Raw genomic sequence first — 115,343 nt, forward strand, 5'->3', positions numbered from 1 at the left:
GCCGTTCCGGGTGGGACGGCTTTTTTTGTGCTTCAGTCTCAACGCAATAGGAGTACCTAGCTTTTCAAAAGCTAGGCTAAATCAGGGTATTTGGTTGAGCTGAGCCAGCCATTGTGCTGTTTAGGTCACTTATCGTCGTTAGAATCAAGTTATCGATTTGGTCGATTGTCTTGATGAGGTTCTTGCGCTGCCGGCGTAAGCCGTATGCTTCAATATTGGTAGTTACGGTACCAACGCTGTACTTACCGGCCCGGGCGTAATCCGACTGAGCATGCGTAATCTGGTCAACAACGTAATGGTATTGACCGTCCTTTACCTGAATAGCCAAACGGAAAGCCTTGGCATCGAACTTATTGCCAGCTCGAACGTGCGTAACAAGCGTACCTGTTTCAGGGTTGCTCACGCGGTGGGTTACGGTGTGGGCGGAGCCGAGCTGTGTGAGCCAGCCTGTTGCGCGCGCGAAAAGTTCTTCGCTATCAGCCCCAGCCACGGGGACGATGGCGGTGTACTCTACCTTTTTGGTTTCTTGGTTAATAGGTAGTTGGAAATAGCCTGGATACGGCGCTGGCTGGGCAAACGCTACGCTACTACCGAATAATACAAGCAAGAAAGTGCATACAGTTTTCATGAGAGTGGGTGGATAATTTCCTGATACTGGGTGGTGTCAAGAAAGGGGGTGGTTGGTAAGGAAAAAGAGCAGCGAAGGCGAGCTACAAGGCTGTGTTGCATAGACGGGTGAGATGCAAGTAAACCTTTTAAAATTATAATGAGATTAAAGAATTAAAACCTCATTAATTTGTTTCTAGCCTGAAAAAAAGGTGTTGATGTAAAAACGAAGCTTGTGCGATTTAGGATAGTACAATTTACGCACGTAGGATGATATAGTTCTATAAAAGAGCCAGCTGTACGCACACAGCGAAATCTGCCAGCTAGAAGCTAGCAAGTAGACCATAAGTGACAGCCTAGGTGAGAAGACGCACTTAGCACCTCGTGAGAGGCAAAACTATGTCGCAAACATTTAGAAAGAAGATAGGCTAGCTTCCTTCAGTGTTTGCCAAAGCTCTACAGCGCTTTGTTCCCATGAAAAGCGTTGTGTATTGCGAAAGCCTCTGGTTATCAGCTCTTCCCGTAAAGTTGCGTCGTGGTACAACTGCGTTAGTGCGGCAGCAATAGACTCAACGGAAAACGGGTCAACGAGTAAGGCGGCATCGCCGGCTACTTCCGGTAAAGAGCTACAATTTGAGGTAATAACGGGGCTGCCGCAAGCCTGGGCTTCAATAACTGGAATGCCAAAACCTTCAAAATAAGGAACATACACCGTAGCGAGAGCCGCCGCATAAAGGCCAACCAATTCTGCGTCATTTACGCGGCCGGTGAGGTGCACATCATCTTGGTATTGCATCTGGTCGTACACATCGAAAATGGGGCCCGCTTTCCACGCTTTGCGGCCTACCACGAGCAGTTGGGTTTCGGCGCCGGTTTCGGTCTTGAACCGGTCGAAAGCCCGGAGCAGGTTCACCAAGTTTTTGCGCGGCTGCAGGGCACCCACAAAAAGAAAATAGGGCTGGTCGCTGCTGAACTTGGCGCGAATGGGAGCCTGCATAGCCTCTGGCTGCGGCCGAAACCGTGCATCGGCGGCGTTATAAATAACCTGGATGCGCTCGGCGGGAAGCTGGTACGTGTCGATCAAATCTTGCTTTGTGGCTTCCGAAACGGCTACCACGCAAGCCGATGCGAAAGCAAAGCGTGGGGCAAAAAAGTAATAGTACTGGCGCTGCAGAAAGCCCACATCTTGTGGAAAATGCTCGAAAGCTAGGTCGTGCATCACCGTCACGCGGGGTACGTTGGTGCGCAGTGTGGTGAACCCGTCGAGGCTTAAAAACACATCTGGCCGCAACCGCCGTAATGTCTGCGCCACCGCCCCCTCAAACCAAGCCACAAACAGGAAGGGGTGCCGGGCTGGGGGAAACAGCACGTGCGGCACTACGTTTTGGGCAAAGACATACTTAGGATCAAACGGCCGGTCAAACAGAAAATGGAAGGTGTGCTCGGGATGCTGCCGCACCATCCGAATAAGCGTTTCGTAAGTAAAACGCCCGATGCCCTCGAGTTGGTTGCCGGGCAGCAAGAAGCGGACGTTGACGGCGATGATCAAAAGTGTATGCTAAGTAGCTACGTAATAGGGTGATTTCAGAGAATAAGGGCGACGTACCTAGGCAAGCAGCTAGCCTAGCCGCGCTTGAGCAGCTTCCTCAGCTCTGCTACACGTACGATATTCGTCAGGAACAAGATACCAACGAACCCGATGCCAGCCAGCACCGACTCGATGAGCCACTGATCAATGAGCAAGCGCAAACCTAGGAAGGTGCCGCAGAGCAGGCCAAATGCCAGAAGCAACTGCGCCAGAACGCGCCACGGGATGGCTACGCCAGCTTGTTTGCGCACCAGCCACAAATATCCCACCGACACAAACACTGCACATAGAAGCGTATTGACCGCGGCCGCCACGGCACCGTAGCGGGGCAGCAGCACAAAGTTCAGCCCAACGTTCAGGGCAATGCTGCCGGCCACAAGCCAACTTACCGGACGTTCTTGGCTGGTACTAGTAAGCAACGTGCTGTAGATGGCGAAGAAGGCATGCACCAGCACATTCACAAACAAGATCTTCAAGCACAGCGTCATGCGACCTAGCTCCTCGGGCGAGCTGTGGGTGAACTGCCAGAAGAGCACCTCGCCCCGGAACAGCACGAAAGCGCACACAAATAGCAAGGGTACCGTAACGACGCGTTGCCCGAACCAGAGCAGCTCTTGTTGCTCCTCGCGGCGGTGTGTGGCGAGGGCAAATTTGGCAAAGAATAGCGGCAGCACCGTCCACAAGTACATCATCACAGCATCGACCCAGCGGTAAGCGCCAGCGTAGTAGCTAGCCTCCTTCGCCGACACAAGCCGCTCCAGCATCCCCATGTCCACACGCTCATTGAGGCCGTAGAGCAAAGCGATGAGCGCGAATGGCATGCTGTCGCGCAGAAGGGTGCGGGCATGGTCCCAGCGCAGGCGGTAGCGCACCCGACCATACAGGCGCGATACCAGCCCATACAGTACCACAAACGTGAAGAGCACGGCCGCTGAGCGTGCCCCCACGTAGCGGTCGAGCGTGAGCCCGATGGGCAGCAACCCTAGCACCATCAAGAGCAATAGGGCCTTTTCCAGGATGGAGAGTACCGCGTCGGTGTTGAAGCGCTGATGTGCCTGCAAGGCTCCGCGCAAGAACTGCGTGTATTGGGTCAGCAACAAACCGGCGCCGATGAGCGCTAGTAGCAGCAGTACGTGGCCTCGGTAACCGAGCACCGCACCAACGGCCACCGTTATACCTAGGAAGACGGCCATCAACCAGCCTTTGAGAGGCAAGAGCGTGGGGAAGTACTCTGGCAAAAAGTCGGGTGAGGCCGCTACCCGTTTGGTCATAAGCTGCGTGGTACCTAGATCCGAAACGGAGGCAATGATGAGCGTCCAGGCCGATAAGGCGGTGAACGTGCCGAAAGCGGCGTGCCCGAGCCGGTCTTGCACCAGGTTTTCGACCACCACCCACCCCGGCTTTACGAGCAGGTTGAGCAGTACAACGAAGCTGATATTTCCGAAGAACTTTTTGATAAAAGCAGAAGCGTAAGTGAAAGCGGCGAAAATACGGGAAAAGCAAACGTGGAACCTAACCCCCGCCTGCTGACGAAGCAGCTAGGTGGCGGTTCCACGCGCTTACTCAAACCGCAGGTGCTTCACCGATTCGCCGGAGTTCTGCAATTCGATCAAGGAATCGATACCGATCTGCAGGTGCGCCTGCACGTAGCCCGACGTTACTTTCGTATCGCTCTCGGCTGTTTTCACGCCTTCGGGCGTCATGGGGTTGTCGGATACCAGCAGCAGGGCGCCATGTGGGATTTCGTTGATAAAGCCCACCACGAAGATAGTAGCCGTTTCCATGTCGACTGCCATGGCCCGAATCTGGCGCAAATAATCCTTGAAAGCCGCGTCGTGCTCCCATACCCGACGGTTGGTCGTGTAGACCGTGCCAGTCCAGTAATCCTTCTCGTGCTTCTTAATCATGGAAGAAACAGCGCGTTGCAGGCGGAAAGACGGCAGTGCAGGAATTTCTGGGGGCAAATAGTCGTCAGAAGTACCTTCGCCCCGGATGGCGGCGATGGGCAGAATCAGGTCACCTAGCTTGGTTTTGTTCTTTAGGCCGCCGCACTTGCCTAGGAAGAGCGCCGCCTTGGGGTTGATGGCCGAGAGCAAGTCCATGACGGTGGCAGCCATCGGGGAACCCATGCCGAAGTTGATGATGGTAATGTTGTTCGCTGTGGCCGTTTGCATCGGTTTATCCAGGCCGCGCACTTCAACACCAAACTGCTGCGCAAACATTTGCACGTAGTTGATAAAGTTCGTCAGGAGGATGTATTGTCCGAACTCCTTGAGCGGAACGCCCGTGTAGCGTGGCAGCCAATTCTCCACAATGGAGGCTTTGTCTTTCATGCAGTTAAATGTTATATGGTTGAATACTAAGTGGCTGCTTACTCAAAGGTTAGGCATTTGCTAAAAGCTAGGCTAGCTCGCATTACCTAGATAATTGGTTGATGCTGTAATAATTCGATCCGTTAGCTATTCAACAATCGACCCTTTTAAAAACAAAAAGCCGTCACACAAAACTGTACGACGGCACCCCAATGAAAAGCGGAAACAGACGCTCCGAGCGGTACCTTTGTAGGTGATGCAAGCGCTAAACCTGCCGCCTTTCGAATACAAAGTTACAAAATCAGGCCCAAATTCGCTAATCTGGGACGTTTTACGCCGCAAGAACGTAGTCCTGACACCCGAAGAATGGGTGCGTCAGCACGTGGTACATTACCTGCTGGAGCACCTAGGCTATCCGCGCGGATTGCTAGCCCTGGAGCGTGGCCACGCCTACAACCAGCGCCAGAAGCGCACCGACTTGTGTGCTTTCAACCCAGCCGGTCAGCCCTTGTTGTTGGTTGAATGTAAGGCAACCACGGTGCCAATCACGGCTGCCGTCGCGCACCAAGTCGCTACCTATAACCAGACCATTGGGGCGCCACTACTGCTGCTTACCAACGGTTTGCACCACTACTGCTGGCGCGTCGACTTTGTGCAGCGACGCAACGAACAGCTGGCCGAAATTCCAGATTATGCTACTGCTCAGTTACTTTCTGGAGGCTCACCGACTGCTGGTACCGCCATCCGATAACCTTACCTATACAGTTGATTGTCAGCCAACCCATTCACAAAGAACTGCACACAAGCTTTTAGCTCATCGCCGTACTGCTGTACTTTGCGCACATCAGGGTGGGGGAGGGATTCGGCGGGAATAACGTGCGTCCGGTAAGGATAGAGCAATATCTTATTATCCGTTGTAAGCTCCGTCACAAGGTCGCGGTGCACCAGGAAGTAGGAGCCCCCATTAAGGTACAGGGCCCGGCCAGTGGTGCCTTTGTCAAACACGGAGTATCCAAAAGGTAAGAGTTGGCGGGTGGTACCTAGGCCTAGGTAGTCAAGAACGGTGGCAGGTACGTCGGCTTGCTGGGTGATGCGGTGCTCATCAGCCGCCGGAAGTTGGCGGCCCGGGTGGAAGAGGAGCAATGGCGTTTTGTAGTTGCCCAACGCGTTCTGGTAACCCGCCCGGCTCGTCTGCGACGTGTGGTCGGCGAGTAGAATAAACAACGTGTGCTTGTACCACGGCTGGCGGCTAGCAGTGGCAAAAAACTTTCGCAACGCGTTGTCCGTGTAGCCAATAGTAGCGTGGATGGGCAAGTCGCCGGCCGGGAAATGGTTTTGATACCGAGCAGGTACCGTAAACGGTTCGTGGGAGCTGAGCGTAAACAGCGTTGAGAAGAAAGGCTCTTTTTGCTGCCCTAGCTGCTGGCTAAAGTATTGTAGGTAAGGCTCATCGAAGATGCCCCAGTGCCCATCATAGTCGGGGCTGCTGGCGCCGCCAGGATACTCCGACAGCCCGTAGTACCGTTGCACGCCCGCAATGCCCGCGAAAGTATTGAAGCCCATCGTACCATTTTGTGCCCCATGAAACATCGACGTGGTGTAACCCTGACGGCCTAGCACCTCCCCTAGGCCATGCAGCTCATCGGTTTGGTAGTTCGATGTGATAAATGGCCCTTCCATGAGCGAGGGCAAACCCGACAGCACCGCCGGTAGCGCCTCGATGGAGCGACGACCATTAGCGTAATGCTCGCGGAAGAACAAACCTTTGGTCGCCAGCGAATCGAAAAAGGGTGTGTAGCCCCGCCCGCCATTCTCGATACCAGTGTACTCAGAAGCGAAGCTTTCAAGCAGCAGAACTACTACATTATCACGTAGGGGGGCGCCGGTCGCAGGGTGCTGGGGCAGTGGCCTAGCCGCTAGCGCGCGGCGCAAATCAGTAGCAGAGGCAAAGTAGTGTTTGTGTTCGGCTGGCTGATACCCTAGGCTTTTCAAAAAGGTGAAGGTGCTGTTTAGGGCTAGATGGCCAAGTACAGCTGGCTGCTGTACAAAGGCGTGACCAGTGCGCAGGGGCTTTAGCTGCAAGCCACCCCGAATGCCAAGCACCACCGCTAGAGCGACGAGTGCTACCTCTGCTGCTTGCACGCTAAACCAACGCAGGCGTCCGGCCGGTGGCAAAGACGACCTCGGTTGTGGGGCAGGCATCGGGTACAGATAGCCGAGTAGCACCAGCAGCGCCACAAACGGAATCAGCAGAAACCAATAGTGTCCCAGCAGCTGCACCGCCTGGCGTGATACGTCGGAGCCAATAGTAGACAGCTCGTTGGATGTGCGCCTCCCAATGAATTTAAAGTATTCTGCATCAACAATGTTGAGCGCCAAGCCTACGGAGTTCAGCACCAGGTAGATGCCTCGTAACATTCGTTGCCAGCCACGACCAAACGCCGGCACCAACGACAGCACCACAAATGGCACATTGAGCAGTAGTAAGCCGGAAAGATCGAAGCGGAAGCCGTGCCAGAAGGCCCAGAGGATCTGCCCGCTCGACGCCTCACGGAAAACGTCGTGATTGGCTACGTAAAACCCAATTCGCAGCAGCAAGTATAGGCCGAGCAGCAGGGCAAAGCGCCGCAGCAACAGGCGCAAAGCAAGAGAAGGCATGCGCGTGGCCACGTTATTCGCCAGACTTAAACTGAATCGACTGCCCGTCGGGTAGACCTTTGATCTTCTGGTAAAAGCTAGCTAGCCAAGCGAGGCGCTCCGAGCTAGGTACCGCCTTAATGCTCGGCTTCGTTTTACCATCGGTAGCAATGCATGCCGGTGGGTAGAGGCTCAGCAACTGACCGGGTGGGAGCACGCCGCCACCTTGTTGGAAGGTGCGCAAGGGTTGCATGCCTAGCGCATCTACCGGGAATTTCTCCACCCCAAACAAGAAGTGCTTAAAATCAACCTCTAGGTCAGCTAGCTCGCCAGTTTCAGTATCGAGGAAATACACTGCATCGCCGCGTAGCAAAAACTGGTTGCCCACGCAATCCTGCGCAAAAGGAATATCGCTTCGTTCTACGGTATCGTAGGTGCGCCAAAAGGCCGTCGGGCCGTGCCAAGCTTCTTCCAAGGAATGCCAGGCGGGCACGCCCCCGCAGCCGCGAATGTGTAAGCCACCGAAATAAGCGACGACGCCATTCTGTTTGCGCAAGAAATTTTGAAGGTAAGCAGGAAGGAGAGCTAGGGTTGTGGCACTGGCAATGGGGGCGCCAGTGAAAAGGATTCCAATCATGGAAGCAAAAGAAGCGGTATCTACAAAAGAATAAAAGCCTTCCCGACGGAGCGTTGGGAAGGCTTTTCACAAAGGTAAGAAAACTTTAGGCGTGGGCTGGCTCCAATACTGACTCTACACTTACCAGAGGTAGGTTCCAGGCATCAGCTACACCTTTATACACCACTTCGCCGTTCACCACGTTCAAGCCGAGGCGCAGATCAGCGTTCTGGCGGCAAGCCTCCTGCCAACCCTGGTTCGCTAGCTTCACGGCATAGGGTAGCGTGGCGTTAGTTAAGGCTAGGGTGCTAGTGTAAGGCACTGCACCAGGCATGTTGGCCACGCAATAGTGTACGATGTCGTCGATGATGAACGTCGGGTCTTCATGGGTGGTGGGCTTGCAGGTTTCGATGCAGCCACCTTGGTCCACAGCCACGTCGACGAGCACGGTGCCCGCTTTCATGGTTTTGAGCATGTCGCGCGTGATGAGGTGCGGCGCTTTTGCCCCCGGAATTAGCACGGCGCCCACAATCAGATCGGCCGTTTTGATGGCTTCACGGATGTTGTATTCGTTGGAATACACCGTCACCACGTTCTTGGGCATGATGTCGTCAAGCTCGCGCAGGCGATTCAGGCTGATATCCATAATGGTTACCTGGGCACCTAGGCCCGCCGCAATCTTCGCCGCTTGGGTACCGACGATGCCACCGCCCAGCACCAACACGTGCGCGGGCTTTACGCCGGGCACGCCGCCGAGCAGAATGCCACGGCCTTTCAACGGTTTTTCCAGGTACTTAGCGCCTTCTTGCGGCGCCATGCGACCAGCTACCTCGCTCATCGGAATCAACAGGGGCAGTGAACGGTCGGCGCGCTCCACGGTTTCGTAGGCGAGGCACGTCGCCTTACGCTCGATCATGGCGTGGGTCAACTCCTCGCTCGAAGCGAAGTGGAAGTACGTGAACAGCAGCTGTCCTTCCTTGATCAAAGCGTATTCTTCCCGAATCGGCTCCTTCACTTTCACGATCATCTCGGCCTGAGCGTACACATCGGCAATAGTTGGCAGAATCACGGCGCCAGCTTGCTCATACTCCGTGTCTTGAAAACCACTGCCGAGGCCCGCTGACGCTTGCACGTACACAGTGTGGTGATGCTTGCGCAGTTCCGCAACGCCTGCGGGGGTAAGGCCTACGCGGTTTTCGTTATTCTTAATTTCTTTCGGAACGCCGATAATCATGGTGAGAGGAGGAATAAAGGGAAATTACGGGTGGTAAAACGGCCGCAAAGATACGTAGCGCGTGCGCACGGCGGAATGATTGATACAACAACCTAGCTAGAGTCGTTCCACTAACGGGCGAAGCTTGGCCGGTGCACCAAATTTTACTTGAACGGAACGGCGGTGCCGCTTTCCTTTACCATGCTCGCTGCGTTTAGGTCGCGCACGACGTTGGCCCGTAGCGTCACTTTCGTGTCGCCCGTTAGGTCATTGGAGCTCATCGTCACCACCTCCATGCTCTGACCAGCTTGACGCGGCGCGTAGATCAGCTCAACGGGTACGCTCTGGCCGGGCTTGATCGGTTGGGGAGCGGCCTTGTAGCCTACACAGTTACAGGTGGAGGAAAGCATGCCCATCACCAAATCCTGTTTGCCGGTATTCTGCACCGTGAGGCGCACGACGGGTTGCTGACCCACTTCTACCTTACCAAAGTCGTGGGCAGTGGTGCTGAGTTTGGCGTGAGGAGACTGGGCTAGCTGGGCCGGTGTGAGCTTGCTCTTCAGCTCATCTTTGCCGAGTACAGTGCCTTTGATGCTGAGCACGGTGCTCGGCGTAGCTGCGTTGCTGGTTACGGTTACGGTTTTGTTGAACACGCCTGGTCGACCAGCGCTGCTGTACATAGCTTTCACTATACCGGTTTTGCCGGGCAGCACCGGAGTCTTGGTCCAATCGGGGGTAGTGCAGCCGCAAGACGCCTGCACGTTGGCGATGACGACGGGCTGGTTGCCAGTGTTCTTAAACTTGAACTCGTAGGTGGCCATGGTGCCTTCGGGGACGTTGCCAAAATCGTGGCCATCTTTTTCGAAGCTCATAACGCCTTGTGCCTGAGCACCTAGGTGGGTCAGCAAAAGACCAAGGCCAAACAAAAGTGAGACAAAGTTTTTCATAGGAGAAGAAGACAGGTTTGTAAAGCTGAAATCGAAAAAAGTTGCAGCGCACACGCACAGCCATTTACTTATCTTGCTGCCAGGGCTGCCTAGCAATAGCTACTGACACAGTATCACAAAGATAGACAAAAACGTTCCGGGCTGCACCGCTATCCGAAACGGCCCAAAAGAGTGGCTTGCCCAGCGTCTTTCCCAAAATCTGTACTTTTGTCCTGAGTTTGCAGCCTAGGTGCACCTGATTCGTGTCAGTTGCTTGTTGTCCACCCGTTTTGTTTTTTATGTCTACTGTCGAATCTGCCCTAGCTCCGGCTATTGCCCTGAGCAAAGAAGAACTGCTGCGTGATTACCGCATTGGCTGGGAAAGCCGACAGGCCTCGCTCGCTGGCCGCAAGGAGGTGTTTATGGGCAAAGCTAAGTTCGGCATCTTCGGCGATGGCAAAGAGCTGCCTCAGCTGGCCATGGCGCGCGCTTTTCAGGTAGGCGATTTCCGTTCTGGCTACTACCGCGACCAAACCTTTATGCTCGCTGCTGGGGAGCTAAACTTGCAGCAGTATTTCGCCCAGCTCTACGCGCACCCCGACGTAGAAGCGGACCCTGCCACCGGCGGCCGTTGCATGAACGGGCACTATGCCACGCGTTTGCTCGACGAAGATGGCAACTTCAAGCCCCAGACTTCCAGCAAGAATTCCAGCGCCGACATTTCACCCACGGCTGCGCAGATGCCACGCTTAGTTGGCCTAGCGTATGCCTCCAAGCTGTATCGCCAGAACCCGGAGCTGCATGGCTTCACCGACTTTTCGGTGAATGGTAATGAGGTGGCTTTCGGTACCATCGGTAATGCTAGCACGTCGGAGGGCATGTTCTTCGAGGCTATTAATGCCGCTGGCGTGCTCCAGATTCCGATGCTCGTGTCGGTGTGGGATGACCATTATGGCATCTCGGTGCCTGCTGAGTATCAAACGACTAAGCAGAGCATTAGTGAAATAATGGCCGGTTTCCAGCGCAATGGGCCAGGTGAGCAGGGCTTCGAGATTTTTGTAGTGAAGGGGTGGGACTACCCCGCACTAGTCGAAACCTACCAGCGCGCCGCTGAACTGTGCCGCCGCGAGCATGTGCCTGTGCTCATCCACGTCACGGAAGTAACGCAGCCGCAGGGCCACTCCACTTCCGGCTCGCATGAGCGCTACAAAAGCAAAGACCGCCTCGCCTGGGAGCAAGAGCATGATTGCCTGCGCAAAATGCGGCAGTGGTTGCTAAAAGAAGGCTATGCCACGCCCGAGGAGCTTTTCCAGTTGGAAGATGAAGCCATGGACGCCGTGAAGAAAGCGCGGAGTGCTGCGTGGCAGTCCTTCTTTAACCCTATTCAGCAGGAGCGTGAGGAACTGGCCAAGCTGCTGGAGCGGCTAGCGGCAGAGGCCGAGAAGCCCAACAACTTGCACAAGTCCATCGAGCACCTAAAGCAGCATCCCACGGCTTTACGCGCCGATATTATCCGCACGGCCCGACGGGCATTGCGCCAGGTGCGCGGCCAGCGCAGCTTTGCGCGGCGCGAACTGCAGCAGTGGCTAGAACAGGCCACGGCGGATAATGCCGACCGCTACAACTCCTACCTCTACAGCCAAAGCGAACAAGCGGCCCTGAACATCACGGAAGTGAAGGCAGAGTTTGCGCCCAACGCGCCGCAAGTAGACGCCCGTGAGGTCTTGCAAGCCTGCTTTGATGCCAACTTCCGCCGCGACCCGACTATTTTCGCCATCGGGGAGGATGTAGGTCGTATTGGGGACGTAAACCAAGCTTTTGCCGGCTTGCAAGCCAAATTTGGTGAGCTACGCGTTACCGATACGGGCATCCGCGAAAGCACTATTGTGGGGCAGGGCATCGGCGCCGCGTTGCGCGGGCTGCGACCCATCACCGAAATTCAGTACCTGGATTACATGCTCTATGCCATCCAGATTCTGTCCGACGACCTAGCTACGCTTCAGTACCGTACGAAAGGCGGGCAGAAGGCACCCTTGATTGTGCGCACCCGCGGCCACCGGCTTGAAGGTGTATGGCACGCTGGCTCGCCTATGGGGATGATACTGAACAGTATACGGGGGATGCATCTATGTGTACCGCGCAATATGACGCAGGCCGCGGGGTTCTACAATACCCTGCTCCGCTCCGATGAGCCAGCAGTGGTAGTGGAATGCCTAAACGGCTATCGGCTCAAGGAGACCATCCCGCAGAACGTGGGCGAGTTTACCGTGCCGCTCGGCGTGCCGGAAGTGCTGTTAGAGGGCTCCGATATAACAATCGTGACGTACGGTTCCATGTGCCGCATTGTACTCGACGCCGCCCGACAGCTTGCTAAAGTAGGAATATCGGCGGAAGTGATTGACGTACAGACGCTACTGCCTTTTGACGTGGAGCACCTGATTGTGGACAGCATCCGCAAAACCAACCGGGTGGTGTTCACAGATGAGGACGTGCCCGGCGGCGCTACCGGCTACCTGTTGCAGCAAGTGCTCGACGAACAGCAGGCGTATCAATACCTCGACGCGCAGCCCCGCTGCCTAGCCGCGCAGCCTCATCGCCCACCCTACGGCACCGACGGTGACTACTTTAGCAAGCCGAATGCGGAGGATGTGTTTGATGTAGTGTACGAACTCATGAGTGAAGCCGATCCTAAGCGCTTCCCCTCTATTTACTAGTACAGTAGCAACAGAAAGCCCACCCAGATATGTGGTCTGGGTGGGCTTTCTGTTGGTATAGTAGCTAGGCAATAGCTGACTAGAATTGGAGAGGATCTGTGACAACCGTGTTACTTTCGTGCAAGGCTCGGTCAACGATGCTTACCTGGAAGCGTATGTTAGAACCTTTTGGGAAAGTGCCTGCGAAGAATTTGTAACTAAATGTTAAATCTCCTTTTAAAGGCTCTGAACGGCCACTAGTATTAAGGTAAGGATACCGTTGGTAATAGCCATACCCTACGTTGAGGTTCTGGTAAGAGCCATCACTCTGTCGAATTTGTGGCTGTAGAAAATAGTTGTTGTAAAACCTGTTGGGGGTTCCATCCAAATTTTTCTCTTGATAAGGTGGGTTAGTATCCTCGTTTTTAAGACCTAAGTCACCGTCACCGTCCCGGAAGGTAATAGTCACTTTAACACTATCAAACTCCCCGTCATCTGTTTTAAAGTACTGTTGTGTAATGCCTTTAAAACTAATTTCCGGCGTGTCGGGATAATCAGGAGCAGTGATGCAAGACGAAACAGCAAGACTGACGAACAGCATCAGCATAGCTAAGCCCAGCATCCGGGAAGGAGTAAAAAGCTTGGTCATAGTAGGGAAGAAAAATCAGCAGACAACGACATTGGCTGAACAGCTTGAAGATACAGCTTCTCAACGAACAGCGGTGCTATTTGTTATACCAAAACGCTAACTGAATTGTGTTGTAATGAGTTTCCGCGACGCTTACCTACAGCAATTGCCTCACCTGATTGCCACTGACTTCGAACAAACCGCTTTGGCGCTCTTTCGGCACCAAGCAGTGCATTGCCCGCCGTACCAAGAATACCTAGCTCTGCTGGGTCGCAACCCGCAACAGGTACAGCAACTTACCGATATTCCATTCCTGCCCATCGAGTTTTTTAAGACGCATGATGTACGCACGGAGCCTGCTGGTTGGGAGCCACAGGAAGTGTTCCTGAGTAGCGGCACTACCATGCAGCAGCGCAGCCAACACCGCCTGCGCGACCCGCAGCTGTACCGCCAAAACGCCGCCCGTATCTTCGAACAAACTTACAGCCCGTTACGCGAATGGACCTTCTTGGCGTTGCTGCCATCGTACCTGGAGCAGGGGCAGTCGTCGTTGGTGGCCATGGTTGACTACTTCGCCAAAGAGTCGGGCCAAACGCAGCCGGCTTTTTTCCTTCATGACCACGCAGCGCTGGTGCAAGCTTTAGGGGAAGCCAAGCACCTAGGTCGTCGCGTGATGCTTATTGGTGTAACCTATGCGCTCCTCGATCTAGCTGCTGAGTATGGTCCCGCGCCCGAACTGCAAGGGCTGACGGTGCTGGAAACGGGCGGCATGAAAGGGCGGCGGCGCGAGATGATTCGCGAGGAACTACACGCGGAGCTGAAGCTAGCTTTTGGCCCCGCCGGTATTCACTCCGAATACGGCATGACGGAGTTGCTTTCCCAAGCCTACAGCCTCGGTGATGGCCGTTTTCACCAGCCAGTGCCGCTGCGTATTCTGTTGCGCGACCCATCCGATCCGTTCTCTATTTCGACCACTCGCCCCGATGGCGCCATCAACGTTATTGACCTAGCCAATATTGATTCCTGCGCCTTCATCGAAACCAAAGACCTAGCTCGTCAACATCCTGATGGTTCTTTCGAGGTGCTAGGTCGCATGGATAACTCGGATGTGCGCGGCTGCAATCAACTAGTTGCTTAACAAAGAAAGCCTAGACTTACATCTAGGCTTTCTTATTCAAACGAGGTATTTACTTGCCCGAATAGGCTTTGGCGTCGGATTCAGTGATGACGTCGTCGCTCATGATAACGAGGCGTTCAACCACGTTGCGCAATTCCCGGATGTTACCCGTCCAGTTGAGGCTCTGTAGGTATTTCAGGGCTGCTGCATCCGCTTTCTTGGGCTTATTGCCATAGTCGCGGGCGATGTCGTTCAGAAATTTCTGCACCAAGTCCGGAATGTCCTCGCGGCGGTCGTTGAGGGCTGGCACTTGGATCAGGATAACGGAGAGGCGATGGTACAAGTCTTCGCGGAAGTTGCGGTCGGCAATTTCTTGCACCAGGTTCTTGTTCGTAGCAGCTACCACGCGCACGTCGACGGAAATTTCTTTTTCGCCGCCAACGCGGGTGATTTTGCTTTCCTGCAAAGCGCGCAGCACCTTGGCCTGCGCCGACAGGCTCATGTCGCCAATTTCGTCCAAGAACAGTGTGCCGCCGCTAGCCTGCTCGAACTTGCCGATGCGCTGCTTAACGGCCGACGTAAACGATCCTTTTTCGTGGCCAAATAGCTCACTTTCAATCAGCTCCGACGGAATAGCAGCGCAGTTAACCTCTACCATGGGGCCGCCGGCGCGGTTGCTTTGCTCGTGCAACTGGCGGGCTACCATTTCCTTGCCAGCGCCGTTGGGGCCGGTGATGAGCACGCGGGCATCGGTAGGTGCTACCTTTTCGATGGCCTTGCGCACCACGCTCAGCGCGGCCGAGTTACCGACCATCTCCGAGCTTTTGGCAATCTTCTTCTTAAGCGTCTTGGTTTCGGTCACCAACTTGGTGCGGTCGAGGGCATTGCGCACCGTGATGAGCAGGCGGTTCAGATCCGGGGGCTTCTGAATAAAGTCGAAGGCGCCTTTTTTAGTGGCATCCACGGCGGTTTCGATGCTGCCGTGCGCCGATACCATAATGAAAGCGGAATCGGGCGATATGGTTTGGGCGCGCTCCAACACTTCGAGGCCGTCCATTTTCGGCATCTTGATGTCGCAGAGCACCACATCGTACTTGTTTTTGACGAGCATATCCAGGCCCGTGGGACCGTCCTCGGCTTGGTCCACGGCGTAGCTTTCGTACTCCAGAATCTCCTTCAGAGTATTACGAATGGCCCGTTCGTCGTCGATGATTAGAATTTTGGGCATGGGTAGATTTAGAGAACAGATGAGCGCAAGTAGAAACGAAGGTAACGAATTGTAAGGCGCAGGGGAGAAAGAAATACGCGGCTCCTTACCTAGGTAGATTTATAGAACCTCCGGTAAAGTTAAACGAAGTGTGCCTTGATTTGCTATTGGTTTGCTACTTGTCCGCCCACGGGCAGCGCACAGCACACTTAGCAAGCAGACCTAGCTCTACTATCTTGGAAGCAGGAAGCAGCGCCACGAGCACCTAGGTAGCGCCCATAAAGCTAACTGCTTGGTTACAAAACCGTGCGCCAGTGTTTGGCGCGAGCATGCACCGCGGCAATATTTAGCTGGTTTCAACAGTTGCCAACCGTCGAGAGCCGCCTGTGGCTGAGTGTGGTAGTACTGCTGCTGGTGTTGCCCCAAGCTACGCATTACGTGCTAGATGGCTTTATCTGGCGAAGGAGTAGCCAAGGCTGAAAAGCTAGCCTAGAGGGTAGCGCCTGCGGCAGTTCAGCCGACAACCCATGCGCAACGTACAGAGGCATCACCGGGAGGCTACCACAATTTCACTGATACCGGCCGGATACCCTAGGTGCCCGTCCAGTGAACGTATGTCAATGCGGAGAAGAATTGTAGCTTCGCTGCCTCAGAAAACAGTTGCTGTCTTTCCAACCTTCGGGCAGCACTACGTGTCTGTAGTCTGCACAGAAGAATCATTGCCGCTCACCACCACTCAAAACGTCCTGCAAACCATTCTACACCCATGAAAAGAAACCTGACGCGCTACTTGCTGCTCCCGGCTGCCTTGGTCGGAAGCTTGTCTTTGTATGCCCTCACCACTCCCCCCACACTGGTCGCCGACGCCAACAATGCGGGGCTGAAGTTGCCTACTGGCTTCGGTGCCCTCGTAGTAGCCGAAACCGGAGCTAGGCCCCGCCACCTCACCATCACGCCCCAGGGCAATATTTACGTTAAGCTCAACCGCGTAAATAAGGCCGGCCAGGGCATTCTGATGCTACAACCCACCAGTGGTGGCAAAGCCGAGGTTAAAACCGGCTTCGGTGATTACGGCGGCACCGGCATGTATTACAAAGACGGCTATTTGTATGCTTCCTCCGACCAAGAAGTATTCCGCTACAAGCTGAATGATAAAGGTGAAGTAACCAATCCTGGCCAGCCAGAGAAAATTATAACTGGCCTCATCAACCGGCGCCAGCACGAAAGCAAATCCATTACCCTAGATAACGCGGGCAATGTGTACGTGAACATCGGGGCCTATTCCAACTCCTGCCAGCAGCGCGACCGCCAGAAAGGCTCTCTCGGGCAGCCCAACTGCCCGGTGCTGGACTCGGCGGGGGGCATCTGGCAGTTCAAAGCCAATCAGCTTAACCAAACCTACGGCAACGGCACACGCTACACTACCGGCTTGCGCAACGTAGTAGGCCTCGATTGGAATCAGCAAGACAACCAACTCTTCGTGATGCAGCATGGCCGCGACCAGCTGCACGATATCTTCCCCGATATGTACACCTCGCAGCAGTCAGCCCAGCTGCCCGCTGAGTGCATGTACGCTGTTAAGAAGGGCGACAACGCCGGCTGGCCTTACTTGTACTACGACCCCACGCAGAACAAAAAGATGCTAGCCCCCGAATACGGCGGCGATGGCAAGAAGGAAGCTGATAGCAAGTTTATTGACCCAGCGGCGGCTTACCCGGCCCATATGGCCCCCAATGGCTTGCTCTTCTACACTGGCAATATGTTCCCGGAGCGCTATAAGAACGGCGCCTTCATTGCCTTCCACGGCTCCTGGAACCGCGCCCCCGAACCGCAAGCAGGCTATTTTGTGGTGTTCCAGCCCTTCAAAAATGGCAAGCCCGATGGCAAGTGGGAAGTATTCGCCGACAACTTCGCCGGGACGCCCGAGAAAGTTGCCTCCGGCCGCGCCGACCATCGCCCGTGTGGCCTAGCCCAAGCCCCCGACGGCTCGCTATATGTCACCGACGACTCGAAGGGTACCATTTACCGCATTTTCTACAATAAGAAGTAACCACCTAGGTATGCAGAAGCTAAGCCTCCTGTGCTTGCTGGGTTTTCTGAGTTTGCCGCTGGCGGCACAGAAGAAACCAGCCCCGAAACCCAAAGCGCCCGCCGCTTCCGCCGACTTATCGGCCTCAGTTGCGCAGGGCAAAAAAATTTATACCCAGTACTGCCTGAGCTGCCACCAAGCTGATGGGGGTGGGGTACAGAACATGAACCCGCCGCTCATTAAAACGAGCTATGTGCTCGGTGACAAAACCCGCCTCACAAAGGTGCTGCTCAACGGCTTGCAGGACGTAGATATCGATGGGGAACCGTATAACAACGTAATGCCCTCCCACGATTTCCTGACCGACCAGCAGATCGCCGACGTGCTGACGTTCGTGCGCAACAGCTTCGGCAACAAAGCGCCCGCCATCAAGGCAGCCGAGGTAAAAGCCGTGCGCGCAACGAATAAGAAGTAAAAGCTAGCTTAGTAGAGTCCGAGGACAGCGAAGAATCTAAGCAAGAGACTAGCCAATTCAATTTCTTCACTGTCCTCGGAACGACAGACAACAAAAAGCCCCGAAAGATCTTTCGGGGCTTTTTGTTGCTCGTTTGTAGAGAGGTTAGCGGCCGCCGGGCGGGCAGTTCTCCTTCAAAAACTTTGTGTAGGTAGCGGCTAGGTGGCGGCTAGTGCCTTCGCCTTCCGAGATGCTGTGCGTACGGTTAGGGTACGACATCAGCTGGAAAACTTTGCCCTGGCGTACTAACTCGTTGATCATTTGCTCGGCGTTGTTGTAGTGCACATTATCGTCGCCGGTACCGTGCACGAGCAGTAGGTTGCCGCGCAGATTTTTGGCGTGTGCCAGCGGGGAGTTATCCACAAAGAAATGTTTGTCTTCGGGTAACAAACCCATGTAACGCTCCTGGTAGATGTTGTCGTAGTTGAGCTGGTTATCAACGGCGGCAACGGAGATTCCTGTTTTGTAGATCTGTGGGTACTGGAACATCAGGTTCAGGGTGGAAGAGCCGCCGCCACTCCAGCCCCACACGGCCACGCGGCTGGTGTCCACGAAAGCGTTTTTCAACACTTCCTTGGCGCCCATCGCCTGGTCGCGGATGTTCAGCTTGCCGATATTGTGGTAGATGGCCTTGCGGAACTCGCGGCCGCGCGGAGCTGGTGCGCCGCGGTTTTCCAGCGAAGCGTAGATGTAGCCATCATCGGCCATGTTGCCTAGGTAGAGGCGGTTGGAGCCGGTGCCGGCGCGGTCCGTTACGGTTTGGCTAGCGGGCTCGCCGTACACGTAAAACACGATAGGGTACTTCTTACTCGGGTCGAAGTTGGTAGGCTTCACCATCCAGCCGTCCAGTGTCACTCCGTCAGCGGTTTTCACTTGGAAGAATTCTACCTTCGCCAGCTTGCGGTTTTGCGTTTGCGCAGGTGCGTCGCCACTAAGCCGTTGGTGCGCGGGCAACGACACCACATCGGAAACCGAGGGGGTGCTGGCACTGGAGTACGTGTGCAAAGCCAACTTTCCATTGGGCGAAATATCATAGCTGTGCGAGCCAGCTAGGTTCTGCGGGGTCACACGCTCCGCCTTGCCACCTTTCAGCGGCACGCGGTACAGATACGTCTGCGTAGCATTGGTGGGGGAGGCCATAAAGTAGATTTGGCCGCCTTTCTCATCAATTGATTCTAAGCTGATGGCGTCGTAGTCGCCTTTGGTCAGCAGTTGCTCCTTGCCTTTGCGGTCGACGGCGTAGAGGTGACGCCAGCCGTCCTTCTCACTCGACCACACAAAGCGCTTGCCGCCCTCAATCCAGTTCCAACCCACCGCGCCGTCTTTGGCATCAACCCAGGCTTTATCCGTCTCGCTGAAAATTGGCTTCACGGCACCAGTGCCAGCGGTGCACAGCATTAGCTTGCTTTCGTTTTGGCGGCGGTTGAGTTGTTGCAGAATCAATTCATCGTTGCCGGCCCACTCCATCCGCGGAATGTAGTGCTGCACGGCGTCGCCGGGCACGTCCATCCACTTGGTAGCGCCCCCCGTTACGGGTACCACGCCCACGCGGCAACGGCTAGGGTCTTCACCCACCACGGGGTACTCCACCGGAATAGTAAAGGGATAGAGCTGATCCGTGGTGTTCAGCATCAAGTAGTTGCGCGTCTTGGTGGCGTCGAGTTGCCAGTAAGCTAGCTTTTGTCCGTCGGGCGCCCAGCGGAAACCGTCGCGGCAGTCTAGCTCTTCTTCGTACACCCAATCGAAGGTGCCATTGATGAGGCGGTTGGTGCCGTCGGTAGTAAGCGGGATGATGCGGTTATCGGCTAGGGTCTCCACATAAAGGTTGTGCTCACTTACGTAAGCCACTTTGCTACCATCAGGCGAGAACTTGGCAAACATCAACGATGACTCTGGCCGGCCTTTGCCGAGCTGCGTGAGCTTCTGACTACCTAGGTCAAATACCCAATAGTCGCCGCGCGTGTCGTAGCGCCACACTTTTTTGGTGTTGGTGTTGAGCAGCACCTTCTTGCCGTCGTCGGCGAAGGCAAAGCGGCGCACCTTCAACGGGGCTGTTTGCCCCTGCGGAGTCAGCAATTGCCTGCTTATCAGAACAGTCTTCTTGCTAGGGTCACGCGCGTCGAGTTGCACGATTTCGTCATCCTGCGCCCGCATGTAGCCGTAGCCATCTTTGGTCCATTGGGTGCCAGGACCTACCTGCGCCCACGCTGCCGGCAGCACCGCCAGTTGCACGAATACGAGAAAGACCGTGGCGTTACGTATCAAGGGTTTACTCATGTGAAAAAGTGGTTTTGAAGACTGAAACGAATACCTTCAGCAGGTATTCGCCTCAGTTCGGATCGAGTACGAAAGTAGGTAGATTAGTTTATCTGGGATACTTTGGGGGCTAAAGGCCCTACTTTCGGGCAAAGGACGGCGTACGCAGTACTACGTTGCCTGGGTAGGCTAAAACGCCGGCATAGTTTCAATGATGTAGCCTTAGTGCCCAAGTGCCTATTTTGGCAACAGACTATTTCGTTACTTTCCGCACATTTACTCTTCAGCTTCGCTAGCTATGGCTGCTTTCTTCAATAAAGGATTTGGACGCAAACGTGAGTCGGCCGGTAGCGACCGGGTTCCGCCAGGCCAGTACGAAACGCATGACTTCCCCGTGCTGTCGGCCGGCCCTACGCCACGTATCGCACTCGCTAACTGGGCGTTTACCCTCGAAGGCTTAGTGGAAACGCCGGTGCAATGGACGTGGGAGGAGTTCAATGCGCTGCCCCAGCAATCGTTCACTCAGGATATTCACTGCGTCACGAAGTGGTCGAAGCTCGATACGCAGTGGACCGGCGTGAGCATCGACACCATCCTCGAACACGCCAAACTGTTGCCTGAAGTGCGCTACGTTATGGCGTATTCTTACGGCGGCTACACCACCAACATCCCTTTGGAAGATCTGCGCAATGGCAAAGGCTTCATCGGGTTGAGTTTTGAGGGTAAGCCCCTTACTCCCGAGCACGGAGGCCCGGCCCGGCTCGTAGTACCACACCTTTACTTCTGGAAAAGCGCCAAATGGATTAATCGGCTGCGCTTCATGGAAGAAGACGAGCCAGGGTTTTGGGAGCGGGGCGGCTACAGCATGTACGGCGACCCCTGGAAGGAACAGCGCTATCGCACCGACGACGAAAATAGTACGTGGTGAGCACTACAGAAAAGATGCCGTGGCAGCTAGGAGTCGTCACGGCTATTGTACAGGAGACACCCACCGTCAAAACGTTCACCTTGCAGCTACCGCACTGGCAGCCGCATCTTCCCGGTCAGCACTACGATTTGCGCCTGACGGCCGAAGATGGCTATCAAGCCGAACGCAGCTATTCCATTGCATCACCGCCTGAACAAATCAACGAAATCGACTTAACTATCGAACTAGTTGATGATGGCGAAGTTTCGGCGTACCTACACGAAGGTATCGTAGTCGGTGACTCGCTAGAAGTACGGGGCCCAATTGGCGGCTATTTCGTGTGGCGACAGGAGATGTACACCCTCCCGCTACTGTTAGTGGCGGGTGGCTCCGGGATAGTGCCGCTTATGGCGATGCTACGACACCGCGCCCTAGTGGGGGCCACTAACCCAACCGCGCTGCTCTTCAGCGTGCGCACTGACACAGAAGCCATTTATCGACACGAGCTAGAAAAGCTAGCCCAACAAGACCCGAATTTTACCCTAATCTTTACGTTTACTCGGCAGGCACCACCCGCTTGGACCGGTTATCAGCGGCGCATCGACCACGGCATGCTCGCTGAGATAGTAGAGTCATTTCCTGTGTCGCCCCAAGTATTTATCTGCGGCCCAACCCAATTAGTTGAGTTTACTGCTAACACGTTGGTCGACCTAGGCTTGCCCGCCGACACTATTCGTACGGAACGGTTTGGGCCCACTGGTATAAGTTAAATAGTACTAACCACACCCGCGACTGTAATCGCATTCGATAAAACTTAATCGGTTTAGCATCAAATCGGCATTGTTTCTTATCCGCTAGAGATGAGCTATGCAAGACTGTACAATCAAGGCCATATGGTCAAAAAACCGTTTTTTGCGTGTGCAGTAAGTGTATAACTGATGTGTTAGCCAAGCGAAAAAATGCCTTTTAGCGTTGATAAAGGCTGTTTTTGGATTTGCTTTTTAGAAAAGTACACCAATATATTTGGTCATAGAGTCGGCGTGCTAATCACGAATAGGCCACCTACTACTAGTCGCAAGTCTACCCGTGGACTAAGAGAATAGTATTATCTCTTGTCCTGTTCGTCTGCGCTACCACTCTACCAATTTTCTGCTCTACTACAGGTATTGTTGCTTCCAAGCAGCCTTACTACCCACCCGCCCCAAAACCCCACCACCCATGAAGTATACGATTACGCCTGCTATAAGTCAATCCGGGATCGATTGCGGTGATTGCAGGAGCCTGCTCGTTTTCGCTTGTTTAGCGAAGTCCAGCGAGGTACAATCTTAGTAGGTTAAGCAACTATTCCAATAAAGCTGCCTGCTACGCACTAACCCATAGTATGCTTGAACCTAGCTTGTTCAAACATAACAACTAGGCAGCGTACGATAGCCTTTATTTCTCCTAATGTCGCTGATAGGGAGAAAGCAAATAGTTTCATAGCTGCCAGAGTCCACTTGTGGCCCCGCGAATAAAGCGGCTAGAAAAGAAACTGCTATAGCTAGGAGACAACAGGTGCATGCAATGCGCCAAACAAGTTAAATAAGTAAAACCGTAGCGTGAGAAATGACGGTAAAAAGAGGGTAGGGTATCTCTGCCCTTTTTTTCTTTCTCTGCTAACGAGCATTCTCAAACAGCGTGTTATGAAAAGCAGAGACAAAGTCGCCTCTACATGGCGCTATCATGGGCTGTTTGCAGTGCTGTGTGCCATTATAATAATTACATTCGGTAGCATCTGTGCTAAGGCTCAGCAAATGAGCATGCTCCGAGCCGAAGGACCTAAGATTGTAAATAGTAACGGCAAGGAAATGCTACTTCGCGGCTTCAACCTAGGAGGGTGGCTGCTTCAGGAAAGCTATATTCTACAAACAGATACCTTGAACTGCCAGTGGCGCATCAAGCAAGGGCTGCTGCGTACTATGTCGGAGGAACAGGTAGAGGCATTCTACCGGAGCTACCGAGCCAACTTCATTACCAAAGCAGATATTGATTTTTTGGCCAAACAGGGTTTTAACTGTGTGCGCCTGCCATTCCACTACGATCTGTTCCTAACTGCGGCCCAGCGCCACGCCCGTACGGAAGTCATCCGTAATCCTACAAATACGCGAAAGCTCGACGCCTATGTGCAAAGCCTGAGCACGTGGTATGATCAGAATCAGCTGTTTACCGACCCAAAGCTCGAAGGCTTTCAGTATATCGATAAGGTGCTAAACTGGTGCGCGGCCAATAACCTTTACGTGATTTTGGACCTGCATGCTGCTCCAGGGGGACAAGGTACCGACCGCAACATCAACGATACTTTTTTACCGCTAGACCTTTGGAAGCGACGCGATGCCAAAGGCCGTGCTATATACCAGGATATAACGGTACGCCTTTGGGAAAAGCTAGCAGCCCGCTACCAAAAGGACAGTCGAGTTGCTATGTATGACTTGCTCAATGAGCCGCACAATTTGAATGAGGCTCATGGCATGTCGTCTGATAATAAGGAGCTTAGCACTTTATACGCACGGCTGATCAAAGCAGTACGCAGCCAAGGCGACCAGCATTTGCTGCTGCTAGAGGGCAACGGCTACGGAAATGAATACACCAACTTGACGCCCGACAAATTAGCCGCGCCAGAAAAGCAGAACCTAGTGTACAATGGGCACCGCTATTGGTGTACGAATGCGCCCGAAGCCACCGATCCGAATCCTAATCAAATTAATTTGATTAAAAACCTGGTGACCTTCCGAGACCGTTGGCAAGTGCCTGTATGGGTTGGGGAGACAGGCGAAAACTCCAACGAGTGGTTTGCTGCCGCTGTACAAGGACTTAATGCCAACAACATTGGGTGGTGCCACTGGAACATCAAGCGCGTAGATAGCCCTGCTAGTCTGTTACGGGTGAAGTCCTATGGTAGTGTTCTAACACCTTCAGGGCGCGCGGCTTTGCTACGCAATGTGCAATTTGCCAACTGTGTTCCCAGCCGCGACGTTGCGGCCGCGCTTACCCAACCAAGCAACTTTACGGCTCCTTTCGCCTCGCTTACACTACCAGGTACCATTCAAGCGGTTGATTATGACCTAGGTCGTGATGGGGTAGCTTACCAAGACGAATATTCCGCGAAAACTGATTACCGGAGTAATAAGCCCTGGAATCAGGGCGGGGCGTATCGCAACGATGGAGTTGATATCCAGAAGATTGATGATTCAGCAAGCAGTGGGTTTGCAGTGAGCCACCTAGCCGCAGGAGAGTGGCTTAACTACACCGTAACGGTAACCATGCCGGGCACTTATGCCGTGCAATTGCGGGTGCAGCCGGCCGCCACGCCTGGCCGCCTGACACTGAAGCTAGGAGATACTACGCTTGGATCGGTAATGACTGGGCAGCAAAGCGATACAATTGCCTGGCAAACGCTCACGCTCACGGCCAAGTCGTTGCCTGCTGGTCGGCATACGCTGCGGTTGTGCATCGACCAACCCGTTGAGCAGCTAAGCTGGCTGCGGTTCCTATCCGACAATGCGAGTACTGCTGGTGGACAGTAAACCGAGCTAGGTTTTCGTACCTTGGAAAGTACTATGGAATCGACTTTGTGCTATAGGAGGATGTTTTTTTGTGTTTGGGCGAAAAGCTTGGTTCTAAGCTTTTTGCTATTGTTCATTGGGCTAGGTAGTGCTGCTGCTCCACAACCCCTGGATACGTTACAGGTGGCTGCAGGCTTAGATGAAATTTTTATTGAACCAGCCTTGTACAGCATTCTAGCGGATCCTTCGGGGCAGCTTACCCTTGCAGATGTGCAGCAGCCCGCGCAGGCAAAACGCTTTGTGCGCGGCGACAAAGTGCCCACCACGATGGAGCATCCTGGGGCAACTTATTGGCTGCGGCTCGTTATACGCGCGAAGGGTCAATTATCGCAGCACTGGTATCTGGAGCTGCTTGATTCCCATATTAATGATATTACCTTCTATCCGCTTACCAAGTCGGAGCGAGGAGCAGTACACACAGGGGCTGACTACCGGCTTGCCTCCCGCAAATTCCCCTACAAAAACTTTCTGTTTCGATTACCGCTCGCGGAAAACCAGGCCAGCACCTACTATTTCCGACTGGAGTCTAATTCCAAAACCAGTTTCGTAAGCCGTTTGCGCACAGAGCAGCCGCTAGCTGTGCATTTTCAGACGGAGTATAGCTTGCTCGGAGCCTTCTATGGCGTGCTGCTGATCATGGTAGTGTACAATCTCTGCCTCTACCTATTTATTGGCGAGCAAACATATTTACGCTATGTGCTGTACGTTCTGAGCTGCAGCTTGGTATTCTTATCGGAGGACGGGCTAGGGTTCCAGTATCTATGGCCCGACTTTCCAGCTATGAATCAGTTGGTTATTGCCTTGTCGCCCATCTTGCTGTTGTTCACTTTTAGCTATTATGCCCGGCAATTCTTAGACGCTCCGCAACGGCTCCCCAACTACGATCCTTGGGTGCGGCGTGTGGTATTGATTAGCATCAGTTTACTGCTACTTGATACGTTGTGGCTGCACTCTGGATGGGGTTTCTGGTTTTACCTGATTCCTTATGGCATGCTCTATTATGTAGCTTTTTTGGTGTGGCGCGGTGGGTTTCGGCCTGCTCGTTTCTTTCTGCTAGCGCATGCCTTAGTTGCTATTAGTGTGTGCTTTATGATCTTGCGCAAACTAGGTATCAACACGTTCACAAATACAGCAACCGTGTACAGCATGAACGTGGCCTTTGTGATTGAGGTAGTAGTGCTATCCTACGCCCTAGGTGAGAAGATTAAGGCAATTAAAGACGCTACTATCAGAGCACAAGGGAAACTGGTGAAGCAGCTACGCAAGAAGCACCAAACACAGGACCTACTAGTAGAGCAGTTGCGTCAAAATCAGGAGCTTAAGGATCAACTCAATACTGAGCTAGAAGCCTTGGTAGCTCGCCGCACGGAGGAGTTACGACAGCAAAGTGAGACCATTGCCGCTCAAAACAGGGAACTGCTGCACGCGAATGGCCTTTTAGCATTGCAATCAGCAGCTATCGAGAAGCTGAATATTGATTTGCGCCACGACCTGCAGCAAGCGCAAGAAGCGAGGGTACTGTCGAAGGAAGTGGACTTTGGTGAATTCAGCCAAATCTATCCTGATAAAGATGCTTGCTTGCGCTACTTGGTCGAGCTAAAATGGGCCGCTGGTTATCAATGCCGGCGGTGTGGTCATGAAAAGTATTGTGATGGACGCGAACCGCACTCTCGGCGCTGCACGCGGTGTCGCTACGTAGAGTCGGCTACGGCATACACGTTGCTGCAAAAGTGCAAGTTCTCGACAGTAAAAGCCTTCTACGCTGTGTTCCTACTATACACGCACAATGGCAACTACTCTTCTCAAGAACTTTCGCGAGTGTTAGATCTTCGACAAGGCACTTGCTGGAGCTTTAGTCAAAAAGTATTGGAAGCGATGCGTCGTCGTGAACAAGCTGCTGATTACGAGGAAAACGAAAGCTGGACACATGTCTTGTTGGATGCTAGTGGCGAGCATGCAGAGGAGCACATAACGGAGCCAGATGAAGCCGAAAACATAAGCTAGCTCGTGTAGTTGAAAACGTTTTTGAAGATTATAAAGAATTTAAAACTAGCTAGTATTTATAGCAAAATTCGTAGTTGTTCTTTATCCGGTTAAGCAGTGTGCACTAGTAGGCCTTTCAGCTGTTTTAAGCAACAATGTAGGTTCTTTTACGTGTGTTGTAAGTGTATAGACTGCTTGTGAGTTATCACAAAAAGTGGCTTTCTGAGCTGTACAAGTAGATTTGGGTACTTGCATTTGCCAAACAAGATCTGATATCTTTGACTCCTTCTCTTCGGCTAATCTTTTCCAGCTTCTCGAACGAGAAGCTCACAAGTAGTGCAGGGTATTGCACATTATCAAGCCTTTAAGTAGGCTCTCGTCTTCTCTCCCTTCTATTCTTGCTTTAACTCTAGTGCCTAGCATCCTGCCTGCTTATTCCGGGAACGTTTCCGGAAACGATTGTTGGCCTGCTGGTTAAGCAGTTCTAGGATCTATTTGCCTTATAGTGCACGCCTTTCTATTTCCCTTACCACCCTTATAATCATTCCCACAAACCTTGTTTTATGAGCTCAAACTCTTACAAACATTCGCTTTGGCGGCGAGTAGTGATGCTAGCTGCTTTAGGCGGACCGGCAGTCGCTTGGCCAGCTCTTGCAACACCTAGAATACCAAGTGGGCCTTTTAATTTGCTCACCGGAACCTCGCTCGCTGACGTACCAGTAGCGGGCCGAGTAACACAAGCCAATGGTACCGGCTTACCTGGCGTTACGGTAGTTGTGAAGGGTACTACCCTTGGCACTTCCACCGGAGCTGATGGTTCGTTCTCCTTGAACGTACCCGAAGGCAGCACTTTGGTAGTGAGTTCCGTTGGTTTTATCAAGAAAGAGGTGCCCGTGAGCGGTGCTACTAGTAGCCTCACAATCAGCCTTGTCGAAGACCGGCAAGCCTTAAGTGAGATAGTAGTAGTGGGCTATGGCACTCAGGAACGAGGTAGCGTGACGGGCGCCATTTCGTCTGTCAATGGAGCAGAACTGGTGCGTCAGCCGGTAGCTGATGCGACGCAGGCTATCCAAGGTAAAGTTTCTGGTGTCACTATTACTTCCAACGGGGGAGCACCTGGTGGTGCCGCTGGTACCTCGGTGCGTATCCGGGGTATAACCTCAGCAGGCAACAACTCTCCTTTGTACGTATTAGATGGCTTCCCGCTGCCAGACGGTTCTGATAGTCAGATTAACGCTATTAGCCCCAATGACATTGAAACGATTGACGTGCTAAAGGATGCTTCGGCTACGGCAATCTACGGTGTGCGTGCTGCCAACGGAGTTGTCATCATTACCACAAAGCGGGGCAAAGCGGGTCGTACTACTTTCAATCTGGATGCCTACCGCGGCGTGCAGGTTGTAGCACGCAAGCTCGACTTGCTCAATGCTCAGGAATATGCGACTATCAACAATGAGTCGCTTCTGGCAGCTGGTAAGCCCATTGCGCTGGATAAGTTGCGCGATCCAGCCTCACTAGGCGAAGGAACTGACTGGCAGGACTTGCTATTCCGCCGGGCTAAGATTCAGAACTACTCGGTTTCTACCACGGGCGGTAGCGAAAGGGCCCGCTACGCCTTATCGGGTACGTACTTCCAACAAGATGGTATTATCCTCGGGTCCAATTTTGAGCGCTTTACGTTACGTGCGAATGGCGACGTACAAATTGGTAAAATCCTGAAGCTAGGTAATAACATCTCCCTTACGCACCTAAGCGACCGGCAAGTTGCGAGCAACGGTGGTGGCAACGGCGGTAACAACGAATACGGTGCCGTGCAGCAACTATTGCGCATACCGCCAACGGTGCAGGCATACCGGCCCGATGGCTACTGGTATCAACCCAATAGCGCCAGCGACAACTTTACGGAGGAGAATCCACTAGCTACTTCACAACGGGCCAATCAGAGATTTACCCGCAACCGGGCACTCACGACCTTTTTCGCTGAGCTAGAACCCGTAAAAGGGCTGCGCTTCCGTTCTAACGTGGGCGCCGACTTTATCTTTGAAAACTTCAACAGCTTCGCGCCTCGAGGCCCCGAGCTAACAGGCTACACTCAGCGCTACATCACGGCTGGTGCCACGGCGACCTCGCGGTATGCACCTAGCTACCTGATTGAAAACACGGCGACTTTCGACCACTTATTCGCTGATAAGCACCAAGTAACTCTGTTGTTAGGTCAGTCGGCGCAGCAATTCTCTTTCAGCAACGTGGAGGCGTATCGTTCGCAGTACCTGCGCAACGACCTGCAGGTAATCAATGCCGGACCAATCAATACGCTGTTGAACAATGCAGGCACCATCGACCCACCTCGGCGTCTCGCTAGCTACTTTGGTCGTCTCAACTATGAGTTTGGTGGCAAGTATATTTTCCAGGCTACCGTTCGCTACGATGGCTCTTCCCGCTTCCAAGTCGGCGAGAAGTTTGGTTTCTTCCCCGGCGCATCCGCGGGCTGGCGCATTTCGGAAGAGGACTTCTTGAAAGGCAACAGCACCATCAGCAACCTGAAGCTACGCGTTGGCTACGGGCGAGTGGGTAACGAGTTGAACGCTGGTCGGTACGCATACCTGTCTTCTATCAACTTTGGCATTACCTATCCGCTTGGTCCAGATGCTACCATCAACACGGGTGGGGCACCAACTCGCCTGCGGAACCCCGATCTGCGGTGGGAGTACAACGACCAGGCTAACATTGGTATAGACTTAGGTTTCCTGGATAACCGCTTTGAGGCAAGCATCGACCTCTACAACCGGAACTCGCCTAATCTGATTGCGCCAGTACCTCCGTCCTTGGTGTCGGGCACGTACGAGTCGGTGAACCGCAACGCGGCCTCTGCTTACAATCGCGGTATCGACGTGGGGCTAACCTCCCACAACTTCACAGGTGCTGACCAAGGTCTGACCTGGACGACTACCTTCAACATTTCGGCCTACAAAACGCGCCTGGAGAAGCTAGGGGTAGGGGTGCCTTATAATGGCCTAGGTTCCCTGAGCGGCACCATCGTGCGCTATGATGTGAACCAAGCCTTTGGCTCTTTCTATGGCTACGTAGCCGATGGCTTGATTCAAACGCAGGAGGAACTCAACACGCTGAATGCTGGTGCGAACAAGAATAATCCGAAGAACGACAAGTTCTACCAGACGAACGGCACGGGGCCTGGCGACATCAAGTTCCGCGACCTGAATGGCGACGGCGTTATCACGGATGCTGACCGGAAGTTTATTGGCAATCCGAATCCGAACTTCACGTTTGGTCTTACCAATAACCTAGCTTACAAGGGCTTCGATCTGAGCTTCTTTATTCAGGGCGTGCAGGGCAACGACGTGTACAACCTCAACCGCTACATCACGGAGAGTGCCTTGTATAGCACCACCAACGGTACCACGCGCATCCTGAACCGCTGGACGGGCCCCGGCACTAGCAACGATGTGCCGCGCGCCATCAACGGCGACCCCAACAATAACCTGCGGGTATCAACCCACTTCATTGAGGATGGCTCTTACGTGCGCCTCAAAAACCTTACGTTTGGCTACACGCTGCCCAAGAGCATTATGGACCGGATTTCGGCTACTCAACTGCGTGTGTACTTCACGGCTCAGAACCTGATTACGCTGACCAAATACACCGGGTACGATCCGGAAGTTAGCGCCAGCGGCGTTGATCTAGGTATTTATCCGCAAGCGCGCGTGTTCATGGCCGGCCTGAACATTGGGTTCTAACCCTTATTCCCACTCTATTATCATGAATATCTCAAAATTTACGTGTGGTGCTTTCCTACTTTCCCTAGGATTGCTGACGGGCTGCGATGAGAAGTTCTTGGAAGAAGCTCCCGCTGACCAAGTAACCGACGCCAACTTCTACCAAACCCAGCAGGACGCCATTCAGGCCACGACAGCCGTGTACAGCGAGCTAACGAAAGAAGGCCAATACAACCTAGCCATGTGGGCGTTCGACATCATGGCGGATATCTCCGTTTCGGGCGGCGACGATGGCAACGACGCCATCGAGTACAAGCAACTCGAAGCCTTCAGCATTCCAACAACGAATACTGTGGCTACGCGCCTGTGGGGCGGCAGCTTTATTAGTATTCAGCGGGCCAACATCGTGCTGCAGAAAGTGCCGAGCATCCAAAACATGGACCCCGCTATTCAGAAGCGGTGCCTAGGGGAGGCGCAATTCCTGCGCGCCAAGTTCTACTTCGACCTCGTGCGGGCGTACGGCGACGTACCCTTGTTTACGACGCCGCCCGCTAGCCCAGAGGCAGTGAATATCCCACGCACGCCGGCCGCCGAGGTGTACAAGCAAATTGAGCAGGACCTGACGGATGCCATTGGCAACCTGCCTACTTCCTATAGCGGCGCCGACCTAGGTCGGGCTACTAAGTGGGCCGCCACGGGCTTGCTAGCGAAGGTATATATCACTGAAGGCAAGAAGAACGAGGCAGCCCAGCGCGCCCGCGAGGTGATTAACAACTCGGGCAAAACGCTGTGGGCCAACTACGCCGACAACTTCAAAGTGGCCAACGAAAACCAGAACGCCAAGGAGTCGCTCTTTGAAGTGCAGTACACGAACGGCCGCAACGAATACGAGCGTAACAACGTCGGCTCGGCCATGAACGAGTTCTTCGGGCCTCGCGGCGCCAACCAGACGCCGGGTAGCGGCTATGGTTTCAACGTGCCCGAGCCTGATTTCGTGGCGGGCTATGAGGCTGGCGATACGCGCAAAGCCGCCACCGTATGGGTGCCCGGCGATACGTACCCCGACGGTGGCAAGCAGTCGGCTAGGGCCACTGGCTCACCCTTTGGCTACAACTGCAAGAAGTGGTTTGTGGGCAAGGTAGGCACCAACATCTGGGATTCGCCGCTGAACGTGCCAGTGCTCCGCTTAGCCGAGATGTACTTGATTCTGGCCGAGGCCGCTGGGCCAACGACGGAAGGCTTGGAAGCTATTAATAAAGTACGCCGCCGCGCCTTCGGACTGGACATCAACACGCCCTCGGCGCGGGACCTAACGGCTAGCACGTCCGACTTTACGGGGGCGGTTCTGCGGGAGCGCAAATACGAGCTAGCTTTTGAGTTCGACCGTTGGTTTGATCTGAAGCGCTACAACGGCACGCCTTACGGCTTGATTCCGGTAATGACAGCGCAAGCAAACTACCTGCGCGGAATCGGTATTCAGCGGGGCACGCCCACCGAAACCAACCTGGTGTTGCCCATTCCGCAGTCGGAGCTGGACGCTAACCCTGGTCTCAAACAAAACCCCGGCTACTAAGCCGCTTTCTTCCGACGATTTCAGCTTTCATCTGTATGAAACATACATGGACTAAAGCGGCTTGGGTTTTACTTACCAGTCCGCTACTCTTTACTGCTTGCGAAAAAGAAGACCACGGCAAGCTAGAAGGCGGCCTGCCAGCCCCTAGCTTTAGCAGCGCCGTCAATGCAACGCAGTTCCCGGTCACCGTCACCTTCACGGATAATAGTCAGAATGCCTTTGTTACGCAGTGGGAATTCGGCGATGGTACCATCGGCAAGGGTTCACCCGCGACGCACACGTATAACACGCCGGGCACGTACAAAGTACGCCTGAACGCATCGGGGAAGGGGGGCTTCAGTGCCACGCCCCAAACCGATGTGATCGTGCCGTCCGCGTGCAGCAACGCGGGTTTCTCGGCGCTGGTGGGCTGCCAGGGCAGTGCGCCTTCAGCGCGGGTCTGGACGTTCTCGGCAGCGGCCGGTGCTATTAAGCGGCTAGATGCGAATAACAACGTCACGTCTTCCTCGGCGGCCAACGCGCTACCCTCTTGCCAGGCCGACGACCAGTTTACGTTCAGCGGCACCTCGTTCACGATGACTTACGCGGCCAACAACATCTGCGGATCGGAAAAAGCAGGCTCGTCGCCGTTTGTTTACAAGCCCAGCGGCAGTGGCCTCGGTCAGATTGTACTCAGTACTGCCGACGCTTTCATCGGCGAGAATGTGGCCGTTACGAGCCAAACGTACGACATCATCGAGGCAAGCAGCACGATTTTGCGCCTGCGTGGTACGCTAGCTAATGGCACCAAAACGGAAGTGACGCTGGTGCCTTTCGATGCCGTAACCCGGGTAAAGCAGCTGCTCACGGGCGGCACGCAAAAAACCTGGGTGCTTGATAACAAAGTAGAGCAGACGATTACGGTTGGCACCGAAGCTGACCCCAAGCAGTATTACCCCGGCGGTGCAGTGGGCGCGCTGCCAGCTTGCCAAGCCGACGACGAGTTTACCTTCTCAGCCGCCAACGAATACAAGTACGACGCAAAAGCGGAAACCTTTGTAGCCGGTAGCCCAGGCAGCTGCCAAGCGGCCCGCTCTACTACCTCTGCCTTCACCTTCGGTCCCGCCGATGGAACGGGCCTTGCCCAATTTGTTCTGAGCAAAACCGGCACCTTCATCGGCATCACCGATGCGCCGGACTTAAACTACCGCATCATTTCCATCACCGACAAAAACATGGTGCTGCGAGCTGGTTCGGGTAAGAACAACGGCACCGTCTTCGACATGAAGCTGGTAGCTAAATAGTTTCTGTGAGCCGGACTGAACCGATCAGTCCGGCTTCGCTTTTCCATTCTATGAAAAACAAATCCGCGTCCTTTCTCTCGCGCTCCTGTATGGCTGGAACCAGTCTCTGGCTAGCTCTAGGCTTGCTGGCTTGCACCGAAACCAAAAAGCCCGACATTCCGCCGGCCCCAACGCCCACGGGCAGCACCGAAGCCAACGCTGCCGCCAAAGATTACGATCAGTACACGGAGCTAAAATGGAGCGACGAGTTCGATGGCGGTGGCGCTGTGGACCCCTCCAAGTGGACCGCCGAAACCGGCGGCAGCGGCTGGGGCAATAATGAGCTGCAGTATTATACCAACTCCGTAGAGAATGCCTACGTGAGTGGCGGCAGCCTGATTATTCAGGCGCAGAAACAAAGCCAGAGTGGGCGGGACTATACCTCAGCCCGTCTTATTACGAAGGGCAAACAGAGCTTTACCTTTGGCCGAATCGACGTGCGGGCGAAGTTGCCTAGGGGGCAGGGCATCTGGCCGGCTATCTGGATGCTTGGTAGCAGCATCGACCAGCGCAACTGGCCCATATGCGGGGAAATCGATATCATGGAGCTGCGCGGTCATGAGCCAAACAAGATTCTCTCGACCATGCATTTTGGCGCCAGTACGGCCGACCACCGCTACAAAGGCACCGAAACCACGCTGCCTAGCGGCAACTTCTCCGACGACTACCACCTCTTCAGCACCGTCCGCAGCCAGGATCAAATTCGGTTTTACCTCGACGGCAAGCAGTATTACACGTTCACCAGCAGCGATGCCTCGCCTTATCCGTTCAACGACCCGTTCTTCGTTATCTTGAACGTGGCCATTGGGGGCGACTTCTTAGGCAACCCTAGCCCAGCGACGATTAATACCACTACTTTCCCGCAGCAGATGATGGTGGACTACGTGCGCTATTACCAGTATAAGTAAACAGCAACGGCACGCCAGCGCAACTCGCCTTTGCCAGTCGGGTGCCCTAGGCATCTGGCTGGTTGCCGTAAGCACGAGCCGCCAGAACGACCAGCGTGCACCTAGCTCGGGCCAGCGTTGGTAGGTGGCCTGTTGTACTAAAGAACCATCACCCCATGTAAGACCTAGGTTTGTCGGCGCATACTGCGGTGTGTCCTGGCGGACCTAGGTCTTTCTTTATCCTTCCATTCGACATGCCCAAGTTTCCCCGTTTTATTCTGGGAGTGAGCGTTGCGGCCAGTGTGCTGCTCGTGTTACCTAGCATTGCGCAAGCTCAGAAAACCAAAAAGCCAGCCGCTTCCACTACCAAAACCCTCGATCAGCGCCTCGATGAGTTGATCGCGCAAATGACGCTGGAGGAAAAAATCGGCCAACTCAATCAATATACCGGCGACGCTGCCACTGGCCCGGCCGTGACCGACAACAACAAGCTCAGTCAGATTCAAAAGGGCCAGGTGGGCTCCATGCTGAACGTGAAAGGCGCCGCCCGTACCCGCGCTTTGCAGGCCGAGGCCCTGAAGTCGCGCCTGAAGATTCCGCTGCTGTTCGGGCTCGACGTGATTCATGGTTACCAAACAACCTTCCCGATTCCGTTGGGCGAGGCGGCCAGCTGGGACCTGGCGGCTATCCGGCAGTCGGCGCACATAGCGGCGCGGGAAGCGGCGGCAGCCGGTCAGCACTGGACGTTTGCCCCGATGGTGGATATTGCCCGCGACCCACGCTGGGGCCGGGTGATGGAAGGCGCGGGGGAGGACCCCTACCTAGGTTCGCAGATTGCCAAAGCGCGTGTACTCGGGTTTCAGGGTGAGCAGCTAGGCGGCACTGATGCCGTAATGGCCTGTGCTAAGCACTTTGCGGCCTACGGGGCCGCCATTGCCGGCCGCGATTATAATGCCGTGGACATGAGCGAGCGGGCCCTGTGGGAAGTGTATCTGCCGCCCTTCAAAGCAGCTGCCGATGCTGGCGCTGCTACCTTCATGAATTCCTTTAATGAGCTAAACGGCATTCCGGCCACGGGCAATAGCTACTTGCAGCGCGATATTCTGAAGGGGCAGTGGAATTTCCAGGGCTTCGTGGTGAGCGACTGGGGCTCCATTGGCGAGATGATAGCGCACGGCTACGCCAAAGACAACAAGGAAGCTGCGCTGGAAGCCATTACGGCCGGGAGCGACATGGACATGGAAAGCCGCAGCTACGGGCCCAATTTGCCTGCGCTGGTGCGCGAAGGCAAAGTGCCGGAAGCATTGATCAACGACGCCGTACGCCGCATTTTGCGCAAGAAATTCGAGCTAGGTCTCTTCGACGACCCCTACCGCTTCTCCAATGAAAAGCGCGAAAAGCAGGTGCTGGCCGATCCGCAGAGTCGTGCCATCGCCCGCGACGTAGCCCGCAAATCCATTGTGCTGCTGAAGAATGACAACAACGTGTTGCCCCTGTCGAAGCAGGCCAAAACCGTTGCCGTTATCGGGCCGCTGGGCCAGAGCAAAACCCAGCACCTAGGTTTCTGGAACGTATCAACGGACTCGACACAGGTGGTAAGCTTGTACGAAGGCTTGCAGAACAAGCTAGGGAAGACGGCGAAGCTGCTTTACGCCAAAGGCTGCGGCATCACCGGCGACTCGCAAGCGGGCTTTGCTGACGCTGTAAAAACGGCTCAGCAAGCGGATGTAGTCGTAATGGCAGTAGGGGAGGCCCGCGACATGAGCGGCGAGGCCAAGTCGCGCGCCGAAATCTACTTGCCCGGCCAACAAGAAGAGTTGATCAAAGCCATTGTGCAAACTGGCAAACCTGTGGTGGTTCTCATCATGGCGGGCCGCCCACTCATTTTCAACTGGACCGCCGACCACGCGCCAGCCATTCTCTACACGTGGTGGCTAGGCTCGGAAGCCGGTAATGCTATGGCCGATGTGCTCGTGGGCGACTACAACCCGGCCGGCAAGCTGCCCATGAGCTTCCCCCGCTCCCTCGGCCAAATCCCGATTTTTTACGCGGCCAAAAGCACCGGCCGCCCTTCCGCCAACGATAAGGATACCAACTACCGCTCGGCCTACCTCGACATGCCGAACTCGCCCCGCTATGCGTTCGGCTACGGCCTGAGCTATACCACGTTCGACTACAGTGGCTTAACGCTTAGTACCAAACAGCTCAAAAAAGCGGATAAGCTCACGGTTAGCTTCACGCTCACCAATAAAGGCAAGTACGCCGGCGAAGAGGTTGCGCAGCTATATCTGCGGGATGTGGTGGGTAGTGTGACGCGGCCGGTGAAGGAGCTGAAGGACTTCCAAAAAGTGATGCTCAAGCCCGGCGAAAGCAAAACCATCACCTTCACCCTCGACCAAGACAAGCTAGCTTTCTACAACCCCAGTATGAAGTGGACTACCGAGCCCGGTGAGTTCCGCCTGATGATCGGTAGCGCAGCGAGTGATATTCGATTGGAGGATAAGTTTGAACTGGTGGACTAAATTGGTACGCTAGGCCTTAATGCCAAAAAAAGCGAGGAACTGGGAGCAACCCGATTCCTCGCTTTCTTTTTGCGACTATCAGCAATGTAGCGCGAAGCGTAGGCTTAGCCCTCGTTAGTTCACCACCATCGTCATGATGGAGTGCGGCTGGCTCGTTGCTTGGGCGGCTTGGCCTTTGATCCAGAGTTGGAAAGCCTGCTCTTTTTCACTGTTATTCATCACTACCACGGCCACTTTACCATCGGTGTTCAGGAAAGCAGTGGTTTGGAGTACGTCGCGGCTAGAGGCGGTGGCAATGCGCTTGGCGCCGGGGCGGATGAACTTGGAGAAGTGGCCGATGTAATAGTAGATGTTCGTATAGATGAGCTTACCCGACTTCGTATCACCGATAACGGGCGCGTAGCAAAAGTTGCCCACGTGGTTGGGGCCGCCGGTTTCGTCGAGTAGGATGTTCCAATCAGTCCAGGCTACGGTGCCAGCGTTGAAGTCGTTGATCATAGAGTTACCGTACCGCTCGCCCAGGGTCCAGTCGTTCACTTTCGAGAAGTCGAATTTCTCGATGCAGCCTTCCGTGAAAACAAGGTTTTTGGTCGGATACGTTTCGTGTACGCGGCGCTCGTTGTCGAACTGCATGCCGCTACCAGTCCAGGTTTCGTACCAGTGGTAGCCGAGGCCCCAGTAGTATTTGCTGGCCTCCGGGTCATCAAACAAGGTGCTAGCGCGCTGGTACATCAGGTCGCGGTTGTGGTCCCAGCCGATGAGCTTCCGGTCGCCGAGGCCCCCTTTTTGCAGCGTCGGACCTAGATAGCCCTTCACGAAGTCGCGCTCCTCCTCGGCCGTGAAGATACACGACTCCCAGGTTTGCTTCGCCATGGGCTCGTTCTGCACCGTTAGGCCCCAAATGGGAATGCCTTGGCGCTCATACTCTTTGATGAACTTCACGTAATGGTTGGCCCAGCTCTGGCGAAACTCGGGCTTTAGCTTGCCACCTTTCACCAGGCTATTGTTGTCCTTCATCCAGGCGGGTGGGCTCCAAGGGCTTACGTACATCGTAAGCTTCCCGCCAGCCGCGGCAATAGCTTGCTTGATGAAGGGAATCCGGTACTTCTCGTCGTGCTTAACGTTGAAGGTTTTTAGCTCCTTGTCGTTGTCGGCTATGTAAGCGTAACTGTCGCTGGAGAAGTCGCAGCTGGCAATGTTGGTGCGCCCTAGGGTGTAGCCGATGCCCTTGGTGGGGCTATAGTAGGCTTGCATGAACTCCTGCTGCTGCGCCTTGGTAAGTTTAGCGAAAGTTTCGGCCGAGGCATCGGTGAGGGCGCCGCCAATGCCCACGAGCGTTTGGAAGGTATGATTAGGGTCAACAAAAATGGTGGGCTGCGTTTCAAGTGGCTGCCCAACTTCTTGGAAGGAAAGCTTATCGCCAGCTGCGAGGCGCTGCTGGGTGCTGGCCGCAGTGGTATACACTTGAACTTGCTTGCCAGCGGCCGAATACGACTTGATGGCAGCAGGTGAGGTAGCTTTTTGCGCTGAGGCAGTGGTGCCGAGTGCGGAGGCAAGCAGAACGGCAAGTAGGTTTTTGTGCATTTGGTGAAAAGGGTGGAAGTGCTAAGAACGCTGCGCAGAGCTAGCTAGCTTTGAGTGCTGCAAAACCCAGTACTACATCTGCCCAGCGTTACAACGATGGTGTCGGAAACAAATGTACCTAGCTTGGGCGAGCTAAGCGGGTGCGCAAACTAAATCCGGAATTATAGCTTGCCCGTTTCGGTAAGAACTGGCTGCCAAGAAGGAGCGAAGTAGGACGAAGGTATCGTCCTGAATAGGGTAAATGCAAGCGCGAAGTGCTAACGAGAAAACAGCAAAAGGGCTCTGGAAAGCGCGTTTATTCACTTACGTCACACGCAATACCAAGCACTGGGGGAAAGCTAGCCCCCATGCAGCGCTAAGGAAAGACAGCTACGGCACAACAGAAAAACACAGCTCCGCCGAGGCCTTTTCAGCTGCCAACAAACAAAACAGGCTACCTAGGATAGGTAGCCTGTCGTAAGACGGAAGCAGAAGCTACTTGATGAAGCGTTGCGTAAGCGGCTGCCCGTTGGTCTGCACCACCAGCACGTACATGCCGGGCGGTAGCGTCGCTACGTTGGCGCTGCCATTTTCCAGCACGCCGCGGCTCACTTGCCGGCCTTGCGCATCCAGAATTTGATACTGACTGCCCACGAGAGCTAGGTCTGAGGCTGCTACGTGGAGCTTGTCGACGACGGGGTTCGGGTAGAGTTGGAGCTGCTGGCTGGCGCGCTCGATTTTGGAAGCTCCCGGAGAAGCTAGCACGGCACTGGTGCTAGCACCAGCAGGTGGCGTAATACGAATCCAGTTGAGGTTCCAGCCGCCAGTTTGGGCAAACACCCCGAAGCTATACGTACCCGCATTGATGTAAACTGTGCGAGAAACAGTCGTCCAGGTCTGCCAGCCCCCGGTGGCCGGCACTGCGGTGTTGCCGAGCTGAATAGAGCCGGAGTTCAGATCCGAGGATAAGGTGCTGCCGCTGGGGCTCGCCACACGATACTCCAGCGTGTAGTTGCCCGATACAGGGAAGTTGATGTTGCTGTAAGCCATCCAGTCGCCTTGGTCGATGTAGCCCACATTTTGCCCACCGCCGGTGTCGGAAGTGGTTTCTAGCTGCACGCCATTCATGGAGCCGTAGCTCTCGGCCTGCAGGAGCGTGGCCGTAGGTGTGGGCGTAGTGGTACCGGATTTCTGGTACACCCGCACGTAGTCGACGTACATAGTGGCGGGCAGCTTGCTTTCGTCTACCGTTTGACCGGGCCAGTTGCCGGCCACGGCTAGGTTCAGCAGCAAAAAGAAAGGGCGCTGAAACTCTTCGGTGCTGCCAGTCCCGTTGGTGATGTTGATTTCGTGATACTTAACGCCATCTACAAACCAGCGGATGTACGTGGGCTCCCACTCCACGGCGTACACGTGGTAATCTTGCGGCGTGGTCACGAGGTTGCCACCGTACTCGGCGTGTCCGTTGCTATCCCAGTGCACGGTGCCGTACACCTTGTTTTCGGCGTTGATGTGCTCCATTACGTCAATTTCACCGCAGGCCGGCCAGCTTACGGTGTTGATGTTGCTGCCGAGCATCCAGAAGGCTGGCCACAGTCCTTGCCCTAGTGGCAGCTTCATGCGAGCTTCGATTTTGCCGAATTTAAATTCCTTGAGCCCCTGCGTTTTCATGCGAGACGAAGTGTAGGGCATGCCGCCCACCGTTTCCTTCTTGGCCGTAATTTGCAGGATGCCATTTACCACGCTCGCATTAGCACGCTGGTAATATTGCTTCTCGTTGTTACCCCAGCCCCCACCGCCGGTTTCGAACACCCAGCTGGAGCTAATGCCCGTGTTGAACTCATCGGCCCAAACTTGCTGGTAGGTTTGGGCGCGGGTAGAAGTTAGGTGGAGCAAGCACAGCACAGCCGCTCCCACAAGGGAAGTAAAGGTACGTTTCATAACTGGGTAGAATTGGGTGGAAAAAGCCGCGCGCAGGAATACGCTAGGGTATGAAGCTAGGCTGGCAAATAGGCGGCAGGCAGACCAGCGCTGGTCTGATGGGCTTACTGAGCGAGGGTCAGCAGCAAGGGCGATAACCAAATATATCTCTTCTTCTTGCCGTAATGCAAGCGGTAAGTTGAAATACAAACAACGCTTTTTGCTGTTGAGAGAGTGGTTTATACACTTACGGCACACGCTTCGTAGAGCCAGAACAAGGGTCACAAAAGCTCATTCTAGCACCTAGCTTTATTAGGCGCACGCTTAAGAAACAAGCCTCTTATTATCCTAGTGCCAAAGTTTTGTACAATGTAGCGGCTTGATGACTTACGGCCAATACAAATGCAAAAGGCCCTCGGCAACCTAGGTTGCCGAGGGCCTTTTGAAGAGGGTGACGAGTCTGTAAGCCGGGTTCTGTCCGCGACCTAGGTCGCGTCCCCACCATTTATCTAGGCCAGTTCTCGCGAAAAGGCTCCATCAACCTACCCACGGACGCCGGACGAGCCGCCCGGTGCAGACCCGAAAGCCTGCCTGCCCGCTTATTTGGTCTTTCAACCCCTGAGGTTTACCCAGCCGGACTAGTCACCTAGCCGCTGGTGCGCTCTTACCGCACCTTTTCACCCTTACCAGGAGCTACAGAGTAGCTGAGTGACTGAATAAGGTAGTTTACTACGCTACTTAGTTGCTCTTCTACGCAGTTGCCATCTGGCGGTAGTTTTCTGTGGCACTGGCTGTCTGAGCCTTACGGCCCATCCTTCCCGTTAGGAAGCAGGGTGCTCTGTGTTGCCCGGACTTTCCTCGCCGCCCGAAAGCGCCGCGGTGGAGCGACCCATCACGGTGCAAAGGTAGGCTAATAAACGAATTAGTCACGCTGCACTTATTCCCGTTAGGCTGATCAGTAGGCTAGCCGATAGCTAGCTTACTCGGCACACGTCAGCAGATATAAAACGCAGCACCAGCAGCAGTATAAGTATTAGAATTTCTGAATGTCACAAATAGGGACTTTGTTTCTGAATCTAGCATTCTTCAGCAAAATAGGCGGCTTTTAGTGTCTTTTGTGGGTCGGATTTGGCATTATTCCGCTTGTGCTTGGAAAAGATAGTGGTGGCGGCTGTGTAAAGATTCCTACATTTCACATTCTCGTTCCTAGAAAGTAAGGGGTTGCCACAAGCGTTTATCTACTCCAAATCAACCCAATGCCCTAGGTCTTGTCCTATTCTCTCCCTTTATTACCAAACCCATCACAGCATGCAAAAATATCCACTCAATGCCCGCCTTACTTCTTGGTTGTTAGGTGCTTCGGTTGTAGCAAGCGCTTCCATATTCACGGCTTGCTCCACCGAACCAGTGGCTCCTGCTGATGCAACGGTAGCTCAATCTGGCAGCGACGCCAAAACAGCAGAAGATTTCATTGCTGGGCAGTACATCGTTGTTCTGAAAGACGGCACGGTGGAAATCACTGCCGGCGACTCGTACGACACGAAAGTGAAGAAAGTAAAGAACGTGGGGCAAGGCCTGCTGAAGGAAAAAGGCATGAAGCAGGAAGCCATGGGCCTAGCGTATGGTCACGTGCTCAAAGGCTTTGCAGCCTCACTCACGCCCGGTGAAGTAGCAGAATTGCGCAAAGATGCCCGCGTCGCGTACGTGGAGCAAGATCAGATTATCTCGCTCGGCAAGCCAAGTTCGGGCAGCGGTACTGCGCAACCAACTCAAACGACTCCCTATGGTATTGCCCGCGTAGGCACCGGCGATGGCACTGGCAAAACTGCCTGGATCATTGATACGGGCATCGACCTCGACCACCCTGATCTGAACGTGGACGTGGCCCGCAGCAAGTCGTTTCTGACCAGCGGCGCTAACTACGCCTCTCCGAATGATGGCAACGGCCACGGCACCCACGTATCGGGCACTATTGCGGCCAAAAACAACACCATTGGCGTGGTAGGAGTGGCGGCTAATGCTTCGGTAGTAGCAGTTCGCGTGCTCGATTCGCGCGGCAGTGGCTCCAACTCCGGCGTTATTGCAGGCGTTGACTATGTAGGCGCCAACGGCAAAGCTGGTGATGTAGCTAATATGAGCCTCGGCGGCGGCGTTTCGCAGGCCCTGGATGATGCTGTTCTACGAGCGTCCGCTGGTGGTGTGCTCTTCGCACTGGCTGCTGGCAACGAAACGGATAATGCTAACAACCACTCGCCAGCTCGCGTGAACGGTGCCAACATCTTCACCATCTCGGCCATGAATAACACCGATAGCTGGGCCTCCTTCTCCAACTTCGGCAACCCGCCCGTTGATTATTGCATGCCCGGCGTGAACATCCAATCGACGTGGCTGAATGGCGGCTACAACACCATCAGCGGTACCTCCATGGCTACCCCGCACATGGCCGGCGTACTGCTGCTCAAAGGTAAGTCGTTCACTACCAGCGGCACGGTGAAAAACGACCCCGACGGTAGCGCCGACCCGATTGCGCACTTGTAGGGCCTAGGCTTTCAGGTTCTCAAGCCAACGAAAAAGGCCGCCCGTGAGGGCGGCCTTTTTCGCGTTATCCATGAGCACATTGCAGGCGGCAAAAACTTAACCTGCTGTCAGCAAAAAGAAGAAGCCAACACTTTGCCTTGCTGTTGATTATTAAGCTGATGGGTCTGGATATTTTCGTTTACTTACAGTCAGCTAAAGCTAGCGTGTATGCTGCCTCAGCAACGCTATTCTAGCGCCTACTATATACCTACGTGCGAAGCGGTAAAGCCAACGCTGCGTAGACCCTAGGTTCTGTTCCAAAACAACCCCACCCAACTGCCCATGCGAGACTTCTACACACCAAAAATTGCTTTTCCTTCAGCAGCAATCCCAAACCCGCTGCAACGAGGAAGCCGGGCGCCATGGCTGATGGGCCTGACTTTGCTGGCCTTCCTTGCTGCCCCTCCAACGCATGGGCAAACGAAAGCCACCACGCAACAACCGGTTCTAGGGAGCCGCTCGGCCAAGATTATTCAGGTGGGCAGCCTAAAATTCAAGGACCTAAATAAAAACGGGAAGCTCGACCCTTACGAAGACTGGCGCTTGCCGGCGGAGGCGCGGAGCAAGGACCTACTCGCCCGCATGTCGGTGGAGGAGAAGGTAGGGTTTATGCTGATCAGCACCACGCGGTTGCAAAATGATTGGGCCTTCGAGGCGCCCAAAAACAAGGAGCCAATTACCAGCAGCTTTAACGAAGAAGATCTGGTGGCTACCACTAACATGTTCACGCGCAAGCCCTTGCCCGTGCCCTTGATGAATGCCGCCGGCACCACGAAAGCCGTGACGCAGTACCACTTGCGCCACTTTATCCTGCGGGCTAGCACGAGCGCCCGCACCATGGCGGAGTGGGTCAACAAGCTTCAGGCACTTTGCGAGCAGCAACCGCTGGGCATTCCGGCCATCGTGGCGTCTAACCCGCGCAACCATGTGACGGCCACAGCTGCCATCGGTACCAGCGTGGGGCAAACGGCCTTCTCGACCTGGCCCGGCGAGCTAGGTTTGTCGGCCATGCGCGACTTGAAGCTGACCCGCGAGTTTGCCGACATTGCCCGGCAGGAGTGGACCGCTACCGGCCTGCGCAAAGGCTACATGTACATGGCCGACCTCGCCACCGAACCCCGCTGGCAGCGCGTAGATGGTACCTTCGGGGAGAATGCCGAGTGGGCCGCGCAGATGATAACGCAGGTAGTGCTAGGGTTTCAGGGCGTCAAGCTAGGTCCGACTTCCGTGGCCATGACGACGAAGCACTTCCCCGGTGGTGGCGCCGGCAAAGACGGCCAAGACCCGCACTTCGACTGGGGCAAAACCGAGGTCTTTCCTGGTAACTTGTTGGCCAATAACCTGATTCCGTTCAAAGCTGCCATCAAAGCGGGCACCTCCGCCATCATGCCTTACTACTCCATGCCCATCGGCACCAAGTACGAAGAGGTGGCCTACGCCTACAATAAAGGCGTCATTCACGATTTGCTGCGTACGGAGCTAGGTTTCAAAGGCATCATCAACTCCGATACGGGTCCGATTGAGATGATGCCATGGGGCGCGGAAAGCTGGTCGATTACCCAGCGCTACCACCGGGCCTTGCAAGCGGGCGTCAACATCTTCGCGGGCACCGCCGACCCCACTGAACTCCTGAAAACCGTGCAAGCTAACCCCAGCGATATGGCCCTAGTCGACGACTCGATCCGGCGGCTCTTGTTGGAGAAGTTCACCCTAGGTCTGTTCGAAAATCCCTACGTGGACGAAGACGCTGCCGAAAAGATTGTGAACAACCCGCAGTTCGTGGCTCGCGCCAATGTGGCCTTGCGCAAATCCGTGGTGCTGCTGCGCAATGACACCAAAGCCTTGCCGCTGAAGGCGAAAACCAAGGTGTACTTTGAGTCTTACCAGAAGAAGTACGGTACGCCAGATGCTGGGCCCGGCGAAGTGTACGCTGCGAAAGAAAACCAGCCGTCGAACCTGGAGTTTGTAAAAACACCCGAAGAGGCCGATGTCATTCTGCTGTGGCTGAAGCCTAGTGGCAAGCCGCTGTTCGCCTCCGACGGTTCGCCGCTGTATCTGTCGCTCTCCAAAAACGCCGTGGATATCAACTACATCAACGCGCTGACTGCGAAGAAGCCCACCATTCTGGCGGTGAACTACACTAGCCCGTGGGTCATAAACGAAATCTATAACACCGATACGAAAAGCCGTTTTCAAGGGGTGCTAGCCACCTTCGGTACTACACCGGATGCAGTGCTGGATGTGGTGAGCGGCAAGTTCAACCCCAGTGGCAAGATGCCCTTCACCACTCCGGTCTCGGAAGAAGCCGCTAAGAACCAGAAGGAAGACGTGCCAGGGTATCAGGAAGGCGCTGCATATCCGCTGTTTAAGTACGATGAAGGGCTGAGCTATTCGGTAAAGTAGCTAGGTCACGTTGTGGGTACGCATTTGAGGAGAATGAAACGGAGCACAAGAAAAGACCGCCCAGAAAGGTGGTCTTTTCTTGTGCTCCGTTTTGAACGGGTTTCGGCCTTATCTCAACTAGTTATTTCCCCTCCCACACATTATCCTTCGGGTAGCTATCTGGCACGTAGGTGCTACCGAGCGTCACCTTCTTCACCACTTTATCAGCCGGGAAAGTCACATTTACCGACTTTTCGCCCTTTTCCCATACTTCGATGGTGCGGTGGATTTTCTGAGTAGAATTGTCCGCGAAGGTCACGGTCAGGTCTACCGGGACGGGCTTGGTGCCTTTCGCTTCGACTACAACTTGGTAACCGTTGCCCTGCTTCGTGACAGTGGCAATAGCTAGGTCGGGGTAACCTAGGTCGAAGAACCAGCGCTGCCAGAACCAGTTGAGATTGCGGCCGGCACCAGCGTTCATGCTGTTGAAGAAATCGTAGGGCATGGGATGCTTGCCGTTCCAGTTTCGGATATAGGTATGCAGGGCCTTAGTAAACAGCTCGTCGCCGAGTAAGTCCTTCACGTAGAGGTAGCCTAGGCCGGGCTTAGGGTAAGAGTTAAGGAAAAACGGCGTACCATTCTGCTGGGTGGTGAGCATGGTGATAGGCAGATCGGCTTCGGTGTCGGCGGCGCGGGCGTAGGGCGTCACGCCATATTCATCGGTGTACTTGGGCTCAATGAGCGAAGAAATAACCCACTCGCCGATGGTCGCCCAGCCTTCATCCATCCAACCGTACTTGGTTTCGTTGATGCCCATGTAGAAAGGGAACATCGTATGGAAAATCTCGTGGTCGGTGAGCGTAATCACGTCCTCGCGCTTGTCGAGCGGGTTGTCGTTCACCATCATCGGGTACTCCATCTGGTCGAGGCCGTCGAACACGGTTTCGTGGGGGTAGGGGAAGGGCCACTTCGGGAAGGTGTAGCTCATGGCCTCCACGGTGCGGCGCGCAAAGGCCGTCACTTCCTCAAAATCCTTGTGCTTAGGGTTATACACGGCATCCACGCGGGTGCGGCGTTTAGTAGCGGGGTCGACGACGAGGCTGCTGGCCTGCCACACGTAGTGGTCGGCGGTGGCAAACACGAAGTCGGTCACATTTTGCGCTTCGAAGTGCCAGGTATTCTGAGGCTTGTTCGCCGTAATATCGCGCCGGCCTAAGTCGGCAGCGTCGATGATGGTGGTGATGCCATCTTTCTGACCAGCTTCTTGGAGGCGCTTCGCGTACTTTTTATTGAGCACCAGATCGGCGTTGGTTAGGTCGCCGGTAGCCCACACCACGAAGTTTTTGGGCACCGTCACGTCGGCTTTGAAGTTGCAGAAATCGTTGTAGAACTCCGCCGAGCCGGTGTACGGAATGCGGTTCCACCCGTCGATGTCGTCGTACACGGCGATGCGCGGGAAGAAGTACGCCACAAAATCGGCGCCGGGCTCAATTTCGCCGGTGCGCATGTGTGAGCCTTGGTTGAGCGTGTAGCTGTAAGTGACCAGCACCTGCGTTTTCTGCTTGGGGCCAATAGGTTTCACTACTGGCACTAGCATATTCGTGGCATCAATGCGCAGCTTGCTCACGTCCAAGGCCTGCCCGTTGATGCTCATCTGCTGAATCTGCACGCCATCTGTCTCGTCCTCTGGCTTGATCGCGCTGGCACGCGGAGCCCCTTTCTGGTAGTAGTTGGGGTACAGCTTAAAGAGAATCTGCCGAAGCGTATCCGGGCTGTTGTTCTGGTAATCAATGGCTACCGAACCTAGGATACGCCGAGAAGCAGGATCAACGTTTACCTTGATGGCATAGTCGGCGGTATTCTGCCAATAGCTAGGCCCAGGTTGTCCGTTGGGCGCCCGCGTGCCTTTGGCGTATGTGGCCTCTAGGTTGCGCGGAATCGGTAAAGGTTGCTGAGCAAGGGCTGCCGTAGTGCCCGTAAGAAGTAAGCCGAAGAAGAGGGTGCGAAGCATAGCCGCAAGGTACGCAAGGATTGTACCTTGCCCTAGCTACCGCAACAGCGCAAGGTAGATGCCGTGTGTTCCAAGCAGCGCGAATCCACGCCGTGAACGTTGAGTCGTAGGAGCCGGATAGGAGTGTAGGGAGGCGTCAGTTGTCACGCCACCTAGGTCCTCCACGACCAAATCGCGACGGGTGCGGGTAGGCAGAGCGCCTAAAAGTGGTTCTGCAAAATAGCTTGCATCTTCTCTGCGGTGAGCGGCTTGCTCACAAAATCCGTTACGATGCTAAGCCGCTGCACCCGTTCAACATCGCGCGGATGCAGAGACGTCGTAAGCATAATAATGACAATAGCTTGCTGCTGCGACAGGGGCATTTGCTGGTAAGCTTCCAGAAACTGAATACCATTCATGCCCGGCATGTTCACATCCAGTAAGATCAGGGCTGGGTACGTTGGTGCCTGAGGCTCGGCTGGCTGGGTCAGCATGTTAAGGGCCTCTTGTCCGTCCTGCGCTACCAGGATCTGCTCGGCTATACCGAGCTTTTTAAGTAGCAACTGGTTAAGAAAGTTAGTGGTCTGATCGTCATCCACCAGCAGAATACAGGAGAGCTTAGACATTGAGAACGCAGTGAGTAGGGCGCTTGCACAAGTGAAAATAAACCAAAAAGAGGACTTTACGCTGGCAACTGAGCGTCGTGCCGAAAGTAAACGGAGAAAGTGGAGCCAATACCAGCCTCACTACGGACGGTGAGCTTGCCGCCCCCGTTCTCTACCATTCGCTTCACCATGTACAACCCAACTCCAGAGCCCTCAATACCAACGTGAAAGCGCCGAAACATCTGAAACAGCTCGGCCTGCTGATCTTGGTTCAGACCTAGGCCGTTGTCATGTACTTCCAGCACGATATATCCCTCTTTTTGCTGACAATGCAATTGTACGCGTGCCGTGCGCTGCGGGTGTCGGTATTTAAGCGCATTGCTCAGCAAGTTGTAAACAACTGAGCGCATGTTTTTGCTCGAAAAGGACACCGCCGGGCACGCTACAACATTCACTTCCACGTGCGCATTGGCCTGCTTGATCAGCGGCTGCAAGTCCAACTGCACATCCTGAATAATGGTAGCTAGGTCTACCTGGGTGACAGGCTGGTGATGCTCCTTTTGCAGCTTAATGACGTCGCTTAGGTGCGAAAGGGTGCGCTGAAAGCGCGCTACGGCCTCTTGCATCATGCTCAGCAGGGGCGTTACGGCTTCCCCTAATTCGCCGTCAGTCGGCAGCTGCTCCTGTAGCTCATACACCAAGCCTTCAATGTTGGTGATGGGTGCCTTCAAGTCGTGCGAGGCTGTGTAGATGAAGTTGTCTAGGTCCACGTTGACGCGGATCAGCTGCTCGTTGTTGGTGCGTAGTTGCTGCTGGGCTTCTGCTTCGCGCTGCTGCCCTAGCTTGTGCTCGTGAATGTCGGTATAAGTGCCAATCCACTGAATTACTTGTCCTTGCTCGTTGCGGGAGGGCAACGCCCGGGCCAGCATCCAGCGGTATTCGCCATCGGCGCTACGAATGCGGCATTCCATCTCCAAGGCCTGCGAAGTCCGTAGGCACTGCTGCCAGTATTCCATAACCACTGGCAAGTCGCTAGGATGCAGCTGAGCGCGGATGTCGTGCGGAATAGAGCGGCGCAAAGGCTGCCCAGTGTAGTCGAACCAGCGCTGGTTAAGATAAGTGTTGTGCCCGCTAGGGTCGGCTGTCCAGGCAATATGCGGAATGCCTTCCAAAATACGACTGGTTTCGGCGGCGGCCTGCTCCACCGCTTGCCGGGCCTGGGCCTGCGCTTTCAACTCTTCGTTGGTACGCGCCAATAAGTCGTTCTGCTCCACCACCCGGGCCCGAATGGCGCTGATTTCTCGCTTATCAGATAGGTCCGTGACAATGACGGCCAGCATAGGCGTGTTGTTGAATGACAACACGTTCAGGCCGAGCGCAAAGGGCTGCAATAGTCCGTTGGCCGTCGCCAGAGACATCTCGCCCTTGCTACGACCTGCCCAGCCAGCGGCCAGCAGCAGCTCCCAATAGACCTGCTGCTCGGCAGGAACAAAGCTTCGGAAAGAGGTGCCCATGATGGCTTCCATACGCTGGCCAAGCAGACCGGCTAGGCAGGCATTGCAGTACAGCACCGTGGCATCCTGGCTCAGCAGCAGCGCCCCCTCATTCATCTGCTCGATCAGGGTGCGGTAGCTTTGATCCGCGCCCTCCAGGGTGAAGATACGTGGCCCTTCGGCGGCCTGCACGGCTAGCGCATCTATGGTGCCGGTGCGGATGGCCGTAATAAGCTCCTCGGCCTCTTGCAGCTGTTGGCGTAACAGCTCGTTCTCCTGGGCTAGCTCAGTAGTGGTAAGCGGCAGACGATCAGCCATGCAGGTAAGGGTCGTTGGGGTCAGGCGTAAGATCAAGTAGGGCTAGCACCCGCTCCCGGTCCGACAAGTCGCCGACCAGCCACCGTGCGCCGCCCGGACTACGCTTAACCAACGTGGGGGCCGCAACGATGCGAGCTTCCTGCGCCTTTTCTGGCTGCTGGTATATATCGACAATTTGAAGCTCGTAGCGCCCTGCCAGATACCGGTCGCAGATATCTTTCAGGTTGCGTACAGCCCGCGTTGAGTTGGGCGTAACCCCCGTAATATATAAATGTAGCACGTACGCAGTCCCGCTCGTATCCTCGCCTTGCTCTGGTTTCATATCGCGCGGCTTACTTCGGGTCAATGGGTCGGATGTCTAAGCCAACCAGCACGCGCTCCTGATTTGAGAGGTCACCAATAATTTTACGGATGGGGGAGGGCACCTTGCGCACCAGCGTCGGGATGGCAAGTATTTGGTCGCCTTCCGCTAGCTGCGGATGTTGCAGTAGGTCAATAACTTCCAGTTGGTAGCGTCCCTTCAGGTGCTCCTCGCAATACCTTTTTAGATTGGCTAATGCTGTGACAGATTTAACTGTTTGGCCGGCCACGTACAACCGCAATTCCCAAATTTCTTCGTCCATGAGTAAGAGTAGGGGGCCGAAGGCATTCCCTAGATAGGGTATTAGGAATGAGTAGGAGCAGCAGGTGAATTACCGGCCAACGGCGCGGGGTTTCCCTTCGCAATCTGCCGGCGGCCCTGCGAGAGGTCTTCGCGTCGTTGTTCCTCTTCTTGGTTGGTTTGGCGTAATTCTTCCTCCACTGATTCGAACTCCGTGCGTAAGTTGGCAATGGTAGCTTCCAGTACCCGGCGCTTGCGCTCCAGTTCCCGCTCGCGGCGCTCAATTTCTTGCTGAGCCGCTGTTGCTAGTGCTTGCTCCTGCAAGAACTGCGTATGGCGGCTAGCCCCCGTGATGATGCCAGTGGGCCCAAGTACCACGTCGAGCAGACGGACCCCCTCACTTGTAACGAGGAACTCCCGCACTTGGTTGGAATGAGCCATGCCCCGGGCCTTCAGAATACTCAGGCCACGGTTGCGCTCCCCAATACCTTCCAAGTCGCGCACGTGGAGCCAAACGTCAACCAGCGAAGAGACACCTTCTTCGGTCATTTCTTGGTTGGCGTTGCGGCCGCTCACTAAGGCCGTAAACAAGGCGGTAATACCTTTTACCTTGAGGTAGTCGATTAGGCGGGTGAGCATGCCTCGCACCTCCACCAAGCTTCCCACGGACACGAGGTTGCTGATGGGGTCGATGATAACGGTTTGGGGTTTGTACTGCCCGATTAGCTTATGAATCGTGACTAGGTGCTGCTCCAAGCCGTTCAGCGTTGGCCGTGAGGCTTCGATGTGCAGCAAGCCTTGCTCAACGTACGGCCGCAGGTCCATACCCACGGAAAGCATGTTGCGGATAAGCTGCTGCGGCGATTCTTCAAAAGCAAAGAACAGGCATTGCTCGCCCCGGCGACACGACTCCAGCGCGAAAGCGGCGGCAAGCGTCGTTTTGGCCGTGCCCGCCGTGCCCGTGATGAGTGCGCTGCTGCCTCGGTACAGACCACCACGCGTGAACATCTCATCTAGGCCCGGCACCCCCGTCGATACTATCTCGTTGGATACCTCGTGCGTTAGCTTGAGCGACGTAACGGGCAGCACCGAAAGGCCGTCCTCGGTGATGAGGTAAGGATATTCGTTTGTGCCGTGTGTGCTACCCCGATACTTCACGATGCGCAAGCGCCGGGTCGTAATTTGGTTTACAACCCGGTTGTCGAGCAGAATTACGCAGTCGGATACGTACTCTTCCAGTCCCTGCCGGGTGAGTTGTCCTTCGCCCCGTTCGGCCGTAATGACCGTAGTGACGCCCTTGTCTTTGAGCCAGCGGAACAGCCGTCGAATTTCGGAGCGTAGAATAGCCTGGTTGGTGAAGCCGGAAAACAAGGACTCAATTGTGTCGAGCACCACGCGCTTGGCACCAATACTATCAATGGCGTACCCGAGCCGAATGAACAAGCCCTCCAGGTCGTACTCGCCGGTTTCCTCAATCTCGGAGCGGTCGACGTGCACGTGGTCGACGCGTAGCTTTTTATCGGCTTGTAGCTGTTTTAGGTCAAAGCCCAGTGAGGTCACGTTGGAGGCTAGCTCCTCAGCCGTTTCCTCAAAAGCCATGAGCACGCCGGGCTCATCGAACTCCTGAATGCCCCGCACCAGAAATTCTATCCCCATCAGCGTTTTGCCGCAGCCGGCGGTGCCACAAATCAGCGTGGGCCGGCCGCGTGGCAGCCCGCCCTCCGTGACTTCATCAAGACCTTCAATACCGGTAGGAGCTTTGGCAAGAGCTGCTAGTGAGTGGGAAAGAGTAGACATTACAGCAGGAACAAACAGAAAACAGGATGCTTCACTAGGCAAGGTACAACCAAGAAAACCGGAAAACTAAAACAGGGGCGCCGGTCGGCAAGCTGCGCGCCGGAAATGTCGTGCTTGCTTTTGAGGCAAACGACTAGCTTGAACGCCTGCGCCTACTAGGCGCTACTAGCTGCTGCTCGCCGGGCACCGCCTAGAGTGCCCGCCTAGGTCGTTTGTTGCCACTGCCTACAGGCTTTAGTCCTGTACCTAGGTAGTGTAGCGAGAGGAGAAGCAACCGTTTACTTCAGGCGCACCAGGGTGGCACCGTAGCCAAACTTTTCCTTGCGCGCATCTTCGAAGAACTTGATGTCTTTGTTACGACTCAGCAGCTTATGAATTTCCTTGCGCAACGTGCCGTTGCCAGAACCATGAATAAACACGATTTCGTGCATGTTGGTAGCCAGGGCACGACTCAGAGCATCCTCAAAAGCATCAATCTGGAGCTTGAGCATGGCCGTATTGCTCAGCGGCGGCTCTGCTGTTAGGGCTTCCGGGTTGAGCGCTTCTAGGTGCAAGTCGAACTCGTGCGATGGCGGCACGATGGCTTTGACCGGCTCCGGCGCGGGCGCTATGGCAGCGGGCTTGGGAGGCGTGTTGCCCGTCAGTTGCTGCTTGAGCTGCTCGGCCAGCTTCTCGGGGGCTAGCACAACGGGGGCAGCGGGCTTTTCATCCAGCTGGAACAAATACGCTTCTTTTTGCAAAATAGGCGCTTGCTGGCGGCTGTTGTAAAAGGTAGCTGCCTTGAACTGCTGGCGTTTGGTTAGCAGCTCAAACGCTGTGTTGCCGTTTACGCGGTGCGGTAGGAGCTGAATAATGACGGCCGGCCACTGTTCAAAGTCCTTTAAGTGCCAGTGCGCCAGCGGACGACTGGTTGCCTTCGGACCTAGCTTATCCGACGACAAGCCGCGGTATTGTCCCTCGCGGTCTTCGCCGTAGGTGAAGAGCAAGTCGCTATCGGTGTTATTGACGAGGTAGGTCGCTAGCAGCTCCGGCGACTGGTGTACCAAAGCTAGGTACAAACCTTTCTGCACGCGCACGGGCTCGGGAGCCGGCGCTTTTGTTCCGGTTTTGGAAGCAGCAGGTGTTGGCTTAGTAGTAGAGCTAGGGGTGTTCTGGCGGGTGCCAGCCGCCGCCGCATTGCGCTCAGCAGCAATAGCAGTAGCCGTTTGACCAAAAGCTTTTTGCTCTTCAGCCGCTACCACCACTACTTCGCGGCGCAATACTGGAATCGTGAAATCATTATCAATGGCTACTTCTACCAGGTCGTTGTCGAGCAGGCGGGTGATGATGCCCTCCTCACGACCGGTGAGCAGGCGTACTCGGTCTCCTACATTCATGATGCTTGTTGCTGGGTGTGGGGTAAAGGTAACGTTTGCGCGCCCGGAAAGATCTCAACGAAGGGTAACGGAGCAAGAGAGTAGCTGCGTAGACGAACAATTGAGTAGCAGAGGAAGGTCGTTCAACAAGAACTGAAGAGCCATCTTCGGCACTGTTGGCTGCCTCGCTAACTACGGAAGGTCATTCCATTACTCAGTTACGCGCTACCAGTACAGGCCGCGCACGACGAAGCCCCGCCGGTTATTAAATTCCAGCGCTGGCGCTGGGAGATGAAAAATGCTGGCCACGTAAAACACGCGGCGTATGAGCTTACTACGCGTAGGGATACGAAGCAAGTTGATGTCGAGGGTGAGATAATATTGGCGGTAGGCGCGCAGCCCTAGGGCGGCGTTGCGGCTAGGGTCGTTGTACACCATTTGCTGTGCGCCGTAGCCAACGGCTGGTTGCAGCCACTTGGGCCAAGGGCTTTGCGCTGGCAGCCAAGCAGCTAGATCGGCGCAAAGCCAATAGGTATGGCCGTTGTAGTCTTTTAAGTATTGCTCTCCCAACGATTTGCCGAGCACGTTGGGGCGTAGTTGGGCGTAGCGGGTGGTATGAAAGGAATACTTCGGCATGAGGCGCACTTCGCCCCACGTAAGCTGCTGCCCTACTAGCGCCGCCGAGCCAAGGAAATTAGCGGCTAGGTCGGTGGCGGAGGCCCCGTAAGCGGGGTCGCGGCCGTCGAGCAGCTCGATTGGGCTTTGCAGTAAGAAGCCCACGAAGCCGCCGTACCAGATGGCCTGCTTATCGGGGAGGCCCGTCCAACGCAGCATATCCACGGCCCCACGGCTTTCGTGGAACGCGCCCCAGAAGTGCCCGGCCTTGTCGAGCTGTTTCCACTCGGGCCAGTCATTAAACCAATGCAACGGAGTGCGCGGGCCCGTGTACCAGGCCTCACTCAGCAGCACCAGGCCGCCTGTGTACGCCACCGCCAAGCCACCCGCCAACAAGGGAAGTCGCCGACCTAGGTGCGCAGAATCGGGGGCGGATGGTGGGCGCCGCAGCACGGTTTGGGCCGTAAGGCGGGGCCGAACAGAGTCAGCAGTGGAAGAAAACGATTGGTAGGCAGAAGCCTGGGCGCGTGCTTGCCCCCGCGAGAGCCAACCGACGCTGGCGAGAAGCACAATCTTGGGCCACGCAGCAAAAAAGGAGGAAACAGAGCAACGCGGCATAACTAAACAAAAGAAGGCTAGGGATGTAGCCCAATTATTCGACTAGTAAAATAGAGCTAGCTAGGTCCCAAAGCTATAAACAAAAGTGACGGTCCACTTGGCGGCCAACTGCTCGTATGCGTATCTACTTCTCCTTTTTACCACCATTCCACCTCTTCTTTTATGCATAAACTTCGACTCTTGTCGGGCCTGATCTGGCTGCTGTTGCTTGTTGGCCTAGCATCTGCCCAGGCGCAGGTGGTCACCACGCAGCCCTACTTCTTCCGCGATGATACACCCGTTACCCTCACCTTCGACGCTACCAAAGGCAACGCCGGGCTTGCCAACTTCACCGGGCCAGTCTACATCTGGACGGGGGTAGTAACCAACCTTAGCACCAGCAACACTAACTGGCGCTACGTGAAAAGCCCAAACTTCAACCAGGCTGACCCCGCCGCGCTCATGACGCGCAGCGCCACCAACCCCAATCTGTACACCATCACCTTCACGCCGCGCACGTTTTACAACGTGCCTGCCGCAGAGCAGATTCTCCGCCTCGGTATGCTGTTCAAGGACGCAGCCGGCAATACCATCGGCCGCGGCGACGGGGGCTCCGATATTTTCGTGGATGTGTTTCAGGGGGGCTATGCCGTGCGCATCACGAGCCCTGTTACGGGCGGCAACCCACAGTTCGTGACGGCGGGGGCTACCGTGACGGTAAGCGCCGCGGCTTCGGCCTCCTCTCGCCTAGAAGTGTACCTGAACAAGGCATTGCTATCGGGCCAGTATGGCGTTACTACCATCTCGTACTTGTTGCCCCTAACGCAGGCTGGCCGCAATGTGGTGCGAATTCAAGGCAACAGCGGCGCGCAGACCGTTTCCGACTCGGTGGTGTTCATCGTGCGTTCGTCCGACGTACCTACGGCTGTCCTGCCCGCTGGCACTAAGGATGGCGTAACCTACCTTTCCAGCACTTCCGTCCGCCTGAAGCTTACGGCGCCCGAAAAGCAATTCGTGTATGTGCTCGGCGATTTTAATGGTTGGCAGCCCACCCAGGTCATGAATCGCACGCCCGATGGCAAAGACTGGTGGCTCGATATCACCGGCCTGACCCCGGGACGAGAGTATGCTTACCAATTTTTGGTAGATGGACAGTTGCGCGTGGCCGACCCCTACACGGAAAAGATCCTGAACCCCACCGACGACCAGTACATTCCGGCTGTCACGTATCCTAACTTGAAGGCGTACCCTGCGGGGCTCACGACGGGCAACGTCTCGGTGCTACAAACCGACCAACCTAGCTACAACTGGCAGGTTACGAACTTCCAGCGCCCGAAGAAAACAGACCTCGTCATTTACGAGCTGCTCCTGCGCGATTTTGTGGCGCGCCATGATTACCAAACCCTGCGCGATACGCTCAGCTACTTGCAGCGGCTCGGGGTAAATGCGATTGAGCTGATGCCATTTAACGAGTTTGAAGGCAACGAGAGCTGGGGCTACAACCCGTCGTTCTACTTTGCGCCCGACAAGTACTACGGCACCAAAAACGACCTGAAGCGCCTGATTGATGAGTGCCACCGCCGCGGAATGGCCGTGGTGATGGACATGGTACTAAACCACTCCTGCGGGCAAAGCCCCATGGTGCAGCTTTACTTTAATGGCGCTACCGGCAAGCCCGCGGCGAACAGCCCATGGTTTAACCAAGACGCCACGCACCCCTTCAACGTGTGCTACGACTTCAACCACGAAAGCCCGTACACCAAGTATTTCAGCAAGCGCGTGATGGAGTACTGGCTCCAGGAGTATCACATTGACGGCTACCGCTTCGATCTTTCTAAGGGCTTCACGCAAAAGCAAAGCGCAAACGTGGATGAGTGGAATAAGTATGATCAGTCGCGGGTGAACATCTGGCAGGATTACCGCAACACGATCGTTGGAGCCGACCCCGGCGCTTTCATCATCCTGGAACACCTCGGCAACAACGACGAGGAGAAAGTACTGGCCGACCTAGGTATGCTGTTGTGGGGCAACATGAACGACAGTTACAATCAAGCTACCATGGGCTACACCGACCGCTGGGATTTCAGTGGCGGCTACTATGGCGCCCGCACCTGGACGCAGCCCAACCTAGTAACCTACATGGAAAGCCACGACGAGGAGCGCCTCACGTTTAAGAACGTCGCCTATGGCAATAGCGCCGGCGCCTACAGCGTGAAGAACCTGAACACGGCCCTCGCCCGCGACGAAATGGCCGCGGCGTTCTTCTTCCCCGTACCCGGCCCCAAGATGGTGTGGCAGTTCGGGGAGCTAGGCTATGATTTCAGCATCAACAGCTGCCCTGATGGTTCTGTCAAAGACGAGTGCCGCACCGCCAACAAGCCCATCCGGTGGGATTACCAGCAGGTGCCGGCCCGCAAACAGCTTTACGAGGTGTACCGCAGCCTGATTGCGTTGCGCATCAATGAGCCGGTGTTTGAAAACCCGGCTAGCTATACCCAGCAACTCGCGGGCGCGGGCAAAACCATCCACCTGACGGACCCGCGGCTGAACGTGACCATCATCGGGAACTTCGACGTGGTGCCAACTAGCGTAAACCCAGGTTTCCAACAGGCCGGCACGTGGTATAACTACTTGACCGGTGCGACACGCGTTGTGACGGACCCGAATGCGGCCATCACCTTACAGCCCGGCGAGTACGCTGTGTACACCTCGCGGCGCATCACGCGGCCAGGGGTGCTAGCTAATAAGGCGGCGCAGCAAACAGCCCTGCGCCTAAGCGCGGCTCCGAACCCCGCCGACGCCACCGCCACGCTACGCTATGAGTTAGAGCGTGCGGCCCCGGTCAGCGTCACGGTGACGAACTTGCTAGGTGCTACCGTGCGTACGCTGCCCACTACCACACAGCAAGGCATCGGCGCGCACGAGCTGACTCTCTCCACCGCCGACCTAGCAAACGGCGTATATCTGGTGCGCTTGGCAGCCGGTACCCAACAACAAACCACGCGCGTGCTGGTAAGGCATTAAGCTAAATAGTCGATTGCCAAAGGACTGGCTGCTCTTGTTAGGGCCTAGGGGCTTATGTCAAGCCGTAATAACAACCCGGTAAAAAGGCCGGCTCCCACCTGGGAGCCGGCCTTTTTATTATTGGTTAGGTAGAGTGGTAATCAACCAATTAACCTGTCTAAGCATTGATCTTCAGCACGCAGCCTTACTTCTTGTACGTTGCGTGGTAGGTAACCAAATCATCGATAGGGGAGCGGATGATTTTACCCACTTTCATACCGTACTCGTTGGCAACTTGCGCCAGCGCATCGCGGAAATTGTAGCCAACCGAGCCGATACAGTTAAAGGTGTACGACTGGTAGTTGGGGTAATGCAGCACAATGTTCTTGAAGAACGCCTGAAAACCCTCTACCACAATCTCGCGGCAGTAGCTGATGTTGTTGTGGTCGTAGGCAAACTTGGCGAAGCTAGCCAGGAACCGGTTGGGCAAAGGCTGATTATACAGCCGGTCCAAGATGTCGTCGCGCTCTAGCTTGTAGGTATCCCAGAAAATGGTCTGCAAGCCGTCGGGTAGCAGGTCGCGCATATAGTCGCGCAGCAGGCGCTTACCAATAAACGAACCGCTGCCTTCGTCGCCCAGGAAGTAGCCCAAGGAATCGACGTTGTAGCTTACTTTTTCCCCGTCGTACACGCAAGAGTTAGTGCCCGTGCCGAGAATAGCGGCAAAGCCGGGCGTGTCGCCGAGCAGGGCGTGGGCCGCCGCCAGCAAATCGTGGTCGACGTGCACTTCGGCGTTGGGGAAAGCCTGGCGCATGGCCTTGGCAATTTTTTCGGCCTTCTCCGCCGACGAAACACCGGCCCCGTAGTAGTACACCTGCTGTACCTGGTCGCGTGGCAGCGTGTCGGGTAAGTTTTTGTCGAGTGACACCGCCACGTCTTCCGTCGAAACGAAATCGGGGTTGTAGCCTTCGGTATTGAAATAAACACGGTTTCCAGCATCATCGAGCTGGCACCAGTTGCTCTTGGTGGAACCGCCGTCGGCAATAAGGATCATGGGTAAAGCGAAATCAGAGTGGCAAACAAAGAAAGGGTTCGGCTAGGTACGATACACAGGCGCCGAAGTAGCGAAGCACGGAAAAGATTTTGGTAGATAAAAATATAGAGTTGCTCCCTATTCTTTTTCGAGGCTAACAAGGGATGAAGCCCGCTCGCCCGACTAGTAAGAATAGCAGGTAAGAAGCCAATCGACTGGTACCTGTTTTCCCCGAAAGCAACCTGCTTACTCGGCCAGCAGCCTAGTCGATGAAAGTGGGTTGGCTGCTCGGCCTAGCTCCATTTTTTCCATTCCTAAGCACGAAAAAGGTCTGCTCCCCTTCATCATTTATCAGTTAACTAGTACATGAACAAGAGTTTCACGGTCTTGCTGCTCGCCTTCTGTTGGGCCGCTTTGTTAACCCCCGCTGTTGCCCAGCGCCCCAAACAAACCAAGCAGGGCGATGTGTACGTGGATAAGAAGGGAGTGCTCCGCTGGCAGCAGGGCAAGCAAGAAGTTGCCTTATTTGGCGTAAACTACACAACTCCATTCGCTTATGCCTACCGGGCGCACCAGCAGCTAGGTGTCTCGCCCGAGCAAGCCATTGCCCAAGACGTGTACCACCTGTCCCGACTAGGGCTTGACGCTTTTCGGGTGCACGTATGGGACATTGAAATCACGGACACGCTCGGCAACCTTCAGGAAAATGAGCACCTGCGCCTGCTCGACTATTTGGTGGCGCAGCTGAAGCAGCGCGGCATCAAGGCCATCCTGACGCCGATTGCCTACTGGGGCAACGCCTACCCGGAGCCCACCAACACGGGGCCTGGCTTTTCCAGCATCTACTCCAAGCAGCAGGCCTACACCAACCCGCGGGCCATTCGGGCGCAGGAAAACTACCTGACGCAGTTTTTGAACCATCGCAACACGTACACCAAACTGCTCAACCGCGAGGACCCCGACATCATTGCGTTTGAGGTGTGCAATGAACCTAGCTACCGCAAGCCTGAAGAACCAGTAACGTCGTTTGCCAACCGCATGGCGCAGGCTATTCGGGCCACGGGCTGCCGTAAGCCGGTGTTCTACAACATCGCCGAAAACCCCAGCGTGCACGACGCCATTTTAAACGCCAACGTCGACGGACTGACCTATCAATGGTACCCGCAGGGGCTGGTGAGCGGCCACACGCTACGCGGCAACTTCCTGCCTTTTGTTGATCAGTATCCTATCCCATACCAGAAAGATGCACGCTTCCAGCGCCGAGCCAAGATGGTGTACGAGTTTGAGTCGGCCGATATTCTGCAACCGGTGATGTACCCGTTCATGGCCCGCAGCTTCCGCTCGGCCGGTTTCCAGTGGGCCACGCAGTTCGCCTACGACCCCATGGCCATTGCCTACGTCAACACCGAATACCAAACGCATTACCTCAACCTAGCCTACACGCCTTCCAAAGCCCTGAGCCTGCTCATTGCCTCGCGGGTGTTCCACGACGTAAAGCGCGGCCAAAGCTTTCCGCGTTACCCCGCCGACTCGCTGTTCGATGCTTTCCGCGTGAGCTACCGCCAGGGCTTGAGCGAGATGAACACGGCCGCAGACTTTTTCTATACCAGTTCCACTCAAACTGCGCCGCGCCAAGCAGCTAGCTTGCAGCACGTGGCAGGCGTAGGTTCGTCGCCGGTGGTGCGCTACCAAGGCACGGGGGCGTACTTTCTGGATAAGCTAGCGCCTGGCGTGTGGCGCTTAGAAGTGATGCCCGATGCCGTAGCGTTGCGCGACCCGTTTGAGCGTACTTCACTGCAAAAGATCGTCACGCAGATCGTGTGGAACGATCAACCCATACGCGTAACCTTACCCGACCTAGGTGCCGCTTTCACGGTGCAAGGCCTGAACGAGGGCAACACCTTCAACGGAACCGCTACCAACGGCAACGTGGTACTGCGCCCCGGCGCATACTTGCTAGCAGCCTCCGGCAAAACGACTGCTGCCTGGACCGCTCAAACCGTCGTGAACAACCGGAAGCTAGGTGAGTTTGTGGCTCCGCCAGCCACCAACCTGCCGCCCCAAGTGGTGCACACGCCCGCCGTGCAAGCTACGGCCGGGCAGCCGTTGCAAGTCATGGCGCAAGTTGCTGGTGCTGATGCTGCTGATAGCGTGATGCTGGTGGCGCGCTCGTACTACGGTGCTACGCGGGTGCTGCCCATGACGCGCCCCACCTTGCTCACCGCCACTGCTGCGGTGCCCGCTGAATTGATGCGAGCCGGGCTGTTGCAATACTGGATTGTAGTGCGCAAGCCCCAGCAAGCCCTAACGTTTCCCGGTGGTTTTGCCGGAACGCCCCGCGACTGGGATTATTTTCACAATGAGCACTGGGAAGTATCGGTAGTGGCTCCCAACGCCCCGCTCACGCTCTTCAACGCACAAGACGATAAAGAGCAAGTAGACGTAGCAAGGCTAGCCCGCAGCAGCTATAGCGACTACGTGACTAGTGCGGCGGGCACCCTCAACTTGCGCTTGTTGGTACCGACACCGCGCACCGGCGAGCCTGCCAACGAGCCTGGTCCGGCCATTGCCCTGCGTGCCTACCTAGGCCAGAAAATGCAGGCGCGGGCTACGGCACTCAGCGGCTTCAAGGAACTGGTGGTGAAGGCCCGCGCTAGCCAACCGGGCGCTAGGGTGAAAGTGGTGCTAGCCACCAAAGATGCCGCCGCGTACTCCGTTGCCGTACCGGTAACGGAAGTAATGCAGGAAATTCGCGTCCCATTGGCCAGCCTCCGGCCTGATGCATTGCTTCTGATTCCGCGGCCATACCCTAGCTTCTTGCCGCTCACCTTCCAAACTACGGCCGCCCCAAAACCATTGGTGCTAAGTGAAGTAGAAGTACTGCAACTTATCCTCGACGCGGGTGCGGAGGGTACAGCGCCTAGCTTGGATATCGAGTCGATCTGGGTCGAATAGCGTAACCAATAGACTTATGTCCAACAAAAAAGCCGCTGATTATCAGCGGCTTTTTTGTTAACTCTAGGTTCTGGACGCTTACTATTGCTTCAAGGAGTACGTCTTGTTATTTAGATCTAAAATGACGGTGTAGGTACCGGCAGTCGTGACCATAATATCATTGCCCGGATTTGTATCGATAGGAGCGGTGCCGCTGCTATTTCTAGTACTAGTAGAGCCGTAGCTGGTAACCCAGGCCTTATTCAACCGGAACTTGAACGCCCCTGCATTCAGTGCACGCTTCGTCGTGTAAGCTTTCAGGTCACAATCATAGGTAAGCTGTACATCAGTATCCCAATCAACTCCCGCAGGTCCGATAATCGACCATACGTCTGCAGTAGGAGGTACGCACGCTTTGTAGATGGTAGCCGTGAGCGGAACGGTTGGCGAAAGCACGGGGCTGTTGGCGGCGTAGCTAGCCTGCAAACGCACTTCTAGCGGTGTTGCTGTGCCGGGCGTAAGACCTAGGGTAGTCAGGCTGGAGTTCAGCGCATCTACGGTTACAGCTGTGGTAGGGCCGTTGCCGGCAGCAATGGATACGGGGGCCGCAAAGTTGTTGCCCTGCTTATCTAGTTGCAGGTTGTATGTAACCGCCGGATTATACGGGTGCTCGACCTTATCCCACGTGAAGGAAGTAATAGGCATCCAGGTGTACGTAATCGCCGTTTGGGCGCCATTAGCCTGGTTGAGCACAACTGTGTTGGTGGAGGCGGTTAGACTAGGTGTGCTATTGGGCTTCAGCGTGGCCTTTACTTCATCTTTCTCGCAAGCCGTGAAAGAAAGCGCCGCTATAGCAAATAGGCCCGCCAGCGCTTGGGTAAGCCGATTTTTCATGATTTGTCTGGTAAAAGTGGGAAGTAGAAAAGCTGTTCCTCTTATGAAAAGAGGAACAGCAGTAGACAGTTAGTAACCAGCGTTTTGAACCAAGTTCGGGTTCACGCTCAAGTCGGCAGATGGGATGGGGAACAGATTGCGGAACTCCGGCACGCTCGTGCCTGCCGCTACGCCGCCCTTCCAGGGCCACAAGTAGGTAGAGCCCGTGAAGCGGCCGTAGCGGATCAAGTCGGTGCGGCGGGTGGCTTCCCAGAACAGCTCACGTGAGCGTTCGTTCAGGAGGAAGTCTAGCGTCAGGTTCGTAGCCGTGATGTTGCCAGCCGACGTGTTATTAAAGGCACGCGTGCGGACGCGGTTCACATACGTCAGCGCTAGGCCTTGGTCGCCGCCGCCACGCAGGGCTGCTTCGGCGTACATCAAGTACACGTCGGCTAGGCGGAACATGGGGAAGTCTGTATCGACGAACGTGGGGTCGGTGCCTGCTACGCCGGTAGAAGAAATGTTCTTGAACTTGATCGGCACGTAGCCATACTTAAAATCCGTTTGAACCACGATGTCTCGCGTCTGACCACCGGTCACGAACTTGCCGCGGCTATCAGCGGCCGTGTCTGCGAACTGCTGGTAGAGGTTAGCCGTCGTGCGAATACCGCCCCAGCCACCACCTACGCCGTAGCGAGCTGGGTTCCAGTTGGCATCAGCCGTACCAGCAATGGCAGCGTGCGTGATGAAGGTTGTGCCGCCGTACGTTTGCGTCCGCTTGCCGTCGTACACCACCGGGAAGATAATTTCGCGGCTCGTGTTATTATCGGTACGAAACAGGTTAGCGTAACGTGTGGTGAGCGAGTAAGCACCGCTATCAATTACCTTCTTCGCGTAGGTGGCGCATTCGCTGTAGCGGGCAGTGCCGGTGTACACTTGGGCGTTCAAATAAAGCTTAGCAAGCAGCGTCCAGGCCGCCGCCTTATCCGCCCGGCCATACTGGTTCTGACCCGGTGCTACTAGGTCGGCATCAATAGCGATGAGCTCACTTTCAATGTACTTGAACAAGTCAGCCCGGCTGATCTGTTTCGGCGGCGTGGTGCCGCCGATTTCGTCATTTTCCGTGGCGAAAGGCGGGTTGCCGTACAAATCCAGCGCGTGGTAGTAGGAGAGAGCCCGCAGGAAACGCACTTCAGCCCGTAAATTCCGGGCAGTAGTAGCATCATTGCCCGTGATGTTACGATCAGCTAGCTTGGCGTCAGTTGCTTCGGACAGGAAGCCATTGCACAAGGTTACTTCGTAGAGAATACGGCTGTACAGACCGCGCACAAATACACCGCTAGTCGTCCAGTTCATATTGTGAAAATCCTGTACGCCAGGGTCATTCCACGCAATAACGGCTTCGTCGGTGGTCAGCTCCTGCGCGCTCCACAGCTGACGGATGTAGTCAGAAGTACCTTGGTCGATGCCCTGGATATCGCCAGTCGTAGCATCAGGACCCTGGCCACCCGTTACAGCGAAGCCGCTGTATACTTTCGCAGCCGCTGCCTGATAACCAGCTAGGTCCTTATAAATGGTTTCCGTGCTAAGATCGTAGGTAGGCACGCGGTCCAGGTCTTTGGTGCACGAAGATGCCGTTACCAAAACCGAAGAAACCAGCGCCAAGGCTAGGGTATGACGGGAAGAATGAAACAGTTTCATATACAAAGGGTGGGAAAATCTAGAGGTTCAGGTTCAAACCGAAAGTGAAGGTGCGCGGCCGAGGATAGATGTTGTTGTCAATCCCGTTGAAAATCTCGGGGTCGAGGCCACTATACTTGGTGATCAAGAAAGCGTTCTGCACAGCTGCCGTCAACCGCAGATTTCCCTTTTCGTGGAACACCTTCCCCACGTTATAGCCCAGCGTGATGTTCTCCATCCGCAGGAAGGAAGCATTCTGAATGTAGTAGTCCGAAGAGTAACGCTGTTGACTCGTTAGGGTGAAGCCAGTGGTGTTGGCGTCCTTGGTCACGTTGCTCAGGAAGTTCGTAGAGCCGTTGATGCCGTAGTAGTTACCGGCGTTCGAGTTGATGTTGTTGTAGTTGTAGTTGCCGAGCAGGCTGCGCAGCGTGAAGGCTAGGCTCCAACGGTCGTAGCTCAGGTTAGAACTGAAACCTAGGATAACGCGTGGGGCCGACTGCTTGTAGAGGTAACGGTCGTTGACGTCTACTTTGCCGTCGCCGTTCGTATCGGCGTACACGTCCTGCAAAGGCTTACCGTTCTCGTCGTACACTTGCTTGTATACATAGAACGAAGACGAAGGTGCTCCGATGCTGTAGATACCGATGTTGGTACCCGTGCCACCCTGTACGGTACCGCCGTTGTTGGTTTCAATGCCTACAAAGTCAGCGGCCTGTGGCCCGAGCGACAGGATTTTATTTACGTTGTAAGTGGCGTTAGCATTTAGGGTCCAGTTCCAACGCTCACTCTGCACGGGGCTAGCATTCAGGTTGAACTCGATGCCTTTGTTCTCTAGCGAGCCTACGTTCGAGACGAGCTGGTTCGAGAAGTTGGTCAGCAGCGGAATAGGAATAACTGCCAGCAAATCCTTCGTTTTGCGGTAGTAGGCATCAACCGAGCCGTTCAATCGGCCTTCCAAAAAGCCGAAATCAATGCCCGCGTTATAGGTAGTGGTTTGTTCCCACTTCAGGTTGCGGTTGAAACCCTGGGGCGAATACGGCGTGACGTAAACATACGTGCCCGTCGTCTGGTCGAAGTAGCTGTACTGTGCCGTCGGCACGTTCAGCGAATAGCGCTGGATGTAAGGATAGTCGCTGCCAGCTGCCGCTACAATGTCCTGCTGACCCGTGATGCCGTAGCCTACCCGGAACTTCAACTCCGAGAAGGTGGTGTTGTCTTTCAGGAAAGACTCCTCCTTGAGGCGCCAAGCAAACGAAGCTGCTGGGAACAACGCATTGCGGTTGTCGGGGGAGAAGCGTGAGGAAGCGTCGTTACGTAGTGTACCCGTGAAGATGTACCGGTCGCGCAAGGTTACGTTGGCCCGGCCATAGAACGAGACAATCGTGTACTGGGTGCGGAACGGGTTGGTGGCGGCGGCCTTAAACACCGTGGTTTGGTCACCTAGGTACGTTGCAAAAGCCGGCTCCTCGCGGATGAAATCCTGATAGGAGTAGCCACCCAGTACTTCCAAGCGGTTGTTGCTACCGAACTGCTTCGTATAGTTCAGGTAAGCTTCCAGCAGCTTGTTGTCGCGGTTTTGCGAAGAGCGGTTAAACGAGCCACCCCGCACGCTGGTGTTGGCGGGGTCGAGGGGCACGTTCACGTACGTAGCGGCCGAGTTCGAACCAACCAGCTTCGAGCCATTGCTGCGCGTGACGTCGTACCCTAGGTTGACGTTGGCATGCAAATCGGGCAGAAAGTGCAGGCTATAATCGAGTTGAATATTTCCGATGCTGCGCTTCACGGTGCTCCGGTCGCGGGTGAGGCGTAGCTGCGCCACGGGGTTGCGGGGCACGTTGATCTGGGGCGGGCCGCCGGGGCTTTGCAGGTATTCGAAGAAGCCGCCGTAGCCTTCCGCGCCGCTCATCACGGGTTGGGTAGGATCAAAGGCTACCGCCGAGCCCACAGCAGCATTGTCGGCGAAGTTGTTGTCGATCCATGAGCCCTTCACGTTCACGTTCACGCGCAGGTGGTTGTCGAGCAGTACGGGGTTCAGGCTGAGCGAACCCGTATTACGAATAAGCCGGTTGGTAACCAGGATGCCTTGCTGCTCCAGGTTGCCATAGGAAGCGCGGAACGGCAGCTTGCCGACAGCGCCGCTCAGGCTAACGTTGTTATCGAAGGTGGCAGCCGTACGGAAAATCTCGTTCTGCCAGTTGGTGCTGGCTGTGCCTAGCAAACCCGTCTTGCCAGGAGCTACGCGGGCCACGGTATTCCGGAATTCATCGGCCGAAAGGACAGGTACTGAGTTGTAGCGACGCGACACCGACGTTTGAGAGCTTACATTTACCGTAAGCTTTTCTCCTTGTACCCCTTTCTTGGTGGTGATGAGAATAACCCCGTTAGAAGCACGCGAACCGTAAATTGCCGTGGCCGAAGCGTCTTTCAGCACGGTATAGGTCTCGATGTCGTTGGGGTTAATTAGGCTGAGAGGGTTCGCTGAACCTGTGAAGTTGTTCGTCTCCACGGGCACGCCGTCAATCACGATAAGTGGGTCATTGCTAGCATTCAGCGATGAGCCCCCGCGGATACGGATGGTAGCAGCCGAACCTGGTGCACCGCCGCCAGTTGTGATCTGCACACCTGCTACTTTGCCCTGAATGAGCTGCTCTGGGTTCGTTACTTGACCTTGCACAAAGTCCTTCGACGTAACAGTAGCTACTGAGCCCGTTACGTCTTGGCGGCGCTGGGTACCGTAGCCCACTACCACCGCTTCGTTGAGCAGCGTTGTGTTTTCAGCTAGGGTAGAGGTAGCAACGGTTGTGGCTTGGCCGCCCGTCACGTTAACCGGGATGCGGTTGGCGTTGTAGCCGACGTAGGAGGTGATAAGGGTGTACGAGCCCGCAGGCACGTTCGAGATGGTGTAGGCACCGGTAGCATCCGTGGACGCACCGAGCGTGGTGCCTTCCAGTACTACTGTTACACCGGGAATGCCTTCGCCCTTGGCATCAACAACGCGGCCCGTGACGGTGCCATCGGCGGCGATAGGGTTGAGGATGATGCCATCTTTCACTAGCTCGTAGCGAATTTGCAGCGGGGCCAGCATATCATTGAGCACGTCGGCCAGGGGCTTATCGACGGCATCAACGGACACCCGGCGGCTCGCCCCGATCAGCTCGCGGCTATATAAGAAGTGAGTGGCCGTTTGGTTTTCTATTTTCCCAAGGATCGACTTAATGGTTTCACCCTTAGCGCGTAGCGTAACGGGTTGATCCAGCAATTGTTGCGCGCTTGAAGGATGCGCGCCCGCAATACTGGTGAATAAGCTTAAACTAAGCGCCTGGGTAAGCAACAACCTCTTGACGGTACAAGAGAAGCGTGAGGATGGTAGCGAAGAGGACATAAATGTGGGATGAATGAGGGTGAGGTCTCTGCTGGAAATCATGCAGAAATTGGCGCCGCCTCGCAAACGTTTGCGCCAAGTCTGCAAAAGAACATGCTGCTACAGCAGAACTGGGAAGAAAAGGTGTGCGGCTTTCGCCATAAGCAAGTGTGTGGGGGTATTAATTTTGAAGGGAGAAAACGCGAGAAGCTAGCTTTTGCAGCCCTGGCTATGAACTACTATATGGGTATCCAGAAGTTCGTAAGAAGCACCTAGGGTCTTGCAGAGAATAGCTAGCTTGTTGAACAACGACTGGTCTTTGAGGACAAGACTTACCGTGCAGTTAGCCAGCTTGCTTTCATCATACACAATGTCAACGCCGTAAGCTTTTTCTAATGCCAGCAGGACTTCCGAAACTGGGCGGTCGTCAAAGGCAAAAGGTTGATTCGTCAACACCGCAGGCTGGGCTACCAGTTCCTTGGTAAGCTCCTGCGCAGCGGCTGAATAAACAGCCTGCTGATTGGGCCGCACTACTAGGCTAGCCAGCGCCGGCGACAGCACCTCGGGGTTCTTCGAATCGGGTAAGCGAGGCGTTACCTGTACTTTCCCGCGCCGCACTTTTACCAGTACCTGCGCCTGACCAGCGTAGGAGCGTACCGTGAACAGGGTACCTAGGACGGTGGTTACCAACTTATCCGTGTATACCCGGAAGGGGCGAGCAGTATCGTGTTGCACGTCGAACGACGCTTCGCCCGTTAGGTACACTTGCCGGCTAGAACCCGTAAACTGCCGTGGGTACTGCAAGCGGCTGCCGGGTGCCAAAAAGGCGGTGCTCCCATCCGGCAATTTAACAGTGGTAGATTGCCGGGGAGAGGTGGTGTAAACTAGTAAATCATCTGCCGCCCAAGCTGGCATGGTGGCAATAGCCGTAGCTGCTGGCTGTTGCGTGACAACCGTACTAGGCTGTGCTAGCTGGATGCCTACGGCGCCAAGCCCTACGGCTATCAAGGCAGCGGCGGCCCATCGCACGGGCGCAACTTGCCACCACCGGTTTGGTTGGTACGCATCCAGCGGCTCCTCTACGGACACCGTCTCGCGCGCAATTCGCTGCCAGAGGTCAGCTTGCAGAAGTTGCTGTTCTTCTGCCGAAAGTTGGAGTTTTTCTGGGCTGCCTAGCTCCTCATACCAAGCTTCGACTACTTGCCGCTCTTCGGGCGTGCAGTTGCCTTGCTGGTAACGCCGCAAAAGATCTTGTAAGTGGGCTGGGTTCATGCGCTAGGAATAGCAGAGAAAATCTCCGTACGCCTATTAAGTCGATCAATTTGTGCCGGACCCTAGCCTCCTCCCGAAAAAAGTTGCTGAATTTTTTTTGTCGAGAGCCGAACGACAACTTGTTGTGCTGTAAACCGCTGATTACCAAGAAAGAATTTACTTCTTCTTACTTGTCTGTACCAGCGCTATGCCCAAGGAAGAAAATTAGAAATGACTGATAAAACTGAAGATCAGCAACGGTAAGAAATCTTTCAGCTTCACCCGGAGCATCTTTATGGCTCGCGTCAGGTGATATTCTACAGTTTTCTGCGACAGGTTGAGGCGCACCGCAATTTCCGGTACTGATTGGTGCTCGAACCGGCTCAGGCGAAACACCTGCTGCGTGTGCTCGGGCAGATGTTGGACGCTGGCAACCAAGGCGAGCGACAAGTCTCCGACCGCAACTACTTCTTCCGTGGTAGAATCTAGGTCCGACAAATGCGGGCGCGTGTGGGCTAGGTAGCCCGCGTGCGTAATCTTTGACTTAATAGCGTCAATGATTTGATACTTGATGGCTGAGTGCAAATAAGGCTTCAGCTTATTAATTGTGTGCACCTCTCGCTTATGCCAGAGAGCCGTAAATAATTCCTGCACAAGCTCCTCGGCAGCTTCGCGGGAATTTAGCTTGCGGTGCGCGACTTCAAAAAGCGAGTACCAGTATCGTACGTAGATTTCTTCGAATGCCTTGGCATCTCCCTGACTGAGCGCTTGTACCAGCGCGTCGTCGCTCCAAGCGGCGTAAAGCGTACGATGAGCAGCGGACATAGAGCGGGCAAATGGGGTGGGCAGAAAAGAGATACGAATTTATAATAAATAAAGATTTCGTAATGCGTATTCGATTCCGATTTTCATTTTTTTAAAACAAGACTTCCAAGAAAGGCTTAGGCTGCTAAAATCATAACGGTAGTGCTTTTGTTTGATTTTTTGCTGTCGTGCTAGGGAGAGGGGAAGGTTGTTCGACTACTACTAGTGTCAGCGCGCCCTGATCAGCCAGGATCACTTGCCGCTCTAGCCCATGAAATGAGCCGCAGTATGAGTCTCTTTCTGGGTTTCGTTTCCTTTCCAACTCACTACCAAGAGGTTTTGAAATTTACTCACACCACCTTTCTACGCTTGGGGGTAGCCTCCTTGCTAGGAAGCTTTGCGCCCGCAACGGCCTATGCTCAGTTTCCGGCTCTGCAAACTCTCGGCAATGTGCAGCGTGCCGAGCCTGCTGGTAACACCTTGCGCCTCACCTTTGCCAACGCCACTGGCGAAGTCACGGCCTATTCACCTTCTATTCTGCGGGTGCGCTTGAGCCCGAAGCCACTCGCCCAGGATTTTTCTTACGCCGTAGTGGCGCAGCCTAGCGTCAGCGCTCTGCAAGTGCGTGACGAGGCCAACATGCTCACCATCACCATCGATTCGGTGCGGCTAGTGATTCAGAAGAGCCCAGCCCGCTTCAGTTTCTACACCGCCGACGGCAAGCTGCTGAACCAGGACGAGCCCGGCCTAGGTACGTCCTGGGTAGGGGAGGAAATCACGACCTACAAAAAGCTGCAACCCGGTGAGCGATTTCTGGGGCTAGGGGAGAAGACCGGGCCTTTGGACCGCCGTGGGCAAGCCTACCTCAACCAGAACACCGATACTTACGGCTACGGCACCAGCGCCGACCCGCTGTACTCGACCATCCCGTTTTACATGGGGCTGCACGACGGGCTAGGCTACGGTATTTTCTTCGACAATACGTTCGTCAGCCAGTTCAACTTTGGGGCCTCCAACGATCGGTTTTCGTCGTTTGGGGCTAGGGGTGGCGAAATGAACTATTACTTCATTGGGCGCCGTAAGCCGGCCGGTATCATTCAGGATTATACCTATCTCACTGGCCGCATGCCCATGCCGGCGCTTTGGAGCCTAGGTTACCAGCAGAGCCGCTACACCTACTACCCTGATACCGAGGTGAAACGCATCGTGCAAACTTTCCGCGAGAAGAAGATTCCGCTGGATGTGCTGTACCTCGACATTCACTATATGGATGCCTACAAGGTCTTTACTTGGCACCCGCAGCGCTTTCCGCAGCCAGCCAAGATGCTCAAAGACCTGAAGAGCATGGGCGTGCACACCACCGTCATCGTGGACCCCGGCGTGAAGACCGAGAAAGGCTACGCGCCTTATGAGGAGGCTCTGCAGAAAAGCTTGTTCGTGAAATATCCCGATGGTACCAACTACCGCGGCGAGGTGTGGCCCGGTTGGTGCAACTTCCCCGATTTCACGTTGCCGGCCGCTAGGCAGTGGTGGGGCGAGCAGTTTAAAGGCTACGTAGATGCCGGCCTGGATGGCTTCTGGAACGACATGAACGAAATGGCTACTTGGGGTAACCAATTGCCTAGCAACATCTTATTTAACTACGAAGGCCGTGGCGCCACTACCAATGCGGCCCGCAACGTGTACGGCATGCAGATGGCGCGCAGCACGTACGAAGGCACGCGCAAGCTAATGAATGGGCGGCGGCCGCTGATCCTTACCCGCGCCGGCTACGCGGGCATGCAGCGCTACACCGCCATCTGGACCGGCGACAACGTAAGTACCGACGAGCACATGCTTACCGGCGTGCGGCTGGTTAATAGTCTAGGGTTGAGCGGGATGCCGAACGCGGGCATGGACGTCGGGGGCTTCACGGCCACGCCGCCGCCCACGGCGGAGCTCTACACCCGCTGGATTTCACTGGGCACCTTCACGCCTTTCTTCCGCGCCCACTCCGCTGTCGATACCAAGTCGGCGGAACCCTGGAGTTTCGGGGAGGCCAACACGGAAACCAACCGCAACTACATTCAATTGCGCTACAACCTGTTGCCTTACTTGTACTCTGCGTTCTACGAAGCTACCCAAAACGGCATGCCGGTGCAGCGCTCCTTGGCCATCGACTACCCAACTGATTCGCTGGTGTATAGCCCTGATTTTCAGAATCAGTATCAGTTTGGGCCGGGCTTGCTGGTGGCACCGGTTAGTAGCACCCTCGCAGCTGCTAGGGTGTACTTACCCGCTGGCCGTTGGTACGATTTCTACAACGACCAGCCTGCCGCGGGCGGCAAAGCTAGCTACGTGCCTACACCGCTCGACCGGCTGCCAGTGTTTGTGCGCGGCGGCAGCATTATTCCGATGCAAAGCCCCGTGCAGTATACCGCCCAGGCGCCGCTGGACACACTTTATTTACACATTTACAAAGGAGACAAACCAACCAGCTTCGTGTACTACGAAGACGATGGCACGACGTATGCTCACGAGAAAGGCCAATACGTGAAGCGCACCATCACCCTCGACCCCGCCGCACGTGCCCTAGAGCTAGGTAAGATGGAGGGCAGTTTTAAATCGAAGTTCAAAAACGTGGAAGTTGTATTTCACGGTTTTGAGAGCCTAGGTCCGGTGCAAACCGCGGGTAAGCGCCAAACGACAGCAACGCGGGTTTTTTATTTGCAAAAATCGGCTAGCCTCACGGGCGAAAACACGCGCAGTACTGTTATAACGGTGCGCAATGCAACAGAAGCAGTGCGCATTACATGGTAAATAACTTTCCCGCCGAGACGCGCCGAGGTTTACGCAGAAGCACGCAGGGCATAGCCTCTGCGAACCGTTGCTTTTTCCTCTGCAGTCCTTTACGGGAAATAATCGTAGGATTTTTTCTCTTGTTAAGTATCCCAATGGAGGCGCAAGTAAAGGCGTCTACCCGCACGCCGAACGTCACGGTCCTTACCGATTCGTTCAGCATTCCGCAACTCAACCGCGAGCGGCGGGTGTGGTTGTATTTGCCTAACGACTATGCCACAAGTCAGCGCCGCTACCCCGTACTGTACCTCCAAGACGGCCAGAACATGTTCGATGAAGCGACCTCATTTGTGGGCGAATGGGGTGTGGATGAAACGTTGAGCCAGCTTCAGCAAAGCGGTCAGGACCAAGGCTGCATCGTGGTAGCCGTGGACAACGACGGGCAGCGCCGCCTCGATGAATATTCGCCGTGGCGGAACGAAAAGCTAGGTGGGGGCGAGGGCGATGCCTACGTGGACTTTCTGGTGAAAACCCTGAAGCCTTACATCGATGCCAACTACCGTACGTTGCCGGGACGCGAGCACACCGGCATTGCCGGCTCGTCGATGGGCGCACTTATTTCGTTGTACGGGGGGCTGAAGTACCAGGACGTGTTCAGTAAAGTAGGCTTGTTTTCGCCGGCGTTCTGGTTTGCACAGCAGCCGTTGTTTGCGTTTGTAAAAGCGGCAAAAATTAGGCAGTCAACGCGTTTCTACTTCGTGGCAGGCGCGCAGGAAGGGCCAACGATGGTCCCGCTGATGGCCGCCATGCGCGATTCGCTGTGCCAAGTAGGGGCGGCTCAAAAAGACATTAGCTACCAAGTGCGCCCCGATGGCAAGCACAGTGAATGGTTTTGGCGCCGCGAGTTTTCAGCGGCGTACCAGTGGCTTTATGCGCCGAAGCGACAGTGGTGGCAGCCGCACCGTTTGTTTCGAACGCAAAAATAATTTGCATCCAACCTAGGTGCGTTTATCTTTGCGCCATCAACGCCCAACAAAACTCGGCAATGACATTGCAACTGACTCAAAATGCATGGTGGTGGCCTCTCCGAAACTCCGGACGGGATACCCTGTGCGTGCGCTAGAGTCAGTTCTTCACTTTCGCATCGACCTTCAAGGAAGCCCGGCCAACCAGCCGGGCTTTTTTATTTTCAACACTGCTACAAAACAGCCGCCAGCGTACCGAGGCCCCTTCTAACTCCTTGCTTCTGTCTCCTAGCTCCTCCTATGAAATACGCCCTCAAAACTCGCCACGTCCGTCTGCTCGCCGATACGGTGACGCCCGTAGGTCTGTACCTGCGCCTGCGCGACCAGTATTCCAACTGCCTGCTGCTGGAAAGCTCCGACTACCACGGCCAGCAGAACGCCTTTAGCTACCTAGCTTTCGAGCCGTTGGCACGCTTTGAGGTAAGCCGCGGCGAGCTGCGCCAAACCTTCCCTGATGGCACTAGTACTGCCGAAACTCTGGCGCAGCCGCGCCTAGCCTTGGAGCGGCTGCGGGAGTTTGCTGGCAGCTTCGAGACGGAGACGTTGGAGTTTGACTTCATCACGGGCGGGCTTTTTGGCTACATCGGCTACGAGGGCGTACAGTATTTTGAGGACCTCACGCTAAACCCGGCCAAGGAAGCCGCCGGCCAGATTCCGGACATCATTTACGGTACGTATCGCTACGTCATTGCTATCAACCACTTCCGCAATGAGCTATTCGTGTTTGAGCACTCACCCGTAGCAGAAGCCATCGACCACGAAGGCCTCACGCGCCTCGTGAACCTGATTCGCAACCCTAGCTTGCCGGAGTTTGGTTTTGCGCCGGTGGGGGAGGAAACCACGAATCAGACCGACGAGGAGTTCCTGAAAGTGCTGGCCGCCGGCCAGGAGCACTGCCGCCGCGGCGACGTCTTCCAGATTGTGCTCTCGCGTCGCTTTCAGCAGGGTTTTGTGGGAGATGAGTTCAACGTGTACCGGGCGCTACGCTCCATCAACCCGTCGCCGTACCTGTTCTACTTCGACTACGACAACTTCAAGATCTTCGGCTCCTCGCCCGAAACGCAGCTGCTCATCAAAGGCCGCGAGGCTAGCTTGTTCCCAATTGCTGGCACCTTCCGCCGCACCGGCCGCGACGCCGAAGACGCCGCCCTTGCCCAAAAGCTAGCCGCCGACCCCAAAGAAAACGCCGAGCACGTGATGCTAGTAGATCTAGCCCGCAACGACCTAGCCCGTCACGGCGACAACGTGAAGGTGAAAGTGTTCCGCGAAATTCAATTCTACTCGCACGTAATTCACTTGGTAAGCGAAGTAAACGCCACGCTGGCGCCCGGCGCCGCTTCCCTGCAAGTGGTAGCCGATACCTTCCCCGCCGGTACGCTCTCCGGCGCCCCCAAGCACCGCGCCATGCAGCTCATCGACGGCCTGGAGCCCACCGGCCGCGGCTACTACGGCGGCTGCCTCGGGCACCTAGGTTTCAATGGCGACTTCAACCACGCCATCATGATTCGCTCCTTCCTGAGCACAGGCAACCAGCTGTACTACCAAGCCGGTGCCGGCGTGGTAGCCGCTTCCGATATCAACTCGGAGCTGAACGAAGTGCACCACAAGCTGGCCGCCCTGCGCAAGGCCCTGGTAGCCGCGGAAGGAGTAGGCGAGAAACTAACGGTAGCTCAATAGAAATAACAAAATCAGAACGTGATTCCGACGTCAGGAGGAATTTCGCGTGCAACGGTAACTTCGATTGTCGGGCCTACACCCTTACAACGTCCGCGCGCAAGATTCTTCGCAGGCTCGGAATGACGTTCTAGCGAAGCACGCGAGATGCGCCAACCAGCTCAGCATGCCAAACAAACCAAGATCATGAAAATCCTCGTTCTCGATAACTACGACTCCTTCACCTACAACCTCGTGCAATTGCTGCGTGAACTAGGCTACGGCGACAGCACCGACGTGGTGCGCAACGACAAAATCGACCTCGATAAGATAGAAGAGTACGATGCTATTCTGCTCTCGCCGGGGCCGGGGGTACCGTCGGAGGCAGGTTTGATGCCGGAAGTGATCCGTCGCTACGCGCCGACTAAGCGGATGCTAGGCGTATGCCTAGGTCACCAAGGCATTGCGGAAAGTTTTGGTGGACAGTTGTATAACTTGCCAGCTGTGTTACACGGCATTGCAACGGATGCCGACATCATCACCAGCAACGACCGGCTGTTTCAAGGTTTACCCACACAGTTCAAAGTCGGCCGCTACCACTCTTGGGTTGTCACGCCCGACACCATGCCCGAAGAGCTGGAAATAACGGCCCGCGATGCCAACGGCCAAGTGCTCGCCCTGCGCCACCGCAAATACGACGTACGCGGCGTGCAGTTTCACCCCGAGTCCATCCTGACGGAGCACGGCCACCAGATGCTGAAAAACTGGCTCGAAGGCAACGACTAGTAGGTAGGCTACCTTCGCGCCACCGTTAAAATCAGCCGAATAACCTTCAATCAACCAGTCCTTTGAAACAGATTCTGGCCACCCTTTTTGATCAACAAACGCTGACGCACGCCGAAGCCCACGAGGCTATGTCGCGGATCGGCAACGGCGGCGCCAACGCCGCCGAAACTGCCGCCTTCATGTCGGTGTATCGGATGCGGCCCATCACTGTGCCCGAGCTGGCGGGCTTCCGCGATGCCCTGCTGGAGTTGTGCCGCGATCCGCAGCTCGGCACCCACGATGTGGTGGACATCGTAGGCACCGGCGGCGATGGCAAAAACACGCTCAACATCTCGACCCTCGCTTGCTTTGTGGTGGCGGGTGCGGGCTATAAGGTGGCCAAGCACGGCAACATCGGTGTGTCGTCGGTGACGGGTTCGGCCAACATCTTGGCGCACTTCGGCTACGATTTCGAGGCGTCCTCCGACAAGTTGCGCGAACAATTGGACCGCGCCAACATCTGTTTTCTGCACGCGGCCGCTTTTCACCCGGCTATGCGCCACGCAGCGCCCATTCGACGGGAGCTAGGGGTGCGCACATTCTTCAACATCCTAGGTCCGCTAGTAAATCCGGCTCGGCCTAATGCGCAACTAGCGGGCGTGTTCAGCGTGGAGCTGCTGCGCCTCTACAACTATCTTTTCCAGCAAACCGGCACGCGCTACGCCATCGTGCACGCCCTGGATGGCTACGACGAAATTTCGCTTACCGGCGCAGCGAAGCTCGCTACCCCAGCTGGCGAGCGGGTCGTGACGGCCGAAGCGTTGGGCTTAACGACTCACGCCCCCAGCGACCTAGCCGGTGGTAGCACGGTCGACGAATCAGCTAAGCTGTTTCTTGATGTGCTGGAAGGTCGCGGAACTCTAGCCCAGCGCGACGTAGTGACGGTCAACGCCGCCCTAGCTTTGCAATGTTCCAATCCGGTTTTCTCCTTCGAAGAAGCCCTGGCTGCCGCCCGCGAATCGTTGGATAGTGGCCGTGCCCGCGAGTCGTTTCGCCACTTGTTGAACGTGTAGCGGAACAAACTCCGCGCCCCTTCGTCAGAACTCCCGTAAGCGAAATCCCTCCTCAGAACTTCTCACTCCTTATTATATGAGCACTGCCCCCACCATCCTCGACCAGATTATCACCCACAAGCGCCAGGAAGTAGCCGAGCGGCAGAGCCTCGTGCCTACCAAGCTGCTGGAGCGCAGTTTGTATTTCGGCAGCACGCCGCTGAGCCTGCGCAAATACCTACTGCGCGAGGACTTAAGCGGTATCATCGCCGAATTCAAGCGCAAGTCGCCTTCAAAAGGATGGATTAATCCGCACGCGCCGGTCGAGCGCACCACCATTGGCTACATGCAGGCGGGTGCGTCGGGGCTGTCTATTCTGACGGATACGGAGTTTTTCGGAGGCAAAAACGAGGACCTGACGGTGGCCCGCCGCTTCAACTTCTGCCCAATTCTGCGCAAAGATTTTGTCATCGACGACTATCAGATCCTGGAAGCCAAGAGCATCGGCGCCGATGCCGTGCTGCTGATTGCCGCCGTGCTCAGCGCCGACGAGGTAAAAAACCTAGGTCAGTTTGCCCGCAGCCTCGGTCTGGAAGTGCTCTTGGAAGTGCACAACGCCGAAGAACTCGACCGCACGCTGCACCCCGACGCCGTGAGCTTGGTTGGTGTAAACAACCGTAACCTCCACGATTTCAGCGTGAGCCTAGAAACCTCCGTGGAGCTAGCCCAACGCATCCCGAGCGAGTTTGTGAAAGTGACAGAAAGCGGCCTAACCTCGGCCGCCGACCTAGTGCAGTTGCGCAACGTGGGGTACCGTGGCTTCCTGATGGGCGAAGCTTTTATGCGCCACAGCCGCCCCGAAAAAGCTTGCGCGGCACTGGTGCAGGAACTTAGCACGGCCGCTGAGGTGTCCGTAGCCTAGGTTCACCAAACTTGTCTCCCTATGGCCATTACCGAATCGACTACTGCTCTTGCAAAAGACCAAGCCGATAACAAGCTCCGCATCAAAGTGTGCGGGATGAAGTTTGCCGAGAACATTGCGGAAGTCGCCATGCTAGAACCCGACTTCCTAGGGTTCATCTTCGTGTCGTCTTCGTCGCGGTACGTGGCCGATATTCTCGATCCGCGCCAACTGCGCGCGTTGCCGCTGAACATCAAGCGAGTAGGGGTGTTCGTCAATGAGACGTCGGCCACCATTCTGCGCTTGGCCGGGCAGTATGGACTGGATCTGGTGCAACTGCACGGCGAGGAGAAGCCAGAACAATGTGCTGAGTTGCAAGCTACTGGCTTGCCCGTGATGAAGGCTTTTCCCGTGGGAGAAACCTTCGACTTTGCAACACTGATGCCTTACGTGTCGAGCTGCACGTATTTCCTCTTCGACACCAAAACTGACTTGCGCGGCGGCAGCGGCCACACCTTCGATTGGAGCTTGCTGGAAAGCTATCCGCTTTCCATCCCTTACTTCCTGGCCGGCGGCATTGAGCTCAGCCACTTGCCGAAGCTTCAGGAACTTCAACTACCTGGCCTGTTTGCCGTGGATCTGAACAGCCGCTTTGAAACCGCTCCTGGCCTAAAAAACGTGGACTTGCTCTGCGAGATGCTGCTAGCGCTGCGCAATAAACCAATGAATTAGAACGGTCATCCTTATTGCAAGGTGGAAGCCCAGTAGAGAAGGCAACGCTCCTACTAACGCAGCTCTCGCTTTGCAGCCGGAAGGACTGTTAACAACGAAAACCTAGCTTTTCAATACCGAATTCCCATGAACTATCAACCGAATGCCCGTGGCTACTACGGCGAGTTTGGCGGTGCCTACATTCCAGAGATGCTTTACCCCAACGTGGAAGAGCTGCAAGAGAATTACCTCCAAATCCTAGGTGACCCCGAATTTCAGCGCGAATACCAGAAGCTGCTGCGCGACTACGTTGGGCGGCCCACGCCGCTGTTTGAAGCCAAGCGCCTCTCGGCCAAGTACGGCACCCGGGTCTTTTTGAAGCGCGAGGATCTGTGCCACACCGGCGCCCACAAGGTCAACAACACGGTTGGGCAGATCCTGATGGCTCGGCGCCTGGGCAAAACGCGCATCATTGCGGAGACCGGTGCTGGCCAGCACGGCGTGGCCACGGCCACGGTTTGCGCACTGATGGGCATGGAGTGCATTGTGTACATGGGCAAAATCGACATGGAGCGGCAGCGGCCCAACGTAGAGCGCATGCGCCTACTCGGGGCCGAAGTGCGCGCCGCCGTGAGTGGTAGCCAAACGCTGAAAGATGCCACCAACGAAGCCATCCGCGACTGGATCAGCAACCCCGTGGATACGCACTACATCATCGGTTCGGTGGTAGGCCCGCACCCGTACCCCGATTTGGTGGCCCGGCTGCAATCAGTGATTAGCGAAGAAATGCGTAAGCAGCTGCACGAAGAGCTAGGTCGTGAACTGCCTGACTACGTGGTAGCGTGCGTGGGGGGCGGCTCTAATGCGGCCGGTGCCTTCTATCATTTCCTCGACGAGCCTTCCGTTAAGCTCATTGCCGTGGAAGCAGCCGGGCACGGCATCAGCTCGGGGCACTCGGCGGCTACTTCGGTGCTCGGAAAGCCAGGCATCATCCACGGCTCGCGCACCTTGCTCATGCAAGACGAGCACGGCCAGATTACGGAACCGTATTCCCTTTCCGCAGGCCTCGATTATCCAGGCATCGGGCCGTTGCACGCCTTCCTCGGTACGTCGGGCCGGGCTAGGTTTATCAGCATCGAAGACGAGCAGGCCCTGTACTCCGTAGCGGAACTGAGCCGCTTGGAAGGGATCATTCCGGCCCTGGAAACGGCGCACGCCCTAGCGGCGCTGCCCCAGCTAGGTGCGGGCCCGGAGGATGTGGTGGTGGTAAACCTCTCCGGCCGCGGCGACAAGGACCTTGCGACTTACCTTCAATTCGCTGACAAACTGAACTCCTACGACTTCTAAGCTGCTGCTCCGTGGAAAACCGCATCGCCAACGCTTTTGCCAAAAAGCAGAACCATCTGCTCAACGTATACCTCACCGCTGGCTATCCTACGCTCGACGCCACCGTGCCGCTCATCGAAACCCTCGCTAGCTCCGGTGCCGACCTGATCGAAATTGGCATGCCGTTCTCCGATCCGCTGGCCGATGGCCCGGTGATTCAGGCGAGCAGTACAGCCGCTTTGCTCAACGGCATGAACCTGTGGGTGTTATTTGCGCAGCTCAAAGACATTCGGCAGCGCGTGCCCGAAACGCCGATCTTGCTGATGGGCTACCTAAACCCGGTGATGCAATTCGGTATGGAAAACTTCTGTCGCGAAGCCGCTGCTGCTGGCGTCGATGGCTTGATTCTGCCCGATCTACCCCTAGCCGAGTACGAAGAAGAGTACCAAGATGTCTTCCGGCGCCACAATCTGCGACCGGTGTTCCTTATTACGCCCCAAACCTCGCCCGAGCGCATCCGCCGCATCGATGCCCTAACGGAGTCTTTCCTGTATCTCGTGTCGGGCCCCGGCACGACGGGCGGTGGCACCACGCAAGATCCCACCAAGCAGGAGGCGTACTTCGAGCGCATCGCCGCTATGAACTTGCGCAACCCGCGCCTCATCGGCTTCGGTATCGGCGACAAAACGTCCTTTGATCGAGCCTGCCGCTACGCTGAAGGTGCCATCATTGGTTCCGCCTTTATCAAGGCGCTCGAAGGCAAAGAAGATGCGCCCGCCGCGGCGCGGGAGTTTGTGGAATCAGTTCTAAACTAACATTTCTCGCAGCGATAGCGCAGAGGCACGCCGTGAGCAACCTCTGCGCTACCGCTGCGGTCCTCAGCGGGAAATAAATCATGCTCATTCAGCTAGAACAGTCCATCAGCGAAGCCGCCAAAGCGGATATCATCGCTTATATTAAGAACATCAAGTACAAAGTCACGGAGGTAACTACCCAGCGGGCGCATTACCTCGTGGGCATCGGTAAAAGTGAGTTCGACCTGCGTCCCCTAGGTCAGCTGCCGGGCATCCACGATATCCACCGCGTCTCCGACGACTACAAGCTGGTGAGCCGCAAGTGGCGCGTGCGCCCAACCGTCCTCGACCTAGGTGACGGCGTACGTATTGGCGAAGGCTCTCTGAGCTTGGTGGCTGGCCCATGCAGCATCGAAAGCGAAGAGCAGATGGAGAAGATCATGCAGCACCTCGTTGATAACGACGTGCGCCTGATGCGGGGCGGGGTGTTCAAACCTAGGTCATCGCCATATTCCTTCCGCGGCCTGGGCATGGAGGGCTTGAAGCAATTCCACCAGATGGCCCGCGCCCGCGGCATCAAAATCGTGACGGAGGTAATGCAGGTGTCGCAGGTGGAAGAAATGCACGACTACGTCGACGTGTTCCAGGTAGGCGCCCGTAACACGCAAAACTTTAATTTGCTTGATGCCCTGGGAGGCGTGGATAAGCCAGTGCTCATCAAGCGTGGCATCTCGGGCACCATTGAAGAGCTGTTGTCGTCGGCCGAGTACGTTTTCTCGGGCGGCAACGAAAAGCTGATTCTCTGCGAGCGAGGCATCCGGACCTTCGAAACGGCCAGCCGCAACACGCTCGACCTCAATGCTATTCCGATTCTGAAAGAGAAAACTCACCTGCCCGTGATGGTTGACCCGTCGCACGGCATCGGCATCCGCGACTACGTGGCACCGATGGCGCTAGCAGGCGTGATGGCTGGCGCCGACGGCATTCTCTACGAAGCCCACGAAAAGCCCGAGGAAGCCGCTTCTGACGGCCAGCAGACCCTCAACTTTGCTGAGTCGGCTCGCTTGATCCGTAATCTGCGCAAGGTGTACGCCGTGCGACAAGAGCTCGAATAGCTGAGCCACGATTACGTCGGCTTCTCTTCTGATTCTTAACAAAACCCAGGGCTAGTTGCAAGGAGGTGATAAGCGTCTTGCAACTAGCCCTACTCGTTTACACGTATAAAAAGTGTTACGAAAATATTATAGAGTTTTTTGAATACGCGGTATTCCTCAAATAGACCCTAGATTCGAGGGTATTAATTTAAGGAATTGTTAATACTTGAGCTTGCTGGCTTAAATTTTAATAGGGGTAAGCTCGACTTTTTAACAACTTGTTAAAAAACAACCTCAAAAACTTGAGTATAGGGCGTACAACTTGTTTATAAATCTTTTTATCTTTGCTATCACTATGCGACACCAAGCTGTGCAATGCCTAAGTAATATGATTACCAAGCGCTTTAAGCGCACTGGGGTCGGGCTTTATTGTCAGTACGGAAGCTAGAAGCAAATGCAACTAATCCTCTGAACCGCAAAGCCCGATCCTTTACAGGAAACGGGCTTTTTTTATTTCTCTCTATCCATTACGACCATGTTTCAGCAACCTTATGACCGGTACACCGCCCAAGATCAACTCGTCTGGAAGGTACTGTTCGACCGCCAAACCGCTGTGCTTCACAAACGCGCGGCCTCCGCGTTTGTTGAAGGGCTAGCTCGTATTGGTTTTAATCGACATGCTATTCCTGTTTTCTCGGAGGTAAGTCAGCGCCTGCGTGCTGCTACTGGCTGGGAACTCACGGCCGTGCCAGGCCGGGTAGAGGACGCTACCTTTTTTGCTATGCTGGCTGAGCGTAAGTTTCCGGCTACCATGTGGCTGCGCAGCATGGATCAGTTTGACTTTGTGAAGGAGCCTGACCTGTTTCATGACGTGTTCGGCCACGTGCCGCTGCTCATGGATACTACCTTCGCTAACTTTTTGCACTTACTGGGCAAAACGGCCTTGCAGCACTTGAACGATGCGGATGCCTTGCGCCGTTTGCGGGCACTGTATGGCTACACGGTCCAGTTTGGACTGGTAATGGAAGATGGGAAGCCGCGCATCTACGGCGCTGGTTTGCTGTCGTCGTCGCTCGAAACGCACCACTGCGTACACGAAGACACACCCCGTCAGCCTTTTGGCCTTACAGCGGTGCTGGATACCAACTACACGGAGGAACGCTTGCAAGAGCAATACTTCGTGCTGAACTCCTGGGAACAATTAACCGATATTGTAACCGACCTAGCTATCTTATTAGTTACAGCCACCGTTGGTGCTTGGGAGCTGAAAGCTGCCTGCTAGTTGCTTACCTATAGTAGATAAGAAAACGCCGGTTATCCCGAGGTAGGGTGACCGGCGTTTTGCGTGGGCGAGAACCTAGGTGCCGCGCCTAATAACGCCAGCCAAGCCGCTCATATACAAAGTGCAGAAGCCATACCGGACCAATCAGCAAAAACTGCAAGTCTTTCAGGAAGCTAGGTTTTTTGCCTTCAATCTTGTGGCCCCAAAACTGACCAACCCAGGCCAGCACGAAGATGATGAGGCACACAGCCCAGAGCGGCAGCGGCGCACCAGCCTCGACTATGCGCAAGCCCGCCGCCATAACGGCCCAAATGAGCACCATGCCCAAGGCTAACCGCACGGAAAGGCGCAGATAATACAGCACGGCCAGCGCCATCACCAGCGTAGCCCAGTTGACCCACGGCCCGGCCGCTTGCATGAAGTTCGGAACGGGTACCGACCACAGCAAACCTAGGAGGCTAAACATGATCAGCGGCACGCAAATCCAATGCACGCGCTTGTTGGTTGGGTTTTGGTGGCTTTCGCCATACTCGGCTAGCAGGATAGGTAAGTTGCTCATAATCGGGTGGGTAGGAGGGTATAGCTAAATTTAAGTGTTTTTCGTTTTTCCCGCTTATGAAAGTTAGGAAGCAAAAAAGCCCCGTCGAACTGCTTCGACGGGGCTCTAAAGGGAAGTGGCAGCTGCGTTAAAAAAGCTAGGCTTTCAACTTGAAGTTCTTGCGCAAATAATCAACCGTAGCGGCGTGCGCTTCGGCGGCGTATTTCTGGTTGAACTTTGGGTTGGAGGGATTGGCGAAAGCATGGTCGGCGTCGTAGCTCTTGATGGTTACTTTCTTCTTGGCGGCAGCCATGTCTTTCTGAAACTGACCGACAACCTCGGGGTTAATCCACTTGTCCTGAGTGCCGAAGATGCCGAGTACGTCGGTATTCAGGGTCTTAAGCTTCGCGACGTCTTTCTCTGGCATGCCATAGTACATCACGCAGCCCACGTCTTTCGAGCCGGCGAGCAGAGCCGTTTGCAGCGACCAACCCCCGCCGAAGCACCAGCCTACCGAGGCAATTTGCGCCTTGGGGCCAGCATACAGGATGGCGCCTTTAATGATGTTCTGCGCCCGGTCGGTCTGTACGCCTTGCATGAGCTTACCGGCTTCTTCGGGGGTACTGGCAACTTGGCCGTCGTAAAGATCTAGTGCGATGATATTTACACCTTTTAGCTCACTGGCAAACGTGCTGCATTCCTTCTTAATGTAGTCGTTCAGGCCCCACCATTCATGAATGACAAATAGGTACTTATCCGAGCGAATAGCGCTCTTGATTTCGAAGCCGTGCCCCGTTTTGCCATCCGGCGTCTTGAACTCAATAGCTTCACCTTGGCCTGCGTAGGTGTAAGGCAGAGGCGCATCGTGGCCGCCCGAAAAGTCTTCGTTGGAAGCTAGCATGGCGAAGGCCTCGGTGGCGGTAGATGGCTTGGCGCAACAGCTCATCGATTGGGCCGAAGCCACAGATACCACGCTCAAAAGCGCAGCGCAAAGGGTCCAGAGTTTTTTCATGAAATGGATAAGGGGAAATGGTAGAACAAAACCGGCAACCTGAGTACGGCAAGAAACCGCCTGTCATTCCCCATACTATTGGAATAACAGGCGGACTCTCACAGCGTCCAGGCGACCGGTATAGCCCTAAACTAATAAAGCTCCTTAGAGTTTGGCAACTGCTGCAAGAACCGGCGTCTCCGTCCGGACTTCTGCTTTCAGCTCCGATAGTAGTGCGTAGAGGCCCACGTAGGTGCGGTTGACGTATATAAAGTGGCGCGAACCGCGGGGCTCGCGTTGCTGCCGCAGCTCGGGCTGTTGCATGAGGTCGTCACCTAGGGCATAGAGCGACTGGATGTAGGCCTCATCGCCAAAGTCGAAGGTGGGCTGCTGGAATGGCCGGGCCACTAGCTCCAACGACGCACGAATGGTGCGCAGGTACAAATCGCGCTGCGCAGGCGCGTCATCGGGGCGCAATACCTCCAGCTGGGTAAGCAACGAAGCTAGGTGCGCTTCATCAGCTAACACGCCCGGCTCTAGCAAGGCAAAAAACTGCTCGTAGAAATCGGCGGGGATATCTTTCACGCAGCCAAAGTCGAGCACTCCGAGCGTGCCACCATCGTCGGCGCGCAGCAGGAAGTTGCCGGGGTGCGGGTCTGCGTGCACTTGGCGCAGGGTGTGAATTTGGAAGGCATAGAAATCCCAGAGCGCCTGACCTAGCTGGTTGCGTACGGCCTGCGAAGGATTCGTTGCCAAGAATTCTTTCAGATGCTGGCCCGGCAGCCAGTCCATCGTCAGGATGCGGGCCGATGAGTATTCGGGGTAATAGCGCGCAAACTCCAGGTGCGGAATAGCGGCACTTTGAGCAGCAATTTCAGTTCCGCGTCGCAGTTCTAGCTTATAGTCCGTCTCCTCCAGCAAGCGTGTTTCCACTTCTTCCAGATAAGGCCGTACTTGGGCTTCGGCTAGGCCTAGCACCCGTAAAGCAATTGGTTTTACCAAACGAATATCGGAGCGGATGCTGTCAGCTACGCCAGGGTACTGCACTTTCACTGCCAGCGGCTTCCCTTCTTTGCGGGCAAAGTGCACCTGCCCAATGCTGGCAGCCTGCCGGGCATTGATGTCAAATTCATCGAACACCTCGTACGGAGAGCGACCTAGGGTATCGCGAAAAACCTTGATAACCAACGGGCCCGACAGCGGCGGCGTTTGGTACTGGGCCTGCGCAAATTGATCGGCATAGGCGCTGGGAAGGATGTTTTTCTCCATTGCCAGCATCTGGGCTACTTTCAGCACGGAGCCCTTCATCTCGCTCAAGGCACCGTAAAGCTCCGCCGCATTGGCAGCGTGCAGATCTTCAGTGGTACTGGTAGCACCTACCGACCGCTTGGCGTAGTGCTTCACGTAATTGGTGCCCACTTTAAAGCCGGTCTTGGCGAAGCGAGCCGCCCGCGCAACCTTCGTGGTGGGGAGGGATACTAAAGACTTTGGTGATTCTGGGGTGGAGCTATTCTCTTGAGATTCAGACATGATAGGGCAATAGCAAGGTAGCGCGAAGCTCCTGCTTCGCGTATCATTGAATGATGCTTGTTGCAACGGCCCCATGGTAGGGTCTGCAACAATGCGCGAAACAGGAGCTTCACGCTATAACCTAGCGGCGGTGCAGCAGAAAGCGCGCTAGGTCGAGGGCAGAATCTAAGGAGTTGCGGCCCACCAAATCGAAGCTCAAGGTCACGGCTTTCTCCACGGCCGCGTCGGAGCGCTCGAAGTTTAAGCTGTCGTCTTTGGCAAAGAAGCCGAGCACAAAGAGCACCTGCTGCCAGAAGGCGCGTGGGTATTGCTCCTGTACCAGCGGCCGGCTAGCCACTTCCTCGGTACGACGGCCTTCGCGCAGTAGGTCTTCGGCAAACACTTCGAAGTCTTGGCGGAAATCGTCGAGCACCCGGGGGGTGAAGCCAGGCACCTTGGGCATGGAGCGGCGCAGCGACTGCAAGGCATAGCTGCGGTTCTGCTTCAGAATTTCGAGTAGGGTGAAGTAGAAAGCCAGCAGTCGCTCGCGGGAGCCATACTCATTCCACACGGGCTCTTGGGCGGCGCGCTCCCGTGCCTGCCGACCGAAGTCTCCCCAAATATCACGGTCGATGGCCTCAAAGGTGGCGTAGTAGCGGTAGAACTCCGCCTCCGGAATACCTAGCTTTTGGGTGAGTTTGAAGACCGAAGCCGGCGGCGCGCTTTTGCGCAGCACGTAGTCGAGGTAAGCCTGTTTGATACGTTCTTTCTCCATATTAATACAACCAACTGCCGAGCCGGAAGGTTGCCGTAACTGACGGAGTTTGTGCACGAAAAGCAAGGTAGCGCGGACTGTGTAGTCTGCACGTAATCCATGCAAATCTTCCAGTGTGGACCTAGCCTAGCTACGGCTATTCCGCCTAGCACAGGCTACCTAGGTAGCAGCCTCTTGGTAAGCCGCCCGTAGGCTGTCAATAGCGCGTTGGCGGGCGAAAGGATGATCGACGATGGGAGTGGGATAAGCGGCAGTACCTAGCTCGGGCACCCACTTCTTCACGTAGGCTAGGTCGGCATCGTACTTCTCCTGCTGGCTCTGCGGGCTATACACCCGAAACCACGGTGCGGCCACGGCGCCCGTACCGGCCATCCATTGCCAGTTACCTACGTTTTGAGCCATATCATAATCGAGCAGCTTGTCGGCAAAGTACCGGTCGCCCCAACGCCAGTCGATGAGCAAGTGCTTCACCAAAAAGCCTGCCGCCGCAATGCGGATGCGGTTGGGCATATAGCCGGTTTCGTTTAGCTCGCGCATGCCGGCATCTACCAGCGGGTAGCCCGTGCGGCCTTCGCACCACGCCCGAAACTCCTCTTCATTGTTGCGGTAAGGTACATTGCGCAAGCGCGGGTTGTAGCTCTCGGTGGCCGTGAACGGATAATGCCAAAGCAGCATCATAAAGAAGTCGCGCCATACGAGCTCCGCCAGCAGCTTGGGGTTCAGCTCCTTGGCTTGTCGCATGAGTTGGCGTACGCTCAACGTGCCGAAACGCAGATGCACCGAGCGGCGCGTGCTGCTGTTCACTAAGCTAGGTTGGTCACGGGTTTTGTGGTAGTTGCGCACCAGGTCATCGGTGGGCAGTTCGGCGGCGGGCACAAATTGCTCGTAAGGCTCGAAGCCCATGCTTTCCAACGTTGGCCGAGCAGGCGCCTGAGGCAGAGGCACTAAGTTAGCCGACGTGAAAAGCTCGGTGGAAGGGTACGGTTGCAGGTGCTCATCGCGTAGCGCACCCAGCCACGAGTCGCGGTAGGCGCTGAAGTTTTTGGGCGGAGCGCCGCTCTTGGTTAAGATCTCGTTTTTGGCAAAAATCACCTGGTCTTTGAGCGCTTTGAACTCCGCGCCGTGCTGGCGGCATAGCTCAGTCACTTCCGCGTCGCGCACTGCGGCGTAGGGCTCGTAGTCCTCGTTGGTATACACGGCCGCTACCTCGTGCTCGCGCAGTAGCGCCGCAAATACCTCCGCCGGCCGACCGTAGTAGGCTAGGTAAGTGCCACCGGCTTGGTCCGTTTGGCTGGCTAGCCGCTCTACTTCGTTGTAAATAAAGGTCACGCGGGCATCGCGCCGGCTCGGCAGCTGATCCAGAATTTCGCGGTCGTAGATGAACAGGGGCACAACGGGGTAACCCGATTGTAGCGCAGCCGCCAAGCCCGCATTATCGTGCTGGCGCAAGTCGCGGCGATGCCAAAAGAGGGTGATCTTAGCCATAGAAATAGGTGGGATAGGAGCTAGGGAAGTTATGAAGCCTGAGTGCACCTGTCGGTCCTACGCCCTAGGCAGCCGACCGGTTGTCGGCTGCGGACAGCAAAACCACTATTTAAGGCGCGACATACCACCGTCGACGGGCAAAATCTGGCCGGTGATAAAGGAGCTATGGGCCGAGAGCAGAAACGAGGCCGCATACGCTAGATCCTGCGGCTGACCGATCCGCTGCAAAGGGTGGCGCTTGGCGCCTGCTTCAGCTTTCTCAGGCGTATTGAGCAGGGACGCCGCTAGGGGAGTGTCCGTTAGGGAAGGCGCAACGGCATTCACCCGAATGTTGCTAGCTGCGTATTCGGCTGCCAAAGCGCGGGTTAGGCCTTCAATGGCGCCTTTTGCCGTCGCAATACTGGAGTGAAAGCTCATGCCGGTACCCGCCGCCACAGTGCTGAATAAGACGATAGAGGCACCGTTGGCTTTCTTCAGGCGCTTTATCAACGGTTGCAAGACCTGCACGGCACCGAGCACGTTCAACTCAAAGTCAGCCCGAAAATCGTCTAATGCAATACGCTCGAAGGGCCGGAGCTTGATGCTGCCGGGGCAATATACCACACCGTGCAGCACCTCGGGCAATGCGTCGAACACCGTGGGGGCTAACGGTTGCGTGACGTCCAGCTCCATATGCGTCGTCTGCAAAGCAGCTAGCTCGGGCGACAGGTGACGGGAGGCAGTGAACAAACGGTAGCCTATCTGGTGGAGCAGCTCCGTGGTAGCTAGGCCAATGCCAGAGGAAGCACCAACAACGAGTATGTTCTGATTCGAAAAGTCCATAGGGTGAGAGCGGTAGTGGAGTTGTACCTACAACTCCACTGTTCAACTAAGGTTTGTGGGGCAGGTGGGTAAACCCGCGCGTGCTGTGGCACACTAGCGCATGGCGCAGAGCGACGAGTGAGAATGAAGCCTTTGTTTGAAATGATGCAGTTTTACTTCGAGTTTTCGTGTAATTCGCTCCTTATTTTGAAAAATAGCTAACGTTTTGGCCGATTTAATAGGAGAATTTCGCTTAAAGTTGGTCGCTTTGGTGTGCTTTAGTAGCTTACGCCACAATAGACTTTTTTGCCAAAACCCTCTATGAACATTCGCAAATTGCTCGTCGCCAACCGGGGCGAAATTGCCATTCGCGTACTACGCGCCGCGAGCGAGCTAGGTATCGCCACCGTCGCCGTGTACACCTACGAGGACCGCTACTCGCTGCACCGCTATAAAGCCGATGAAGCTTATCAAATCGGGCGCGACGAGGAACCGCTGAAACCTTACCTCGACATCGAGGAAATTCTGCGGACGGCCAAGGAAAATGGCGTCAATGCGATTCATCCTGGCTACGGTTTTCTGAGCGAGAATGCCACCTTTGCGCGCCGCTGCGCCGAGGAAGGTATCGTGTTTGTAGGGCCCCGCCCCGAGGTAATGGAAGCGCTTGGCGACAAAGTAGCGGCCAAGCGAGTGGCCGTGGAGTGCGAGGTGCCCATCATCGAGAGCAGCGTGCAAGACCTCACCAGCTTCGAGATTGCCACGGAAGAGGCGCACCGCATTGGGTACCCGGTTATGCTGAAGGCGGCTTCCGGCGGCGGTGGCCGCGGTATGCGCGTGATTCGGGATGATGAGCAATTAGAAAAAGGCTTTTTCGAAGCGCGCAACGAGGCCAAAAAAGCCTTCGGTGACGATACCGTGTTTCTGGAGAAGTTTGTGGAGAAGCCCAAGCACATTGAGGTGCAGCTGGTGGCCGACAGCTACGGCAACATTGTGCACCTCTACGAGCGCGACTGCTCGGTGCAGCGGCGCTTCCAGAAAGTGGTGGAAGTGGCGCCCGCCATCAACCTGCCCGACCACCTGCGCGAGAAGCTCTACGAGTACGCGCTGAAGCTGGGAAAGGCCGTGAACTACAACAACGTCGGTACGGTCGAGTTCTTGGTGAACCCCGAGGAAGACCGCATCTACTTCATCGAAGTGAACCCGCGCATCCAGGTGGAGCACACAGTGACGGAGATGATTACCGGCATCGACCTGATCAAAACGCAGATCTACATCGCCGACGGCGGCCGACTAACTGACCCCGAAATCAACCTAGGCCCGGACGTGAAGCCGCCGAAGATCGGGGTGGCCATCCAGTGCCGCATTACTACCGAGAACCCCGAGGAAGATTTCAAACCCGACTATGGTACCATCATTGCCTACCGCTCGGCGGGTGGTTTTGGTATTCGTCTGGACCAAGGCTCGGTGTATCAGGGGGCTAAGATTTTGCCCTTCTTCGACTCGCTGCTGGTGAAGGTATCGGCGCAGGCGCGCACGCTGGCCAACGCCGCCTCACGCATGGCGCGGACGCTGGATGAATTCCGTATTCGCGGGGTGCACACCAACATCCAGTTCCTGCAAAATATCATCTCGCACCCCGAGTTTGTGAGTGGCCAGGCCAACGTGGACTTTATCAAGGACCACTCCGAACTCTTCAAGTTCAAGGTGCGGCAAGACCGCGGCTCGAAGGTGCTCAACTTCGTGAGCGAAATCGTGGTGAATGGCAACCCCGACGTGAAAGACCTCGTGGACCCGAACCGGGAGTTTCGCCGCGCTATTCGGCCCGACTACGACCCGGCTGCGCCCTACACGCCGGGTACCAAGGATAAGTTGACCGAGCTAGGTCCGGAGGAGTTCTCGAAGTGGTTGCGCAACGAGCCGCTGATCCACTACACCGACACCACGCTGCGCGACGCTCATCAGAGCCTGCTGGCTACCCGGATGCGTACCTTCGACATGATGAAGGTAGCCGAGCGCTACGCCAAAATGCACCCCCAAACCTTCTCGATGGAAGTGTGGGGTGGTGCCACCTTCGACGTGGCGTTGCGCTTTTTGCACGAAGATCCGTGGGAGCGGCTAAGTAAGCTGCGGGCAGCTATTCCGAACATTTTGCTGCAAATGTTGATTCGCGGGGCTAATGGGGTCGGCTACAAAGCGTACCCCGATAACCTCATCGAGCGGTTTGTGGAGCAGGCCTGGGAAACGGGCATCGACGTGTTCCGCATCTTCGATTCGCTGAACTGGATGAAGGGTATGGATGCCTGCATTGGCTTCGTGCGCAACAAAACCAAAGCCCTAGCCGAAGCAAGTATCTGCTACACCGGCGACATCCTAGACCCCAAAGCGCACGGCAAATACAACCTCGACTATTACCTGCGCCTGGCCAAACAACTGGAAGACGCTGGAGCGCATATTCTGTGCATCAAAGACATGGCCGGCTTGCTTAAGCCCTACGCCGCCAGTGAGTTAGTTTCGGGCCTGCTCGATACGGTCAAGATTCCAATCCACTTGCACACCCACGATACGTCATCGTTGCAGGCCGCCACCTACATGAAGGCGGCGGAAGCGGGTGTCAATGTCATCGACGTGGCCCTAGGTTCCATGTCGGGGCTCACCTCGCAGCCCAACTTCAACTCGGTGGTGGAGATGTTCCGCCATACGCCGCGCCACCGGGAGTTCAACCAGGAAAGCCTAAACCAGTTCTCGAACTACTGGGAAACGGTGCGCGAGTACTACTACCCATTTGAGTCGGGCCTGAAGGCAGGAACCTCGGAAGTATTTCAGCACGAAATTCCGGGGGGGCAGTACTCCAACTTGCGGCCGCAAGCGGTAGCCCTAGGTTTGGGCGAGCGGTTTGAGGAAGTGAAGAAAACCTTCACCGACGTCAACTACCTCTTCGGCGACATCATTAAAGTTACGCCCTCTTCGAAAGTAGTGGGCGACATGGCGTTGTACCTGGTCACCAACAACCTCACCACGCAGGATGTGCTGGAGCGGGGCGAGTCGCTTAATTTCCCAGAGTCCGTAGTAAGCCTGTTCCGGGGCGACATTGGGCAGCCGGAAGGCGGTTGGCCCGCCGACGTGCAACGCGTTATCCTAAAAGGCGAGCAGCCCTTCACCGACCGCCCCAACGAACACCTCGCGCCCATCGACTTCGACGGCGAATGGAAGAAGTTTCAGGAGAAGTTTGGGGAGGGAGTGAAGTTCACCGATCTGCTTTCCTACCTACTGTACCCCAAGGTGTTTGAGCAATATTGGGCGCACGTGCAAGAGTTCGGCGACGTGTCGCCGGTGCCCACGCGAGTGTTCTTCTATGGCTTGCAGCCGGGCCAGGAAACTATTATCGACATCGCCCGCGGAAAGTCCATCATTATCAAGCTGCGTTCCATTGGCGAGGTGAACGATGAAGGTAACCGCACCTTGTTCTTCTCCTTCAACGGTCAGACTCGTAACCTCGAGGTGCGCGACAAGTCGGTAGAAGTGAAGGCCGTGCGCAACTCCAAAGTCGATAAGAACAACACGCGGCAAGTAGGAGCGCCGCTACAAGGCATGCTCTCTAAAGTGCTGGTAGTGCCGGGGCAGGAGGTGAAGCGCAACACGCCGCTTTTCATCATCGAAGCCATGAAAATGGAAACCACCATTACTGCCTCCGACGATGCCAAAATAGAAGCGGTGCAGCTCAGTGAAGGAACACTAGTGAATGCCGATGACCTCGTGTTGACCCTAGCCTAAACTAGCTACTTAGCCTTACGGCGAATGGGTGCCTTGGCCGCGGAGCCAAGGCACCCATTTTCTTTATAAAGTAATGTATATTGGCTCTAAACTACCATCAATCGCTATCATGAAACCTCTATTATTCTGTACTACAGGTCTGTTACTCGTCTCGCAACTCGCACTAGGCCAGTCTCCTGTTTCCATTACCAGCCCAGACCCGCAAACCAATAGCCTACAGGACCCGTCCAAGATTTATGAATACACGAGAAGTTTGGACGCCATGCGCGACGATAACCCTTACAAAGGAGTAAGTGGGTCGCCTTACGTCGTGCCGCGCTGGCTCTCAGCCGTCATCACAACGAAAGGCAAAACGGTGATGCCTGCCACGCCGCTGAAGTATGATGTGCTGCGGCAGCGTGTGCTTGTCCTTGATCCGCAGAAAGGCGATTCGCTCCAAGTAGACGAGACCCTGATTGCTAGCTTTGTGCTAACGGACCCAGAACAGCCGCAGGAACGGCGCGCGTTTCGCCGCTTTGCCGAGGCGCCCGTGCCGGAGCAGGCGCGGGAGTTTGTGGAGGTGCTGCACCAGGGCAAATACACGCTGCTTAAGCGCTACACAAAAGATGTGCAACTCGCTGGCTACTCCAGCGCTTACCTCTACGATGAGAGCCCCAAGGCCATAGAAGACAAGATTATTTATTACTTAGCCCGTCCGAACGGCTCGGCGGTACCCGTTAAGCTGAAAGTTAGAGCCTTGCAAACTGCCGCACCCGAGCTAGCCACTGCGCTACGGGAAGCAAGTCGTAAGCGCAGCATCTCGCAGGAGCAAGACGCCGTAGCGCTGCTGCAAGTCGTCGATAAGCCCTAACGCTCCTTACGAGCAGTATTGGCAGTAAACTAGACAGAACAAACGAGTAAATCAGCAACTGATCGGTCGGTCTGGTCAATTGGCTGCCTGGCCTTTTACCGCTAGTCGCTAACCAGCTTGCCGTTCGTTGCTGCGCTATTATTCACTCCTACCGTCATTTACCCGGCATGAAGCAACTGATCTTCATCTTGGCAGGCCTAGCTATTTCCGAAGTAGCAATTTGTCAAAACAACAATTTGTACACCTCGCCCAATATTCAGGAAAATCTTAACTCCATCATGAAAGGGTCGGCGGGGATGACTATGGACAACCGCTACGAAGGGCTAAGCGGCACGCCGTACGTGGTACCGCGCTGGCTGTCAGCAACTATCACAACCCGGCAAAACAAAGTAATAGAAGCCACGCCCTTGAAGTACGACGTGCTCCAGCAGCATCTGTTGATGCGGGACCCGCACAATGGGGATTCCTTGCTGCTGGACGACAACGCTGTAGCTAGCTTCGTGCTGCACGATCCGGATCGACTGCCCGAGAAGCGCGCGTTCCGGCGTTTCTTGGAAGCGCCTGTGCCGGCCCAATCCCGCGAGTTTGTGGAAGTACTGCACCAAGGCAAGTACACGCTGCTCAAACAGTACAGCAAGGAAGTGCAGAAAGCTAGCTACAAAGGCGCCTACAGCACCGACCGCCGCGCCGACGAGATACGGGACAAAATCACGTATTATCTTCTGGGAGCCAACAAGTCTGCTACGCCGGTGAAGCTGAATGTCAAAGCCTTGCAGACGGTAGCTCCCGACCTAGCGGCAGCCTTGAAGGAAGAAGCCAGCAAGCGGCCGGCGCGCACCGAATCTGATTTGGTTGCGCTCTTGCAGGCAGTAGATAAGTAAGCACAGCTACCGCAGATAAACCGCTTCGAACGTCGCAGAAGGCTGCTCTTCTGGCCCCGCATAAAGCCGTAAGGTGTCGCCACTGACGCGCAGACGCTTGGCGGCGCCCAGAACTTGCAGGTACTGTGTTTCGAGCGCCAGCCGGTCGCAAGCCATGCGGGTACTACCTAGGTTGCTCATGCGAATGGAGTCGGGGGCTGGCTGCGTGAACTGCCCGAAGAACCGGTTGCAAGCAGCTTGGCCGCTTACTTTATCAGCAGCAGCATCGAACTGTAAATACATTTCGCGGGCATTTTCAGGAGTAGTAATGGCCGTGCCAGCCAGCGTGCGCAGCACCCAACGCGTGTTACGTAGGCTAGCTGCCGGCTTTTGCGCAGTGGTGGTATCGGGTGTCGCGGGCGAGCTGGTGGGCTGGGAGGCTTGGCACGCGCTAAGCAGCAGCGCAGCGCTCAACAGAAAACTAGCGGAGAGGAAGTGACCTAGCATAGGCGTAAGCATAAGGAACAAGCTGGGTAATTGACCAAGGATGAGCGGAATGGTTTATTTTGGCGCCATGAAGAAACTGATTCTCTTATCATTCCTGCTCAGCTTATACGGCCAAAGCCAAGCTCAGCGGTCAAAATCGACTAAAAACAACGCCTCTACGATCACGCAAGCCTCAGTAGAGCACATAGTACGCACCCTGGCTGCTGACGATATGCAAGGCCGGGCTTCCGGCACGCCGGGCGGCCTCAAAGCCGCGCAGTTTATTGCGGGCGAATTCAAACGGATCGGCCTGCAACCTTTGACTGGGCTAACGAACTTTGAGCAGGTATTCACTGCCTACGACATCCACTCCGGTGAGGCGAAGGTAGAGCTGAACGGTGCCCCCGTTCCCGCCGACCGAGTTTTGGTAGCTTCGGGCGTGCCGCAGCTAGCTTGGTCAGACAAGGATAGCCCAGTCGCGCGCGTCGTAGTGATTGGTCCTGATGCGAAAGTAGGGCAGGAGTTGCGACCCTTGTTGCAGCCGCATGAGAACTTGGTGGTGCTGGTTGACCCAGCACACACGGCGTACTTTCAGCGGTTCGCGAACTACTTCGGACAGAATGCTATCCGCGCCGAAAAGCCGGAGCCCTACGCAAGCGTATTCATTCTAAGTGCACCGTCGCCTACGCTCCCTACTTACCGCATCACGGCCACCACCATCATCAAACCGGTACAACTGCGCAACGTTGTGGGGGTGTTGCCGGGGCGCGACAAGACGAAAGCGGCGGAAATGGTGGTTTTCTCGGGCCACTACGACCACCTAGGGGTGCGACCTGCTGTGGCAGGCGACTCCATTGCCAATGGGGCCGATGACGACGCCAGCGGCACGACGGCTGTGATTACGCTGGCAGAGTACTTTAAGAAAAAGAAGGACAACGCCCGTACGCTTGTATTTGTAGCTTTTGCGGCCGAAGAATCCGGCGGCTTTGGCTCCCAGTATTTTTCCAAGCAGCTCGACCCGGCGAAAGTAGTCGCCATGTTCAACATCGAGATGATCGGCAAAGTGGCCCAATTTGGTCCGAATACCGCCTTCATCACCGGCTACGAACGGTCGGACTTTGGCAAGCTGCTTCAACAGAACCTGCAAGGTACCGCGTTCCGCTTCGAGCCCGACCCGTACCTGGAGCAAAGCCTTTTCTACCGTTCTGATAACGCAACCCTAGCACGCTTGGGCGTACCGGCCCACTCCATCAGCACCGACCAGATTCCGACCGACAAGCTCTACCATTCCGTGGATGACGAAGTAGAAAGCCTTGACCTAGCTAACATGACGGCCGTTATCCAAGGTATCGCGCAGAGTGCCAGCGGTATTATCTCGGGTCAGCAAACGCCGACGCGCATCGCACCCGAGTCGGTAGGGCAGCGGCCGTAAGTAGTTGCTTATTTATTTTACACACGGAACCCTAGCTTCATTCGGAAGAAAATGAAAGCTAGGGTTCCGTGTGTAAAGTGGTTACTGGAGCGCAAAGGTTAAAGCGTCATCGCACCCAGCGTTCTTCACTTAGGCAGCCGCACGCTCAGGCCTCCACCCAGTGTAAAGCCTGTACCTAAGTTGCCGAATTGCTGGCCTGCTGTTACATCTAGACGCAAACCAGGTAGCGGCCGCCAGTACAAACCGCTCGTTAGCCCGGGTAGGAAGCGCGTGCTACGTTGCCACGTCGTGTAGGCTTCGGTGAAAAATCCAAAGTTGCCCCCGAGCGGGCCGTTGAGCGCGAGGGTGCCGAGGTATTGACCTAGCTTGGTATCGGCCGCCTGAAAGCCCCGCTGCCGAAAGCCGACATTGGCTTCCAGTCCATAGCGGGCCCCAAGCTGCTGCGACACCAACAGACGAATGGCTGGCTCGTAGGCCTTGTTCAGGAAGGAGGCGTCGCCCGTGCGCAGCGTCATTTCGGTGAGCAGCACTACCTGGGAGCGAGCATCCTGATTTGTGGAGGCCAGAAACTTGGCGCCCACTGTCAGGGGCGTGAAGCCCGCCGGGCCCACAGTCGGATTAGCCTCGTTAAAAACAGAAGTGCCTGGCAAAGGATGCAGGTAGCCCTGGCTGGCACGTAGCTCGATGTGGTTGAAAAAGCCTACCCGGAGCAATGCGCTGGAAAGCGTCCGGCGCGTGCCCCAGCTTGCATCAGTCGGATCGAAGCGCAGGATGCCGGTTTCGAGCTGCACCTGCCCGGGGTGGAGCATATTGGTGGTGACGGTCTGACCAGGGCGGTCGGGGCGGATATTTTGAATGAAGGGTGTATCGGCGTTATCGACGTTCGGGTCAGTCGTTTGAGCCAGGGTGCTGATCGGGCGTGCCAGCAAAAGGCCGGCGCTGATCAGCAGTGTGGTCGTATTAGGCATCATCCCTGACGCATCGCTGCGCCGGAAAGTTCGGCAGGAGCCGTGCAGGATCTTGGCAAGCTCAACCGTAGCTAGGTTTCGCGCAAGCTGCGCGAGGCTAGGTTGCAGAACCTGTTATTGGGCCGGCGACTAGCAAGCCCCCGGCGGCTACACGTATTCCTTCAGAAAGCACGTGAAGGTGGTGCCGGTTTCTGGCGTGCTTTCCACGGCGATGTGGCCGCCGTTTTTTTGCACAATGTTATGTACCAGGTGCAAACCAATGCCTTTGCCCTCAGCCTGCGTAGTGAGACGCGAAAAAGGCATAAACAGCTTGTGGCCCTTACTATCTAGGTCAATGCCGATGCCATTATCCTGAAAAGATATCACCGCAAAATCGCCTTGCCGCCACGCTTTAATAAACACGGTCAGAGGCCGGCCCTCATAGCGGTACTTGAGCGCGTTGCTGAGCAGGTTGCGAAAAATGCTGATGAGGTAGCTGCGGATATACGTCAGCTCGGGCAGGGCAGAAAAGTCAGTATCCAGGGTGGCATCTTTGGGAATTTCGGCGGCTAGCTCGGCGGCCACTTCTGCCCATATCTCTTCCAACCGGAGCAGATGCACGACTACCTGAAAGGTACTTTGTACTTCCAGCACCTCGACCAGGTCGGCAATAGTGCCCTCTAATTGCTTGAGTGAGATCTGCATGTGTTCCAGCAGCATCTGGCTTTCAGGAGCGTGGGGCTGTTCCAGTAGCAGGTTGGTCAGCACGGTGAGGTTGCCTACGGGAGAGCGAAGGTCGTGGGCTGCGGTGTACACGAAGTTTTCCAGGTGCCCATTTACGCGCGTGAGTTCCTCGTGTTTCTGGGCCAGCAGCTGCCGCGAACTGATCAGCTCGGCGGTGGCCTGGCGCTGCTCCGTCATGTCGCGCACCACGGATAGCAAACCGACTACCTCGCCGCTGGGCGCGCATTCCGGAAGCACTTCCACCTGGCAGTAGCGGGTGGCCTCGGCCCCAGCCGGCAGCTGCACTTCCACGCAGGTAGAAGCGCCGGTGAGGCGTACGTGTTGCAAGGCTTCCAGCCACATCGCCACGGAAGCCGGGTCAAACAAATCGGGTAGTGTTCGGCCCTGTATCGGCGTAGTCTGCTTGGCTAAGGTTGCAAAGCGTTGGTTGGCAAACGTAAGGCGCAAACCTAGGTCGTAGCGCGCAATGGCCTCGGGTAAGATGTCCAGAAGAGTGCTACAGGTATGTTCCATTGCTATGCGGCCCAATCGCAAGAATCGGCGCCATGGTAGTAGCTAGACTGCAGATGTAGTAGCGACCCCAACCCTAGGAGCGGCTGTTTGGTGGCTTGAAATAATTAGGCAGATCATTAATCACCAGCCAATAATGCACAATTTCGGCAATACTCAGGGAGTATTTTACGAAGTTCATTGGCTTGATGATATAGCTGTTGGCGCCGGCTTGATAGGCTTCCTGCATCTGAGCCGTGGAGGTCGAGATGGTAACCACCACGACGGGAATAGCCTTGGTACGTGCATCCGCCTTGAGCGTTGCCAAGACCTCCATGCCTTTGATCTTCGGCAAGTCCATATCGAGCAGAATAAGCAGGGGCAACTCGTAGGCCTGGTCCTGGTAAGTGCCCTGCCGCAGCAGGTAATCCAACGCTTCCTCCCCATCGCGCAGGTGATAGTACTGCAACGACGGCATCTTAGCCTTCAAGGCCCGAAAGGTAAGTTCGGCATCTTGGGCGCTATCTTCAATGAGCAGAATTTCAGGATGGATGGGTTGCATTGTAGTAGGAAGCCGTTTTAGTAAAGGTACGCAGCCTTTGTTTCCTACCGCCCGAACCAGTTGGAACGCGCTGCGTTCATTGGTGGTACTCCAAGGCCGACGGCACGGTCCGTAGCGGTCTACAAAAACTAGGGTAGAGGCCTTTGTATATACAGAAGTTCTATGCGGAAAAGAGTGTACCTGAGTTTTCTGCTGGCGGCGTTGCTGCTGGGGATTACCAGCTATTTCTACAGTCGCAGCACCACGCGCTACATCCAGACCGTGTTGCGGGTGCAACAGTCGCAGCGCGTAGTTAATCAGTTGGAACTCGTGTTGTCGCTGGCCAAAGATGCCGAAACCGGCGAGCGAGGCTACGTGATTACACGGCAAGAACAGTTTTTGGAACCCTATGTGGCAGCGCAGCAAAATGTGCAGCGGGAGCTAGCCAGACTGACTGCATTGGCACGCCCCAAGCCCTTTCACGCTGCCCGCTTGCCGCAGCTACAAAGGCTGGTGAGAGCGGAAGAGGCATTCTTAGACGAAACAATTCGGCTAACGCGGCAAGGGCAGTCGGGTGCGGCCGCGCAGCTGATCATCGGTGGCGAAGGCAAACGGATGCTGGATGCCATACGTCGCCTAATAGCCCAGATGCAAGCACACGAGCGGCAGGAGCTAGCCCGCTTGCTGGGCCAGGTAAAAGCCGAAGCGCAGTTCAACAACGCCGTGAACCTAGTGGGGGTGGTCGTGTTGGTGATGCTGTTTACCTTGGCCGCCTACACGATCAATCAGGACATTAACCGTCAGCAGCAGCTCCGACGCGAGCTAACGAACAAGAACGATGCGTTAGCGCAGCTGTCGGCAGGGCAGCGTACTTTGCTCGATCAACTTTATGAGGCTCAAAGCATTGCGAAGGTAGGAAGCTTTGACTTAGATGCTAATGGCCTGTTCATTGGCACGCCCCAGCTTTACCAGATTTACGGCTGGGACCTCGCCTTATCCGGGCAGCGAGCTCCGATAAAATTATTGCTTGAGGCGCTGCACCCAGAAGACCGCGACTTAGTCATGAATGCCGTCCAGACGTCTTTTCGCGAACAGTTGCCCTACGAAACCCAGCACCGTATCAATCTGCCCGATGGAACCCAGCGCTACCTGCTAGGCCGGGGAAAAACCGTGCAGCACGACGGCCTAACTCATTTGCAAGGCACCGTGATGGACATCACGGACCGGATTCAGTATGAGCAGCAGCTTCAGCAGCTAAATCGGAACCTCCAGGTTACGAACGATGAGCTGTCCACGGCGCTAGAAGAATTGTCGGCGGCCAGTCGTCAGATCAAGCAGTACAGCGCCGAGCTCGAGCAGAAAAATCAGGACTTGGAAGCCTTTTCATACTCCGTTTCGCACGACCTGAAAACGCCCTTGCGCTCGGTGCTGTCATTCGGCGGCATCTTGGAAGAAGAGTACGCCTTGGCGCTGGATGAAGAGGGCCGCCGGCTGCTGGACATCGTGCTGAAGAGTGCCCACACCATGCACGAACTCATCGAGGCGTTGCTGCAATTCTCCAGGCTAGGTCGTACGGCCGTTCACAAGGAACCGGTAGATATGGATCAGCTGGTGCGGGTGCTGGTAACACAGGTAGCTGAGAGCCAAGCGGGCCAGGCAGGCATAGAGGTGGGGGCGCTTGGCCAGGCCTGGGCCGACCGCCCTCTGATCCGGCAGGTGTGGTTTAATCTGCTCAGCAACGCCGTGAAGTTTTCGGCCAGCCAACTAGCACCGCGTATCACCGTGGGGTGCCGCCGGCAAGAGCAGGAAACAATTTACTTCGTTGCCGATAACGGGCTAGGTTTCAATCCGCGCTACGCGGGCGAGCTGTTTGGCGTATTCAAGCGCCTGCCTTCCGCCGAAGGCCTGCCCGGCACCGGCGTAGGATTGGCAATTTGCCACCGCATCGTGGCCAACCATGGCGGCCGCATCTGGGCCGAAGGGCAGGAAGGCCACGGCGCTACCTTTTACTTCACCCTTCCGCTGCACCCTTAACCTAGCTGCTCTGATGCTCAACGTCGATATCTTGCACGTAGAAGATGACCCCTACTGCGTGGAGCTGGTGCAGCGGGCGCTGCGTAAGCTCACTCCCCCGCCGGCCTATCTCGCCGTGCGCGACGGGGAAGAGGCCCTGGCTTTTCTGGCCGGTCAAGTACGCCCGCCACGTCTGCTACTACTTGACCTGAAACTGCCGAAGGTGAGCGGACTCCAGGTGCTGGAAGCGCTGCGGGGCAACCAAGAGGCGGATATGCTGCCGATTGTGGTATTTACCTCGTCCCAGGAACTACAGGATGTGGAGCAATCGTACCAGCTCGGTGCCAATAGCTACGTCGTTAAGCCCGTGACCTATAAGGAGTTTAGTGAAGCCGTGCAGCACATGGTAAACTATTGGGTTGGTATCAATTACCTGCACTAGCTAACCCAGAGTGGCGTTGCGCCGCCAGTAGAGCTTAAAAAGCTAGGTTCCCTTCGCAGCCGCGAAGGGAACCTAGCTTTTTAAGTCTAGGCAACTCTTGCCCGGCTTCTAGCCTAGGCTACTTGGCCTGCTGAATGGCCTGCTGGGCTTGCTCAATCACCTGCTTGTTCTGGGCGGCGCTGGTGCCCGATTGCTTGCTCTTTAAAGCCTCCAGCAAGTTGATCATGGGGTCGGCGGCGCCGTAGCTTTTGAACTGAATACCTAGGTTCTTGATGCGGTCAACGCCCTCGGCAACAGCAGTAGGGTCGTTGAGGCGCATCAGCATCCCGGCAAAGCCTTTGAGTAAGTCGAAGCGACCTTGTGGACCAGCCTCGTCAAACTTCTGGCGCACAAAAGGCCACTGTTCCAAGCCGCCTTGGGTCGCATATACTTCGGCAATGGCGGCAGTCAGCTTGCCTTTGTTATCGGCCTCGAAGGTCCTAGCTTGTGCCAAAGCTTTAGCAGGCGCCACGGCAGCTAGGCCGCTCAGGGCAGCGCCTTGCACGGCATACGACTGGCTCTTGAGGTTGCTGGTGAACAGGGCTTCGTCGCGCTTGTCGGTTAGCTGACCTAGGGCCGTCAGGATTTCAGCTTGCACGAGGGGTTCCTTCTCGGTGGTGAGCTGCTTGCGCAAAACAGGCGCGATGAGCTTCTGCATGGCTTTGCTTTCTAAATCAAGGTTTTGCAGTGCCTCAATGCGAAGACCATAGTATTTATCGGAAGTAGCCGCTACGAGCAGACTGCGCGCGCCAGCATCTGTGCCCTGCTTCTCTTTAGCGGCGGCAATTGCCTCATACCGGTCCACATAGCGTGGAGCATGCTGGTACTGGTACACATAGTCGGCCAGCGGCTTATTGTCTTTTTTCTGCCACAGCATCACTTTTTGCGCGTCCACGTTTACGAGGTCGGGCTTGGCGGCTACTGGGAATTCCAGCGTTTCGGTGGCGTTGCGCAGCACCACGTTGCGCCGCTCCACTTTCCCTTTCACGTACAAATCAATGGCAATTGGCAGCGTAAATGGCTCGCCAGGCTGCAACTGCTTCACCGTGACGGTCTGCACTTTGCGGCCACCGTCCCAAGCGTAGTCGATCGTAACAGTGGGCTGGCCGGCGTTGAAGAACCATTGGTTGTAGAACCAATTTAGGTCTTTGCCTGAAGCCGCCTCAAAAGCTAGCCGCATCTGGTGCGCTTCGCCGTTGCCGAAAGCGTTCTGCTTCAGGTACTGATTTAAGCCGGCAAAAAATACATCGTCGCCTAGGTAAGCGCGTAGCATGTCGAGGATGAGGCCACCTTTCTGATAGGTCACGGCATCGAACATGTCTTCGCGCTCGGCGTAGTGGAAGCGCACTAGGTTCTTGGTGTAGTTTTCGGGGTTGCCTAGGTACTGCGTAAGGTAACCGTACTTGTGCGCGTCGGCAGCGTCTTGGCCGTACTTGTGCTCGGCCCACAGGCCTTCGCTGAAGTCGGCCATCGACTCATTCACCGTCAGGTTGCTCCAGCTTTCGGTGGTCACGTAGTCGCCAAACCACTGATGAAACAGCTCGTGGGCAATCACCGATTCGTCGTTGCCGTATTGCCGATCGATCAGCTCGCGGGGTGTTTTCTGCAAGAAGTCGCCGTGCAGGGTGGCCGTGGTGTTTTCCATGGCCCCGCTCACGTAGTCGCGCACCACAATCTGGGCGTACTTATTCCAGGGAAACTCTACCCCGAGCCGAGTGGAGAAGAATTCCAGCATCTCGGGCGTGTTGCCAAAGATCTGTTTGGCATAAGGGGCGTAGGTTGGCTCTAGGTAATAATCAACGGGTTTGCCGCGCCACGTGTCGTGCGTCACCTTGAAACTGCCCACCGTCATCATCACCAAGTAGGGCGAGTGGGGCTGCTCCATCTTCCAGGTATCGGTGCGCAAGCCGGCCCCAGCGGGCGTCTGCGATACCATTTTGCCGTTGGAAAGCGTGAGGTACTTGCTCGGCACCGTCATGCTGATTTCCGTGGTCATCTTCTGGTTGGGCCTGTCGATGGTGGGGAACCACGCCGAGTTCGACTGCGACTCGCCTTGGGTCCAGATCTGGACGGGCTTGCCTTTCACGGTGCTGTCGGGGTTGATGAAGTACAAGCCTTTGGCGTCGTTGATGGCCGCGCTGCCTTTCACTTTCAGCTCGTTCGGCTTGGCCGTGTATTCTAGGTACACGGTATAAGCGGTGCCCGGCGCCACCGTTTTGCCTAGCTGAACGAGCAGTTGCTGCTGGTTGTAGTCGTACTTGAGAGGCTGCGTGCTGCCGTTGCTGCCCACCAGCGCCACCGTTTTGATGTCCATGCCCTGCGCATCCAAGCGCAGCGAGTCGGTGGCATAGGCGTGGGGCTTCAGCGTCACCCAGGCTTTGCCGTAGAGGTAGCTTTTGGCGTAGTCGAAGCGCACGTCGAGCTTGGTGTGTACCAAATCGTTGACTTTGGTGGCCGTGGCGCGGTAGGGAAGCAGCGCTGGGTCGGAGGCCGCAGAGGTGGTTGGTGCCTGCGCCCAAAGACTAAAAGAGCTGAGCAAGCAAACGCCAGCAGCAAAAACTTTTTTCATGAAGAAGACTGAGGTGAATCGAATCGTGCAAACCTAGGTAATAGGAAGAACGGTTTGCTTGGTGAAGATTGCCTTTTTCCTGAAAAATCCTGTCACTGCCCGTGGCTCGCTCGAATTTTGCCTGCTGCCCGGCGGCCAGTTTGCTCCCTAGTGGGGCAGCTGCCTAGGTGGTACGAAGCTAGGTTTGCTAGCGCCGCGCTGCTTGTTGTACTATGGCAATAAATATATAAAAATGCGATTATCAAATGCAGAAAAGGCAGCCCATTAGTAACTTGCGGCCGCAATTGTCTGCGTGGTTCATGAGAGTTCGTTCGGGAGCGTCCTTGCTCTCCTTTGTTTTAGGTGGCCTGATCAGTAACCGGGTAAGTGCCCAGGCCATTCCGGTGCCGCCAGTGTTACCGGTGCCCATCGTGTCGACTATTCCGGTTGTTACCAAACCGAAGCTTGATACGCTGATTGTCATTCTGCGGCCACCATCTCCCTGGAAAACAGCCTTTAAAGCAACATTCAATTTGAATGAAAGCGCCCTGTCTTCCAACTGGCGGGGTGGGGGCGTGAACTCCATTGGCCTGAATGCGCAGCTAAACCAGAAGGCCAACTTTCACCGCGGCCGCAACAGCTGGGACAACGAGGCCGATTTCCTATATGCTTTTGTCGCCAACAAGGATCAGGGCTACCGCAAGAGCCTCGACCGGTTGTTTCTGGACACCAAGTACGGCTCCAACATCAGCACGCAGTGGAACATGTTTGCCTCGCTGAACCTGCTCACGCAGTTCGCGCCCGGCTTCAAGTACAGCACCGACGCCAACGGGCAGCAGCGGGCGCAGAAGGTCTCGTCGGCCTTCGCGCCGGCTTACATCACGGCGGCCTACGGCATGGAGTATGTGGCCAATAAGTGGTTCAAGATCAGGCTTTCACCGCTGGCCTCGCGCCTGACCATCGTAGGGCGGTCTGAGCGGTTTGTGGATGTACTCGGGGAAAAGCCTTACGGGGTGACACAAGGCCGCTCTACGCACTTTGAAGTGTTGGCCGGACAAATACTAGCTGAGCTGGATAAAGGGCTAGGTTCTAACATGAACCTAAAAGCACGCTACCTGCTTTTCGCCGACTACGAAAAGCTAGCCCTGCGCCGCGTCGACCACCGCCTTGATGCCAGCTTCACGGCCAAGGTAAATCGCTACATCAACGTGGCCATCACCGGCATCCTGCTCTACGACTACGACCAGGACCGGGCCGTGCAGTATAGTCAGGGCTTGTCGCTGGGGTTGATTTATACCCGGCAGAACCCACAAGAAAAGAAGTAGGATAAGGGGAGTGTCGTTAATTGGTTGAGCATCTAGGATTAGCGTTAAACCTAGCTCCCCTCCTTTTTCAAGGAGGGGTTGGGGGTGGTCTAGCTAGAAGGGGTGGTCTAGCTAGAACTAGAAGATTAGAGCTACCCTTTAGAAACCGTTCAACTAGTTTTACCACCCCCAACCCCTCCTTAAAAAGGAGGGGAGCTAGGTTTTAGCTCTAGTTCTTAACCTAGGCACTCACGAGTTGTGGCTTCTCGGCTATGGGGGCCGCTGGCGCATCTTGGTGCATTTCACGGTACGCCCAGTCAAATACCAGCGGGAAGATGAGCAGCGTAAGAATAGTAGCCGACACTAATCCGCCAATCACGACAATAGCCAGCGGCTTTTGGGTTTCGGAGCCGATGCCGGTGCTCAGCGCAGCCGGGAACAAGCCAATCATAGCCATAAGTGCCGTCATCACCACGGGTCGTACGCGAGAGGCTACACCCAGGCGCAGCGACTCCTCCAGAGGAATTTTGTTGCGCAGATTCTGCTTGAACACCGTGATGAGAATCACGCCGTTCTGAATACAAATGCCAAACAAGGCGATGAAGCCGATACCGGCCGAGATGCTGAAGTTGACGTGCGTGATGTGCAGCGCCACAATGCCGCCGATGAGGGCGAAGGGCACATTTACCAGTACGAGGCCCGCATCCTTGCCATTGCCGAAGGTGATAAACAGCAGAATGAAGATGATTACCAGCGAGATAGGCACCACCTGCGTGAGGCGCTTAGTAGCACGTACTTGGTTCTCGAATTCGCCAGCCCACGTGATGCTGTAGCCCTTAGGCAAGTGAATCTGCGCGTTAACCTTCTTCTGCGCTTCGGCAATCGTAGAGCCCATGTCTCGGTCGCGGATGCTGAATTTCACCGCAATGAAACGCTGTCCGCCGTCGTGGTATACGAAGGCCGGGCCGTTAAGCGTCTTGATCGTTGCTATTTCCTTCAGCGCCACCTTACTACCGCGAATGGTCGATACGCGCAGCTCGCCGATTTCGGCTTCGGTGCTGCGGTAATCTTTGGGGTAACGGATGCGCACGTCAAACTTCCGTTCGCCTTCGTAGAGCTGTGTTGCCGCCTTGCCGCCGATGGCCATTTCCACCACGGCTTGCGCGTCGGCGGCGCTCACGCCGTAGGCGGCCATGCGGGTTTGGTCGAGCAGCACGCTCATTTCGGGCTGACCTAGGTTGCGCAGAATACCTAGGTCTTTCACGCCGCGCACCGTCTTGAGAATGTTCATCACCGAGTCGGCTTTGTCGTCAATGGCTTGCAGATCATTGCCGAAAATCTTCACGGCCAGGGCCGCGTTGATGCCGGCCACGGCTTCCTCCACGTTGTCGATGATGGGCTGGGAGTAGTTGAAGATGATGCCGGGATACTCCTTCAGCTTATGGTCCATTTCCTCAATCAGCTGCTCCGTCGTGATTTTGCGCTTCCACTCTTCCTTCGGGTAGAGGTTCACCTGGCACTGCACGTAGTAAATGCCCGAGGGGTCGGTGCCGTCGTTGGAGCGGCCCGTTTGGCTCAGCACCGATTGCACCTCCGGGAACTGGCGCAGAATACGGCGGAAGTTGCCGGCCATCTTGGTCGTCTCGGTCAGTGAGGACGACATGGGCATCTTCGTTTCCACCCACAGGGCGCCTTCGTTTAGCTCGGGCAGAAACTCGGAACCTAGGAAAGTGAACGAGTACAGCGCCGCGGCCATAATCAGAAAGGCGGTAGCGAGGCTCAGGCGCTTGTTGGCGTAGGTGAAGGCAAAGCCTTTCGTCACGATGCGGTCGAAGAAGTTAACGAGCGGGTTGTTCTTCTCGCGCACGTCCTTGTTGAGCAGGATGCTCGCCAGCACCGGCACCAACGTCAGGGTCAGCAGCAACGCGCCAACCAAAGCAAAACCTAGGGTATAGGCCAGGGGAGAGAACATCTTGCCTTCCACCTTCTCGAAGGAGAAAATAGGAAGTAAGCAGGTGAGAATGATGAGCTTGGAGAAGAATACCGCCTTGCCTAGCTCGCCGCCCGTTTTCTTGATTACCCCCATTTTCGCCAGCTTGTTAAACACCGGCATCCCGACTTTATGCGCCTTGTGGTCGAGTACCACGAAGATGCCTTCCACCATTACCACGGCCCCGTCGATGATAATGCCGAAGTCGATAGCGCCCATACTCAAAAGGTTGGCACTCATGCCTTTCAGGCGCAAGCAGATGAAGGCAAACAGCAGCGCCAGCGGCACAACGATGCCCACAATCAGCGTCGAGCGCCAGTCGGCCATGAACAGAAACACGACCAGCGTGACAAGCACAATGCCTTCAATCAGGTTGTGAATGACGGTGTGCGTGCAGTGGTCCATCAGCACGTCGCGGTCGTAGAAGGTCTTGAGCTTGATATCAGAGGGCAGGATCTTCGTGTTTAGCTCGTCGACTTTGGCCTTCACGCGGCCTAGCACCTCGGCGGGGTTTTCGCCCTTGCGCATAATCACGATGCCTTCCACCACGTCATTGTTATCGTCGAGGCCAGCTTGGCCCACGCGCGGACGGAAGCCTTCGGTGATGGATGCCACGTTGCGCACCAGAATGGGCGTGTCGTGAATGTCCTTGACGATGATGTTACCGATGTCAGCGGCGTTCGTCAGCAGGCCGATGCCGCGCACTACGTACGATTGGCCGTTTTTCTCAATCACGTCGCCACCTACGTTGATGTTACTCTTCTGCACGGCTTGGTACACTTCGAGCGGCGTGAGGTCGAACTTCTGCAATTGTGCCGGGTCAACGGTGATTTCGTAGGTTTTGGTAGTGCCGCCAAACGCGGCAATGTCGGCCACGCCCGGTACTGACTTGAGCTGGCGCTCTACCACCCAGTCTTGCTCGGCAAGCAATTGGTTGGTTGTGCGATCTTTGCCTTGCACCGTGTAGCGGAAAATCTCACCCGTAGGACCGTAGGGCGGCTGCACATGGGTGTCACAGCCGTCGGGGAAATTCACGCCCGCTAGCAGGTTGTTGACCTGTTGGCGGGCGAAGAAATCCTCCACATCATCATCGAAGTTGATCTTCAGCACCGACAAGCCGAACATGCTGATCGAGCGCATGTTGCTCTTCTTCTGCACCGAGTTCATGGCCACCTCAACCGGCACCGATACGAACCGCTCCACTTCCTGCGCCGAGCGCCCCGGCCACTGCGACACAATGATGATCTGTGTGTTGGTGACGTCCGGAAACGCCTCAATGGGCGTGTGTAGGTAGCTGAAAACGCCACCTGCGATGAGCAAAGCCGTCATGAAGAACACGAAGAAGCGGTTCTTCAGCGAAAAGGCAACGATGCTTTGAATGAATTTGCCCATGGGGAAGAAAGGGGAAGTGGGTGGTGAAAGCCCGAAGCCGGGAAGGTGGAAAGGAGCGGCTCATGCTTTCTTCCTTTATAGCGGTAAGGCTAGGTTTGGCATGAAGAATTGGTGAGAATCTGATGAATCTTTAGTGAGGGTTTGATGAAGAGAAATCGGAAGAAAGCTAGGTGCTTGGTGCCTTGGCCCACGGTCTCAGGCGTCGAATCAAGGCACGTAGGCTCAGGCACTGAAAACAAAAAAGCCTTCCCCGTATTGGGAAGGCTTTTATCCTGAGCGAAGTTGGTTTGAGCTAGGTATCTACCGCTTACTGCTGAACGGGCTTCACGGAGAAATCTTCGAACGTCACGGGGAAGCCTTTGCCATCGGGGGCGGCGCACATCAAGCCAATCTGCACCTTCTTGCCAGGCGTGGGCGGGAAGTAAGCTAGGCGCAGCATCTTGAAGTCTTTGTTGTCGAAAGAATACTGAATTTCCACGTAGTCACCCTTACGCAGGAGCGTGAGCCACACCGTTTTGGGGCTGTCTTGGCGGGGCACCACCGACCAGTCGGACACTTCCCGCGTCACGACGGCGCTTACGTTCTGCACGCCCTTCACGTACTCGATGCCGGTCTTGATCCAGTTCTTCTCGTCGAGCCGAATCATGAGGCCGGCTTGGTCATACAGCTCCTTGTACTGGCCGGTGATCTTCACTTTGGCCATAAAATCTCCTTCCTGCTCCTGGTAGTAAAAGTGGCCGTTGTCGCGGATGAAGCCGTAGTGCGTCACGCGCCAGAAGTCGGTGCCTCCATCTACCTGTACTTGCACTTTCTGATCGGTGATAGTCGCTTTTTTGGGCGCATTTTGCCAGTTCATCTTCGAGAAAGTTTGGGCGGAAGCCGCAGTAGCTAGGGCGAGAAAAAGGCCGCTGAGGAGCAGGGTTTTCATGGACTGTGTAAGGAAGGTTTCGGTGGACAGCTGTAGGTTTTAAGCTGACAGGTGAGCGAAGAACTAGGCTAGGTGCCGCCCGAAAGTAGGCAAAAACAGCTCAGCTGTAAGCCAAGGCGTGCGCCGTAGTAGGGCTGGGCAGCTGAGCAGTACAAGCCAGTAGAAAACAAAAAAGCCTTCCCGAAGCGAGAAGGCCTTTCCGAAACAGGTTAAGATTTAGGCACCTACCAACGCCGGGTTGCTAGGCTGCTTGTGGTGTTTCTCGGGGTGCAAAGCTGGATCGTCGCCGTAGTGGGTGTGCTCGGAGCGATAGAAGCGCTCGAACACCAGTGGGAAGATGAACAGCGTCAGGATGGTACCCGTAATGAGGCCGCCGATAACCACAATAGCCAGGGGCTTAGAGGTTTCTGAGCCAATGCCGGTGCTGATGGCAGCGGGCATCAGACCAATGGTGGCCATCATGGCCGTCATCACCACGGGGCGCACGCGGCTAATGACGCCTTCGTGGATGCTGTCGTCGAGCGACATCTTCTTCACTAGGTTCTGCTTGAACACCGAGATGAGAATCACGCCGTTCTGAATACAGATACCAAACAGGGCGATGAAGCCAATACCGGCCGATATGCTGAAGTTGGTGTGCGTAATCAGCAGCGAGGCAATGCCACCGATGAGGGCAAACGGCACGTTCACGAGTACCAGACCTGCATCCTTCAAGTTGCCGAACAAGATGAACAGGATGAAGAAGATCATGGCTAGCGAAATAGGTACTACCTGACCTAGGCGCTGAGTGGCCCGGCGCTGGTTCTCGAAGTCGCCAGCCCATTTGATCGAGTAGCCTTTCGGGAGCTGGAGCACCTTGTTCACTTTGCGCTGCGCTTCTTCAATCGTGGAGCCCATGTCGCGGCCGCGAATGCTGAACTTGACAGCTGCAAAGCGCTGGTTGTCATCACGGTAGATGAGTGAAGGACCATTCACGTCGGAGATATTGGCGATTTCCGTCATGGGGATGGTGTTGCCTGCTTGAGTCGGCACCATCAGCGCGCCGATTTCGGCAGGCGTCTGGCGGAACTGCTCCTGGTAACGCACCCGGATCGGGAACTTCCGCTCGCCTTCGTACATCTGCGAAGCTTGCTTACCACCCACGGCCATTTCGAGCACCGCGTTGGCATCCGACTTCGACACGCCGTACTGGGCCATGCGACCTTCATCCAGATCAACGTGCAGCTCAGGCTGACCGATGTTGCGCAACACCCCTAGGTCATCAATCCCTTTCACGGTTTTGAGCTGCTCGTACACTTGGCGGGCCTTGCCTTCCAGGGTTTTTAGGTCGGTGCCGTAAATCTTCACGGCGATAGAGCCTTTCACGCCGGAGGCGGCTTCTTCCACGTTGTCGGTGATGGGCTGCGAGAAGTTGAAGTCCACGCCGGGGAAGCGGTTCAGCTTCTCTTTCATGTGCGCAATCAGCTCCTCGCGGTAGGCGGCGCTCTTCATTTTCTTCTGCACTTCATCCGTGTGCTTGATCTGCACCAAAAACTCGTTGTTGTAGAAGCCCGTTGGGTCGGTGCCGTCGTTGGGGCGACCGGTCTGGCTTACCACGTCGCTCACCTCGGGGAAGGTCAGGAACACACGGCGCATCTCGTTGCACAGCTTGTTCGACTCATCCAGGGAGATACTCAGCGGCAACTGGGCCCGCACGTAGATCGAGCCTTCGTTCAACTCGGGCAAGAACTCGGAACCTAGGAAGTGGAAGGAGCCTACCCCAACAGCCACAATGATCGTAGCAACCAGCAAACTAGCCGTTTTGCGGGCGTAGGTGAAGCGGAAGAAGCGCTGGGCGCCGCGGTTAATGCCGCGGACGAAGAAATTGTCCTTCTCCCGCACGTTCTTTCGCAGCAAGATGCTGGCTAGAACCGGCACTAAGGTCAGCGTAAAGATCAGAGCACCAAGCAGGGCAAAACCGAGGGTCCAGGCCAGCGGCGAGAATACCTTGCCTTCTACTTTTTCGAAGGAGAAGATCGGGAGCAACGCCGTGATAATGATGGCCTTGGCGAAGAAGATGGACTTGCCCATTTCCTTACCAGTCTTCTTGATCAGACCTAGCTTGGCGAGCTTGTTAAAGCGCTCCATGCCCATTTCGTGCGCCTTGTGGTCGAGGGCGACAAAGAGTCCTTCCACCATCACTACCGCGCCGTCGATGATGATACCGAAGTCGATAGCACCCATCGAGAGTAGGTTGGCGCTCATGCCCTTCAAGCGCAAGCAGATGAAGGCAAACAGCAGGGCCAGCGGGATAATCACGGATACGATAACCGTGGTACGCCAGTCGGCCATGAAGATGAACACAATCACCGTCACGAGGATGATGCCTTCCATGAGGTTGTGAATCACCGTTTCGGTCGAGAAGTCAATCAGTTGCTGCCGATCGTAGAAGGTCTTGATCTTCACATCCGAGGGCAGAATCTTGTCGTTTAGGTCGGCTACTTTGTCCTTCAGGCGGGCAATAACTTCGGAGGGGTTTTCGCCCTTGCGCATCACCACGATGCCTTCCACCATGTCGTCGTTGGTGCCGCGGCCCACCCGACCTAGGCGGGGCAGCGCCGACTCGTGCACGATAGCCACGTCTTTTACCAAGATCGGGGCACCGTTCACGTTCTTAATCACGGTGTTGTTGATGTCGCCGATGTTGTTTAGCAGACCGATACCGCGTACCACGTAGTTCTGCTGGCCTTCGTTTATCACGTCGCCGCCCACGTTGATGTTGGAGCGCTGGATGGCGTTGTACACGTCCAAGGGCGTGATGCCGAAGTCCTGGAGCTTGCCGGGGTTCACGCTGATTTCGTAATCTTTCACCTCGCCGCCGAAGCTGTTCACGTCGGCCACGCCGGGCACGGCTTTCAGGTTGCGCTCAATCACCCAGTCTTGGATGGTCTTCAGCTCGCGGGTCGTTTTGTCGGAGCTAGCTAGGGTGTAGCGGAAGATCTCGCCGGTAGGGCCGTAAGGCGGCTGCACGTCGGGGTCAGCGCCTTCGGGTAGGTCAGCTTGGGCGAGGAGGTTGTTTACTTGCACCCGGGCAAACGCGTCGTCTACGCCGTCGTCGAAGATGACTTTCACCACCGACAAGCCAAACAGTGTGGTCGAGCGGATGCTGGTCTTTTTCTGCACGGGGTTCAGCGCAATTTCGATGGGCGCCGTCACGAACTTCTCAATCTCCTCCGCTGAGCGGCCGGGCCACTGCGTGATGATAGTAATTTCGGTGTTCGTTACGTCCGGAAACGCCTCGATAGGCGTGTTGCGGTAGCTCACTACCCCAGCCACGATGGCCACCACGGTCATCAGGAAGATGAAGCCGCGGTTCTTAAGGGAAAAGGCGATAATGCCTTGGATGAACTTGTTCATGACTTGCTAAAAAGCTAGAATTCAGAAGCTAGGAGGAAGGAGGAAGCGGAAAGGAGCCTTTTTGAAGAGGCAAGGGTATGGCCGTCAGCACAGTTCAGCTGACTTCTACTCCTCGCTTTTAGCTCCTGAATCCTCCGGTATTAGTCGTTCAGTTCGTCGTACACGAGTAACTGGTTCTGGGCGATGATCTTCTCGCCGTCTTGCAGACCCGACTTCACGTAGCTCACGTCGCCCACTGTTTTGAGGATTTGCACGGGGCGCGTTTCGATGTGGCTGCGGTCTTTGAAGACCATCACGAAGTTGCGGTCCTTGTCGAACACCACGCACTTGGCAGGCACGGCCAGCATCTTGTTGCCTTCCGTATTGCCCACTCTAATTTGAGCGTACATCTCAGGCTTGAGCAGGTAGCCGGGGTTATCGAGGCGGACGCGCACCTTCATAACCTTGCTTTCGGGGTCGAGCACGTTAAAAACTTTATCGATGCGGCCATTGAAGTGCTTGTCGGGGTAGCTCAGCGTTGTCACGTCGGCCTGGTAACCTTCGCGCACTTTGGCAATGTCCGATTCAAATACGTTGGCCATAATCCACACGTCGTCCAAGTTGCTTACCGTAAATAGGTTGCCCACGTTATCGGCGTTAAACTGCATATGGTCAGTGACGTTTTTCTCGGTGATGAAACCTGAGATGGGCGCCCGCAAGGTGTAAGTGCCGTCGGCTGATACGCCATACACGCTCAGTTGCTTGCGGCTCTTGCCCACGTTGCCTTGGGCTTTGCGCAATTCCTGACGGGCTAGCACCACGTCGCGTTCGGAAGCTAGGCCGTCGTGGAACTGGTCTTCGGCTACTTGCAGGTTCTTGCGGGCAATGTCCAAGTCGGAGCCAGCGGCGGAGCTTTGGTTTTGCAGGTCAGCAATTTCGCCGCTCTTAATCACGGCTAGCACCTGGCCTTTGGCCACGTGGTCACCTAGCTCCACGCTAAGCTGCTCAACGACGCCACCTACCAGCGGATATACCTTCACGGTTTTGTCGCCGTCGGAGGCAATCTGGCCGGAGAGCGTCAGCTCGTCGCGGATGGGCTCAGCGTGTACGGTATCTATTTTCAACTCACGCAGCATTGTATCCGACATCGTAAAGCCGGCTTCGGCTTTCTGCGGCGTTTCCGCGGCGTCTTTTGGTTTCTGCGAGCAGCTCGCTAGCAAACCCAGCGAAGCGGTAGCAGCGAGTATGAGGGAGGGGATGCGGTTCATATCGTTGATTCTTTGGATCTAATGAGGAGTTCTGGTACAGTTATTCAGCCCTGAAAATGGGGCGGCCCACAGAGAAATTAAGCTGCTCGAAGGCTCGCATGCGGTTGGAGCGCAGCTGGTTAAGCAGTACTAAGTTGTTCTTGTAGCTTTCGTAAAAGTCCAAGAACTCCACAATGGTGATGTTGCGCTTGGCGTAGCTCTGCTCAATTCCCGTAATGAGGCGATCGAAGTCTCCGGTTGAGCGGTTGGTATTCTGATAGAGTTCGTTGGTTTGCTGCGTGAGGCGGTAAGCTTCCTGCACGTCGTTCTGCACGATAAGCTGTTGCTGGTTTAGCTGAGCCTTGCTGCTTTCAATCTGCGCCTGCGCCGAGCGGATGTTGCCTTGGTTGCGGTTGAAGATTGGAACGGCAATACCTAGGGTCAGGGCGTTGTAGTTCTGGATGTAGCTGCCAGCGCGGTCGTAGACGTAGCCCACAGCTAGGTCGGGGGCCGCAATGGCGCGTTGCAAGCGCAGGTTTTGGTTTTGCTGCTCCACATCGGCCTGCCGGGCACGTAGGTCGGCGCGCGCAATCTGGGCGGTATCAGCTAGCTGCTCCACCGAGTAAGAACCGACACCTAGGCCTTGTAAGCGGCTCGGATCGGCCTGGGGCCGGTAGTACGTGCCGGCGTTATCCCGAATCAGCACCCGTAGGTCTGCTTCTTGGCCGGCAATATCCGTAAGTAGGCCTTGGCGCTCGTTTTCCAGCTGAAACAAAAAGGCTTTCAAGCGAATCACTTCTTTCAGGGCAATGTTGCCCTTGTCATACTGGCCTTGGTACTG

Annotated in this window: 79 protein-coding genes and 1 other RNA gene (1 of these 80 running past the window's edge); 36 read left to right on the top strand and 44 right to left on the bottom strand. The window is 55.6% G+C overall.

The annotated features are described in order from the left end of the window. Positions 1 to 76: 76 nt before the first annotated feature. The 4 genes from BXP70_RS16780 to BXP70_RS16795 form a co-directional block, all read right to left on the bottom strand. A complete protein-coding gene (locus BXP70_RS16780) occupies positions 77 to 628 on the bottom strand; it encodes a hypothetical protein (protein ID WP_086595269.1) in 552 nt (183 codons plus the stop codon). A gap of 390 nt (positions 629 to 1,018) precedes the next feature. Continuing rightward, a complete protein-coding gene (locus BXP70_RS16785; RefSeq protein ID WP_086595270.1) occupies positions 1,019 to 2,155 on the bottom strand; it encodes a glycosyltransferase family 4 protein in 1,137 nt (378 codons plus the stop codon). Positions 2,156 to 2,229: 74 nt separating this feature from the next. Then, positions 2,230 to 3,732, bottom strand: coding sequence for an oligosaccharide flippase family protein (locus BXP70_RS16790; RefSeq protein ID WP_317044474.1), 1,503 nt, complete (start codon positions 3,730 to 3,732; stop codon positions 2,230 to 2,232). A gap of 21 nt (positions 3,733 to 3,753) precedes the next feature. Then, on the bottom strand, positions 3,754 to 4,527 hold the full coding sequence (locus BXP70_RS16795; RefSeq protein WP_086595272.1) for an AMP nucleosidase: 774 nt from the start codon (positions 4,525 to 4,527) through the stop codon (positions 3,754 to 3,756). Positions 4,528 to 4,762: 235 nt separating this feature from the next. Here BXP70_RS16795 and BXP70_RS16800 point away from each other — a divergent pair, with 235 nt between their 5' ends. Next, positions 4,763 to 5,257: a type I restriction enzyme HsdR N-terminal domain-containing protein gene (locus BXP70_RS16800; RefSeq protein ID WP_086595273.1), complete on the top strand. Its 495-nt coding sequence runs from the start codon at positions 4,763 to 4,765 to the stop codon at positions 5,255 to 5,257. A gap of 2 nt (positions 5,258 to 5,259) precedes the next feature. On the opposite strand, the gene BXP70_RS16805 is transcribed toward BXP70_RS16800, so the two are convergent. From BXP70_RS16805 to BXP70_RS16820, 4 genes are all read right to left on the bottom strand, one after another. After that, positions 5,260 to 7,164, bottom strand: coding sequence for an LTA synthase family protein (locus BXP70_RS16805; RefSeq protein WP_143436543.1), 1,905 nt, complete (start codon positions 7,162 to 7,164; stop codon positions 5,260 to 5,262). Positions 7,165 to 7,177: 13 nt separating this feature from the next. Further along, on the bottom strand, positions 7,178 to 7,780 hold the full coding sequence (locus BXP70_RS16810) for an SMI1/KNR4 family protein (RefSeq protein WP_086595275.1): 603 nt from the start codon (positions 7,778 to 7,780) through the stop codon (positions 7,178 to 7,180). Between the two features lie 85 nt (positions 7,781 to 7,865). Next, positions 7,866 to 8,993: an alanine dehydrogenase gene (gene ald / locus BXP70_RS16815; protein ID WP_086595276.1), complete on the bottom strand. Its 1,128-nt coding sequence runs from the start codon at positions 8,991 to 8,993 to the stop codon at positions 7,866 to 7,868. A gap of 143 nt (positions 8,994 to 9,136) precedes the next feature. Then, the gene (locus BXP70_RS16820) at positions 9,137 to 9,919 is read right to left on the bottom strand and encodes a DUF1573 domain-containing protein (RefSeq protein ID WP_086595277.1); all 783 of its coding nucleotides are present in this window, start codon (positions 9,917 to 9,919) and stop codon (positions 9,137 to 9,139) included. 278 nt (positions 9,920 to 10,197) lie between these two features. On the opposite strand from BXP70_RS16820, the gene BXP70_RS16825 reads away from it, so the two are divergent. Continuing rightward, a complete protein-coding gene (locus tag BXP70_RS16825; RefSeq protein WP_086595278.1) occupies positions 10,198 to 12,612 on the top strand; it encodes an alpha-ketoacid dehydrogenase subunit alpha/beta in 2,415 nt (804 codons plus the stop codon). 79 nt (positions 12,613 to 12,691) lie between these two features. Here BXP70_RS16825 and BXP70_RS16830 read toward each other — a convergent pair whose 3' ends face one another. Next, positions 12,692 to 13,240: a hypothetical protein gene (locus BXP70_RS16830; protein ID WP_143436544.1), complete on the bottom strand. Its 549-nt coding sequence runs from the start codon at positions 13,238 to 13,240 to the stop codon at positions 12,692 to 12,694. A gap of 115 nt (positions 13,241 to 13,355) precedes the next feature. Here BXP70_RS16830 and BXP70_RS16835 point away from each other — a divergent pair, with 115 nt between their 5' ends. Next, positions 13,356 to 14,357 carry a long-chain-fatty-acid--protein ligase gene (locus BXP70_RS16835; RefSeq protein ID WP_086595280.1) on the top strand — a complete coding sequence of 334 codons (1,002 nt, stop codon included), beginning with the start codon at positions 13,356 to 13,358 and terminating at the stop codon, positions 14,355 to 14,357. 49 nt (positions 14,358 to 14,406) lie between these two features. Here BXP70_RS16835 and BXP70_RS16840 read toward each other — a convergent pair whose 3' ends face one another. Next, entirely contained in the window at positions 14,407 to 15,564 is a 1,158-nt protein-coding gene (locus BXP70_RS16840) for a sigma-54-dependent transcriptional regulator (RefSeq protein ID WP_086595281.1), read from the bottom strand. A gap of 745 nt (positions 15,565 to 16,309) precedes the next feature. Here BXP70_RS16840 and BXP70_RS16845 point away from each other — a divergent pair. After that, positions 16,310 to 17,593, top strand: coding sequence for a PQQ-dependent sugar dehydrogenase (locus BXP70_RS16845; protein ID WP_086595282.1), 1,284 nt, complete (start codon positions 16,310 to 16,312; stop codon positions 17,591 to 17,593). A 10-nt stretch (positions 17,594 to 17,603) separates the two neighbouring features. Beyond that, positions 17,604 to 18,047 carry a c-type cytochrome gene (locus BXP70_RS16850; protein ID WP_086595283.1) on the top strand — a complete coding sequence of 148 codons (444 nt, stop codon included), beginning with the start codon at positions 17,604 to 17,606 and terminating at the stop codon, positions 18,045 to 18,047. Between the two features lie 144 nt (positions 18,048 to 18,191). Here BXP70_RS16850 and BXP70_RS16855 read toward each other — a convergent pair whose 3' ends face one another. After that, positions 18,192 to 20,363 carry a S9 family peptidase gene (locus BXP70_RS16855; protein WP_086595284.1) on the bottom strand — a complete coding sequence of 724 codons (2,172 nt, stop codon included), beginning with the start codon at positions 20,361 to 20,363 and terminating at the stop codon, positions 18,192 to 18,194. Positions 20,364 to 20,640: 277 nt separating this feature from the next. Between BXP70_RS16855 and BXP70_RS16860 the strand changes: the two genes are divergently transcribed. The 9 genes from BXP70_RS16860 to bglX all read left to right on the top strand — a co-directional run bounded on the left by BXP70_RS16860 (position 20,641) and on the right by bglX (position 36,872). Continuing rightward, on the top strand, positions 20,641 to 21,270 hold the full coding sequence (locus BXP70_RS16860) for a sulfite oxidase-like oxidoreductase (RefSeq protein WP_086595285.1): 630 nt from the start codon (positions 20,641 to 20,643) through the stop codon (positions 21,268 to 21,270). 14 nt (positions 21,271 to 21,284) lie between these two features. Beyond that, positions 21,285 to 22,019, top strand: coding sequence for a ferredoxin reductase (locus tag BXP70_RS16865; RefSeq protein ID WP_086595433.1), 735 nt, complete (start codon positions 21,285 to 21,287; stop codon positions 22,017 to 22,019). Between the two features lie 1,023 nt (positions 22,020 to 23,042). Further along, the gene (locus BXP70_RS16870) at positions 23,043 to 24,812 is read left to right on the top strand and encodes a cellulase family glycosylhydrolase (protein ID WP_179197723.1); all 1,770 of its coding nucleotides are present in this window, start codon (positions 23,043 to 23,045) and stop codon (positions 24,810 to 24,812) included. A 102-nt stretch (positions 24,813 to 24,914) separates the two neighbouring features. Next, complete coding sequence (locus BXP70_RS16875) at positions 24,915 to 26,855, top strand: 7TM diverse intracellular signaling domain-containing protein (RefSeq protein ID WP_179197724.1); 1,941 nt, start codon at positions 24,915 to 24,917, stop codon at positions 26,853 to 26,855. 665 nt (positions 26,856 to 27,520) lie between these two features. Beyond that, on the top strand, positions 27,521 to 30,589 hold the full coding sequence (locus BXP70_RS16880) for a SusC/RagA family TonB-linked outer membrane protein (protein ID WP_179197725.1): 3,069 nt from the start codon (positions 27,521 to 27,523) through the stop codon (positions 30,587 to 30,589). A gap of 22 nt (positions 30,590 to 30,611) precedes the next feature. After that, positions 30,612 to 32,141, top strand: coding sequence for a RagB/SusD family nutrient uptake outer membrane protein (locus BXP70_RS16885; RefSeq protein WP_086595289.1), 1,530 nt, complete (start codon positions 30,612 to 30,614; stop codon positions 32,139 to 32,141). 35 nt (positions 32,142 to 32,176) lie between these two features. Next, positions 32,177 to 33,424 carry a PKD domain-containing protein gene (locus BXP70_RS16890; RefSeq protein WP_086595290.1) on the top strand — a complete coding sequence of 416 codons (1,248 nt, stop codon included), beginning with the start codon at positions 32,177 to 32,179 and terminating at the stop codon, positions 33,422 to 33,424. A 50-nt stretch (positions 33,425 to 33,474) separates the two neighbouring features. After that, the gene (locus BXP70_RS16895) at positions 33,475 to 34,371 is read left to right on the top strand and encodes a glycoside hydrolase family 16 protein (RefSeq protein ID WP_086595291.1); all 897 of its coding nucleotides are present in this window, start codon (positions 33,475 to 33,477) and stop codon (positions 34,369 to 34,371) included. 233 nt (positions 34,372 to 34,604) lie between these two features. Then, positions 34,605 to 36,872, top strand: a complete 2,268-nt coding sequence (gene bglX / locus BXP70_RS16900; protein WP_086595292.1) for a beta-glucosidase BglX — start codon at positions 34,605 to 34,607, stop codon at positions 36,870 to 36,872. Between the two features lie 114 nt (positions 36,873 to 36,986). On the opposite strand, the gene BXP70_RS16905 is transcribed toward bglX, so the two are convergent. The 3 genes from BXP70_RS16905 to rnpB all read right to left on the bottom strand — a co-directional run bounded on the left by BXP70_RS16905 (position 36,987) and on the right by rnpB (position 41,251). Continuing rightward, positions 36,987 to 38,456, bottom strand: a complete 1,470-nt coding sequence (locus BXP70_RS16905) for a glycoside hydrolase family 30 protein (protein ID WP_086595293.1) — start codon at positions 38,454 to 38,456, stop codon at positions 36,987 to 36,989. A 474-nt stretch (positions 38,457 to 38,930) separates the two neighbouring features. Then, positions 38,931 to 40,376 (bottom strand): carbohydrate-binding protein, encoded by a 1,446-nt coding sequence (locus tag BXP70_RS16910; RefSeq protein WP_086595294.1) that lies wholly within the window; start codon positions 40,374 to 40,376, stop codon positions 38,931 to 38,933. Between the two features lie 426 nt (positions 40,377 to 40,802). Next, positions 40,803 to 41,251, bottom strand: an RNA gene (gene rnpB, locus BXP70_RS16915) — RNase P RNA component class A. Positions 41,252 to 41,663: 412 nt separating this feature from the next. Between rnpB and BXP70_RS16920 the strand changes: the two genes are divergently transcribed. Together BXP70_RS16920 and BXP70_RS16925 are read left to right on the top strand one after the other, a co-directional pair. Continuing rightward, positions 41,664 to 42,893, top strand: a complete 1,230-nt coding sequence (locus tag BXP70_RS16920; RefSeq protein WP_086595295.1) for a S8 family serine peptidase — start codon at positions 41,664 to 41,666, stop codon at positions 42,891 to 42,893. Positions 42,894 to 43,301: 408 nt separating this feature from the next. Then, positions 43,302 to 45,335, top strand: coding sequence for a glycoside hydrolase family 3 protein (locus tag BXP70_RS16925; protein WP_086595296.1), 2,034 nt, complete (start codon positions 43,302 to 43,304; stop codon positions 45,333 to 45,335). A 121-nt stretch (positions 45,336 to 45,456) separates the two neighbouring features. Here BXP70_RS16925 and BXP70_RS16930 read toward each other — a convergent pair whose 3' ends face one another. The 8 genes from BXP70_RS16930 to BXP70_RS16965 form a co-directional block, all read right to left on the bottom strand. Continuing rightward, the gene (locus tag BXP70_RS16930; RefSeq protein WP_086595297.1) at positions 45,457 to 47,325 is read right to left on the bottom strand and encodes a M1 family metallopeptidase; all 1,869 of its coding nucleotides are present in this window, start codon (positions 47,323 to 47,325) and stop codon (positions 45,457 to 45,459) included. Positions 47,326 to 47,525: 200 nt separating this feature from the next. After that, positions 47,526 to 47,930 (bottom strand): response regulator, encoded by a 405-nt coding sequence (locus tag BXP70_RS16935; RefSeq protein WP_086595298.1) that lies wholly within the window; start codon positions 47,928 to 47,930, stop codon positions 47,526 to 47,528. A 56-nt stretch (positions 47,931 to 47,986) separates the two neighbouring features. Beyond that, on the bottom strand, positions 47,987 to 49,720 hold the full coding sequence (locus BXP70_RS16940; RefSeq protein ID WP_086595299.1) for a PAS domain-containing sensor histidine kinase: 1,734 nt from the start codon (positions 49,718 to 49,720) through the stop codon (positions 47,987 to 47,989). Then, positions 49,713 to 50,042, bottom strand: coding sequence for a circadian clock KaiB family protein (locus BXP70_RS16945; RefSeq protein WP_086595300.1), 330 nt, complete (start codon positions 50,040 to 50,042; stop codon positions 49,713 to 49,715). Before BXP70_RS16945 ends, BXP70_RS16940 begins: the two co-directional genes overlap by 8 nt. Positions 50,043 to 50,052: 10 nt before the next feature. Next, positions 50,053 to 50,343 carry a circadian clock KaiB family protein gene (locus tag BXP70_RS16950; protein ID WP_086595301.1) on the bottom strand — a complete coding sequence of 97 codons (291 nt, stop codon included), beginning with the start codon at positions 50,341 to 50,343 and terminating at the stop codon, positions 50,053 to 50,055. 41 nt (positions 50,344 to 50,384) lie between these two features. After that, positions 50,385 to 52,118 carry a circadian clock protein KaiC gene (gene kaiC, locus BXP70_RS16955; RefSeq protein ID WP_086595302.1) on the bottom strand — a complete coding sequence of 578 codons (1,734 nt, stop codon included), beginning with the start codon at positions 52,116 to 52,118 and terminating at the stop codon, positions 50,385 to 50,387. A 278-nt stretch (positions 52,119 to 52,396) separates the two neighbouring features. Continuing rightward, on the bottom strand, positions 52,397 to 53,494 hold the full coding sequence (locus BXP70_RS16960) for a Smr/MutS family protein (RefSeq protein WP_086595303.1): 1,098 nt from the start codon (positions 53,492 to 53,494) through the stop codon (positions 52,397 to 52,399). Positions 53,495 to 53,698: 204 nt separating this feature from the next. Beyond that, the gene (locus tag BXP70_RS16965) at positions 53,699 to 54,706 is read right to left on the bottom strand and encodes a DUF2279 domain-containing protein (protein ID WP_143436545.1); all 1,008 of its coding nucleotides are present in this window, start codon (positions 54,704 to 54,706) and stop codon (positions 53,699 to 53,701) included. A gap of 162 nt (positions 54,707 to 54,868) precedes the next feature. On the opposite strand from BXP70_RS16965, the gene BXP70_RS16970 reads away from it, so the two are divergent. Continuing rightward, positions 54,869 to 57,709 carry a DUF4961 domain-containing protein gene (locus tag BXP70_RS16970; protein ID WP_086595304.1) on the top strand — a complete coding sequence of 947 codons (2,841 nt, stop codon included), beginning with the start codon at positions 54,869 to 54,871 and terminating at the stop codon, positions 57,707 to 57,709. Between the two features lie 184 nt (positions 57,710 to 57,893). Here the strand turns inward: BXP70_RS16970 and BXP70_RS16975 are convergent, their stop codons facing one another. Beyond that, on the bottom strand, positions 57,894 to 58,742 hold the full coding sequence (locus BXP70_RS16975) for an N-acetylglucosamine kinase (RefSeq protein WP_086595305.1): 849 nt from the start codon (positions 58,740 to 58,742) through the stop codon (positions 57,894 to 57,896). Positions 58,743 to 59,087: 345 nt separating this feature from the next. Between BXP70_RS16975 and BXP70_RS16980 the strand changes: the two genes are divergently transcribed. Continuing rightward, entirely contained in the window at positions 59,088 to 61,676 is a 2,589-nt protein-coding gene (locus BXP70_RS16980) for a cellulase family glycosylhydrolase (RefSeq protein ID WP_086595306.1), read from the top strand. Between the two features lie 81 nt (positions 61,677 to 61,757). Here BXP70_RS16980 and BXP70_RS16985 read toward each other — a convergent pair whose 3' ends face one another. The 5 genes from BXP70_RS16985 to BXP70_RS17005 all read right to left on the bottom strand — a co-directional run bounded on the left by BXP70_RS16985 (position 61,758) and on the right by BXP70_RS17005 (position 69,645). Next, entirely contained in the window at positions 61,758 to 62,549 is a 792-nt protein-coding gene (locus tag BXP70_RS16985) for a SusE domain-containing protein (protein ID WP_086595307.1), read from the bottom strand. 69 nt (positions 62,550 to 62,618) lie between these two features. Continuing rightward, positions 62,619 to 64,229: a RagB/SusD family nutrient uptake outer membrane protein gene (locus BXP70_RS16990; RefSeq protein ID WP_086595308.1), complete on the bottom strand. Its 1,611-nt coding sequence runs from the start codon at positions 64,227 to 64,229 to the stop codon at positions 62,619 to 62,621. A 19-nt stretch (positions 64,230 to 64,248) separates the two neighbouring features. Then, the gene (locus tag BXP70_RS16995; RefSeq protein ID WP_179197726.1) at positions 64,249 to 67,590 is read right to left on the bottom strand and encodes a TonB-dependent receptor; all 3,342 of its coding nucleotides are present in this window, start codon (positions 67,588 to 67,590) and stop codon (positions 64,249 to 64,251) included. A gap of 189 nt (positions 67,591 to 67,779) precedes the next feature. Next, complete coding sequence (locus BXP70_RS17000) at positions 67,780 to 68,841, bottom strand: FecR family protein (RefSeq protein ID WP_086595310.1); 1,062 nt, start codon at positions 68,839 to 68,841, stop codon at positions 67,780 to 67,782. Between the two features lie 204 nt (positions 68,842 to 69,045). After that, positions 69,046 to 69,645: an RNA polymerase sigma factor gene (locus tag BXP70_RS17005; protein ID WP_086595311.1), complete on the bottom strand. Its 600-nt coding sequence runs from the start codon at positions 69,643 to 69,645 to the stop codon at positions 69,046 to 69,048. Positions 69,646 to 69,963: 318 nt separating this feature from the next. On the opposite strand from BXP70_RS17005, the gene BXP70_RS17010 reads away from it, so the two are divergent. The 11 genes from BXP70_RS17010 (at position 69,964) to BXP70_RS17060 (ending at position 83,005) form a co-directional block, all read left to right on the top strand. Next, entirely contained in the window at positions 69,964 to 72,423 is a 2,460-nt protein-coding gene (locus BXP70_RS17010) for a glycoside hydrolase family 31 protein (RefSeq protein ID WP_245849662.1), read from the top strand. 134 nt (positions 72,424 to 72,557) lie between these two features. After that, the gene (locus BXP70_RS17015) at positions 72,558 to 73,388 is read left to right on the top strand and encodes an alpha/beta hydrolase (RefSeq protein WP_179197727.1); all 831 of its coding nucleotides are present in this window, start codon (positions 72,558 to 72,560) and stop codon (positions 73,386 to 73,388) included. A 279-nt stretch (positions 73,389 to 73,667) separates the two neighbouring features. Next, positions 73,668 to 75,104, top strand: a complete 1,437-nt coding sequence (locus BXP70_RS17020) for an anthranilate synthase component I family protein (RefSeq protein ID WP_086595313.1) — start codon at positions 73,668 to 73,670, stop codon at positions 75,102 to 75,104. A gap of 183 nt (positions 75,105 to 75,287) precedes the next feature. Then, positions 75,288 to 75,866, top strand: coding sequence for an anthranilate synthase component II (locus BXP70_RS17025; protein ID WP_086595436.1), 579 nt, complete (start codon positions 75,288 to 75,290; stop codon positions 75,864 to 75,866). Positions 75,867 to 75,928: 62 nt separating this feature from the next. After that, positions 75,929 to 76,918, top strand: a complete 990-nt coding sequence (gene trpD / locus BXP70_RS17030; protein ID WP_086595314.1) for an anthranilate phosphoribosyltransferase — start codon at positions 75,929 to 75,931, stop codon at positions 76,916 to 76,918. A gap of 76 nt (positions 76,919 to 76,994) precedes the next feature. Next, entirely contained in the window at positions 76,995 to 77,819 is an 825-nt protein-coding gene (gene trpC / locus BXP70_RS17035; RefSeq protein WP_086595315.1) for an indole-3-glycerol phosphate synthase TrpC, read from the top strand. Between the two features lie 21 nt (positions 77,820 to 77,840). Further along, positions 77,841 to 78,530, top strand: coding sequence for a phosphoribosylanthranilate isomerase (locus BXP70_RS17040; RefSeq protein ID WP_086595316.1), 690 nt, complete (start codon positions 77,841 to 77,843; stop codon positions 78,528 to 78,530). Between the two features lie 126 nt (positions 78,531 to 78,656). Further along, the gene (trpB, locus tag BXP70_RS17045; protein ID WP_086595317.1) at positions 78,657 to 79,856 is read left to right on the top strand and encodes a tryptophan synthase subunit beta; all 1,200 of its coding nucleotides are present in this window, start codon (positions 78,657 to 78,659) and stop codon (positions 79,854 to 79,856) included. 11 nt (positions 79,857 to 79,867) lie between these two features. Continuing rightward, on the top strand, positions 79,868 to 80,650 hold the full coding sequence (trpA, locus tag BXP70_RS17050) for a tryptophan synthase subunit alpha (protein ID WP_086595318.1): 783 nt from the start codon (positions 79,868 to 79,870) through the stop codon (positions 80,648 to 80,650). An 80-nt stretch (positions 80,651 to 80,730) separates the two neighbouring features. Beyond that, entirely contained in the window at positions 80,731 to 81,744 is a 1,014-nt protein-coding gene (locus BXP70_RS17055; RefSeq protein ID WP_086595319.1) for a bifunctional 3-deoxy-7-phosphoheptulonate synthase/chorismate mutase, read from the top strand. 514 nt (positions 81,745 to 82,258) lie between these two features. Beyond that, a complete protein-coding gene (locus BXP70_RS17060) occupies positions 82,259 to 83,005 on the top strand; it encodes a phenylalanine 4-monooxygenase (protein WP_086595320.1) in 747 nt (248 codons plus the stop codon). 88 nt (positions 83,006 to 83,093) lie between these two features. Here the strand turns inward: BXP70_RS17060 and BXP70_RS17065 are convergent, their stop codons facing one another. From BXP70_RS17065 to BXP70_RS17090, 6 genes are all read right to left on the bottom strand, one after another. Then, positions 83,094 to 83,564: an Mpo1 family 2-hydroxy fatty acid dioxygenase gene (locus BXP70_RS17065; RefSeq protein ID WP_086595321.1), complete on the bottom strand. Its 471-nt coding sequence runs from the start codon at positions 83,562 to 83,564 to the stop codon at positions 83,094 to 83,096. Between the two features lie 136 nt (positions 83,565 to 83,700). After that, positions 83,701 to 84,555, bottom strand: coding sequence for a dienelactone hydrolase family protein (locus BXP70_RS17070; RefSeq protein WP_179197728.1), 855 nt, complete (start codon positions 84,553 to 84,555; stop codon positions 83,701 to 83,703). Positions 84,556 to 84,699: 144 nt separating this feature from the next. Beyond that, the gene (locus BXP70_RS17075) at positions 84,700 to 86,064 is read right to left on the bottom strand and encodes an ABC1 kinase family protein (RefSeq protein WP_086595322.1); all 1,365 of its coding nucleotides are present in this window, start codon (positions 86,062 to 86,064) and stop codon (positions 84,700 to 84,702) included. A 121-nt stretch (positions 86,065 to 86,185) separates the two neighbouring features. Further along, positions 86,186 to 86,818, bottom strand: a complete 633-nt coding sequence (locus BXP70_RS17080) for a TetR/AcrR family transcriptional regulator (RefSeq protein ID WP_086595323.1) — start codon at positions 86,816 to 86,818, stop codon at positions 86,186 to 86,188. Positions 86,819 to 86,977: 159 nt separating this feature from the next. After that, positions 86,978 to 88,303 carry a cryptochrome/photolyase family protein gene (locus BXP70_RS17085; protein WP_086595324.1) on the bottom strand — a complete coding sequence of 442 codons (1,326 nt, stop codon included), beginning with the start codon at positions 88,301 to 88,303 and terminating at the stop codon, positions 86,978 to 86,980. Positions 88,304 to 88,408: 105 nt separating this feature from the next. Then, entirely contained in the window at positions 88,409 to 89,125 is a 717-nt protein-coding gene (locus tag BXP70_RS17090; RefSeq protein ID WP_086595325.1) for an SDR family NAD(P)-dependent oxidoreductase, read from the bottom strand. A 300-nt stretch (positions 89,126 to 89,425) separates the two neighbouring features. Here BXP70_RS17090 and BXP70_RS17095 point away from each other — a divergent pair, with 300 nt between their 5' ends. The 3 genes from BXP70_RS17095 (at position 89,426) to BXP70_RS17105 (ending at position 94,606) form a co-directional block, all read left to right on the top strand. Beyond that, on the top strand, positions 89,426 to 92,875 hold the full coding sequence (locus BXP70_RS17095) for a pyruvate carboxylase (RefSeq protein WP_086595326.1): 3,450 nt from the start codon (positions 89,426 to 89,428) through the stop codon (positions 92,873 to 92,875). 109 nt (positions 92,876 to 92,984) lie between these two features. Further along, entirely contained in the window at positions 92,985 to 93,725 is a 741-nt protein-coding gene (locus tag BXP70_RS17100; RefSeq protein ID WP_143436546.1) for a hypothetical protein, read from the top strand. A gap of 167 nt (positions 93,726 to 93,892) precedes the next feature. Then, positions 93,893 to 94,606: a hypothetical protein gene (locus BXP70_RS17105; protein WP_086595328.1), complete on the top strand. Its 714-nt coding sequence runs from the start codon at positions 93,893 to 93,895 to the stop codon at positions 94,604 to 94,606. A gap of 6 nt (positions 94,607 to 94,612) precedes the next feature. Here the strand turns inward: BXP70_RS17105 and BXP70_RS17110 are convergent, their stop codons facing one another. After that, positions 94,613 to 95,104: an META domain-containing protein gene (locus BXP70_RS17110; RefSeq protein ID WP_086595329.1), complete on the bottom strand. Its 492-nt coding sequence runs from the start codon at positions 95,102 to 95,104 to the stop codon at positions 94,613 to 94,615. A 55-nt stretch (positions 95,105 to 95,159) separates the two neighbouring features. Here BXP70_RS17110 and BXP70_RS17115 point away from each other — a divergent pair, with 55 nt between their 5' ends. Then, positions 95,160 to 96,503 carry a M20/M25/M40 family metallo-hydrolase gene (locus tag BXP70_RS17115; RefSeq protein ID WP_086595438.1) on the top strand — a complete coding sequence of 448 codons (1,344 nt, stop codon included), beginning with the start codon at positions 95,160 to 95,162 and terminating at the stop codon, positions 96,501 to 96,503. Positions 96,504 to 96,628: 125 nt separating this feature from the next. Here the strand turns inward: BXP70_RS17115 and BXP70_RS17120 are convergent, their stop codons facing one another. The 3 genes from BXP70_RS17120 to BXP70_RS17130 form a co-directional block, all read right to left on the bottom strand. Further along, on the bottom strand, positions 96,629 to 97,474 hold the full coding sequence (locus BXP70_RS17120; protein ID WP_086595330.1) for a transporter: 846 nt from the start codon (positions 97,472 to 97,474) through the stop codon (positions 96,629 to 96,631). A gap of 144 nt (positions 97,475 to 97,618) precedes the next feature. Next, the gene (locus BXP70_RS17125) at positions 97,619 to 98,707 is read right to left on the bottom strand and encodes a PAS domain-containing sensor histidine kinase (RefSeq protein WP_086595331.1); all 1,089 of its coding nucleotides are present in this window, start codon (positions 98,705 to 98,707) and stop codon (positions 97,619 to 97,621) included. 73 nt (positions 98,708 to 98,780) lie between these two features. Continuing rightward, the gene (locus BXP70_RS17130) at positions 98,781 to 99,245 is read right to left on the bottom strand and encodes a response regulator (RefSeq protein WP_086595332.1); all 465 of its coding nucleotides are present in this window, start codon (positions 99,243 to 99,245) and stop codon (positions 98,781 to 98,783) included. A gap of 162 nt (positions 99,246 to 99,407) precedes the next feature. Here BXP70_RS17130 and BXP70_RS17135 point away from each other — a divergent pair, with 162 nt between their 5' ends. Then, positions 99,408 to 101,258 (top strand): sensor histidine kinase, encoded by a 1,851-nt coding sequence (locus BXP70_RS17135; RefSeq protein WP_086595333.1) that lies wholly within the window; start codon positions 99,408 to 99,410, stop codon positions 101,256 to 101,258. A gap of 13 nt (positions 101,259 to 101,271) precedes the next feature. After that, on the top strand, positions 101,272 to 101,679 hold the full coding sequence (locus tag BXP70_RS17140; protein WP_086595334.1) for a response regulator: 408 nt from the start codon (positions 101,272 to 101,274) through the stop codon (positions 101,677 to 101,679). Between the two features lie 118 nt (positions 101,680 to 101,797). On the opposite strand, the gene BXP70_RS17145 is transcribed toward BXP70_RS17140, so the two are convergent. Next, a complete protein-coding gene (locus BXP70_RS17145; protein WP_086595335.1) occupies positions 101,798 to 104,287 on the bottom strand; it encodes a M1 family metallopeptidase in 2,490 nt (829 codons plus the stop codon). A gap of 299 nt (positions 104,288 to 104,586) precedes the next feature. Here BXP70_RS17145 and BXP70_RS17150 point away from each other — a divergent pair, with 299 nt between their 5' ends. Beyond that, on the top strand, positions 104,587 to 105,591 hold the full coding sequence (locus tag BXP70_RS17150) for a DUF3078 domain-containing protein (RefSeq protein WP_086595336.1): 1,005 nt from the start codon (positions 104,587 to 104,589) through the stop codon (positions 105,589 to 105,591). A gap of 220 nt (positions 105,592 to 105,811) precedes the next feature. Here BXP70_RS17150 and BXP70_RS17155 read toward each other — a convergent pair whose 3' ends face one another. The 5 genes from BXP70_RS17155 to BXP70_RS17175 all read right to left on the bottom strand — a co-directional run. Beyond that, positions 105,812 to 108,952, bottom strand: coding sequence for an efflux RND transporter permease subunit (locus tag BXP70_RS17155; RefSeq protein ID WP_086595337.1), 3,141 nt, complete (start codon positions 108,950 to 108,952; stop codon positions 105,812 to 105,814). A gap of 307 nt (positions 108,953 to 109,259) precedes the next feature. Further along, a complete protein-coding gene (locus BXP70_RS17160; protein WP_245849663.1) occupies positions 109,260 to 109,880 on the bottom strand; it encodes a DUF1349 domain-containing protein in 621 nt (206 codons plus the stop codon). Between the two features lie 216 nt (positions 109,881 to 110,096). Beyond that, positions 110,097 to 113,276 (bottom strand): efflux RND transporter permease subunit, encoded by a 3,180-nt coding sequence (locus BXP70_RS17165; RefSeq protein WP_086595338.1) that lies wholly within the window; start codon positions 113,274 to 113,276, stop codon positions 110,097 to 110,099. Between the two features lie 140 nt (positions 113,277 to 113,416). Continuing rightward, positions 113,417 to 114,523 (bottom strand): efflux RND transporter periplasmic adaptor subunit, encoded by a 1,107-nt coding sequence (locus BXP70_RS17170; RefSeq protein WP_086595339.1) that lies wholly within the window; start codon positions 114,521 to 114,523, stop codon positions 113,417 to 113,419. A gap of 40 nt (positions 114,524 to 114,563) precedes the next feature. After that, a protein-coding gene (locus BXP70_RS17175; RefSeq protein ID WP_086595340.1) for a TolC family protein crosses the window boundary here: on the bottom strand, positions 114,564 to 115,343 show its 3' portion. The gene runs 513 nt beyond the window's last position; only the last 780 of its 1,293 coding nucleotides appear in the window; its start codon lies beyond the right edge, outside the window; its stop codon occupies positions 114,564 to 114,566.

The organism is Hymenobacter crusticola, assembly GCF_002154225.1.
Lineage (GTDB): Bacteria > Bacteroidota > Bacteroidia > Cytophagales > Hymenobacteraceae > Hymenobacter > Hymenobacter crusticola.

Coding starts and splice junctions, on each gene's coding strand:
- bglX (WP_086595292.1), top strand. CDS start 34,605: ATGCCCAAGTTTCCCCGTTTTATTCTGGGAGTGAGCGTTGCGGCCAGT.
- BXP70_RS16960 (WP_086595303.1), bottom strand. CDS start 53,494: ATGAATGTAGGAGACCGAGTACGCCTGCTCACCGGTCGTGAGGAGGGC.
- BXP70_RS17060 (WP_086595320.1), top strand. CDS start 82,259: ATGTTTCAGCAACCTTATGACCGGTACACCGCCCAAGATCAACTCGTC.
- BXP70_RS16950 (WP_086595301.1), bottom strand. CDS start 50,343: ATGGACGAAGAAATTTGGGAATTGCGGTTGTACGTGGCCGGCCAAACA.
- BXP70_RS16920 (WP_086595295.1), top strand. CDS start 41,664: ATGCAAAAATATCCACTCAATGCCCGCCTTACTTCTTGGTTGTTAGGT.
- BXP70_RS17020 (WP_086595313.1), top strand. CDS start 73,668: ATGAAATACGCCCTCAAAACTCGCCACGTCCGTCTGCTCGCCGATACG.
- BXP70_RS16940 (WP_086595299.1), bottom strand. CDS start 49,720: ATGGCTGATCGTCTGCCGCTTACCACTACTGAGCTAGCCCAGGAGAAC.
- BXP70_RS17085 (WP_086595324.1), bottom strand. CDS start 88,303: ATGGCTAAGATCACCCTCTTTTGGCATCGCCGCGACTTGCGCCAGCAC.
- BXP70_RS16935 (WP_086595298.1), bottom strand. CDS start 47,930: ATGTCTAAGCTCTCCTGTATTCTGCTGGTGGATGACGATCAGACCACT.
- BXP70_RS16780 (WP_086595269.1), bottom strand. CDS start 628: ATGAAAACTGTATGCACTTTCTTGCTTGTATTATTCGGTAGTAGCGTA.
- BXP70_RS17160 (WP_245849663.1), bottom strand. CDS start 109,880: ATGAAAACCCTGCTCCTCAGCGGCCTTTTTCTCGCCCTAGCTACTGCG.
- BXP70_RS16825 (WP_086595278.1), top strand. CDS start 10,198: ATGTCTACTGTCGAATCTGCCCTAGCTCCGGCTATTGCCCTGAGCAAA.
- BXP70_RS16840 (WP_086595281.1), bottom strand. CDS start 15,564: ATGCCCAAAATTCTAATCATCGACGACGAACGGGCCATTCGTAATACT.
- BXP70_RS17005 (WP_086595311.1), bottom strand. CDS start 69,645: ATGTCCGCTGCTCATCGTACGCTTTACGCCGCTTGGAGCGACGACGCG.
- BXP70_RS17040 (WP_086595316.1), top strand. CDS start 77,841: ATGGCCATTACCGAATCGACTACTGCTCTTGCAAAAGACCAAGCCGAT.
- BXP70_RS17065 (WP_086595321.1), bottom strand. CDS start 83,564: ATGAGCAACTTACCTATCCTGCTAGCCGAGTATGGCGAAAGCCACCAA.
- BXP70_RS17100 (WP_143436546.1), top strand. CDS start 92,985: ATGAAACCTCTATTATTCTGTACTACAGGTCTGTTACTCGTCTCGCAA.
- BXP70_RS17090 (WP_086595325.1), bottom strand. CDS start 89,125: ATGGACTTTTCGAATCAGAACATACTCGTTGTTGGTGCTTCCTCTGGC.
- BXP70_RS17145 (WP_086595335.1), bottom strand. CDS start 104,287: ATGAAAAAAGTTTTTGCTGCTGGCGTTTGCTTGCTCAGCTCTTTTAGT.
- BXP70_RS16945 (WP_086595300.1), bottom strand. CDS start 50,042: ATGAAACCAGAGCAAGGCGAGGATACGAGCGGGACTGCGTACGTGCTA.
- BXP70_RS17125 (WP_086595331.1), bottom strand. CDS start 98,707: ATGGAACATACCTGTAGCACTCTTCTGGACATCTTACCCGAGGCCATT.
- BXP70_RS17000 (WP_086595310.1), bottom strand. CDS start 68,841: ATGAACCCAGCCCACTTACAAGATCTTTTGCGGCGTTACCAGCAAGGC.
- BXP70_RS16925 (WP_086595296.1), top strand. CDS start 43,302: ATGGGCCTGACTTTGCTGGCCTTCCTTGCTGCCCCTCCAACGCATGGG.
- BXP70_RS16865 (WP_086595433.1), top strand. CDS start 21,285: ATGCCGTGGCAGCTAGGAGTCGTCACGGCTATTGTACAGGAGACACCC.
- BXP70_RS17025 (WP_086595436.1), top strand. CDS start 75,288: ATGAAAATCCTCGTTCTCGATAACTACGACTCCTTCACCTACAACCTC.
- BXP70_RS16830 (WP_143436544.1), bottom strand. CDS start 13,240: ATGACCAAGCTTTTTACTCCTTCCCGGATGCTGGGCTTAGCTATGCTG.
- trpB (WP_086595317.1), top strand. CDS start 78,657: ATGAACTATCAACCGAATGCCCGTGGCTACTACGGCGAGTTTGGCGGT.
- BXP70_RS17110 (WP_086595329.1), bottom strand. CDS start 95,104: ATGCTTACGCCTATGCTAGGTCACTTCCTCTCCGCTAGTTTTCTGTTG.
- BXP70_RS16980 (WP_086595306.1), top strand. CDS start 59,088: ATGAACAAGAGTTTCACGGTCTTGCTGCTCGCCTTCTGTTGGGCCGCT.
- BXP70_RS16890 (WP_086595290.1), top strand. CDS start 32,177: ATGAAACATACATGGACTAAAGCGGCTTGGGTTTTACTTACCAGTCCG.
- BXP70_RS17170 (WP_086595339.1), bottom strand. CDS start 114,523: ATGAACCGCATCCCCTCCCTCATACTCGCTGCTACCGCTTCGCTGGGT.
- BXP70_RS16850 (WP_086595283.1), top strand. CDS start 17,604: ATGCAGAAGCTAAGCCTCCTGTGCTTGCTGGGTTTTCTGAGTTTGCCG.
- BXP70_RS17080 (WP_086595323.1), bottom strand. CDS start 86,818: ATGGAGAAAGAACGTATCAAACAGGCTTACCTCGACTACGTGCTGCGC.
- BXP70_RS17130 (WP_086595332.1), bottom strand. CDS start 99,245: ATGCAACCCATCCATCCTGAAATTCTGCTCATTGAAGATAGCGCCCAA.
- BXP70_RS16990 (WP_086595308.1), bottom strand. CDS start 64,229: ATGAAACTGTTTCATTCTTCCCGTCATACCCTAGCCTTGGCGCTGGTT.
- BXP70_RS17120 (WP_086595330.1), bottom strand. CDS start 97,474: ATGATGCCTAATACGACCACACTGCTGATCAGCGCCGGCCTTTTGCTG.
- BXP70_RS17155 (WP_086595337.1), bottom strand. CDS start 108,952: ATGGGCAAATTCATTCAAAGCATCGTTGCCTTTTCGCTGAAGAACCGC.
- BXP70_RS16860 (WP_086595285.1), top strand. CDS start 20,641: ATGGCTGCTTTCTTCAATAAAGGATTTGGACGCAAACGTGAGTCGGCC.
- BXP70_RS16800 (WP_086595273.1), top strand. CDS start 4,763: ATGCAAGCGCTAAACCTGCCGCCTTTCGAATACAAAGTTACAAAATCA.
- BXP70_RS17115 (WP_086595438.1), top strand. CDS start 95,160: ATGAAGAAACTGATTCTCTTATCATTCCTGCTCAGCTTATACGGCCAA.
- BXP70_RS16905 (WP_086595293.1), bottom strand. CDS start 38,456: ATGCACAAAAACCTACTTGCCGTTCTGCTTGCCTCCGCACTCGGCACC.
- BXP70_RS17135 (WP_086595333.1), top strand. CDS start 99,408: ATGCGGAAAAGAGTGTACCTGAGTTTTCTGCTGGCGGCGTTGCTGCTG.
- BXP70_RS17140 (WP_086595334.1), top strand. CDS start 101,272: ATGCTCAACGTCGATATCTTGCACGTAGAAGATGACCCCTACTGCGTG.
- BXP70_RS17075 (WP_086595322.1), bottom strand. CDS start 86,064: ATGTCTGAATCTCAAGAGAATAGCTCCACCCCAGAATCACCAAAGTCT.
- BXP70_RS16835 (WP_086595280.1), top strand. CDS start 13,356: ATGAGTTTCCGCGACGCTTACCTACAGCAATTGCCTCACCTGATTGCC.
- kaiC (WP_086595302.1), bottom strand. CDS start 52,118: ATGTCTACTCTTTCCCACTCACTAGCAGCTCTTGCCAAAGCTCCTACC.
- BXP70_RS16930 (WP_086595297.1), bottom strand. CDS start 47,325: ATGCTTCGCACCCTCTTCTTCGGCTTACTTCTTACGGGCACTACGGCA.
- BXP70_RS16870 (WP_179197723.1), top strand. CDS start 23,043: ATGAGCATGCTCCGAGCCGAAGGACCTAAGATTGTAAATAGTAACGGC.
- BXP70_RS16910 (WP_086595294.1), bottom strand. CDS start 40,376: ATGAAACGTACCTTTACTTCCCTTGTGGGAGCGGCTGTGCTGTGCTTG.
- BXP70_RS16895 (WP_086595291.1), top strand. CDS start 33,475: ATGAAAAACAAATCCGCGTCCTTTCTCTCGCGCTCCTGTATGGCTGGA.
- BXP70_RS16995 (WP_179197726.1), bottom strand. CDS start 67,590: ATGTCCTCTTCGCTACCATCCTCACGCTTCTCTTGTACCGTCAAGAGG.
- BXP70_RS17055 (WP_086595319.1), top strand. CDS start 80,731: ATGCTCATTCAGCTAGAACAGTCCATCAGCGAAGCCGCCAAAGCGGAT.
- BXP70_RS16795 (WP_086595272.1), bottom strand. CDS start 4,527: ATGAAAGACAAAGCCTCCATTGTGGAGAATTGGCTGCCACGCTACACG.
- BXP70_RS16965 (WP_143436545.1), bottom strand. CDS start 54,706: ATGCCGCGTTGCTCTGTTTCCTCCTTTTTTGCTGCGTGGCCCAAGATT.
- BXP70_RS16975 (WP_086595305.1), bottom strand. CDS start 58,742: ATGATCCTTATTGCCGACGGCGGTTCCACCAAGAGCAACTGGTGCCAG.
- BXP70_RS16805 (WP_143436543.1), bottom strand. CDS start 7,164: ATGCCTTCTCTTGCTTTGCGCCTGTTGCTGCGGCGCTTTGCCCTGCTG.
- BXP70_RS17165 (WP_086595338.1), bottom strand. CDS start 113,276: ATGAACAAGTTCATCCAAGGCATTATCGCCTTTTCCCTTAAGAACCGC.
- BXP70_RS16845 (WP_086595282.1), top strand. CDS start 16,310: ATGAAAAGAAACCTGACGCGCTACTTGCTGCTCCCGGCTGCCTTGGTC.
- BXP70_RS16885 (WP_086595289.1), top strand. CDS start 30,612: ATGAATATCTCAAAATTTACGTGTGGTGCTTTCCTACTTTCCCTAGGA.
- BXP70_RS17095 (WP_086595326.1), top strand. CDS start 89,426: ATGAACATTCGCAAATTGCTCGTCGCCAACCGGGGCGAAATTGCCATT.
- BXP70_RS17105 (WP_086595328.1), top strand. CDS start 93,893: ATGAAGCAACTGATCTTCATCTTGGCAGGCCTAGCTATTTCCGAAGTA.
- BXP70_RS17015 (WP_179197727.1), top strand. CDS start 72,558: ATGGAGGCGCAAGTAAAGGCGTCTACCCGCACGCCGAACGTCACGGTC.
- BXP70_RS17150 (WP_086595336.1), top strand. CDS start 104,587: ATGAGAGTTCGTTCGGGAGCGTCCTTGCTCTCCTTTGTTTTAGGTGGC.
- BXP70_RS17070 (WP_179197728.1), bottom strand. CDS start 84,555: ATGAAAAAACTCTGGACCCTTTGCGCTGCGCTTTTGAGCGTGGTATCT.
- BXP70_RS16810 (WP_086595275.1), bottom strand. CDS start 7,780: ATGATTGGAATCCTTTTCACTGGCGCCCCCATTGCCAGTGCCACAACC.
- BXP70_RS16820 (WP_086595277.1), bottom strand. CDS start 9,919: ATGAAAAACTTTGTCTCACTTTTGTTTGGCCTTGGTCTTTTGCTGACC.
- BXP70_RS16855 (WP_086595284.1), bottom strand. CDS start 20,363: ATGAGTAAACCCTTGATACGTAACGCCACGGTCTTTCTCGTATTCGTG.
- BXP70_RS16985 (WP_086595307.1), bottom strand. CDS start 62,549: ATGAAAAATCGGCTTACCCAAGCGCTGGCGGGCCTATTTGCTATAGCG.
- ald (WP_086595276.1), bottom strand. CDS start 8,993: ATGATTATCGGCGTTCCGAAAGAAATTAAGAATAACGAAAACCGCGTA.
- trpC (WP_086595315.1), top strand. CDS start 76,995: ATGAGCACTGCCCCCACCATCCTCGACCAGATTATCACCCACAAGCGC.
- BXP70_RS16970 (WP_086595304.1), top strand. CDS start 54,869: ATGCATAAACTTCGACTCTTGTCGGGCCTGATCTGGCTGCTGTTGCTT.